This window comes from Mycoplasma nasistruthionis, from assembly GCF_006228185.1.
GTDB lineage: Bacteria > Bacillota_I > Bacilli_A > Mycoplasmatales > Metamycoplasmataceae > Mycoplasmopsis > Mycoplasmopsis nasistruthionis.
This window is the reverse complement of the sequence record NZ_CP040825.1, coordinates 57,672-173,014: the sequence shown is the minus strand read 5'-3', so window position 1 is coordinate 173,014 and position 115,343 is coordinate 57,672. Positions and strand designations below refer to the sequence as shown.

Annotated in this window: 91 protein-coding genes, 5 tRNA genes, 1 other RNA gene, 1 pseudogene and 1 riboswitch (1 of these 99 only partly in view); of the genes and pseudogenes, 34 read left to right on the top strand and 64 right to left on the bottom strand. The window is 28.4% G+C overall.

Features of this window, described 5'->3' with window-relative positions; translation table 4 throughout:
* The first annotated feature begins 134 nt into the window (after positions 1-134).
* From FG904_RS00715 to rpmE, 3 genes are all read left to right on the top strand, one after another.
* On the top strand, positions 135-1,751 hold the full coding sequence (locus FG904_RS00715; RefSeq protein WP_139592024.1) for a hypothetical protein: 1,617 nt from the start codon (positions 135-137) through the stop codon (positions 1,749-1,751).
* Positions 1,752-1,988: 237 nt separating this feature from the next.
* On the top strand, positions 1,989-2,588 hold the full coding sequence (gene rpsD, locus FG904_RS00710; RefSeq protein WP_139592023.1) for a 30S ribosomal protein S4: 600 nt from the start codon (positions 1,989-1,991) through the stop codon (positions 2,586-2,588).
* A gap of 17 nt (positions 2,589-2,605) precedes the next feature.
* Positions 2,606-2,815 (top strand): 50S ribosomal protein L31, encoded by a 210-nt coding sequence (rpmE, locus tag FG904_RS00705; RefSeq protein WP_139592022.1) that lies wholly within the window; start codon positions 2,606-2,608, stop codon positions 2,813-2,815.
* 187 nt (positions 2,816-3,002) lie between these two features.
* Here rpmE and FG904_RS00700 read toward each other — a convergent pair whose 3' ends face one another.
* The 4 genes from FG904_RS00700 to FG904_RS00685 are packed head-to-tail and all read right to left on the bottom strand — an operon-like array spanning position 3,003 to position 5,865.
* Positions 3,003-4,322, bottom strand: a complete 1,320-nt coding sequence (locus FG904_RS00700) for an excinuclease ABC subunit UvrC (RefSeq protein ID WP_139592021.1) — start codon at positions 4,320-4,322, stop codon at positions 3,003-3,005.
* Positions 4,323-4,342: 20 nt separating this feature from the next.
* The gene (locus FG904_RS00695; RefSeq protein WP_139592020.1) at positions 4,343-4,618 is read right to left on the bottom strand and encodes a GIY-YIG nuclease family protein; all 276 of its coding nucleotides are present in this window, start codon (positions 4,616-4,618) and stop codon (positions 4,343-4,345) included.
* A gap of 60 nt (positions 4,619-4,678) precedes the next feature.
* Positions 4,679-5,269 (bottom strand): FMN-dependent NADH-azoreductase, encoded by a 591-nt coding sequence (locus FG904_RS00690; RefSeq protein WP_139592019.1) that lies wholly within the window; start codon positions 5,267-5,269, stop codon positions 4,679-4,681.
* 5 nt (positions 5,270-5,274) lie between these two features.
* Positions 5,275-5,865 carry an FMN-dependent NADH-azoreductase gene (locus tag FG904_RS00685; protein ID WP_139592018.1) on the bottom strand — a complete coding sequence of 197 codons (591 nt, stop codon included), beginning with the start codon at positions 5,863-5,865 and terminating at the stop codon, positions 5,275-5,277.
* A gap of 218 nt (positions 5,866-6,083) precedes the next feature.
* Here FG904_RS00685 and FG904_RS00680 point away from each other — a divergent pair, with 218 nt between their 5' ends.
* The 4 genes from FG904_RS00680 (at position 6,084) to FG904_RS00665 (ending at position 9,550) form a co-directional block, all read left to right on the top strand.
* Positions 6,084-7,337, top strand: coding sequence for a DDE-type integrase/transposase/recombinase (locus FG904_RS00680; protein WP_158290323.1), 1,254 nt, complete (start codon positions 6,084-6,086; stop codon positions 7,335-7,337).
* A 185-nt stretch (positions 7,338-7,522) separates the two neighbouring features.
* Positions 7,523-7,613 (top strand) — tRNA-Ser (locus tag FG904_RS00675).
* A gap of 118 nt (positions 7,614-7,731) precedes the next feature.
* Positions 7,732-8,442 (top strand): triose-phosphate isomerase, encoded by a 711-nt coding sequence (gene tpiA, locus FG904_RS00670; RefSeq protein WP_158290322.1) that lies wholly within the window; start codon positions 7,732-7,734, stop codon positions 8,440-8,442.
* Positions 8,429-9,550 carry a DUF2779 domain-containing protein gene (locus tag FG904_RS00665; protein ID WP_139592015.1) on the top strand — a complete coding sequence of 374 codons (1,122 nt, stop codon included), beginning with the start codon at positions 8,429-8,431 and terminating at the stop codon, positions 9,548-9,550. Before tpiA ends, FG904_RS00665 begins: the two co-directional genes overlap by 14 nt.
* A 74-nt stretch (positions 9,551-9,624) precedes the next feature.
* On the opposite strand, the gene FG904_RS03430 is transcribed toward FG904_RS00665, so the two are convergent.
* Complete coding sequence (locus FG904_RS03430; protein ID WP_338044337.1) at positions 9,625-9,720, bottom strand: DUF1967 domain-containing protein; 96 nt, start codon at positions 9,718-9,720, stop codon at positions 9,625-9,627.
* A complete protein-coding gene (gene obgE / locus FG904_RS00660) occupies positions 9,696-10,898 on the bottom strand; it encodes a GTPase ObgE (protein ID WP_338044336.1) in 1,203 nt (400 codons plus the stop codon). Before obgE ends, FG904_RS03430 begins: the two co-directional genes overlap by 25 nt.
* A gap of 113 nt (positions 10,899-11,011) precedes the next feature.
* On the opposite strand from obgE, the gene FG904_RS00655 reads away from it, so the two are divergent.
* Together FG904_RS00655 and FG904_RS00650 are read left to right on the top strand one after the other, a co-directional pair.
* Positions 11,012-11,872, top strand: a complete 861-nt coding sequence (locus FG904_RS00655; RefSeq protein WP_139592014.1) for a hypothetical protein — start codon at positions 11,012-11,014, stop codon at positions 11,870-11,872.
* Positions 11,869-12,255, top strand: coding sequence for an HU family DNA-binding protein (locus tag FG904_RS00650; protein WP_338044345.1), 387 nt, complete (start codon positions 11,869-11,871; stop codon positions 12,253-12,255). Before FG904_RS00655 ends, FG904_RS00650 begins: the two co-directional genes overlap by 4 nt.
* A gap of 5 nt (positions 12,256-12,260) precedes the next feature.
* Here FG904_RS00650 and recU read toward each other — a convergent pair whose 3' ends face one another.
* The 6 genes from recU to rpmF all read right to left on the bottom strand — a co-directional run bounded on the left by recU (position 12,261) and on the right by rpmF (position 17,320).
* A complete protein-coding gene (recU, locus tag FG904_RS00645) occupies positions 12,261-12,740 on the bottom strand; it encodes a Holliday junction resolvase RecU (RefSeq protein ID WP_139592012.1) in 480 nt (159 codons plus the stop codon).
* A 100-nt stretch (positions 12,741-12,840) separates the two neighbouring features.
* Positions 12,841-14,136 carry a protein translocase subunit SecF gene (gene secF / locus FG904_RS03370; protein ID WP_246051809.1) on the bottom strand — a complete coding sequence of 432 codons (1,296 nt, stop codon included), beginning with the start codon at positions 14,134-14,136 and terminating at the stop codon, positions 12,841-12,843.
* The gene (locus tag FG904_RS03365; protein ID WP_246051808.1) at positions 14,118-15,425 is read right to left on the bottom strand and encodes a hypothetical protein; all 1,308 of its coding nucleotides are present in this window, start codon (positions 15,423-15,425) and stop codon (positions 14,118-14,120) included. Before FG904_RS03365 ends, secF begins: the two co-directional genes overlap by 19 nt.
* 64 nt (positions 15,426-15,489) lie before the next feature.
* Positions 15,490-16,443: a Holliday junction branch migration DNA helicase RuvB gene (gene ruvB, locus FG904_RS00635; RefSeq protein WP_139592011.1), complete on the bottom strand. Its 954-nt coding sequence runs from the start codon at positions 16,441-16,443 to the stop codon at positions 15,490-15,492.
* Entirely contained in the window at positions 16,418-17,035 is a 618-nt protein-coding gene (gene ruvA / locus FG904_RS00630) for a Holliday junction branch migration protein RuvA (RefSeq protein ID WP_139592010.1), read from the bottom strand. The genes ruvB and ruvA overlap by 26 nt, the downstream gene beginning before the upstream one ends.
* Positions 17,036-17,119: 84 nt before the next feature.
* Positions 17,120-17,320: a 50S ribosomal protein L32 gene (rpmF, locus tag FG904_RS00625; protein WP_139592009.1), complete on the bottom strand. Its 201-nt coding sequence runs from the start codon at positions 17,318-17,320 to the stop codon at positions 17,120-17,122.
* A 304-nt stretch (positions 17,321-17,624) separates the two neighbouring features.
* Here rpmF and FG904_RS00620 point away from each other — a divergent pair, with 304 nt between their 5' ends.
* A complete protein-coding gene (locus tag FG904_RS00620; RefSeq protein ID WP_139592008.1) occupies positions 17,625-18,593 on the top strand; it encodes a nucleotidyltransferase in 969 nt (322 codons plus the stop codon).
* A gap of 42 nt (positions 18,594-18,635) precedes the next feature.
* Here FG904_RS00620 and FG904_RS00615 read toward each other — a convergent pair whose 3' ends face one another.
* The 4 genes from FG904_RS00615 to FG904_RS00600 are packed head-to-tail and all read right to left on the bottom strand — an operon-like array spanning position 18,636 to position 22,568.
* On the bottom strand, positions 18,636-19,850 hold the full coding sequence (locus FG904_RS00615; RefSeq protein WP_139592007.1) for a hypothetical protein: 1,215 nt from the start codon (positions 19,848-19,850) through the stop codon (positions 18,636-18,638).
* Entirely contained in the window at positions 19,807-20,748 is a 942-nt protein-coding gene (gene holA, locus FG904_RS00610; protein ID WP_139592006.1) for a DNA polymerase III subunit delta, read from the bottom strand. The genes FG904_RS00615 and holA overlap by 44 nt, the downstream gene beginning before the upstream one ends.
* A gap of 12 nt (positions 20,749-20,760) precedes the next feature.
* Positions 20,761-22,155, bottom strand: coding sequence for a ComEC/Rec2 family competence protein (locus FG904_RS00605; protein ID WP_139592005.1), 1,395 nt, complete (start codon positions 22,153-22,155; stop codon positions 20,761-20,763).
* Positions 22,077-22,568, bottom strand: a complete 492-nt coding sequence (locus tag FG904_RS00600; RefSeq protein ID WP_139592004.1) for an MAG0490 family ComEA-like DNA-binding protein — start codon at positions 22,566-22,568, stop codon at positions 22,077-22,079. The genes FG904_RS00605 and FG904_RS00600 overlap by 79 nt, the downstream gene beginning before the upstream one ends.
* A gap of 686 nt (positions 22,569-23,254) precedes the next feature.
* Here FG904_RS00600 and upp point away from each other — a divergent pair.
* Complete coding sequence (upp, locus tag FG904_RS00595) at positions 23,255-23,884, top strand: uracil phosphoribosyltransferase (protein ID WP_139592003.1); 630 nt, start codon at positions 23,255-23,257, stop codon at positions 23,882-23,884.
* 53 nt (positions 23,885-23,937) lie between these two features.
* Here the strand turns inward: upp and FG904_RS00590 are convergent, their stop codons facing one another.
* From FG904_RS00590 to FG904_RS00550, 9 genes are all read right to left on the bottom strand, one after another.
* Complete coding sequence (locus tag FG904_RS00590) at positions 23,938-24,774, bottom strand: hypothetical protein (protein ID WP_139592002.1); 837 nt, start codon at positions 24,772-24,774, stop codon at positions 23,938-23,940.
* A gap of 3 nt (positions 24,775-24,777) precedes the next feature.
* Entirely contained in the window at positions 24,778-25,764 is a 987-nt protein-coding gene (locus tag FG904_RS00585; protein ID WP_139592001.1) for an aromatic motif membrane protein, read from the bottom strand.
* Complete coding sequence (locus FG904_RS00580; RefSeq protein ID WP_158290320.1) at positions 25,764-26,771, bottom strand: aromatic motif membrane protein; 1,008 nt, start codon at positions 26,769-26,771, stop codon at positions 25,764-25,766. The genes FG904_RS00585 and FG904_RS00580 overlap by 1 nt, the downstream gene beginning before the upstream one ends.
* Entirely contained in the window at positions 26,761-27,756 is a 996-nt protein-coding gene (locus tag FG904_RS00575) for an aromatic motif membrane protein (protein WP_139591999.1), read from the bottom strand. Before FG904_RS00575 ends, FG904_RS00580 begins: the two co-directional genes overlap by 11 nt.
* A complete protein-coding gene (locus FG904_RS00570; protein WP_139591998.1) occupies positions 27,734-28,441 on the bottom strand; it encodes an ABC transporter ATP-binding protein in 708 nt (235 codons plus the stop codon). Before FG904_RS00570 ends, FG904_RS00575 begins: the two co-directional genes overlap by 23 nt.
* The gene (locus tag FG904_RS00565) at positions 28,441-30,297 is read right to left on the bottom strand and encodes an ABC transporter permease (RefSeq protein ID WP_139591997.1); all 1,857 of its coding nucleotides are present in this window, start codon (positions 30,295-30,297) and stop codon (positions 28,441-28,443) included. The genes FG904_RS00570 and FG904_RS00565 overlap by 1 nt, the downstream gene beginning before the upstream one ends.
* Positions 30,298-30,504: 207 nt before the next feature.
* A tRNA-His gene (locus FG904_RS00560) sits at positions 30,505-30,580 on the bottom strand.
* Positions 30,581-31,021: 441 nt separating this feature from the next.
* On the bottom strand, positions 31,022-36,952 hold the full coding sequence (locus FG904_RS00555; RefSeq protein ID WP_139591996.1) for a GA module-containing protein: 5,931 nt from the start codon (positions 36,950-36,952) through the stop codon (positions 31,022-31,024).
* Positions 36,953-37,113: 161 nt separating this feature from the next.
* On the bottom strand, positions 37,114-39,318 hold the full coding sequence (locus FG904_RS00550) for an AAA family ATPase (protein WP_139591995.1): 2,205 nt from the start codon (positions 39,316-39,318) through the stop codon (positions 37,114-37,116).
* Between the two features lie 369 nt (positions 39,319-39,687).
* On the opposite strand from FG904_RS00550, the gene FG904_RS00545 reads away from it, so the two are divergent.
* Positions 39,688-45,171, top strand: a complete 5,484-nt coding sequence (locus FG904_RS00545; protein ID WP_139591994.1) for a phosphatidylinositol-specific phospholipase C domain-containing protein — start codon at positions 39,688-39,690, stop codon at positions 45,169-45,171.
* Positions 45,172-45,244: 73 nt separating this feature from the next.
* Here FG904_RS00545 and aspS read toward each other — a convergent pair whose 3' ends face one another.
* The 4 genes from aspS to FG904_RS00525 form a co-directional block, all read right to left on the bottom strand.
* A complete protein-coding gene (aspS, locus tag FG904_RS00540; protein ID WP_139591993.1) occupies positions 45,245-46,954 on the bottom strand; it encodes an aspartate--tRNA ligase in 1,710 nt (569 codons plus the stop codon).
* A 10-nt stretch (positions 46,955-46,964) separates the two neighbouring features.
* Positions 46,965-48,347 (bottom strand): histidine--tRNA ligase, encoded by a 1,383-nt coding sequence (gene hisS / locus FG904_RS00535; RefSeq protein WP_139591992.1) that lies wholly within the window; start codon positions 48,345-48,347, stop codon positions 46,965-46,967.
* Complete coding sequence (locus FG904_RS00530) at positions 48,337-49,986, bottom strand: MAG5620 family putative phospho-sugar mutase (RefSeq protein ID WP_139591991.1); 1,650 nt, start codon at positions 49,984-49,986, stop codon at positions 48,337-48,339. Before FG904_RS00530 ends, hisS begins: the two co-directional genes overlap by 11 nt.
* 294 nt (positions 49,987-50,280) lie before the next feature.
* Positions 50,281-51,240 carry a DNA cytosine methyltransferase gene (locus tag FG904_RS00525; protein ID WP_139591990.1) on the bottom strand — a complete coding sequence of 320 codons (960 nt, stop codon included), beginning with the start codon at positions 51,238-51,240 and terminating at the stop codon, positions 50,281-50,283.
* 198 nt (positions 51,241-51,438) lie between these two features.
* Here FG904_RS00525 and FG904_RS00520 point away from each other — a divergent pair, with 198 nt between their 5' ends.
* From FG904_RS00520 to ychF, 3 genes are read left to right on the top strand one after another with little or no spacing between them, the layout of a single operon-like run.
* Positions 51,439-52,107 (top strand): sugar-phosphate nucleotidyltransferase, encoded by a 669-nt coding sequence (locus tag FG904_RS00520; RefSeq protein WP_139591989.1) that lies wholly within the window; start codon positions 51,439-51,441, stop codon positions 52,105-52,107.
* The gene (locus FG904_RS00515) at positions 52,094-53,380 is read left to right on the top strand and encodes an HNH endonuclease signature motif containing protein (RefSeq protein WP_139591988.1); all 1,287 of its coding nucleotides are present in this window, start codon (positions 52,094-52,096) and stop codon (positions 53,378-53,380) included. Before FG904_RS00520 ends, FG904_RS00515 begins: the two co-directional genes overlap by 14 nt.
* A gap of 36 nt (positions 53,381-53,416) precedes the next feature.
* Positions 53,417-54,517 (top strand): redox-regulated ATPase YchF, encoded by a 1,101-nt coding sequence (ychF, locus tag FG904_RS00510; protein WP_139591987.1) that lies wholly within the window; start codon positions 53,417-53,419, stop codon positions 54,515-54,517.
* A gap of 54 nt (positions 54,518-54,571) precedes the next feature.
* Here the strand turns inward: ychF and FG904_RS00505 are convergent, their stop codons facing one another.
* A complete protein-coding gene (locus tag FG904_RS00505; RefSeq protein WP_139591986.1) occupies positions 54,572-54,790 on the bottom strand; it encodes a hypothetical protein in 219 nt (72 codons plus the stop codon).
* Positions 54,791-55,448: 658 nt separating this feature from the next.
* Here FG904_RS00505 and FG904_RS00500 point away from each other — a divergent pair.
* The 3 genes from FG904_RS00500 (at position 55,449) to FG904_RS00490 (ending at position 57,629) form a co-directional block, all read left to right on the top strand.
* Positions 55,449-55,522: transfer RNA gene (locus FG904_RS00500), tRNA-Trp, on the top strand.
* Between the two features lie 42 nt (positions 55,523-55,564).
* Positions 55,565-56,509 carry an ABC transporter ATP-binding protein gene (locus tag FG904_RS00495; protein WP_139591985.1) on the top strand — a complete coding sequence of 315 codons (945 nt, stop codon included), beginning with the start codon at positions 55,565-55,567 and terminating at the stop codon, positions 56,507-56,509.
* Positions 56,490-57,629 carry an ABC transporter permease gene (locus FG904_RS00490; RefSeq protein ID WP_139591984.1) on the top strand — a complete coding sequence of 380 codons (1,140 nt, stop codon included), beginning with the start codon at positions 56,490-56,492 and terminating at the stop codon, positions 57,627-57,629. Before FG904_RS00495 ends, FG904_RS00490 begins: the two co-directional genes overlap by 20 nt.
* A 52-nt stretch (positions 57,630-57,681) precedes the next feature.
* On the opposite strand, the gene nusG is transcribed toward FG904_RS00490, so the two are convergent.
* The 6 genes from nusG to FG904_RS00460 all read right to left on the bottom strand — a co-directional run bounded on the left by nusG (position 57,682) and on the right by FG904_RS00460 (position 61,638).
* On the bottom strand, positions 57,682-58,287 hold the full coding sequence (gene nusG / locus FG904_RS00485) for a transcription termination/antitermination protein NusG (RefSeq protein ID WP_139591983.1): 606 nt from the start codon (positions 58,285-58,287) through the stop codon (positions 57,682-57,684).
* Between the two features lie 24 nt (positions 58,288-58,311).
* Entirely contained in the window at positions 58,312-58,554 is a 243-nt protein-coding gene (gene secE, locus FG904_RS00480; RefSeq protein ID WP_139591982.1) for a preprotein translocase subunit SecE, read from the bottom strand.
* Positions 58,554-58,706 (bottom strand): 50S ribosomal protein L33, encoded by a 153-nt coding sequence (rpmG, locus tag FG904_RS00475; RefSeq protein ID WP_139591981.1) that lies wholly within the window; start codon positions 58,704-58,706, stop codon positions 58,554-58,556. Before rpmG ends, secE begins: the two co-directional genes overlap by 1 nt.
* 173 nt (positions 58,707-58,879) lie before the next feature.
* Entirely contained in the window at positions 58,880-59,572 is a 693-nt protein-coding gene (locus tag FG904_RS00470; protein WP_139591980.1) for a hypothetical protein, read from the bottom strand.
* 40 nt (positions 59,573-59,612) lie between these two features.
* Positions 59,613-60,374: a 23S rRNA (guanosine(2251)-2'-O)-methyltransferase RlmB gene (gene rlmB, locus FG904_RS00465; protein WP_246051807.1), complete on the bottom strand. Its 762-nt coding sequence runs from the start codon at positions 60,372-60,374 to the stop codon at positions 59,613-59,615.
* A gap of 28 nt (positions 60,375-60,402) precedes the next feature.
* Positions 60,403-61,638: a class I tRNA ligase family protein gene (locus FG904_RS00460; RefSeq protein ID WP_139591979.1), complete on the bottom strand. Its 1,236-nt coding sequence runs from the start codon at positions 61,636-61,638 to the stop codon at positions 60,403-60,405.
* Positions 61,639-61,754: 116 nt separating this feature from the next.
* On the opposite strand from FG904_RS00460, the gene argS reads away from it, so the two are divergent.
* From argS to FG904_RS00430, 7 genes and pseudogenes are all read left to right on the top strand, one after another.
* Positions 61,755-63,305, top strand: coding sequence for an arginine--tRNA ligase (gene argS, locus FG904_RS00455; protein ID WP_276331002.1), 1,551 nt, complete (start codon positions 61,755-61,757; stop codon positions 63,303-63,305).
* A complete protein-coding gene (locus FG904_RS03495) occupies positions 63,284-63,409 on the top strand; it encodes a DALR anticodon-binding domain-containing protein (RefSeq protein WP_420846419.1) in 126 nt (41 codons plus the stop codon). Before argS ends, FG904_RS03495 begins: the two co-directional genes overlap by 22 nt.
* Positions 63,410-63,422: 13 nt before the next feature.
* Positions 63,423-63,686, top strand: coding sequence for a DNA-directed RNA polymerase subunit delta (rpoE, locus tag FG904_RS00450; RefSeq protein ID WP_139591978.1), 264 nt, complete (start codon positions 63,423-63,425; stop codon positions 63,684-63,686).
* 1 nt (position 63,687) lies between these two features.
* Positions 63,688-64,556, top strand: a pseudogene (gene fba, locus FG904_RS00445) (class II fructose-1,6-bisphosphate aldolase).
* A gap of 38 nt (positions 64,557-64,594) precedes the next feature.
* Entirely contained in the window at positions 64,595-65,560 is a 966-nt protein-coding gene (locus FG904_RS00440; protein WP_139591977.1) for an Eco57I restriction-modification methylase domain-containing protein, read from the top strand.
* Positions 65,561-65,682: 122 nt separating this feature from the next.
* The gene (locus FG904_RS00435; protein WP_139591976.1) at positions 65,683-66,753 is read left to right on the top strand and encodes a thermonuclease family protein; all 1,071 of its coding nucleotides are present in this window, start codon (positions 65,683-65,685) and stop codon (positions 66,751-66,753) included.
* Between the two features lie 90 nt (positions 66,754-66,843).
* Positions 66,844-68,814 (top strand): DNA topoisomerase subunit B, encoded by a 1,971-nt coding sequence (locus FG904_RS00430; protein WP_139591975.1) that lies wholly within the window; start codon positions 66,844-66,846, stop codon positions 68,812-68,814.
* Between the two features lie 103 nt (positions 68,815-68,917).
* Here the strand turns inward: FG904_RS00430 and FG904_RS00425 are convergent, their stop codons facing one another.
* Together FG904_RS00425 and FG904_RS00420 are read right to left on the bottom strand one after the other, a co-directional pair.
* A complete protein-coding gene (locus FG904_RS00425) occupies positions 68,918-69,751 on the bottom strand; it encodes a bifunctional 5,10-methylenetetrahydrofolate dehydrogenase/5,10-methenyltetrahydrofolate cyclohydrolase (protein ID WP_139591974.1) in 834 nt (277 codons plus the stop codon).
* On the bottom strand, positions 69,736-72,222 hold the full coding sequence (locus FG904_RS00420) for a valine--tRNA ligase (protein ID WP_139591973.1): 2,487 nt from the start codon (positions 72,220-72,222) through the stop codon (positions 69,736-69,738). The genes FG904_RS00425 and FG904_RS00420 overlap by 16 nt, the downstream gene beginning before the upstream one ends.
* 136 nt (positions 72,223-72,358) lie before the next feature.
* Here FG904_RS00420 and smpB point away from each other — a divergent pair, with 136 nt between their 5' ends.
* The 3 genes from smpB to FG904_RS00405 all read left to right on the top strand — a co-directional run bounded on the left by smpB (position 72,359) and on the right by FG904_RS00405 (position 73,243).
* Positions 72,359-72,796, top strand: coding sequence for an SsrA-binding protein (smpB, locus tag FG904_RS00415; RefSeq protein WP_139591972.1), 438 nt, complete (start codon positions 72,359-72,361; stop codon positions 72,794-72,796).
* A 1-nt stretch (position 72,797) separates the two neighbouring features.
* Positions 72,798-73,168: a transfer-messenger RNA gene (gene ssrA / locus FG904_RS00410) on the top strand.
* A 1-nt stretch (position 73,169) separates the two neighbouring features.
* Positions 73,170-73,243, top strand: a tRNA-Thr gene (locus tag FG904_RS00405).
* Between the two features lie 158 nt (positions 73,244-73,401).
* Here the strand turns inward: FG904_RS00405 and FG904_RS00400 are convergent.
* A complete protein-coding gene (locus tag FG904_RS00400; RefSeq protein ID WP_139591971.1) occupies positions 73,402-74,712 on the bottom strand; it encodes a DUF2179 domain-containing protein in 1,311 nt (436 codons plus the stop codon).
* Positions 74,713-74,902: 190 nt separating this feature from the next.
* Positions 74,903-74,978 (bottom strand) — tRNA-Lys (locus tag FG904_RS00395).
* Positions 74,979-75,062: 84 nt separating this feature from the next.
* Here FG904_RS00395 and gltX point away from each other — a divergent pair.
* Positions 75,063-76,475 carry a glutamate--tRNA ligase gene (gltX, locus tag FG904_RS00390; RefSeq protein WP_139591970.1) on the top strand — a complete coding sequence of 471 codons (1,413 nt, stop codon included), beginning with the start codon at positions 75,063-75,065 and terminating at the stop codon, positions 76,473-76,475.
* Positions 76,468-76,893, top strand: a complete 426-nt coding sequence (locus tag FG904_RS00385) for a hypothetical protein (RefSeq protein WP_139591969.1) — start codon at positions 76,468-76,470, stop codon at positions 76,891-76,893. Before gltX ends, FG904_RS00385 begins: the two co-directional genes overlap by 8 nt.
* Before the next feature lie 70 nt (positions 76,894-76,963).
* On the opposite strand, the gene FG904_RS00380 is transcribed toward FG904_RS00385, so the two are convergent.
* The 13 genes from FG904_RS00380 to secG form a co-directional block, all read right to left on the bottom strand.
* The gene (locus tag FG904_RS00380; protein WP_139591968.1) at positions 76,964-77,434 is read right to left on the bottom strand and encodes a hypothetical protein; all 471 of its coding nucleotides are present in this window, start codon (positions 77,432-77,434) and stop codon (positions 76,964-76,966) included.
* Entirely contained in the window at positions 77,427-79,715 is a 2,289-nt protein-coding gene (locus FG904_RS00375) for a hypothetical protein (protein WP_139591967.1), read from the bottom strand. Before FG904_RS00375 ends, FG904_RS00380 begins: the two co-directional genes overlap by 8 nt.
* 2 nt (positions 79,716-79,717) lie before the next feature.
* Positions 79,718-79,993 carry a hypothetical protein gene (locus FG904_RS00370; RefSeq protein WP_139591966.1) on the bottom strand — a complete coding sequence of 92 codons (276 nt, stop codon included), beginning with the start codon at positions 79,991-79,993 and terminating at the stop codon, positions 79,718-79,720.
* Between the two features lie 2 nt (positions 79,994-79,995).
* On the bottom strand, positions 79,996-81,018 hold the full coding sequence (locus FG904_RS00365) for a carbohydrate ABC transporter permease (protein WP_139591965.1): 1,023 nt from the start codon (positions 81,016-81,018) through the stop codon (positions 79,996-79,998).
* On the bottom strand, positions 80,963-82,009 hold the full coding sequence (locus tag FG904_RS00360; RefSeq protein WP_139591964.1) for a carbohydrate ABC transporter permease: 1,047 nt from the start codon (positions 82,007-82,009) through the stop codon (positions 80,963-80,965). The genes FG904_RS00365 and FG904_RS00360 overlap by 56 nt, the downstream gene beginning before the upstream one ends.
* Entirely contained in the window at positions 81,999-84,080 is a 2,082-nt protein-coding gene (locus FG904_RS00355; RefSeq protein ID WP_139591963.1) for an ATP-binding cassette domain-containing protein, read from the bottom strand. Before FG904_RS00355 ends, FG904_RS00360 begins: the two co-directional genes overlap by 11 nt.
* Positions 84,081-84,194: 114 nt before the next feature.
* Entirely contained in the window at positions 84,195-85,493 is a 1,299-nt protein-coding gene (locus FG904_RS00350) for a thermonuclease family protein (protein ID WP_139591962.1), read from the bottom strand.
* A 71-nt stretch (positions 85,494-85,564) separates the two neighbouring features.
* Complete coding sequence (locus tag FG904_RS00345) at positions 85,565-88,072, bottom strand: P68 family surface lipoprotein (RefSeq protein WP_139591961.1); 2,508 nt, start codon at positions 88,070-88,072, stop codon at positions 85,565-85,567.
* 200 nt (positions 88,073-88,272) lie between these two features.
* Positions 88,273-88,557: an antibiotic biosynthesis monooxygenase gene (locus FG904_RS00340; protein WP_139591960.1), complete on the bottom strand. Its 285-nt coding sequence runs from the start codon at positions 88,555-88,557 to the stop codon at positions 88,273-88,275.
* A 16-nt stretch (positions 88,558-88,573) separates the two neighbouring features.
* Complete coding sequence (gene metG / locus FG904_RS00335) at positions 88,574-90,127, bottom strand: methionine--tRNA ligase (protein ID WP_139591959.1); 1,554 nt, start codon at positions 90,125-90,127, stop codon at positions 88,574-88,576.
* 1 nt (position 90,128) lies between these two features.
* The gene (locus tag FG904_RS00330) at positions 90,129-90,932 is read right to left on the bottom strand and encodes a tRNA1(Val) (adenine(37)-N6)-methyltransferase (protein WP_139591958.1); all 804 of its coding nucleotides are present in this window, start codon (positions 90,930-90,932) and stop codon (positions 90,129-90,131) included.
* The gene (gene rnr, locus FG904_RS00325; protein WP_139591957.1) at positions 90,913-93,099 is read right to left on the bottom strand and encodes a ribonuclease R; all 2,187 of its coding nucleotides are present in this window, start codon (positions 93,097-93,099) and stop codon (positions 90,913-90,915) included. The genes FG904_RS00330 and rnr overlap by 20 nt, the downstream gene beginning before the upstream one ends.
* Positions 93,100-93,109: 10 nt before the next feature.
* Positions 93,110-93,349, bottom strand: coding sequence for a preprotein translocase subunit SecG (gene secG / locus FG904_RS00320; protein ID WP_139591956.1), 240 nt, complete (start codon positions 93,347-93,349; stop codon positions 93,110-93,112).
* 397 nt (positions 93,350-93,746) lie between these two features.
* On the opposite strand from secG, the gene FG904_RS00315 reads away from it, so the two are divergent.
* Positions 93,747-96,149, top strand: a complete 2,403-nt coding sequence (locus FG904_RS00315) for a coiled-coil domain-containing protein (RefSeq protein ID WP_139591955.1) — start codon at positions 93,747-93,749, stop codon at positions 96,147-96,149.
* 59 nt (positions 96,150-96,208) lie between these two features.
* On the opposite strand, the gene FG904_RS00310 is transcribed toward FG904_RS00315, so the two are convergent.
* From FG904_RS00310 to pepF, 10 genes are all read right to left on the bottom strand, one after another.
* The gene (locus FG904_RS00310; RefSeq protein WP_338044344.1) at positions 96,209-97,321 is read right to left on the bottom strand and encodes a phosphoglycerate kinase; all 1,113 of its coding nucleotides are present in this window, start codon (positions 97,319-97,321) and stop codon (positions 96,209-96,211) included.
* A gap of 189 nt (positions 97,322-97,510) precedes the next feature.
* Positions 97,511-98,620, bottom strand: coding sequence for a DUF3137 domain-containing protein (locus tag FG904_RS00305; RefSeq protein ID WP_139591953.1), 1,110 nt, complete (start codon positions 98,618-98,620; stop codon positions 97,511-97,513).
* 35 nt (positions 98,621-98,655) lie between these two features.
* On the bottom strand, positions 98,656-99,309 hold the full coding sequence (locus tag FG904_RS00300; RefSeq protein ID WP_139591952.1) for a LemA family protein: 654 nt from the start codon (positions 99,307-99,309) through the stop codon (positions 98,656-98,658).
* Between the two features lie 122 nt (positions 99,310-99,431).
* Positions 99,432-99,926 carry a hypothetical protein gene (locus FG904_RS00295; RefSeq protein WP_139591951.1) on the bottom strand — a complete coding sequence of 165 codons (495 nt, stop codon included), beginning with the start codon at positions 99,924-99,926 and terminating at the stop codon, positions 99,432-99,434.
* Complete coding sequence (locus FG904_RS03400) at positions 99,919-102,306, bottom strand: ATP-binding cassette domain-containing protein (protein WP_158290319.1); 2,388 nt, start codon at positions 102,304-102,306, stop codon at positions 99,919-99,921. The genes FG904_RS00295 and FG904_RS03400 overlap by 8 nt, the downstream gene beginning before the upstream one ends.
* Entirely contained in the window at positions 102,299-103,345 is a 1,047-nt protein-coding gene (locus FG904_RS00285; RefSeq protein WP_139591949.1) for an ABC transporter ATP-binding protein, read from the bottom strand. Before FG904_RS00285 ends, FG904_RS03400 begins: the two co-directional genes overlap by 8 nt.
* A gap of 12 nt (positions 103,346-103,357) precedes the next feature.
* Positions 103,358-104,719, bottom strand: coding sequence for an ABC transporter permease (locus FG904_RS00280; RefSeq protein WP_139591948.1), 1,362 nt, complete (start codon positions 104,717-104,719; stop codon positions 103,358-103,360).
* Positions 104,719-105,882: an ABC transporter permease gene (locus FG904_RS00275; protein ID WP_139591947.1), complete on the bottom strand. Its 1,164-nt coding sequence runs from the start codon at positions 105,880-105,882 to the stop codon at positions 104,719-104,721. Before FG904_RS00275 ends, FG904_RS00280 begins: the two co-directional genes overlap by 1 nt.
* An 11-nt stretch (positions 105,883-105,893) precedes the next feature.
* A complete protein-coding gene (locus tag FG904_RS00270; RefSeq protein ID WP_139591946.1) occupies positions 105,894-109,760 on the bottom strand; it encodes an OppA family ABC transporter substrate-binding lipoprotein in 3,867 nt (1,288 codons plus the stop codon).
* 12 nt (positions 109,761-109,772) lie between these two features.
* Entirely contained in the window at positions 109,773-111,602 is a 1,830-nt protein-coding gene (gene pepF, locus FG904_RS00265; protein ID WP_139591945.1) for an oligoendopeptidase F, read from the bottom strand.
* Between the two features lie 78 nt (positions 111,603-111,680).
* A riboswitch (Lysine riboswitch) is annotated at positions 111,681-111,849 on the bottom strand.
* 785 nt (positions 111,850-112,634) lie between these two features.
* Between pepF and FG904_RS00260 the strand changes: the two genes are divergently transcribed.
* The 3 genes from FG904_RS00260 (at position 112,635) to FG904_RS00250 (ending at position 114,686) form a co-directional block, all read left to right on the top strand.
* Positions 112,635-113,015: a transposase family protein gene (locus FG904_RS00260; protein WP_139591944.1), complete on the top strand. Its 381-nt coding sequence runs from the start codon at positions 112,635-112,637 to the stop codon at positions 113,013-113,015.
* Positions 113,009-113,482: a hypothetical protein gene (locus FG904_RS00255; RefSeq protein ID WP_139591943.1), complete on the top strand. Its 474-nt coding sequence runs from the start codon at positions 113,009-113,011 to the stop codon at positions 113,480-113,482. The genes FG904_RS00260 and FG904_RS00255 overlap by 7 nt, the downstream gene beginning before the upstream one ends.
* A 181-nt stretch (positions 113,483-113,663) precedes the next feature.
* Positions 113,664-114,686: an Eco57I restriction-modification methylase domain-containing protein gene (locus FG904_RS00250; RefSeq protein ID WP_139591942.1), complete on the top strand. Its 1,023-nt coding sequence runs from the start codon at positions 113,664-113,666 to the stop codon at positions 114,684-114,686.
* Here the strand turns inward: FG904_RS00250 and FG904_RS00245 are convergent.
* Positions 114,676-115,343 carry the 3' portion of a hypothetical protein gene (locus FG904_RS00245; protein WP_218936996.1) on the bottom strand. 37 nt of this gene lie beyond the right edge of the window, so the window shows 668 of its 705 coding nt (coding positions 38-705); its start codon lies beyond the right edge, outside the window; it ends in the stop codon at positions 114,676-114,678. The genes FG904_RS00250 and FG904_RS00245 overlap by 11 nt on opposite strands.

Below are 115,343 nucleotides of genomic sequence, written 5' to 3'. Positions count from 1 at the left end.
AACACTTCTTATAAATTACTATATTACTCAGCAGTAAAAAAGTTATTGAATAAAGTATAATTAAGTTAGCCAAAAAATCTTACATAAGAAGGCTATGAAAAGAAAGGACAAAATACAAAGTATTTTGATTTATTATGAAAAAAAGATTTACAAAATTATTAATTGCAGTTTCTGCAGTTATTCCGGTTGCAGTTTCATTAGCTGCTATTTCATGTAAGAAAACAGTAAATAAAGAAAACACAAGCAGAAATGGAGTTGAAAATTCTGAAGTTAAACAACAATTTTCAGTTAATGCTGAAACTTTAAAAGGTTTCGGCGCTAAAGTGTCAGGTAACATTGGAACAAGATTCCAAGTAGCCAATATTTTAAGAGGTGCTTTAAATGTAAGTTCAGAAAATGTATTTTCAGACGCATCAACTGACACAGGAATTTCAGCTCTTTTAAATAAATATGTAGCAGGTAACGACACACGTGTTGCTAAATATAATGAATTTAAATCACAATTTGGTGCTAAATTAGGTGCTTTATTGAACTTTATGGGTTCAGCAGAATTAACAAGTAAAGTGCAAAGCAATACAGCCGAAGCTAATGATTATCTATCAGCTAGAACCAAATTTAATGAAAAAGCAAAAGAATTTTTAATGTACTTAGTAGATTTTGCTAAAGCTGTTGAATTAAGTGATTTTGCTGACAGTGTTTTAACTGAACAAAACAAATATGACTATCATTACTATGTTTCTCAAGCAGTTTCAAACGTAGGCGAAGGAACAATTTATTCTTTATTTGGTGCTTATAAAACTCTATTTGCACCAAAATCAGAAAGTTCAGCAAATGATTTAGCTAGATTTTTAGAAGCTAATGCAGGAAACTTAAAAGGTAGATATGCAAATAATTTAGAAGCTTCAGCTGCGTCAAAATCAATGATGCAACTAGTTCAAATGTTTTCATTAATTGCTAATAGAATGGACCTATTAATTGCTTCACGTGAATACGTACAAAGATTATCAGCAGATCAAGAACAACAAAAATTAAACAAAGTAAATGAATTATTAGCATCAAACTACAACAACATTAAGACAAGAATTGATGCATTTAAAGGTGCTTTAGCAAGTACAAACGCAAGTTATCAAGTTCTAAAATCATTAAATGATAAACTTGCTGAAAACTCAGATTTATCAACAAAAATTAATGCTCTTAAAGCTATGGAAGGTTATGACACTACACATGCTAAAACTAAAGCTCTTGTAGATGCTACTTTAGCTTTAAGTACAGGTTTAAAAGATAAACCAGCCCAAGATAATGCAGCTGCACAAGCCGGTTTATTATCAGCTTATGCAAACCTAGTTTCAGCTAGTCAATTACAATATGAACAAAGTGCTAATTTAAATGATTTTATGAAGTATTTTGATGCTACAGCTGCTACATGAAGAGATGGTTTAACAGCGTTTCAAGCTTCTAGTTCATTAAAAGATTTAGTCAAGACAGTCAAAGATGCTTACACTGCTTTAAAAGCAGACGAATCATCATTAAACGATAATCAAAGAGCTCTTTTAGAAGCAACAAAAACTCTTGCAGATACAAACTTTGATCAATTATTTAACGTTCAACCAGCATTTAATGCTAATTCAACACTAAACTTAAATCATCAAGTACGTAATTTAACTTCATATTTACAATACACAGTTGCAAATGTTTTACAAGGTTATAAAACTTCAGATGAAGCAGAAGTTTTAAATCCATTAGTTGGATAATTTTATAAAACCCTTATTTTTAGGGGTTTTTCTGTTTAAAAATATTAAATAATAATATTATTATTTAACTGCGAATTTGATAAAATAAATAAGCATAAACAGCAGTTTGTTATGATTAAAAATAAATTCGACATTTAAATATTTTGCTAGTAGGGGAGCTGCTAAACGCCGAAAGCATTAAGTTGAATTTTATTTAATTAGAAACAAGCCCTCGTGCTTTATGCAGAAAGAGGAAACATGTCAAGATATACTGGACCAGTGTTTAAAAAATCACGTCGTTTAGGATTCTCAATTCTTGAAACAGGAAAAGAGTTTGCTAAAGGTAAAAAAAGAACTTACGCACCTGGACAACACGGAAATAAAAGAGTTAAACTATCAGAATACGGATTACACCTATATGAAAAACAAAAAGTTAAATACTTATTTGGTGTAAGCGAAAAACAATTAAGAAAAGTGTTCCAAAAAGCAGTTAAAGCTAAAGGGATTACAGGGACAAACTTACTACAATTATTAGAAGTTCGTCTAGATAACTTAGTTTACAGAGCTGGATTTGCTACAACAAGAAGACAAGCTCGTCAACTAGTTAACCACAACCACTTTACAGTAGATGGTAAAAAAGCTAACATCCCTTCAATGTCAATTTCATTAGGTTCAACGGTTGAACTAAAAGAAAAATCAAGAACAAACAAGCAAATTGCTGAAGCTCTAGAAGCTAAAGCTCCAGCAGCATGATTAACAAGAAAAGACTTCTCATTTAAATTAGATCGTTTACCTGAAAGAAACGAAATTCACTCAGAAATCAAGGACGCTCTAGTTGTTGAGTTCTACTCAAAATAGTTAGGTAGGAAGAAATTATGAAACAAAATATTCACCCACAATATCATGAAGTTAAAGTTTCTTGTTCAACATGTAACAAAGAATATGCATTCAAATCTACAAGAAATGCATTTACAGTTGACGTTTGTTCAGGATGCCACCCTGCTTACACAGGGACAAGAGCTACAATTAAAGCTACTGGAAGAATCGATAGATTTAACAAAAGATTGCAACAAAAAAAACAATAATTATTTAATAAATTTAAATTGAATATATTATAATTATTGTGTAATATTTAAATAGTTTTATACTAGAAAAATGTTCAATTTTATATCCAAAATTTACAAAAACAAGCACTTTTGTGCTTGTTTTTATTTTTTCCCACATTTTTAATTAAGCAAAAATTGACAATAAAAATTCACTAAATATAGTGAATTATGATGCTTTAAATGTTCCTTTCCGCTTATTGAATTTCATGGCATTTTTTGCAAATTTATCTATCTCTTCTTGCATTCTAAACAACATTAGTTTTAATGATGCATCTATTTGGATGATATTACCTTGATCATCAATTAATTTTTCAGTTTTATGCATGTCATTTTTGACTAAACCAAAAACGGAAACATCATTGTAACCTTCTTCTTTTAAAGCTATTTTGATTTGATTAATTTGTTGGAGTGAACCATCAGCTATAAACACATGATTAGCAGTTAATTTAAAATCATTTTTCTTTAAAAAGCTTAAGTATTGACTTGCTGTAGCATACATTTGCATGTTGTCGCCTTTTTTATCTAAGAAACTTAGATATTGATCGTTTTTAAAAGATTTAGACAACTTGTCATTTAATCCGTTTGATGAATAACATTGAACGGCACCTGAATAATATTTTTGACCGCTTGTGTCAAAAGAGTTGTCTAAAATAAATAAATAACGGATAAAATCCTTATTTAGTGCATTTTGCAGCTTGCCTCAATTAATTAAAAACTGAGTTTTAACATTATATGAATTATTCAAGTTGGCTTTCAGTTCTTTTTCATGATAAATTTTAGTTGAAACTAACAAATCTTTTAAAGCACCTTTTTGCGGATAATGGACTAATTTTAGAATTTGTGAATCAATCATCAGTTCAACATCGTTTACATAACTAATTAAAATATTTTTAGGTAGTCTATGATTTAAATAAAAATTCTGAATGTAATTTGAAATAATTTCATCTGAAATTTCCAGCTGATTTAATATTTCTAATTCATATTTATACTGTACTCCATCAGTATAATTTACTACTGATGCTGATAAACCGATTTGCATTTGATTATCATCATATATAGGAATAAACGAAAATACATCAATTGAACCATATTTGATTAAATTTAAATGATGCATGTTTTGTTTTCAAATGTCATATTGCTTTAAGACATTATCAATAACCGCACATTCCTCAAAAGCAGAGATAGAAATTAAAAACTCTAATAAATTATTTAAATCTTTAATGAATTCAGGATTGTTAAATTTGAAAATATTTGCTATTTTTTTCATGACTTCATGTGCTTGCTCTATGTTGGTAAAAACTTTTGGTTTTGCTTGGTCAATGCAGTAAAGTCTTTGTATATATTTAGCGAAATCATCTGTTATTTTGCTTTGCGAAAAAGGTCCGAAATATTGAACATTCTTTGGATTGCCTTTTTTGACATTGCTTTCATAAACCCTTTTGACAGTAATAATATTTTTTGAGTTTAATTCTGCCTTAATATACATATAACGCTTAGATGAATCGACTAGTGCAATGTTATATTTGGGTTGATATTTTGGATCAGTTCTTTTTCTTTTATTAAAGCTAAATCTTCATCATCTGTGTAATAAACTTTATAATCAATTATTTCAGATACCATTTTTGGTATTTTATACGAATGATAATTTCCGGTAGCATATTGTTTTAGTCGATTACGTAAGTTTTTAGCCTTACCTACATAAATAACTTCACCATTTTGATTAATTCAATTATAAACACCTGGTCCTGTTGATTCTTTTTTAATTCTTTCTCTTCAGTTCATGTTTGTCCTAGTAATTAAATTATATTAAAAACACCATAGTATTTATGGTGTTTTCGGCTTCTAGATTGATTGTATAATTTTATCAACTTGATTTTCAAATAATTTAACGCTTTCTTGCATTGTTAAATCAGAATGCGGTGACAGTGATGTACCAAAGCATTTAATTACTTCAAAATCCTTAACACCTAAAAATGTTAAAGCTGATTTTAATCAATCGACATGACTTTGACCGAATGTTGCACCTTCTGGCGAACCTTGTGTTCCAACAATAACAACTTTTAAGTTGTCTAAATAACCAACCGGCATTCCATTTGTTGAATTTTTATAACTGAAAGTTTTTTCAGCAATCGCTATTGAATCAATAAAGTTTTTTACTACAGTAGCAGGCCCAAAGTTAACCATTGGCATACCAATTACTAAAACATTAGATGATTTTAATAAATCAATTCATTTGTCAGATTCTATATCATTATAATAAGTTGAAATATTATCTGCTGATAAAACTGTTTTGCTATGAGTTTTATTTAGGTCATACCTTTCAACCAAATGACCTCTTGAAGTCAATTTGTTTTCAATTAAGTTTAAGATATTGTGTGAATATGAATTTTGATTTGAAATAATATAACTATCTAATAAAATTACTTTTTTCATTTTCTCTAAATACTTTCTACAATTTTATTAATCTTTTCTTCGATTAACTGTGGTGTATCTTGAGGCGAAGTTTCGCTCAATGGTGCTACTTTAGTTCCAAAGTGTCTTAATACTTCCACTTCTTTTACACCTAGGAATTTGAATGTACCTTCTAGTCATGAAACATGATTACCTCATGTATATCAACCTTCCGGAGCACCTTGAGAAGCTACGATAACAACTTTTAAATTAGTTAAGAAGCCAATAGCATCACCTTTTTTAGAATATTTATAACTAAATGTTTTGTTTGCTACTGAAATAGAATCGATAAAGTTTTTCACAACAGCTGTTGGACCAAAGTTAATCATTGGCATTGTAATAACTAGTGTATCAGTCTCTTTTAGTAAATTAATTCATTTATCTGAATCAATTTCTTGATAATAAGCAGGGAAATTCTTGCTTGTTAAAAATGTGTGGCCGTGAGTTTCGTTTAAGTCATACTTAGTTACATCATAACCTTTGGCTTTGACTTTTTGCTCAATACTTGCCAAAATATTGTGTGTATATGAAACTGAATCTGCTACCAAATGGCTATCTAATAAAAGTACTTTTTTCATATAACCTCCTTGAAGTTACAAAATTTGATTAAAGTATTAAAATTATAATAGTTTTTAGGAAAAAAGTTAAATTTTGCTGGTTTTTTAGTGGTTTTATTAAACTTTTGTAAAAAAATCAAATTTATTGACTAAAAGTAAATCTGCATAAATTGCAGGATTGTAAACTAGTAGAAAAAATTATGTACACATTCATTCATTAAGAAGGGATGTGTTTTTATATGTCACAAAAACAATTTACATTAGAGGAAAAACTAAAATACATAAAACTAAATGAACAATTCGGGCTAGCGTTTGCATCAAAAACTTTTGCAGATGAATATTGACAACAAAGATATAAATCAAAAGGAAAAACTAAATTAATAATTTATCGTTATGGCTGAATACTTATTAGAAACTGGACAAAACTTTATAATATAGACATTATGTTATTGAAATCAAAAACAGGTAAATCGAAAAAGAATAATTCTTCCAAATCAAAAAAGATGACACTTAACGATTTAGGTGAAAACGAAAGAAATGCTTATCAATGAATAGTTGAAAAAATATTCGAAGATCACGGAATCAAAAAATCTGAAATATTAAAGCGATTAAAAGAATATCAAGAAAAAGATTTTAAATCAATAAACATTAAACAAATGTCAGATATTTTTGGATTTTCAAGAAGCTTATTTTATAACAACTATCAAAAGAAAACCAAGAAAGATCCAACTGAAAAATATTTAGATAAAAAATTGATGAATTGAATTCTGAACGAAGCACAAAAGTCAGGTGAAGTCATTGGCAGAGACAAACTTTATCATAAGTATTTAAGCACTAAACGTAAAAAAGTGTCTTCTTATGTATTTTGAATAAATTATCTAAAAACAGGTTATAAATCTAAAGCTTACACAAATAAGAAAACAAATAAAATTCCAAAAGAAGATAAGTTTAAAAAAGTCTGAACAGAAGACTTGATAGCTGGTGATTTTTCATCAAGTTATTTTGGCGAAAAACTTCATGCAGATATTAAGTTTGTAAAAGTCGATAACAAATGAAAATATTTACATGTTATTACAGAAACTTTTTCTAATTCTGTTTTAAGTTGAACATTGTCTGACGATAGAACTGCTCAATCAACTATAAATCTTTTGAAAAGTACTTTAGATAAGTACGGTTTTAGTCCGCGAATTTTTCACAGTGATCATGGTATTGAATACGCAAATTATGAATTAAAAGAATTTCTGGAGTCTCACAGTATTAAGCAATCAATGTCACCTAAAGGAAATTCATTAGCAAACAGACCATCTGAGTATTTATTTTCTATTTTTCAACGAGAACTTTTTGATTTCTACAATACTTCAGAAATGACATTTTCAAAAGTGTATAATTTGATTAACAATTTCGTTAGTTGATACAACAGCGAAAGACCACAATCAAATTTAGAATATAAAACGCCATATGCCATTAATAAGCATATAGCGTTATGTGTATAAATTTTTTCTACTAATATATAAATTGCAGGATTGTGCAAAAAGTTCCATATAATTTTGAATTAAACAAAATTGTTCTTTGAATTTAATTAAAATAATTAAAATAGTGTTGTAGCGCTATTGAATAAAAATTACAGAATTTGATTGGTTACATCTTAAAACTGTGATAGAATTTAATAGTTATATATGGGGTAGTACTCAAGAGGCTGAAGAGGTGGTCCTGCTAAGACTATAGGCGAGGCAACTCGCGCAGCGGTTCGAATCCGCTCTATCCCGCCAGGAATTAAATAGACACTATTTTGTATAATAGTGCTTTTTTTATATTATGTGTTATTATTAACACATTTTGATAAGAAGGGTTTTTATGTCATCTAAAATAATTATTGGAAATTGAAAAATGAATAAAACCTATTCTGAATCAAAAGCATTTTTATCTGATTTTTTAAAGTTATATCAAGAAAATAACTTGCAAAAAAAGATAAGCACTGAATTTGGAATAGCAAATTCTTATACTAATTTAAGTTTATTCCAAGACTTAAAAATTCCTAATTTCTTGTCCTGTGCTCAAGATCTTTCAATAAACTCAAAGGGTTCATTTACGGGCGAAATTGGAGCCGAGTTGCTTAGTGATCTAAACGTGAAATATATAATTTTAGGTCACAATGAGCGTAGAAGATATCATGCAGAAACATGCGAGCTAGTTAATCAAAAAGTTAAAATAGCTCTAAGAAATAAGATAACCCCAATTATTTGTGTCGGAGAAACACTATCTGAATATAATAATAATTTGACAAAACAAGTCATTTTGAGTCAAATAAAGAAAGCCACAAAAGATGTACCGCTAAATGAAGTACTAATAGCTTATGAGCCAATCTGAGCTACTGGTACAGGTCATTCAGCATCAAAAGAGTTTATAATTCAAATTACAAAGTTAATTAAGGAAACAACCCATAATCAAAGCAAAGTTCTATATGGGGGCAGTGTAAATCTAAGTAATATTAAGCTTTTTAGTGAGATTTCTGATGTTGATGGTTTCTTAGTCGGAAACGCTTCATTAGATGCACAGCAATTTGTAGAAATGATTAAAATTTGTAATGAAAACCATTAAAAAAACGGAAGTTTTTATTGATTTTGAAGCTATTTCACATAATTTTATTACACATATTAAATCGGTTTTAAAGACTGATATACCTTATACTGATATTCCATACAACTATACTGTAGCCGTTTTAAAAAACGATGAAGTAATTCATAAAAGTTATATTGCTGATTTTTCAAATTTTAATATTGATAATTTAATTCAACAAATCAGAAATAAACTTATTGAAGATATTAGTGAAATTACAGAACTGAATTTAACACCAAACAACATTAAAAACCACATAACCTTTGTTGGTTGAAATCCTGACTTAGAAACATATGCTTTAAAAATTTTTTTCGGTGTTAAGTGTAAGGATTTAGTCAAATTAAAACTCAAAAAGATTAAATACCCTATTAACCCAAGGGCACAATGGTCTTTAAAAAATGTTTTTTTAAGCTTAGAATCTGAAAATTATTTTCAGCAATGCTTATCAAACAAGGTAATTGGGCGTTATATACGCTCATATATTAATTATAAAAATGAGCCCGTTTTGGCTCCTGGTCGTTTAGCAGCTGGATTTGGTTTAATTTTAGTTTTAATGGAAAATGGCATGCTAACCAAAAAGCTACCAGAATTAACTAATCAGCACAAGCAAATAATAATCAACGAAATTATTTCTTACAACAAAGCTGATGTGTTTAAAATGTTTTTATTTGTTGAAAATAAAGATGATTTTTACCAAATGTATCAGCAAGTTGAAACAATTATTTTGCAAAAAAGCAAAATAAAAGGTGCTATTGCTAAGCTTCAAAATCACCAATATATATTAGAAAATTTACAAGAACTCACAACTCATGTTATTCAAAGTGATGACGTGAAAAGTATTAGAAACTTTTTTAATAAAGTTATAAGTATCATCAAATTATTAAACATTACTGAAGATGATATTCATGCAGAAACAACAGATGAAACAACTGTTATGAACCGTTCAATTCTATCTAACGTTCTAGCGCTTAAAACATTAGAATTACAAGAAGCAAAAAATTTTGATGCAGTTGTTTCAAAATGTCAAAAAATCATTTTTGACACCAATAAATTAACACTAGAAAAAACAAAACTTAAAGGTATATTCTAGTTGTAAAAATAAATGTGATAACAAAAAGAGCAATAAATAAATTTCTTTATTTATTGCTTCTTTTTTATTCCAAATTAATTTTCATTAGTTCATTCAAATTCAAATCCGTAAATTGTAACTACATCTCCAACTTGAATTCCACGTTCTACCAAATCTTTTCAAACACCCATTTTTTCAAGATGTTGTTGAATCTAATCAAATTATCAAATGTATTAACCGGAATTTTATTATATAGTTCCAGTATTTTTTTACCGCTTATATCTCAATGACCTTTAAATATGTTTTTAATTACATAATCAGGTTCAAATTCAATAACTTTTACCTCATTGTCATCTTCTTCTTCGACAGTTTCTATATCATTTGCAGAAATCAATTCTCATAAAGCATCTTTTACAGGTTCTAAGTTCTCATGTAATATTGCGGAAATCGAAACCACTTTTAAGTCAGGATAAGTAACTTTAAACTCTTGTAAATGTTTTTCAAAATCAGGCAAGTCCATTTTGTTAGCAATTACTAATCTTTTCTTTTGCTCTAATTTTAGGTTATAAGACTTTAGCTCATTATTGATTAATTCATAATCCTTAATTGGATCTTTTTCAGGATCACCAAAATCAATTATATGTGCAATAACTCTACAACGTTCAATATGTTTTAGGAATTGAATTCCTAATCCTTTTCCTAATGAAGCGCCTTCGATTAATCCAGGTAGATCAGCTATTGTAAATGAATTGTCATGGTATGAAACCATACCTAATTGTGGAACTAATGTGGTGAATTCATAATCAGCAACTTTAGCTTTAGCATTTGATAAAGCATTTAAAAATGTGGATTTACCTGCCGATGGTTTTCCAACAACACCGACATCAGATAAGATTTTTAATACTATTTGTGCTTCATATTTTTCTCCGGGCATTCCATTTTCAGAAATTCTAGGAGCAGTGTTTTTGGCTGTTTTAAATTTATTATTACCACGTCCACCTTTTCCGCCAGCAGCTACTAAATATGGTTTGTCAGCTTCAATTACATCAGCAATCAATTTATTGTTTTTTGTGTTGTAAACTAATGTTCCAACAGGAACTTTAACATATGTATCTTCTGCATTAGCACCATATAAATTTTTTGGTCCACCATTTACTCCGTCTTTAGCCTTGATTATTTTGCTTTTGTAAAGTGAAAGTAAAGTGTTTTTTCCATTATCACCAACAAAATAAATGTGACCACCACGACCACCATCACCACCGTCTGGACCACCTTTATCAACGTGTGCTTCTCTACGGAATGAAATCATTCCGTTTCCACCTTTTCCTGCTTGTAATTCAATTTTTATCTCATCAATGAATTTAGCCATTTTGACCTCCTATTATTTCATTTTTTCCCACATTTAATAGACTTAATAAGGTAAATTTACTATAATTTTACATTAATCTAAGTACATAATATAAATTATTTTATAATAAAGGCGTGAAGGAACCGATTCAAATATATGATAAGCAAAAAACTAAAATTATAGAGTATCTTTATAAAAATAACGCTCTAAAAAACGTGCTTATTATTTCTCTAATTGAGAACACAAAATTCACTAGTTATGCCAACGATAAGCCTGGTGAGCCTAAACTATTTATAGATTTTAAAGAAGATAAAATCGTATCAATTTATGTTCTTGTGGGTAAAATTTTAACAATTTATTCATTAGTCCCAATTAACAGATTGTTTTTGTACAAATTAATAAAATTTAACATCCCCAGAATTTATATTTATGAAAATAAAATAGCAAAAGAAATGGAGCATGTTTTGTCATACATGTACAATCTATGAATTGATTTTAATAAAAGAGATATTCTACTTCTTGAAGAACAGCATTACTACCCAGGGTCATTGCTAAACCAATTTGAAAAGATTGATAAAAACAACTTAAAACACGTGTTAAAAATAAAGAATGCTACTTTGAATAATGTTGATGACAAATATCAAGTAGAACCTTATGATTTACAAACGTTGAAAAATGATTTTAAAAGAGGCGTTATTAATGGTTATCTGTCAAAAGATCAAAAAGGCAACTATCATGCTTTATCAACCGAAGTTTCAAAAGTTAAAAACTTTGTCAATATTTCAGCAGAATGGGTTGGTGAATTGGATATTAATAAGTCTGAATTTTTATGCACCGCTATTTCTAAGTTATCAAGCGAACTACTTGCGAAGGATATGAAACCCATAATTATCCCAGACAATGAAATGATAGAAGCAGCCTGTTGCTATATAGGTTTTAGAAAAATTAAATCTTTCACAATGGCTGTAACACATTTAGATTTTAAAATTGAATAAATGAACTTTTATTTCCTATTTTCAGGCTTAAAAATTTATTTTATTATATAATAAAGATATACTTAAATTTAAGGAGCAACACAATAATGACAAAAAAAGAATTCTTAACAGAAGTTGCGGATAGAACAGAATTATCACCAAAAGATGTTGAAACAGTTTTTGATGCAATGGTTTTCGTATTAAAAGAACAACTAATTATGGAAGATAAAGTTAGATTATCACAATTGGGAATTTTTTCAACAACTGTAAAACCTGCTCGTACAATGGTGAATAAATTTAAAAAATCAGAAGAAGATTCAGATTACATCGAAATCCCACAAAAAAGAGTTGTTAAATGAACACCTTCTAAATACTTAAAAGAATTAGTTGATTTCAAAGCTTAATCTCACTATACAATATCTAAATATCCTGGAAATTCAAGACTTAGAGGTCTTGAATTTTCTTTTACCGTCAGATATTTTAATGACTTATTTTGTTTATAATGTTCCTTAATTAACTCAACTGATACTTTATAAAACTCATTATACAAACTAAAATAAACGACAACAAAAGCTATACCACCATTATTATGTATTAAATTTAAATAATCTATTTGATGCTCCTTAAAATTAGACATTGGAAGATTGTCTAAGTTTGTAGTTTTTGCTTCAAAACAAATAAATTTAGATTTATACATTCCAATGTAATCCACAGTTGATTTATGGTGTTTAAATTTGCTAATTACTTGATTATCTGTTGTTTTATTGAAACTGATTATTGAAATAGGAATAGATTTCTTTTCGATAAATGCAATTTCATTTTCTCATAAAACCCTGATGGTTCTGTTTAAAATTTTTTCTAAAAACATTCCTTTATTCTTTTGGTTCATACCTTTATGATACACATAATTTTTTAAAAAAGAAAAAAGAGAACTAACAAAAAACTTTAGTCCTCTTTTTCCTGTTTTTTATGGAAATTTTCTGGAAAGATTAAACATAATCATTTATTCCATTAAAAGTTTGTTCGTCTGGTTTATTTATATTTCAGAAACCATTATTGGCTCTTTTTTCAATTCCACGTTGACGGATTAATTCAAGTTTTGCTCAAACTCATGAACAAATAAATACTGATGAATAAACTCCAATTGAAATTCCGAACAACATAACGATATTAAATGAGAAATTAGTTGCATCGTAAAATGCCAATAAAACTAAAATGGCTACAATTGTAGTTCCTGAAGTGTATAAACTTCTTTTTAGTGTTTCTGCAATTGATGAGTTTACAATTGATTTAATATCTTCTTGTCTTAATATTCTGTTTGGATATTTTGTTTTGATTGTTTCTCTGATTTTGTCAAATGTAACAACAGTGTCATTAATACTTAGACCTAAGATTGAAAGCATTGCGGCAATAATGATTGCTGAAACTTGTAATCTTGCGATTACAATAAATGCTAAAACCATTAAAAAGTCATGTAATAAACCAATAATAGCTGCAATAGAATAAGTTCAATTCATTCTTAGCAGTAAATAAACAACTATTCCGATAAAACTTAAACCTACTGCCAACATTGAATTAAGCACTAATTTTGACGCTTCAGAAGTTGATATGGTGTAATTTATAACTTTTAACTGCGCATCAATCGATCTAACAAATTCAGAAATTTGCTGAGTTTGTTCGGGCGAAATTTCTTGTGAAGTTTTTAGAATGATAGCTCAATTATCACTTGTTGAGCTAATTTTGCTCATACTTAACACCGAGTCTGCATCTTTAATATTTAGTGTTGTCGCATTGTTTTTTAGTTGATTTAAAATATTTTGCGCTTCATTTTGTGAAAGATATGAACTAGGATCAGCACTAATATTGATATTTGTCCCACCTGAAAATTCTAATGATCGATTAAATCCGGCTCAAGCATCACTTTGAGCTCCAGAAATTGAACCAAACACTATTAATCCAATTATGATGAATGCAAGCGAACCAACTGCAAAATATTTAGCTTGTTTTAAGAAATCATTTCTTTCTACAAATCCACCTAATTTTGTTTGATTTAAAATGTATTTTTTACGAACACCTAATAAATATAATCGGTTTTCAAATAATTCCGAATTAACTAATAATGTCGCTAAAAATCTTGAGAAAACTAGCATAACTAAAAGCGTGAATAAGATAGATAAAATTAAAGTTATACTAAATCCTCTAACATCTTTCGTACCAAAGTAAAATAAGATAAATCCAACAATTATAGTTGTAACGTTAGCATCAATTATGGATGATATTGACATCCGGTTGGCATTACGATATGATTTTTGAGAGCGTCGCCACTATACATCTCACGTTTTAACCGTTCATAAGTAATAACGTTGGCATCAACACTGATCCCAATACCTATAATTAAAGCCGCAATTGTTGCTGGTGAATATTCACCTCTTAGAACTGTAAAAATTAACAAGGTTAAAAAGATATATAAAGCAATTGAAATTGTACTTAATACACCCAATAGCCCATAGTTAACAATCATAAAGAATGAAATGATTATAAAAATTACAACTCCAGCTAACATAGCGTAGTAAAATGCTGAGTTATTTAAGCTTTGATCTAAATAAATGTTTGATAAAACTTTTAATTCGTAGTTGCTTAAACCGAAATTAATTTTGTTAGCTAATTCTGTCGAAGTAGCTGCTGTAAAGTTTCCTGAAATTTGAATATTTGCTTGATTAAGTGGTGCTGAAACTTGTGCATCACTAATTAAAAATTGACTTGCATCAAATTGATACTTTTTCAATTCATTAGCTTTTCTTTCTTGCTGACCAAATTGATTAGTAACAGTTGTGTAAGGAGAGTTGTTGACATGAATAAAGTTTCATAAGTTCTCATTAGCTTGTTTTCAGTCTTCTGGAAATTCAGTTTTAGCTAAGTGAATTAACTTTTCAATGTTTAATCACATTAAAATTCTGTTTTGTCCAGCAGGTTTTTCTGAAACATACTTTGTAGCTTTTGTTCATTCAACAACTGCATCAGGTTGTAGAGTTAATTCAACAATGTATTGACCTGATGATTGATTAGCTGTTGCTTTAGCTGAATCAGCTTTGAATGGAGGAATTCAGTTTGTTGAATTTCCTTTTTCTAATGAACCATCTTCAGTGAATATGCCATCATAAAACAATGGTCTTAATTCAGCATCAGTTATGGTTAAAATTGGTTTATCAACAATTTCATTTTCAAAAGCGATTCGCTGCGAGTCTGTTATTTGACCACTTTTGGTAATCCTGATTTTCCCATCACCTTCTGATGAAATGGAAATTCCGTTTAATCCGGTACCACCAGTTAGACGGTTAAATAATGACTTATTAACTTGTTCAGTTAATGTTTTATCAGCATTTTTTTGATCTTGCTTAACTTGAATTAAAACTTCTATTCCACCACCATAATCAAGCGATTTGTTAACATTTTTAGAAACGTAAAATACACTTCCAAAAACTATCACCATTAAGGCAGAAAAAATAGTAATAAATCCAATGATAAAACGTTTAAAGTTTGTTATTTTTAAAAACTCTTTTATCCTATTTTTCATACTATATCAATTTTACCAAAATCAAATTAAAACAGCTTGAAAAAATCAATAATATACACTAAGTTTAGGCTAAAATTTTTTGTTTAATTAAGTAATCAATTCCCTTTGACGTGATTTGACGACCTTTTGAAGTTTTATGAATTAATTTAAGAAATAGTAAGACTGGTTCAATTTCATTGACTATCGTTTCTTTAGTGTGCAATAATAATCCGGTTATTGTATCTAAAGAAACAAACCGCTCATCAAATCCATCTTTTAAGGTTTCTAAGTATTCAATATGGTCTTTAGTCAGACCATGTTCATAAAGATCTAGATATTTAAAAGTCTTTTTAATAGTTTTCTTGGTTATATTGCCTTGATTTTGCGCTATAGCAAAATCATTAACTCTAGCAATAAGATGATTTGCCAGTCTAGGTGTTTGTCTAGAATAGTTAGCAATTAATTTTTGATGCTCATTTTCTAGGTTTATTTCCATTTTTTGACAAGTATTATTGATGATTTTTAAAATGTCTTGGTCAGTGTAATTAACCAATCTGGCAACATATCCAAAACGGTCTTTTAACGGCTGTGGTATTTCGTTTAGCTTAGTAGTAGCTGCTATTAAAGTAAATGGTTTGAGTTTCATTCTCATAGCTCTGCTGTTTCCGTCTGCTCCTACTATTAAGTCAAAAACAAAATCTTCCATAGCGTTATATAAAAATTCAACAACTGTTTTATTAATGCTATGAATTTCATCAATAAAAACAATATCATTTTCATTTATGACTGATAAAACACTAATTAAATCAGCTTTTTTATCGATGTTTGCGCCTTGAATGTAGTGGATTTTGGAATTAAGCTCATTAGCAACTATAGTCGCTAAGGTTGTTTTACCCATACCAGGCATTCCATAAAGCAGTATGTGATCAAGTGGTTTATTTTGAATTTTAGAACTTTCAATCATTGCCGAAACAGTTTTAACTAGTTTCGGCTGACCTATGAATTCTTGAAAATTACGCGGTCTGAGTTCTAGTTGCATTTTCACTCGCTTGTGTTGCTATGATTTTAATGCTTTCTTCAATTAAGTCATCAACATTGTTAAATTGCATTTGACTACTTCTGATTTGTTTTAGGGCATAATCAACTTGATTTTTCTTAAACCCTAATTGCAATAATGCGTCAGATGCATCATTTTGATTTTGAAACTTGCTATTATCTTTTTGTGCATGATTTGAATAAATTTTGCTTCATTTTTCTTGCAGTTGAACTGAAATTAAATTAGCCATTTTTTCTGTGACTAATGGGATTTTAGTTAATTCTAACACATTGTCTGTGGCTATTAATTCTGCTATATATTCTCAACCTTTATCTAATAAATTTAAAGCTATTCTTGGGCCTATTTTCTCAATTGATATAAGATCGATAAATAAAAGCCTCTCTTTAAAATCTTTGAATCCATAGCTATTTTGTGAATATTCTGTTCGATAATTGAAGATAAATAATTTAGTTTTTTGTCCCACCTCGAAGCGTTCTTCACATGGAACAGTGAATAAGTATCCTTCACCTTTTGACTCCAATATAATGTTTGATTTGTTTTTGTGAACTATTTCACCAATTAAATAAATTTTCATTTTTCCTCCATTTAATAAATAAGAAAAAAATGAAAATGAACTAAAAAAGAAAAAACGACTGAATAGTTCAGTCGTTTTCGCAAATTAATTTTGACGATCTTGTAAAGCAACAAAACCTTCTACTTTTTTACCTTTATAGAATCCACAGAATTTACATGCAACGTGTTGTTCGTATTTGTTTGAACAGTTTTTGCATTCTACAAGATTCATAGGAGTTAAAGCAGAGTGTGAGTTTCTTTTGTGTTTACGTTGTTTAGAAGTCTTACGTTTTGGAACTATAGCCATTAGTCACCTCCCTTTACATGAAAATATTATATTATTATCAAAATCTTAAGTGAATTTTATACTATGAATTGTTTGCAATTTGCTATATCATAGTTTAACTGATAAAACTTAGTTTTATCTATTACAAATCGAAACAGTTAGACTATTTAATAGCAAATAAATTCATTTATTAAATAGTATGAATATTATAATACAAAAACCCAATTTGCTAAGTATATTTTTCCATTTTTGTTAACTCTTAAAACATCATATTTTAAGGCTTAAACAGATAGAATTTTGTTTAATTAAATAATATAATTAAATTATGAATTTATGAAACAGAATTAAAAACTTTTTTAAAACCAAAAACACAGGTAAAGTCAATAGGGTTGGAATAGTTGCAGAATACAATCCGTTTCACAATGGGCATATTTACCAAATCAATTGAATTAAAGAAAATATCCAAAACCCTTATATCATAGTTATTTTAACTGATAAATTTACTCAAAGAGGTGAAAAGCACATTGCTTCTTTTAAGCAAAGAAGTAAAATTGCCAAAAAATATGGAGTAAATAAAGTTATTAAGTTATCAGATAAATATTCTAGTCAAGCAGCACACATTTTTGCTGAATTTTCAGTGCTAGAATTGGCAAAACAGAAAATTGATTATTTAGTTTTTGGTTCTGAAACTAATAACGTTGAATTATTTAAAAAAATAGCCAAAAGCATTTATCAAAATCTTGATCAATATAATAAACTTGTTAAGCAGTTTCTTAAAAAAGGAGCTAACAGTTTTCCAAGGGCCACAAATTTAGCCTTAAACGAATTGATCGGCCAAGATATTTCGATGCCAAATGATATTTTAGGTTTAGAATATGTCAAAACAATTTATAAACATAATTTACAAATTCAACCAATTTCTATTCAAAGAACAATTCCGTTTCATAGCACTGATGCCAAAGACCAGTTTGCTAGCGCAACTAAAATTAGACAAATGGTAAAGCTAAATCAAGATATTTCGCCTTTTACACCTATGACTATTGAATATAGCCCTAAAAACGACATAGCATTTACATATGAAAAATTTAGAAAAATAGTTAGAAAAAAATCCCCTCAGAGTCTTGCAAAATACAACATGATCTCTGAAGGGATGGAAAATCTATTTAAAAAACAAGTCGAATTAAATAGTAACTATGACGATTTTATAAAAGCTTGCACGAGCAGAAGATACACTTCTTCACGCATAAAAAGGGCTTATTTAAGCATATTAATTGGAAATAAAACTAAATTTTAATTTCGTTTATTTCAGTTTTATAAGCTCCTAAGATTTGATTTTTTAATTTTTATAAAATTTGAAGTATTTAAAAATGCTTCAAATTTTTCTTTTACCATTTGTTAAATTCATTAGCATAAAATAATTCTGAGTTTCGTTTTTCAAATTGACATAAAGTCAATTTTTATTACTGAAAAACATTAGATTATTTTTTGGCGAACTTAAAGGAAAAATGTTTTTTTGTTTATACAAACAAGCTCCATAGTAGCTCATAATTACTGAGCTAAAAATATTATCTTTATAAACGTTGTTTAAAGACGTTGAAACATGATAGGATAAATGACTAAAATAAATACTTAATGGTTGTTGTAAAAAACTAAGACAATCAAAAACTCTTTTCAATTTTTCCATGTGATAAATGATGCTATCACCTGGTTTGTCAAAGTATTGATCAATTTTAATAATTGGAATTATTTTATTGTCAACTAATTTTTTAATTTCACAAATAGTAAGGTATAAATTATCTTTAAAATTTAAGTTTGTAAATAGTGAATATTTTTTGTAGAAAAATAAAAGTTTTTTGTTTATTTTTATATTTTTTTCATAAAAGAAAAGTTCAGTCTCTTCTTTTTCTAAAATTTTCTCAAATGTTTTTTCTAGGAAGGATAAAGTTTCTAAATCTATAATGTTTTGCTCATCAACAAAATAGTCGTTCAAGTTTTCAATAAATAAGTTTTTAACCTTGAATTCTTTGTTTAAATGATTTAATATGTTGTTAATATCATTGGCTAAATGATTTGTTCCATCTTCATTTTCATGTAGTTCAACAGTTTTTGTTAAAAGCAAGTCGTTATAATGTGTTAAATCATTTTTAGGATTAAATTCACTAATTTCAGTTTCGTTTATTTTTTTATTTTTTTCTAAGACCTGACCTAAGGAAGTTATGTTATTAAAAATTAAACGAGCTGCAAAAGTTATTTTGTAATCTATCAAATTTTCTACAAAGTAACGTAAATATTGTTTTTGCTGTTCAATTAATCTAACTGCATTTTCATCTAATCTTAGTAAATCTAGGTTATAAAACTTATATAAATCTGGCAAAACGATTGTAATAGGATATTTGAAATCCTTGACAGATTGCACTTGCTTCGTTATGTTTTGATAATATTTTTGAACTTGTCTTAAATCTTTGTGATAAACAAAATTAGGATCTAAAAATAGAAAAGAACTTTGATTAGTTGGCGAAATTTCTGACCAAGAAAGCTTCAAAAACTTCATATCCCTCCATTTTTGTAGTTTTAATTTCCACATCTAGCCTAGCTAGATTGGTTAAGATTTTAGAAACACGTTTATATCCGTATTTATCCAAAATTCAAGAATGAATGTTGACTCTTTTTTCGTTCATATTTAAAATTGCTGCAATTTTTGAAATAGAAAAATTGCTTTTTTTATATCAATATATCTGATTCACAAGGCTAAAAGTGTTTGTAATTGAATAAATTATTAGTGAAATATTTTCTTCAGCTTCTTTTTTTTGTAAATATTTTTGTCAAATCAAATTGAAATCATTTTTAGAAATGGCATTTGAAAATTCAAACGGATCATCACTACCATATTTTGATATAAAACTATCAATTAATTCAATGCTTAATGGTTGATTTAACAAACAAATTTTTTCTATTTCGTTCATTATAATGCTTAAATTATTGGGTAAAACACTAATTAAGTACATTACATCTGTGTATTTGTATGGAATGCTATTTTCACCAAATTTATTAACTGCAATACCAATTAATTCTTCGTTTGACAGTTTATTGCAAATAATTGTTTCGCTGCTTTCTGCTATTTTTTTAACAAAAGCGTTATTTAGCAACTCTTTTGAATTAAACACAAAAACTATTTCATCAATTCTGTTTGCAAATGCAATTTTTTGAATTAGTTCTAGTTGTGTATTTTGTTCATCATTTTTAGAGAATTTACGTTCAGCACTTATAATATCCGGAATAATAATAAGTTTTTTTGATGCAAATAAACTGTTGTTATTTAAGGCTTGATAAACTTGTTCTAAGTCAGGCTCACTTTGAAAAATCACCACTTGATTTGGGTCATATTGAGACTTAATTAAACCTAAATTATGCTCAATTAAAAATCTGTCTTCACCATATATTAACTTCATTTTTTAATTATACTAATTTTGTTTTAATTGTTTAGATTTAAACTTTTTTGTGAAGTTAAATCAGACAAAGAAAAGGTACATTATGCAATAAATTGCAAGTTTCAAATAACTAAAATTTCAACCGATTATATAGTTTCAATTTGTTAAAAAACTAACAACATTATTTAATGAATGCCCGACCGCTATGCAAAATGGGTTAGCTCAGAAAAACAAGGTAAAGAAAATCAAAACTAGTTCAAAAACAGGTGTTAGAATCAAACAATAAAAGAATGAAAATAAACTGACTTCTGAATTTTGAGTCAATATTATTACAAATGAGTAAATTCAAATTAACAAGCAATTACTAAAATGAACCTTAATCTTTTGCTTTAAAGTCATTTTTTCATCATCTTTATTTGAAGAACTATTTAAGGTTAAATAGACATAAGTTAATAAAAACGAAAGTCAATAACCTATATTTAAGACATTTGTGGGATTGTAGCATAAGAACAGAAAGCTTAACAGCGTTAAGCTTGAATTTGAATTTACTTTCTTTTTTAGAAATGTAATTTGTTTACTAATTTCACTAATTAAAATAAACAAATAAGCCCTGAAAACTGAAACAGATTTTTTGCACATAAAGAAATATAAACTAAGCAAAATTAATGCAATGATATTGCACGAGTCAACTTTATGAAAAAGAGCTTTAAAAACATTGTAAACGATTGTAAAATGCAACCCACTAACAACTATTAATTGAACAACACCTAGTTGCTTCATATTTAAAATTAACTGGTTTTGGTCTTGCAAATTAAAACCAAATAATAGGGGTAAAATTAATTCTTTGTATATAAAATCAACTGTTGAATAATACTTAAAAAAGTGAAATCTAAAATTGATTAAATTTTCTACATCCTTGATTAAACTAGGTTTAATGGCATAATAAATACCATTGGCTAAAAAATAATTTCCTTCAACTTTTATTTCATAAATGTAGCCTTGAACATATATTTTTTGATAAATGAAAATAGGGATTTTAACATTATTTTTTCACAGTGCAAATTTTCGGCCTAAATTGTCTTGTAAATAAATTGCTTTACTTGATAAATCAACAACTGTGAAATTAGAGGAAATTTTATCTTTGTTGTGTAAAAGTCCAAAATTTAAGTAATTGTGAATAGAAACTGCGCCATAAAAAATCACCAATCCAAATACAAATAACATTGTGTGTTTAGCACTAAGCCATAGGCTTAAAAGAAAAATTATTGCTAATGAAATTAAATAAAATCATCATCAATTATTTAAAGCTAAACTAAACAAGGAAATCATTAAAAATCCATTGATTCAAATTAAGTTAATCTTAAAAGATTTTTTAAAGCTAGCTTGCTTTTGGTAGATACGCCACGCAAATAATTTAATTGTTTTCATGAAGTGATTTCATGTCCTTGTGACTTATATTTAAATAGAATGTTAGAGTCTTTATATGATATTCCAACGTTTCTAAAATCTTGTTCTGATTTGAAGTCTTCTCAACTAAATTTATAGTCTGAAACAGGTACATAAATTTCTTGATTTACAGGAGCTAATTCATCTAAATCAAAATCTGATAAATCACTGTATGGGCTAACTCCAACCAGAAAAAATAGTTGTCTGTATGATAAAGGATTTACTACAGTTACTTTTGAATCATCAAATACTGCACCAGTAACTTTATATGAATAAGTTTTGAATTGTTTTTGTTTTGATGTGACAACTTTTGTGTTGATCAATCTTTCAATTCCAATTGTTGCACCAATGCAAATCAGCAAACATATTGTAGCCAGCAATATTTTCTTTGTCATACATTAAGTAAATAAGCAAAAACACAAAGTGAACTAAAAAAGTTTTTTTGCTAAGTTTTTTTACATGAAAAAACCACCGGATGATGCCCGGTGGAAAAGTGTTTAACTATATGTTATAAAAATATAGACTTGTGATATATATTTTCTAATTCTTGAAAATAGAAGATTAATGATCTGCGACTAACCATTAACAACAAATATAAGAAAATTAAAATAATAAAATATAAAAATAAATAAAAAACAAAAAATAAACTTATTTGAATTTAAAAGTCATTATATAAAAACAAATATGTAGTTCATTATTAAGCAATGCGACTTTGCTTAATAATGTAAATTAATAACAATAGAAAGATAATACCTTTACTATAAATTAAAAATTAGCAGTATATACGGACTATTTCTAGTCCATAAATATAATAACAAAGTTTTTTAATCAGTCAAGAAATTTTTTGACATTTTTTAATAAGAAATTAAAGTGCATTTTTTTGAATTTTTTTAATGTTATTTTGTGGGTTAAAAATTTTTACTCCCTTTTTGAGTGAATGGAATTTTTTTAATGCAAATATTTTAGTGACAAAAATAATAAGAAACCAGATTAAATAATTTGCAGAAGTTCAAAATTTACTAAACAAAGAGATTTTTTAACTAAAAAGTTTTATAATTTTTAAAATTAATAAAGGAAATTTATGAAGGTAACAGTTTTAAACCATCCTTTAATCCAATCTAAAATTACAACTTTAAGAAATATAAAAACAGATAAAAAACTTTTTAAAACTACATTAAATGAAATTGCACAATTATTAGTTTATGAAACCACTTCAAACCTGCAAACTATTACTGAACAAATAAATACTCCCATCACTAGCACACTGGGTTATAAGTTAAAAAGTGAAATTGTTTTAGTTGTTTTATTAAGAGCTGGAATGGGGTTATTGAATGGTTTTAGTTCAATTATTCCTGATGCAGAAATAGGTTTTATTGGATTGAAAAGAAATGAACAAACATTACAGGCTGAAATTTATTTAAACCAGTTACCAAGTGATTTAAGTAATAAAACTGTAATTATTTTAGACCCTATTTTAGCAACTGGTAATTCAACCAATAAAGCTATTGAATTAATCAAAAAACACAGTGACACTGGCTTAAAAGTCAAATTTGTAGGTGTAGTTGGATGTCAAGTTGGTGTCGATAATTTATTAAAGGAAAATCCTGATATAGAAATTTATTTAGGTGCTTTAGATGAAAAATTAAACGAGCATGGTTATTTAGTTCCTGGTCTTGGAGATGCAGGAGACAGGCTTTTTGGTAAAAATTAAAAACAAAAAATTCGGATTGAAATTCCGAATTTTTAAATGCAATTTTCATTAAATTAAAACAATATTGAATAACTTGGATAACCTTTTTCAGGAGTAATAAATCTGTCTTCGAATTGTTGAATATCAGCGTTTTCTAAAGTGTTTTTGTCTTTATCCATAAAATGATAAAGTTCATCTCCATCTATTGATACGTTTGGTTTAGCTTTAGTAAAAGTTATTAAAAATGGTTGTAAAGTTAAGTTATTATCTTTTACTAAAAAAGTAAATACAGCATTGTAAATTGTAACATAAAACACTTTGTAGCCACGATATTGATTAGACTCTCTTAATTGGCTGATGAATGAAATGTCCTGTAGGTTTTTAAATGCTGATTCATTTTTATTGTAATTATTGTGTTTATGAGCATTCGGTTGATCGTTGAAGCTGTTTGTTTCACCTAAAGCAAAGTGTCTATATCTAGGTGAATGAACCGGTTTAGTTGGGTCAGTATTATCAGTTAAAAGTGCATAGTCAAAGAAAATGTGCTTAAAATGAGTTGGATAAGCTAAAAAAACTAAGGCATTTTGTGTCATTAAATCTTTTAATTTAGTTTCATTTTGAGTTATAACATCTGTTTGATTGTTGTTTTTAGCATTAATCAAGGCGTCTTTAATGCTTTTTAATTTTTCTTTTAATTCTTGTAACGATGAAGTTGTTATATTATCTAAAGCTTGTTTTTGAGCACTTGAAAAAGATAAATTATTTTCGGTTAAATAAGTGCTAATTTTTTCAACATTATCTTTTTTGTAAAGTCTAGGTTTTGCATTTGTATCACTTGTTTGATTGCAAGAAACAGATACAGAAATAATTGTTAAAGGTAATAATAAGGGTAAAAATTTAAATAATTTCATATTTTATTTATTTACATCGATTGCTGTATAACGCAATCTAGTAGCTCCATAATGGTCTAAAAAGGCTATTCTTGGCGACTCTGCCTTACCGGTGTCATCATTACCAAATTCACCGAATAATGTCACATATTTATTTAAATCAAAAATAGAATTTGGATCTTGTGCTTTTAATAAGTTTGGAAAGGAATCAATATAAGTTAATAGTTCTGTTTTGGTTGTTGTTTCATTAGTTTCTGAATCGGTAGATATTTCTAGATTCATTTTTAAAATAAATCCTTCACTCGTAAATAAGAAAATGGATTTTTCATCATCATAAACTGAATTTAGAACCACAAATTGACTAATTTGATTACTCTTTAATTTTATAAAAATCTTGTATAAAAGTGCATTTTCAAGACTTTTCTTTTCAAATTCTTCTTCATTATTATTAAAATCACGCGTAAACTCACTAACTTGAATTAAAGAAAAATTGTTTAAATTAAATAAATATCATAGTCAGTTTTTAGTAGACATTTCATTTAATAATTTATCACCTTCTTTAATAGGATATGGTTTAACTAAGCTAAATGTTGAAAAATCAAATTCAGCTGGTACAAATGATTGAGTGACATTATTTGAATAACGTAATGCACTTTGAATTTTTAATAAATAATCATCACCTAATTCTTTTTGACTTTGAATGTAGTTTTCTTTAGATTCTTTATTTGGATATATTAAATCCAAAATTTGATTAATACTGTCTTGAGCTATAAAATTGTCTCATGATAAAGCTTGATCAACTTTTAGTTCTGTTTCTGGAGCATTAACTAATTTTTTATCAGTTTGAACTTGTTTAAAACTTGTAATTGATTCAGAATCATTTTGGCTAGATTCAGTATTTTTGTTTTTGAATTTAGCTTGTGAGTTAAAGGAATAAACCATAGGTGGAATAGCACCGCCAATTCCAATACCTAAAGCAATGATTCCAATTAATTTTGTAAGTGATTTCATTATTTAATTATTGGAAAAACCATTGCTGGTTCACCATATCTTCCTTCTTTAATTAGTTTGTTTTCTAGTTCATCAATCTGACTTCTATTTTCGTGAATATAACCCTGGTGAATAATGTTTGAAATTTGGTTTAGTGATATAACATTTGCTTTAGAAGCACCAAAGTAGTAATTTAATGGTTTTAGATTAACTTTACCAATTTGATCGGGTTCAATATTTTCAATTATGAAGCGAAAAATTAACTTTCCTTTTCTTATATAAATTGCTACAGCATTAGGTAATTCACTAGATTCTTGACCAATAATTAGCTCATCAAGATAATTATCTGTCACCGAGTATGGGCTATAAGGTTTTAGCGTTTTTAAATTGTTTAAATATTCTTCTGAAGGCTTGATGCCATCTGAATTTAGAGGGTTTGTGAATCATTCAGCAAAAGTTCAATTAAATAAATTTAAATTCTTTAAAACGAATAATCAATTTTTTTGGAAAAATTGAAAACGATTAACTGCAAAACTTTCACGTGTTATTGGTGTTCCTAAAATGTCTGACGGATTTTGTAATGAATTAATTTGATTTTGCAGTTCTGCAATTTTTTGTTTATTTTTTTCTAATTCAGCGCCTGATAAAAAGACATTTAGTTTTGTGGCCTCATCTAGCTGATTTTGTAATTTAGCAATTTGCGCATCCGGAAAGTAAAGTTCATATTGTTGTTTCATTTTATTTAATTCAGCTTTGATTTTTTCAACTTCATCAACGTCTGTTTGTGAAAAAACATATTTATCAAGTTCAATTTGATTATTTTTATAAACATAAGTTTTAAGCAATGAATTTAATCATTCTTCAGTTTGTTTTGCTCTTTTATCATCTTCTTTAACTTCTACTCTGGTTTTATGATCTACTAGCGAATCTAAAGCTTCCATTCCTTTTGTATTTTTACAACTTAAAGTTGTCAAAACACTTACAGGAGCTAATGATAAGGCAAATAATTTTAGAAATTTAGTTTTCATAAACATAACCTCATGTATATCTAAATGCGTTTAATTGATCTTGATTTAATTTGGCAATTGCTAAACTAGTTATTTCGTTGTAGTTATTGTTTTTATAAAGTTTAAACAGATTTTCATCATTGAATTGGCTGTAGACAATATCAGGGTCTGAAGATTCAATTTCTACGTTGTAGTCATATTCTTTTTTTAATAATTCACTTCAAGAATTTTGAAAAGCATCATGAAATTGATTAATTAAATTCTCAATTGATAAATCTGGATTTTGTTTTCAAATAATATCTGGTGAAACAAACAGTTTAGTTGCTGAATTGTTATCTGCTTGGTACTTGAAAACCGGAATAATGTAATTATTTTCTATGTTTAAGTACATGACAGATTTATTGTTATAAATATCAGCTTTTTGATTAGTTAAAATTTTTTCTGTTATTGACAGTATTTTAGGGTTTTTTAGTTCTAAATTGGCTGAATTATATTTCCTATTGACATATTCAAATTGTGCTTGTGTGCTTTTTGGATTTATTTTTTGCTGTTGTTCATCTTGATCAACATGTAAATCTATATATCTGCTTCCAAATGGATTTAAAATGTAATTAAATTTATTTAAATTATTTAAATAAAAATATCAATCATTGTTTAAAGTGTTTGAAATAGCATTAATTCCCTTACCGACTAAAACTCTTTTTGGTCCAGAGTTTGCTAAAACATCGCTATTAATAATAGATGCAAAAATTAGGGATGATTTTAGTTCAACATAAATTCCATCGTCAATACTATTTTGATTATTGATGTAAGCTTTAGCTGCAAAATTATCAGTTGGTAAATAATGTTCCTTGACTATTTTGTCTAAAAGTTCTTGATTTAAGCTTTTTTGTTTTGTTTTAAGTTGATAATTTGTAGTTTCTGGAACAATTGGTTGATTGCACGAAACTAACGTAAAAATAGAAGCTAACGGAATAAAGGCACTAAGCTTTAATAATTTTTTCATAGAAAATACTTTCTAAACTTTGAGTTTTGTCACCACTTAAAATGATTGAGCCATTATGAATTAAGGTAAATGAATCAACATATTTGTCTATTTCACTTAAAACGTGAGAACTAATTAAAATGGTTTTGCCTTCTGCGTGTAGTTCATTTAATAAACTAAACAGTTCATAACGCGCTGTAGGATCTAAGTTAGCAGCTGGTTCATCTAGAATAATAATTTCCGGGTCATTTAATAAAGCTTGAATTAATAAAACTTTTTTCTTTTGACCAGATGAAAAGTTGCTTGGTTTAGCGTTTTTTAGATTTGTGATTTCAAATTTTTCTAAAAATGTTTCTATTTTGTTTTTTGCTTGAGTTTTATTTACTCCTGAAAGTAAAGCTAGCGAATACAAATACTCTCAAACAGTTAATTCTTTCGGAAAAATTGCGTTTTCAGGTACATAACCTAATTTTGATTTAGCTTCAGGTTTTAAAACATTAATGCCATTGATTAAAATTTCACCTTGATAGTCTGTAAAAGAACCAATAATTGATTTAATTGTTGTTGTTTTTCCTGCACCATTTTCACCTATAAAAGCATGAAATGAACCTTGTTTCACTTCAAATGAAACACCAAAAATTCCACGGTTTTTATCTTTATTTGTTTTATAAATCTTAGTTAAATTATTTACTTGTAAAATATTCATTATCTATAGTCCTTTTTGATATATAAAACGTTGTTAATTAAAATAAAGATAAAACCTAAAACTACTCAAATACCAATGTATCCGTATTTATTTATGATTTGTTTATTACGATTAATTGATGCAAATTGCTCTAGTGGTTGGAATAAGAAATTATTACTTTTGTTTAAATCGTAACGAATAATAACTTTATTGTTGACAATTTGTTGTTTAGCTGTATAACTTCCATATCCACCTATGTTGTAGACAAATTCACCAAACTGGAATCTGAAAGTTGAAGGTGTAAAATTGTAATTTGTTTGATTGTCCTCATTTTGATCATTTTCTGATGAATCATTAACTAAAATTGCATCTGATAATAAATTATTTGTATAAGTGAAATATAGATAGTAAATAAATGCAGTTGCTAAATACACTTGTTTTTCCACTTCAGTTGTGATAATTTGATTTTTAATAGCATCTTCTCTTAGTACACTTACTTCAGGTACAATTATTTGGTTAATTAATGCTTGTGGATTATTTAATTCTTTTTCTATACTTGAAAGCAAGATTGATTTAATTAATCTTAGTTCTGAATAAGAAGCTTGTTTTAATTCTTCATTTTCTTCTAATAATTTGTTGAAAAAGCCTTTGGCATAGTCGTTAAAGACTTTTGAATCTAACAACTCTTTAATATAACTTCATTTTAATTTTCCAATCAAATTATTTGTTGTAGCATAAGTATATTTGTCTTCTGGATATTCAATATCAAAATTATCAGCACCAACGCGTGCATAAATAATGTCTGTATTAGCTAAATTATTAATTTGAGAATAATTTTTTAAAGCTCCAGGGACTAAGAAACGTTTATTTAACTTAACAACTGATGGATCAATCGAAGTATCTACAAGATATGATTTTAAACCTTGGTTTAGTTTTAAATCATAACTATAAATAAAAGAAGAATTGTCTTTGTTATATAAATAATTATCTAAATTGCTTACTTGACTTGATGCAAAAGTATCAAAGATATTTTGGTTTTCAAAGTTGAATAAATCTAACATTTGATATGGAACAACTGTTCATGAATAACCTTGTCAGCTTGATGCTGAGTTTTTTGATAAACTGAATGCAGTTTTTAGATATTGCAATTGTTTTTCAGAAAACTGATTTGCAGTATAACCATTAGGAATAATTATCAAGTTGTCTTTATTGTTATTTAAATAAAACAAGTTAGCATTAACTTGATTTCCAGCAGGTTGTTGAGCATCTTTCCTGTTTAAATAAAAAGCTGTATTATTGACTGTTGAAGTACTTTGTGATGCTATAACTGTTCCCCCGATAACTAACGGTGATAAAACAGCAAGCGGAATAGTTATTGCTATTTTTCCATTTAATTTATAACCAATGATTGATGAAATCATTCCAAAAATTATATAAGCAAAGAAAAATACAATTAATGATAAAAACGTAATTCCAGCAACATAACTTGACTTAACAGCTAAAGAAATAAATAAGTTACTAAATAAGGTGGTTAAGGCTCAATATACACCAAAAATTAAAAATACACTTAATTTTCCAGCGAATATTTGCTTACGTGTTATTGGTTTAGCATAAGTTAAAAGCTCAACCCCTTCTTCTTCTAGATCTTTGTAAATATTTAATGATTTTAAAGCTGCATAAAAAATTGTAAAAATTATTTCAGCAAACACCACGCTATAAATTACAAAATTTTGAATCTTATTATTAAATGATAAAAAACTAAAAATAATACTCAAAAGAACTGAAATAACCAGCCAAATAACCGGAATTACAAATGAACTTTTCTTTTTGAATATTATCTTATGTAGATAAAAAATATAATTTTTTGTGATTTGCATAAGCTTCCTTTCTATTTATTACTGTGTAGTAATATTATACAAATATTTTTTTATTTTTATTGCTTTTTATAGTGTTATTAATATTTTTTTGTTAATATTTCAGCTCTTTTTATAAAGGATAGAAAAAGCATTTTGTAAATGTACAAAATGCTTTTTAAATTTTATAAGATGGTACAAAAAAGACAGGATTAACTGTCTTTTTTCATATGGGGCGAATGACGAGATTCGAACTCGCGCATCACGGGACCACAACCCGCTGTGTTAACCGCTTCACCACATTCGCCAATTGCTAATATATTATAACTTAAAGTAAGAAAATTAACAAGTTATTTTTTATATTTTTTACTGAATATTCTAATGAAAGTGAAATTAAAGATTGATTAAATATATTTTGTTCAAAACAGAATTAGCCAAAAAACTGCCTATTCTTACAAATAGGCAGTCTAGCAGCCAGGCGTTTTTACATAATGCTTAAACTCACGCGTTCACATACTGCCAGTTGACAGGGTGTTTCCGCCTGCAAATATATTTTAGCTATTTATTTGCTTAATAAATAAAACTTTTATATTCAAAATGTTTTTTTCAGAAAATGTTATTAATTTAAAATAGCAACTTTTAAACTAAATCTAGTTGATTCAAATGGGCATAATTTTTTATACCTTGAATCTTTTCATAAATAAAACAAAAAACTCAGAGTTAACTCTGAGTTTTATTATTTACGAAATTATTTTTTAAGTAGTATAAATGCTAATCCGGCTAATCATAGCAATCCTGATGCAACTACTAAGAATGGTCATCATGGTATTGAATTAGCATCTAGGTTTGCTTTATTTAGTTCGTTTTTAATTAAGTCAATTAAAACATCTGGAACTTCATTATTTGCTTCTTTGATTGTTTCAAGTTGTTTAATTATGTCTTTAGCATCTTGTTTTTCTTGTTCTGATAGATCTTGGTTTAATGACAGTTTTTCTTTGATATCAAAGTATTTTTTACTGTCTAAGATTTCATCTAAGTCTTTTAGTTCAACTGGGTTGTTGTTTACTGTTTTATTAAACTCTTCTTTTTGTCCATCTTTTAATTCGTTATAAGCGTTGATTAATGATTGAGCATTTTGAGTTAATGTGTTTCTTAATTCATCATATGCATTTAATGCAGGTGAGTTTAAGTCTTTGTTAACTGAAATAGCATTAACTTTATCAATTAAATCATTTAAAGCTTGAATTTGTTGTTCTGGGTTGTTTGTTAGATCAGAGTTTTTAAATGTTTCTGTGTCTTTGGCTAGTTTATTTAACAATGCCATATTGTTATCATTTAATACATCAACTAAATTGTTTAGTTCATTAAATGCTGGCTTATTACTTTCATCATATGCGCCTTCAGCATTAACTAATTGATCAATTTGTTGTTTTAAAGCATCTAAAGCAACTTTGTTATCATTTAATGCTTTAGTATCATTGTTGCTTAGATTTTGCTTAATTTCACCAAATAATTGGTTAGCTTGTTTAGCTAAATCAACTACTTTGTCAGTATTTTCTTTGTTGTCTTGAACGTTGTATAGACCTTGTGGTTTAACTCCAAAGAAATCATTCTTTGTAGATTCAGATAAGTTATCTAATGAATTTAGATCTACACCTACATTTTTCTGATCATCAACTAGTGGTTGATCTGAGAATTGATTAATTTTATCTTTTAGTTGTTCTAATTGATTTAATTTATCTTCTACATCAGTCTTGTAAGCTTCTTTGGCCGGAGAAGCTTCTTTTAATGTTTTTAAAGCTTCTTGTAATTCGGCTTTTGCATTAGCTAGTTGATCTTGCAGTTTAGTTGGTGCATTTTTGTATTGGTTAGATTCTTCAACATCTTGATTATCAAGCGCTTTTTGTGCTTTATCAATTAAGTTGTTTAATCCTTGTCCCTTATTAATTTCAGTTGCTTGAGCTTCTAAATCATTTTTAATCTTATTAATTGCTTCTGGATCAATTTCTGAACCATTGTCTAATGCATTTGTAGCATCATTAATTAATTTATCTAATGCTTGTTTATCAGCGTTTTCAGCATAAACATAATTTTTATGACTTGGTGAATTTGGATCAGTTAATGTTGCTTTTGTATCATTATTAACTTGTTTTAACTGTTCCATTGCTGTTTCTAGAACTTTTGCATTATCTAAAGCATTTTTAGCTTGCTCAGTGTCAGTAGCATCAATAATTTGTTGCTTAATTTTATCTTTTTGAGCATCTGTTAAGTTATTTAACTTATCTAATTCAGCTAGTTGATCAATTTTGTAATTGTTAAGTTCTTGTTTTTGAGCTTGTTTGTTGATTTGATCTGTTGTTGCGTTTGGATCATTTGCTAGATCTTTTGATTCTTGTAATGTGTCTAGTTCATTTGGAACATTTCTTCCTTCAGAAACTGATGGTGCTTTTTCAATTTGTACATCTAGCGGATTTGTTCTAACATCTTTTGATAATTCTTCAACTGCTTTGATAATGTCATTAATTGATGATTCATCATTAATTGCATTAGCTTTTTTCAGAGTTTCTTGCAGTTTAGTAGATTTAGGTTCTAATGCTTCTGCTTCTTTGACTAAATTGTCTAGAATTTGTTTCTGATCATTTTTGTAATCATTTAAGGCGTTGTTTGCTTTTTCAACAACTTTATTTAATTCATTTGCTGCTTGATCTTTTTGTTCTTTAGTTGCGCTTGGATTGTTTAAAGTTGTTTCAGCTTGTTTGATAGCTTCTTTTATTTCGTTTGAAATAGTTGCATTAGATTTGTCATTTAGTTTATCAAATACTTGATCTACTGCTTTAGCATCTGCTAGTACTTTATTTAACTTGTTATTGTCAATTGCTTTCTGAATATTTTCTTTAGCCTGTTGAATTTCTTGTGGTGTTGAATTATTGTTGTCTAGAACTTGTTGTGCATTGTTGATTTGTTCTTTTAATTGTTCTGATTGTTCATTGTTAGGAACATTATTTGCTTGATTTACTAAGTTTTGCAACTCATTTGCTTTAATAGCTTTTTCAAGCTCTTTCACTCTGTTAGCAATATCATTTGCATCTGCCGGAGCATCATTATTTGCTACAACTGCTTTATTTTGGTTAATTAGATTTTGTAGAGATTCATTAATTGGAACTTGTTTATTAGCTTCATCAAGCGCTTTAAATAAATCTTTTTTAGTTTTAGCATTTTCTAATTGCGCTTTTGCTTGCTCGAATTGTTCTTTAGTTGAATTTGCATCATTTAAGACATTGTTAATTGGTTGTAAAACATCTTTTTGGAATGTTTCTGAATCTTTTAAGTCAGCGTCTAAGGCTTCAATAGCATTTTGAAGTTCTTTTTTAGCAATTTCTTTATCAAGTAAGTTTTTAGCATCAATTAATTCTTTAGCTGATGGTCTAGAATCTTGTGCTACTTTAGCTTCAGCATCAGTAACAGCTTGATTGTTTAGTCCTATTTTTTTAGCTTTATCAACTGATTTTTGAACTTCTTGTTTTAGTTTATCAAGTTCTGTAATAGCCTGGTTAACTACATTATCAAGTTTGTTTGCTTCTTCTTGATATTTGTCTTTAGTTAAGACAGGTTCTTCATTTAATTTAGTTTCTGCTTGAGCAATTGCATTTTCAATTGCTTGTTTTGCTTCTTGTAATTTAGCTGAATTTTCTGCTAATTCAGGGTCTGTTGAATTAGGATCTTCATTTAATTTACTTAAAACATCTTTAGCTTTAGCGACAGCATTGTTTAATGGATTTTTGTCAACTGCTGTGTTTAGTTTTGCAATTGCGTTTTTAATGTCTTCAACATTAGTTGATGAAGTTTTTGAGTTTGCATTTGTTATAGCGTCTTTTAAATTATCTGACTTAGGTTCTATTGCATTAGCTACTTTAATAGCATTGTCTAAGTTTAATAATTCTGTATTTAGACCTAATTTTGCAATAGCATCATTAATTGCTGTTTCATCTTTATTTTCTAAGTTGTTGTATAAGTCATGAGCTTTCTTAATAGCTTCTTGAAGCTTATTAAAGGCATCAGAATTATTGTTTGGTAAAGCTGAAGCATCAGCAATAGCTTTAGCTAATTTTTCTTTAACTATTGCATTATTTAAAGCTTTATATTCTGCATCAGCTTGATTTTGAATATCTAAAGCTTTTTGTTCAGCTAAATCATCAGTTATTAAACCTTTATTTGCTTCTAAGAAATCTTTTGCTTTTTTAAGTTCATCGGTTAATCTTTGTGACTTATTATCCGTTGCTTCAGCCTGTTTTACTAAGTTGTCTAATTTAGCTAGTGGTAAAGCAGCTGTTAGTTTATTAACTTCTTTTTGAAGTTGCTCTGGAGTAGCTGATTGATCAGCTAACTTACTTTCAGCATTTGTTAAGTTAGGTTTAACAATTTCATTATTAGCAGATGCATTATCTTTTTTAATTTCATCAACTAAATCTTGTAAAACACTTCTTACGTCACTTGCTTTTTTAGCTTTTTCAATTGCATCTTTTAAAGCATCTTCAGCTGCCTTAATTGTTTCAGCACTTGAATTTTTATCACTATAAACTTCTTTTGCATGTGTTAGAGCATTTTTAAGTCTTAAGTAAGTGTCTTTGTTGTCTTGCTTTTCTGCTTCTGCAATTGCTTTTTCTAAGTCTTTTTTGTTCAAAGCATCTTGTAGCTCTGCTAAAGCATTATCATATTGTGAAGTTGTTTTGTTATCTAAAATTGTTTTTGCTTCTTGTAATTCTTTAGCTAAATTAGGATTGTCAGCAGTCCCTGTTGCTTCTACTTGTTTAACTAATTTTTCTAAAGCATTAGCTTTAATTAAATCTTTAAGTTTTAAAGCTTGTTCGGTGTATTTTGAATTATCAGCAGAACCATTGTTTAACAATTCTTGTGCTTTTTGAAGTTCTGATTGTAAATCAGTTGATTTATCTTGTAAAGCATTTGCTTGTTCAAATGCTTTTTGCAACTCTTCTTTAGCTAATGTTGAATTTAAGGTTGCTAAATCTTTTCTTAACTGTTCAGCATCAGCTGTTTGTAATCTACCTTGAATTTCAGTTTTAACTTCTTTAGCTTTTGCTGATGAGTTGTCATCAATTTTAGCCAACTTGTCTTCGATAGCTTTTTTAAGTGCATCAACTTGAATTTTAGCTAAGGCATTTTTTAGAGCATTTGTTGCATTATCAACTGTTTGTTTATCAGCATTAGAACCATTATTTCCATTAAGCGGAGAAATTAACTGAGCATTATCAAACGCGCTGTTAAAGTCATGTTTTTGTTCTTCTGTTAGAAGTGGAATTATGTCTTGATTATCTTTGCTAAAAGTATCAGCAGCTTTAACTTGCTCTTTTAAAGCTTCCATTGCAGTATTTAAGTTATTAGCTTTTTCAATAAATGGTTTTAGTGCATTAAAAGTATTAACTTGCGGATCATTAATCTCATTTTTTAATGCTTGTTTTTGAGCGTCATTTAATGAAGTTAATGAATCAACTTTTTGAGCCATTTTTTCTTTTAAATTAGCTAAAACCTTGTTGTATTCAGCTGTATATTGAGTGTCGTTTTCAATATTAACATTATCAATATTTGTAGCATTATTAAACTCTTCTGTACCAATATAATCTTTGATTGTTTGATCAGTAGCATCAATTTCTTTTTGTAATTTAGATTTATAACCGTTTAGAGCATCATATTGAGTTTTTAGCTCGTTGTAAATGTTTTCAATTTCTGTTGGATCTAATTTATCAAATTTAGAAAAATCATTTCCTGAAGCATTAGCAAAGGCTGTGTCAAATGCATCTTTATTAGCTGATAATGAATATTTTTCTGAAGCTAATGTATTAGCTTCTTTGATTTTGTCAACTAATTGTTTTAGTTTTGTAGTTTGCGCCACTACTGGATTTACTTTAGAAGTCTCAAAATCTTGTACTGCATTTTGTTTAAATGTTGTACCCTCGTAAAACCTTGGAGAATTTTTAAAATCATTTATTAAAGCAGTTTTTTGAGCTTCTGTTAAATCTTCATAAGTTGGAGCTTCATTAATTTGTGTTACAAGTTGGTTAGCTTGATCAACCATTGTTTTAGCATTAGCAAACACTGTTGATAGTGCTGGATTATCTGATAGTGATTTAGCAGCGTCGATTTGAGCTAAAGCAGTTTGTTTATCGGCTTCATTTAAATTACTTGAACTATTTAATAGTTCAGCAACTTTATCTTTAACTAACGCTTGATAAGCACTGTCAAAGTATTCATTAACTTTGTCAGCTTTAAATGTTGAATCAGCCAAGAACCCTGAAGCTTGTTGTTGAGCTAAATAGTCTTCAATTTGTTTGTCAGTTAAAACTTCTTGATTATTAACTTTTGAAGCTAATGATTTAATTTTGTTAATTAATCCTTGTTTAACTCCGTCTAGTTTAGATTCATCAACTACAACTTGATTTTTAATTTCTTCCAATTTTGTTACATCTAAATATTCATCAATAAATGGAACTTGAGCTGCACCATCTCTAGCAGGTCTTTCTAAAACTCTTCTTGCTAAATCTACTGAATTGTCAAAGGCAGTTTTGGTAGTTTCAGAAGCATCTAAATATTTAGGCTTGTCTAAAACATACATCGAACCAGTAGGACGAGCATATCTTACATAAGTTGAATTCAATGATTTCATTGCATTTCCGACAGCTATTGCTTTTGATTTGATGTCTTGGAAAGCAGGATCAGTGTCAACTGGGTTTTCAGCATTTATTGCTCAATTTGTAAAATCATTAATAAAGTGTGCTTTTTGTGCTCTGTTTAATGATGGGTATGGTTGAATACCGTTGTTTACATTTACGATAGTTGTTGCAGATGCTTCAACTTTTTCTTGAATTGTTCAAATACATTTGAGGCATCTTCGGCATTTGAAGAAACTACACCATTTAAGGCATTATCGAAAGCTTCTTGCATTTTTGAAGCATATGTGAATGATTGGTTAGTTTTCTTCGGATTGTAGATAAAGAAAGTATCTCTTGTAATTGGACTTAATCCTTTTAATAAGTTAGCAAATTTGGCTTTAGCTAAAATTTTGCTAATTTCAAATTTTCTTTGTGGATAATTTTCTAATACTCTATAGTTAGGATTAAAACTTGTTAGTACTTTGTCTAATTGATTTTTGTAAGTTTCTCTTTCTTGTGGAGTTAAACTTGCTAGTTTATCAATTTCAGCTTTTGCTGTATCAATATCATGATCTAAAGTTGAATAACCTTCTTCAAGGTTTGAAGCTTCGTTTCTACTTTCATTAGCTTTTAAAGCCACATTTTCAAAAGAAGCATCAATATTGTTGTTTGAATCAAAGTTTTCTATGAAGTTTTTAGCTTGTTCAATTTTTTCTTTGAAATATACTCATTCAGAATTTGCTTCATTATCTTCTAAGGCACTATACATTGAATCTGTAGGAACATTTTTGAATTTTTCATAATCTGCTTTAATCTTGATCAATGATTCATTAATGTCTAATAGATTTTGTAGATATTGATTTGCTTTTTCTCTGCTTGGTTGTTTTAAAATAACTGATTTAGCAACTCTTTTAAATTCCTCTGAGAATTGGCTTAAGTCTGAATCAACTTTTTCAAACATCTTTGTAATATATTGTTCTGGTGTTGTATTTACTTTTAGAACTGAATTATCAGCTTGTCAAGCTGTGTTTTTCATTTCATTAATTGCATTTGAAACTTCTGTTGTTATACCATTAATTGTTTGAATAACATTATTTGAATCAACAGTGCTTCCTGTTGTTGCATAATTAGGAGTTGCTTTTTCTTGTCAATCATTTAATTTAGAGCTTTCTGCTTTGAATTTTTCTTGTGCAGATGGCTGAGAAAATGCATAATTTGCAGTTGCTGAAACTTTTTTACCATTGGCATCGTTTTTGTTTCAATTATCAACAGACATGAAGTCTAAACCATTATTAGGAGCAGCTAATCCTGTAAATAAACTTTCCACACTTTGACCATATGTTACTGCACCATTTGAAAAGGTGGTGTCATTGTGTGTATATCAAATATTATTAATTTTTTGTAGAGTGTTATGATAATTTTCTCTTTCTTTTTTAATCAGTGTGAAATACCTAAAATTACCTAATGATATTTGATCTTTGAAAGCAGCATGATCTAAACCACTATTGCTATTGTTTCAATCTTTATAATCTCAATCTTGTGTAAATGATCTGTTTAATTTGACTTCTTCTTGAATTAAAATGTTTGAATTATAATCTTTCGATTTTATAAGATTAACATTAAAGTTTCCTCTAACTTTTGGTCTAGTAATTTTATTTCCATTATAAGCATAAAATTGATTTCCATTATTGATAAATTTATATGTTCTACCTCTTATATGTGTTTGGGAAGCATTTAATTCTACTTCTTTATATAATTTGTCTCTAAATAGTAGAGTTGCTCTAAAAGTGTTATCAACTATTTTTAAGTCTTTTGTCAGAATGATACCCATTCTATTATCATTGTAAGTATTAGGTGCAAATCATTTAGCTTTGTCAGCGTCTTGGTTTCTGTTTTCTTCATTAGTGTTTCTAATATCAGATTGTCTTGGTGAAAAATAATTATTAAAAGTAATTCTTCACTTTCTTTTATTACTTTTAGAAACTGCATATGAATAATTGTTATTTTCTTTGTCTATGATTTCTTCGATTAAAACTTTATTTTCCAAATAAGGCGTTTTAATCTCTGAAGGATTAAATGTAACACCTTCCATAGCCAATCTTCTTTCAGTTTGTAATTGACTATATTCATAATTGTTTACATCATCATGATTGGTTGCGGCATTAAAACCAAAATCAGTGTCTGATGCATGATGTCAAGCATTTTGAAATTTAATATTATTAAACTGTTGATATGTTCCTTGATATTTATCTGTTCCATTGTTTGTTAGTGACCCGAAACTACCACTTGCTCCAGCCGATAATACTCCTAAAAACGGCAGAGAAATTGCGGTAATTCCTGTTAATGGAATAATTGTATTTTTTATTATTTTATTCCGCATAAATATTTTATTTGTCTCTTTTCTTTTTTTATTTCTATATATATATATATATATAAGACTGTGTCGTAATTTGGAAAATGTGCAATAAAAGATAATAAAAATTACAATAACTGTAAAAATTTCATATTTACAAAAATTTTTATCAGAAATAACGCATATTTTTTTCAGGGATTTTATAGTGTATTTAATTGGTTTTTTTGACAAAAATAATCATAAATTATTTGCCAATTTGTTATACTAATTGATATAAAAACTAATATTTAATCAAAGTTTATTAATAACACTTTTTGGTGTTATTTTTTAATAAATAAATATATAATTATATTTATTTAAAAAGATTTAGTTTTTAGTTTTAAAAAGGGGTAAATAATGAAAAAACGTTTTATTTTAATGCCAGCAACAATTCTAGCTTCATCAGCTTTATTTGCTGCTTTTCCAATCACTCAAGAACAAAGCAAAATTTGAGAAAACACAAGATATTCATATTACAATACAGTTAACGATAACTACAATATTGCTCAATATGACTTCTCAAACTGAATGAGTGCGGTTAATGATAATAAAAAATTATTTGAATTATCTATTCCTTCAACTCATGATAGTGCTATGTGAGAAGGTTCAGGTGCTGCTTGAACTTTTGGTTGAGCAATCGCTAGAACGCAATCTCTTAACATTGCAAACCAGTTGCGTTTAGGAATTCGTGGTTTTGATATCCGTGTTTCATCTAATGGTTGAATTTATCATGGGGCCGCAGCTTCTACATTATCATTTGAAGAGTTTTTAAAGCAAGTTTCAGCATTCTTAGTTCAACACCCAAAAGAAACTGTTGTTATTAAAGTTAAAGATGAAAACATGAATGTTGACAACACTAGTCAAGCAGCTAGTGCAAAAAGAAATTACGAAAACGCTCTTGCTAAGTATAGAAATTTCTTATTTAACCCAAATGGTGCTGAACCTTGAAACTTAGATTATCGTTTATCTAACTTACGTGGAAAAATGGTTATTGTAAACCACTGACACCACTTAGTTTCAACTAGTCGTGTTGGAGGGTTTAAATTTGGTGATTACATCAATCGTCATCAACACGTGCAAGATGAATATAATGCTCCAGTTAATGAAAAAATTGAAAAAGCACAAAGAATGTTTGGTTATTCAAATGAAGATCATTCAAACAAACTATACTTAAACTTCTTGTCAAAAGCCGGTGGTTTTGGTTCTCACCCTGATAACTTTGCTAGAGAAATAAATCCTAAAATCAACAAATACTTAAACGAACACCAAGAGTATAAAAAACTAGGTATGGTGTTTATGGACTTCCCTGGTCCTTCATTAGTTGAAGCTATTTTTAAAACTAACTACTACATCAGCGACAGAGATATCAATAACAGATATTTAGGTAATCCATTAGATCGTAATTCATTTACAGCAAACGCTCCAGTTGCAGAAACTAACACATTTACAATTAACGGTCCTTTAAATGGACTTCATTATGAAGTGACAATGGATAACAGAACAATTGGTTCAGGTACAGCAAATTCAAATAGTATAAACATTACTTTACAAAATGGGGAAAAATTCTCAGTTGGTAAAAGAATTACTATTAAGATTTTTAGAATGACACCGGAAAACCCGTTTTATGAATCAAGAAAATTTCATGAAATATCATTTAACATTGTTGTTTTAGACAATGCTTATTTAAACAAACTAAATAGTTTAAAAACAAGAGTGCAAAATTTAATGAATGATTTTAATACTTTAGCACCAAATGTTAAAAACTATATTAATACTAAATTCTTAGTTGAGTTAAACAAGATACCTAACTCATCAGATGCTAATTACCGTAGATTAAATGAATTAGAAACATCATGAAATGGTTTAGAATCAAAACTATTTAAAGTCAGAACTTCTTTAAACTCATTTAATGGATTTATTAATCCATTTAAACAACTAGTTTCATCTAGTTATGTTTCACAAGACAACAAAAACAAAGTTAATGGACTACAAACTGAATTAAATAATTTAGTTAACATGGCATTTAATCAAAGCAACACTCCAGAATCAATAAATGTTTCAGGGATTGAAAACTTTGCTTCAAAAAATCAACATGCTTATGAAACTTATAATCAATTAGATGCTTCATATAAACAATCACAATACTTAAATCTAAACAGTCGTTTAAATACAGTATTTAGCAAGTTTGACTATGGTAAGTCAAAATACTCAGATTTAATTAACAAAGCTCAGACCGACTTAAATGCACATTTAAATAACTTACTAAATTCAGCTACATCCGGGCAAGAACAACCAGAAGTTGTTTCAGACTTTACACAAGCAAACATCCAAACTGTTTCAACAGTTGAAAAAGCTTTAGAAGTAGTTAAAAAAATTAATAATGCTATTGAAACAAACCGTTTAAGTGAATATATTTCTATTTTTAGCAATCAAATTACAAATGTTGTTACAAACCTTACAAATGTAGATGAATTAGTTGAACAATTAAATGAGTTTAAAACATTACTAGACAAAGCTAAGGTTGAACTAGACGCTGATGCTTCATTTAGACAAGAATATAAATTTACTTCTGAACCTAATGCTGACAAAACTAAATATACCGAGTTAGTAGATACTTATCGTTCAAACTTAAATTCAAAAAACTTAAGTGTAGCTATTATCAAAGAATTTTTAGATCAATTGATGCCTGTTAAAGATAAAATCAAAGGTGATTCAGCAATTTTATCTAAAGCAATTGAACACATTAATTCATTACCACAACTATTTTCAGAGCAAAAACAACTATTTATCCAAAAACTAAACGCTTTAAATCCTGTTAGCCAAGAAAGTGCAAACAGAGTTTTATCAGATGCTAATAACTTAAACGAAAGATCTTTCGTTTCAACATTAGATAGTTTAAAAAACTTAAATTACAACCAACAACTTGATTTAAATACATGAAAAAATAATATTGATATAACTCAATTAACAGAAAAAGTTAATAAATTCGTTCAAACAAATGAATTAATGGGGCAATTAACAAACTTAATTAATGCTTTTGACAATTATTCTTCTCTTGCTGGTTATACTCAAATGTCACAGGAAGAAAAAACCAAGTTTATAAATGCCTATAATGAAGCGAAAGAAGCTAAAGAGAGCAGAGTTAGCTATGAAGTTATTAAACCACTTTATGATAAGTTAGAAGAATTTAAAAAGATTTTAAATCAAGAGTTTTATCAAAACGTTCAAGCTGAATTAGCTAAAGTTAAAGCGTCTTCAAATTTATATCTATATCAAAAAAATGCATTAGAAGCTAAATTAAGATCGGCTTTTGATCAAAGTCAATTAGATCAAATCAAAACAGAAGTTGACCAAGCTATAACTCAAAATCAGCCACATAATGATTTACAAACATTTAACAATTTATCTGAAGCTCAGAAAAGAATAGCACAGGATGCATTAGCTAAAGCTTCAACACTTGCTGAATATAATCAACAAAAGCAAAAATTTACTGACTTAAATGCTCAAATTGCCACTTCTAAATCTGTATATCAACAATATTCAAATTATAGAAATCAAGAATACTATAATCAAAATGAAAGAACTGTAAAAACTGAAGTTTATAATGCTTATACAGAATTAAATAAAGCTATAGAGAATGTAAATGCTACTGCTTCATTACTTCAAGAAAAACAATCAACATTAATGAAGACAATTGAAAAAGCTAAAGTTGAAAGTGAAAAATTCAAACAAAAAGAAGAATTAAAACAAGTTAAGAAAAACTTTGATAACATAGCTAGTCAAATTAATGACTTAATTAATAAACACAATGCAACTATTGCTTATGCTAAGTTTTATGAACCATACTTAAACTCAGTAAAACAAAAGGTAGAAAACGCTAAATCAGCATTTTCTGACACTGATTTAAACAAAGACAAAGAATTAGTAGCCACTTTAACAACTTTAAAAAATCAAATTGATCCTGAGATTGAAAAAATTAATGCCGAAGTTAAAAAACAACAACAAGAAGACTTACAAAGACAACAAGAGCAAAGAACATTTGAAAACCACTATAACAATGTTATTTATTCAATTTCAAATAAAAACAAACTACCTTCAGCTGTAGTTATTGGTGATTTAACATTATTAAATAACGACACTACAAATGTTTCAGTTTCTGATGTGTATTTAACACCAAACGATGAAAACGGTACTTTAGAACTTCAATTTAAAGTTTCATACAAAGGTATGTCTCGTTTAAAAAATCAAACAATTAACAACTTTTTAACAACAGCGCAAGTATCTGCACAACAAGAATTACAAAATGCTTTAAACATTTACAATTCATCTGTTTCTTCATTAGAGAATTTAAGAGCATCTGTTTCTTCACTAGGTTCACAATATCAATCTGTAGTGGATCAAATTAACAGAGATTTAAGTTCTAACAGATTAAATAACAATAATAATCTAGAAGAAATTAAACAAAAAACAGAAGCTATTCAACAAGCTATAGTTAATGACGAAAACCTAAAGAATCAAATAGATCAACAAATTAAACAACAACAAGAACTACAAGAACAAAAAAGACAATTGATTAGTGGTATTAATTCACTAAAAGATAGATTTAATACTTTTAAAGAAAATCCTGATGTTGCTAATTTAATTCAGTCATTACAAAATAAATTATCACCACTTACACAACAAGCACTTGAAGCTAAAAATAATGATGACTTAAGACAACTGCTAGATAATTTAAACAATGAATTTACACAAATTCAAGAACAATATCAAACACAAATTGAAACTGACTTCAACAATAAAAAACAACAATTAATGTTTTCAGTTGAAAACAAACAAGTTTTACCTTCTGAAATACAAATTGCACAAATTTCAAATAATGCGTCTACTTTAGGTTTAGAAGTAAATATTCAACAAATTTTACCTAATGACCAAGAAGGAACATTACAAGTTTATTATTCAATTGCATATAGAAACTTATTAGAAAATCAAAATAACGCTATTACTGGATTTTTAAACTTAAACCAAATATCATTAAATGATTTAAAAGCAAAACAACAAAAATTATTATCTGATTTAAATAGCTTTAAATCTCAATTAATGGATATGAAATATGATGATTTAATTAACAAAGTCAATTTAACATTAAATGATGATTCTGTAAATGAATTTGATAGCGAACAAATCATTAAAAATAAAATTCAAGATTTAAATAGCAAAATTGAAGAATATGCTCAACTAAAAAATCAAATAGATAATGCACCTATGCCTATGCCGATACCTGAAGGACCTGAGAACGAAGTTCCATCTGAACCAGAAAACCCAAGAGATCATCGGCCATCAGATGAACCTGTAAATCCTGAACCACAACCTGATCCTAACCCAGAAGTACAGCCTCAGCCAAATCCAGATCCAGCTCCACAGCCACAACCTGAACCTGAATTTGAACCTACACCTACACCAGAAGAACCTAAGCCGGCTCCTGCTGAAGAAACTGTGTTAAACTACAATCAAGTTCAAGATTTAATAACTAAAACAAAAGAGTTATACAATCAAGTTGATGGTAAGGTTCAAGATGAATTAGTTCAAGACATTGAAAAGATTTCTAATGAATTACAAGACATAATGGATAACAAAAACAACAATAATACACAGGCTATTATTGATGCTAAATTTAAACTATTACAACAAAGATATCTAACAGCTCAACAAGAAGCAAATACACAATTAAAAGACAACCAAAACGCTTCTAAGCCTTATTATCTATTATCATTATTATTAATTCCTGTAATTGCTATTCCATTATTTATTTGATTTATTATCAAAAAACGTAAAAGAAGTTAATTTTAAAATGTATCTGTATTCAGATACATTTTTTGTTGTAACAAAAAATCACACTTAGTAGTGTGATTTGTAATTAGTTGTCTTTAATTGCTAAATATAAGTCATCTAGTTGCTCTGAAGAAACATTTGAAGGCGCTTGTGTCATCATATCTTGATTCTTAGAATTTTTAGGGAACGGAATAACTTCTCTAATTGTAGGTTGGTTTGTTAAAAGCATAACTAAACGGTCTAAACCTAACCCAATACCACAGTGTGGAGGAATTCCGTATTCAAATGCTTTTAGGAAAAAACCAAATTTGTCTTCTTGAGCTTGTTTATCTAAACCAATCATTTCAAACATTTTTTGTTGCATATTAGCATCATGAATTCTAGCAGAACCAGAACCAAGTTCAAAACCGTTTAAAACTAAGTCATAACTTCTAGCTTTAATTTGTGATTTATCTAATGAATCTAATTGATCCATTGGTGTTTCAAATTGCGTAAAAGGGTGATGTGCAGCTGCTCAACTGTTGTTGTTTTCATCATATTCAAACATTGGTCAATTTATAATTCATTTAAAATCTAACTGGTCTGGATTAGCTCAGTTGTATCATGAATTCAATTCTACTCTTAATGCACCTAAAGCTTGACTAACTTTATCGTATTTGCCAACACATACAAAGTATGAACCATTTTTGACTTCTTGACTGTTAACTAACTGTTGTATTTCTTCAGCTGGAATTTTATTAGCATAATTTGTTTCAACTACTTGATTGTCATATGTAAAGTAAAATAATGCATTAACACCATTTTTCTTAGCTATTTCTTCTAGTTTCTTAAAGTCTTTTTTAGTTATTAATTCATCAATTTTTAATAAACGTTTGCTTGGAGCATCTTTGATAATACTAAAGTCAGATGAATTACAAAATTCTGGTACTGACTGTAAGAATTTTGTATATCTAAAATCAGGTTTATCAGTTCCATATTTATCAATACATTCGTCAAAGTCTACTCTGTCAAATGGTACTTTGATTTCTTTGTTTAAAGTTTGTTTGATAGCATATGCAATCATTTTTTCAATATATGATTGAAATACTTCAACATCTGTAAAACTTACTTCAATATCAAGTTGTGTAAATTCTGGTTGACGGTCTTTTCTTAAGTCTTCATCTCTAAAACATCTAGCAACTTGATAATACTTTTCAAAGTTAGCAATCATTAAAAGTTGTTTAAATAATTGCGGACTTTGTGGTAAAGCATAAAATTGATTAGCATCATTTCTAGTTGGTACTAAAAAGTCTCTTGCACCTTCTGGGGTGGCTTTTGATAAGATTGGTGTTTCAATTTCTGTAAAATCATTTTTCTGTAAAAATTCACGTAATGCAAAAATAAAATCATTTCTAAATTTAATGTTTTTTTGCATTACTGGGCGACGTAAGTCTAAGTAACGATATTCAAGTCTTAACTCTTCTTTAACTTCAATATCATCTCTAATTTGAAATGGTAATTGTTCTTTTGATAAAGATAAAACTTGATAGTCTGAAACTAAAACTTCAACTTGTCCAGTTGATAAATCTAAATTAGGGTCTTTTCTTGCTACAACTTTTCCAGTTACTTTTAATACCGATTCTTTAGTGAAGTGAATTGGTGTATTAAAAACTAATTGTGTAATTCCAAATTTGTCACGTAAGTCAACAAAGTTTAATTCACCAAATCTTCTTTTATTAGCAACTCAACCATATAAAGTCACTTCTTTGTTAACATCTGATAATCTTAGTTGATTATTTTTTATTTGTTTATTCATATTTTTCCTATTAAATTTCTTGTAAATATTGATCAAATAATTCTTCTAATTGTTCTAATGAGGTAGGATTAATTACATCTTTACCGTTTTCAATAATAAAACGATATGCATCTTCAAAAGTATTTGCATTTTTTCTTAAAACGCATCTATCATCTGAGAAATTAGTTTTAATAACAATAAAATCCGAACCTAGTTTTGCATCATCAGTAATTAAAAAAGGTGCATTTGTTTCTAAATAACGTTTATATAAATTTTTAGACTTAATTAAGTCATATTCAACTTGCATTTTTAGAGTGTCATAAACTATTGAATGAGTAAATTCAAAAGCTCATTCAGTGTTGTTTTCAAAATTGCTAAAAGCGATGTAAATATCAGGAACTAAGTTATCTTTAACAGCTTGAGTAATTGGATAAGCTTCTAAGTTATCTAATAGTAAATCTAAGATTCTATCAATTCCAACTCCAAATCCAACTGATGATTGAGCATTACCACCTAATTGCTCGATTAAGTTTGAATATCTTCCACCACCAATTACTGTACCTTGTGAATTAGATGATGAATCAGTTGCTATAAACTCAAAAACAATTTCATCATAATAATCTAATCCTCTAACTAGTTGATTAGAAATTTGATATTCAATTTCCATTGAATCCAGAATTTTTAGTAATTTATCAAAGTACGCTTTAGATTCTGGTGATAAATAATCTTTTAATATTGGAGCTTGCTTAATAAAATCTTTATTAACATCTTGTTTATCATCTAAAATTCTTAGCACTTTTTTATCAGCTAAACGTTGTTGTGAAATTTCTGATAACTGATCTTTGAAAGGTAATAAATAATCATATAAAGCTTGTTCATAATTTGCTCTTGATTGACTATCACCAATTGTGTTAATTAATAAAACATTGTTTATTTCTAGCATTTGCAAGAAATAAAAAGCTAAACTAATTACTTGTGCATCTTTGTAAGGGTTTTTAGCACCAATATATTCAACACCTGCTTGATAAAATTCTCTATATCTACCTTTTTGTGGTTGCTCATAACGATACATCGGTCCAATATAGGCATAACGTTTATTGTTTAGGTTTTCTCAGTTATTTTCAATATAAGCACGAATAAAACTTGCTGTTCCTTCAGGTCTTAGTACTAAATCACGCTTTCCTTTGTCTTGAAATTCATACATTTCTTTTTTAACAATTTCAGATTCACCAACCGAACGCTTAAATAGTCTAGCATCTTCAATAATTGGAGTAGAAATTAATTGAAATGAATTGTTTGTAACTAGGTTTTTAAACGCATTAATCATTTCATCTCTAAGTGCATAATTGAAAGTATCAAAATCTCTTGTTCCTTTAATTTTGCTTATTTTTTCAAATTTGATTTTATTTGTCATTTTTTGCTCCTTTAGTTTGTTTAGCTAGTTTTTTAATTAAGCGGTTGATTGAATTTTTAATTTGTATAACCAATAACTTTTCGTGCAACTTATCGCTAAATTTTCAATGTTTAGTTGTTAAAAGCTGAGTTTCAAATTTTAGTTCAATTTGTTTAGTTGCTAAATCATAGTTAATAAACAAATTAACTTCAGCATACTTGATTTTTAGTCTGATATTAATTAAATATGTATAACCTAAATTACTAAAATCAATTCAGTTAATACTTTGAATCTTAATTGCTTTATTTAAACGTTGCCTTTCTTTTAAATGGTTATATAAGTTATAAAGGTCATTTGGATTGTGTTTTAAATATTTATAACTTAAAAAACAACGATCAGATGCCTTTAACATTTTTTGGTATTTGTAACTAAATAAGTTATTGTTGTTTTTATAATTTTGCATCATCAAAATCAAACTAAATAAAAAGTCAAAACTTTCAAAGTTTAAATTTTGATTTTTTTGCACCGAATAAGAACCTTTAAAATAATCAAATAAAATATGATTTGATTGATTTAAAGAGTTTTCATAAACATAATTGATCTTAAAGATATTTAACAACTTTAAAATCAATGATGAAGCATCAATCGGTATAACAAATTGATTATTAGTTAATAATTCATCATTTTTTCAAGTTAAATAGTGGTTATGGATAAACAAATAAACTAATTGGTCTTCATTTAAAGTTACATAACCTTTTTTAGACTTGACAATAACTTTTAACCGTTGATTGATGTCGATTAAAATAATTAAATCGGCTTTATAATTACTTCTTCAAGCTCAACTTAAAAAACGTCATTTTGAATTCGAAACTAAGTCTTGATTTAATTTAGGATTAAGTTTAATGTGCTTAATATTAAACTTAGTTAAAAAACGATTCAAAATGTGTTCACTCAGTTTGTTGTCAATCATACTGTAGACAATAAAACTGTTGTAATTGCTTATAAATTGATTGTTTAAGGTTTTTACACCACTAAAAGAAGCATCTAAAATCTTGTCAATATTTAGTTTAATTGCTTCAGCATTATTAGCAAAACTTAACTGTGATGAATTGCCTTGTAGTTTATTAATCATTGTTTGCATTAAGCTAAAGTCAATCAGTTTATTGTCAAAATAGATTTTTAAATAATATTTGTTATTAGAAGGTACATAATCAACAAAAAAACCATAATCAGCGTTCATGTTTGATAATGCTGATTGGATTAAATAATCATTTGCTAAATTAAAGTTAAAGGTATAAACTTGGTTTTTATTAGCAACTAAGTATTTTAGGCAATAATCAAACATTTGACTATTGGTTTGATCTAAATTACTAAAAGACAATAAAATGTTTTTACTACGTTTTTGACCTAGTTTGTTTTTAATAAACTTTTCAAATAAATCTAAGTAATTTAAAACTGTATACAGATTTAAATTACCAAATCCATACATATTTCGTTCATTGAATTCAATTCCGTGAATTGTGGCTCTTTGTTTGCTGAAAAAACTATCTTTTGGAAACTGATTATCGACTTGTAAAACAAATTGATTAAACGGTATTTTAATAATTTTTAATGCTGTATATAAGCCATATCAAGGAGAAAATTTATTGTCCTGATTCATTTGCTACCTTCTTGTATTTAAATTTTACAAAAAAGTAAATATTTTAAAAGTTAATAGATTAAAAAGTACACAAAAAGTACTATCTACTTATTTTTCCTTATTTGCAGTTTAAAAATATGAAAAAATGTTACAAATTTACTTGTAACATTTTTGAATTATTTAAAGATTACTTTTGATTTATAGTTATTATCTGCTTGAATTAATCGAATTTTACAGCTATGTTTTAATTTGTTTAAAATAAAAGAAATAACGGTTTTTATTGTGGCTCATATGCTGTTTTTGAAACTTTATTATTTACTTTTTAGCCTTATGTAAGGCTAATTTAATATTTTCAGCAATTCTTGAAATTACCGACACAGCAACTGAATTACCAGCCTGTTTGTATAAGTGAGAATTAGCTAAATTAGGTAAAACAAAGTCTTTTGGATAACCTTGAAACATAAAACATTCTTTTGGTGTTAGTTTTCTAATACCAAATTTAGTTAAAACTAAAGGAACATTATGTCCACCAGTTCCCATATTAGCAGTTAAAGTTGGACATACTTTAGATTTGTTTTCTCTAACATATTGTCTTCTTCATTGATAAATAGTGTCAGTATTTGTCATACTTCCTTTTAAAACATCAAAATGTTTAAAGTTACTATTTGTGTAATAAAACTTATCATCTAGTTCGTTATCAAAATCCACTATATCTTTAATCGATTTAGTTAATTTAATTTGATTTGGAAATTCAAATTGATCAAAAACATTTTTATCTTTAAAAGCAACTATGTAAATTCTTTCTCTGTTTTGAGGCAAATTGCCATAAGTCATTGAATTTAATACCTTATAAGCAACATGATAGTTTTGAGCACGAAGTTTTTCAACAATAACTTTAAAAGTATTGCCATTATCATGAGAAACTAAGTTTTTGACATTTTCTAAGAAAATAATTTGGGGCTGTTTATCTATAAAAATACGTTCAAGTTCAAAAAATAAGTTTCCGCGACCTTTTAGATCATCAAATCCTTGTCTGTATCCTGCAATTGAAAAAGCTTGACAAGGAAAACCAGCAAGCATGATATCAAAATCAGGAATTTCAGATGATGAAACTTGTCTAATGTCTCTAACATCAACTTTTAAATCAAAATTTGATTCAAAAGTTGTAGCTGCGTTTTTGTTATATTCATTTGCATAAATCACTGTACCTAAGTCTTTAAAACCTAAATCAATTCCACCAACACCTGCAAAGAAACTAGCAATTTTTAACTTCATACTCACTCCTTTTTAATTTTAAATAAAACTCTTTTTTTCAATATATAATTTAAAACTTGATATGAAATTAATTTTTATTTCATTTAAATAAACTTATATTTATAACAAATATATTTTAAATATAATTAATAAAATAGCATATTTTTATGTAAGTATTAATGTATTATTTAGTTAAATGAATTAATCAGAAGGAGAAAAATGAAAGACAGTGTACAAGAAATAACTCAAACAGGTATTAATGAGTATGTTCAAGAAATGGTTAAAACTGCAATTATAAAAAATTCAAATGACATCACAAGAGCTTTTAGATATGCTAATGATGATGAATGATATACAACTTATGAAGATGTAGAATTTTTTATAAAAACAGCTAAAATTCCTAAAACTAAAGTTATTTGGTGTCCTTTTGATTTAGAAACATCTAACTTTGTTAAAGCTTTTAGAGATTATGGTTATAAAGTTATATATTCTCACATCTTATATGAACAAGATTTTTACAAGTATGAACCTAATGAAAAATGAGATATTATAGTTTCAAACCCACCTTTTAGAAATAAACATAATTTATTAAAAAGATTGTTAGAATTTGGTTCAAATAAACAATGAGCCTTAATTTTTGGAATACAAGCATTAAATAGTGAAAAATTTTGTGATGAATTACAGAAATTTGACAGGGTTCAATATATCCATCTGAAAAGAAGGATGTGTTTTACAAAAGATCATTTAAATTATGATGTTAAAAACCTACAAAGACCAAGTTTTGCTTCAATGTGAATAGCCAACTCAATGTTCAAGAAAGATATTCAAGTTTGAGAAGGTATAAATTATAAAAATATTGAGGAAAACATTAAAAATGATAAAAAATAAAATTGATGTTTCAAAAGCATTTATCGAAAACATATTAAATGCTAATGATGTAGATAATAATATAAAAAATAATGATGAGATTTTTAAAATCATTTATGAAACTTTAGTTTTTGATGAATATTTAGTAAATGTAAAATTTGAAGAATGTTCTTTTACTGTAAATCCTAATTTAAAATATCAAGGTGTTATTGTTAACAATTCTTTTTTAGTTTATTTTAGTCAAATATTAAGCAGTGATTTTAAAACAAAATCTAGAAATACTTTTTTAGCGCAAAATTTTTATAATGCATTTAAGATAGCTAAAAATAAAAATATACAAGTCTGTGTTTCTTTAAATCCTGTTAGTCTTAGATTACTGAACAAATTTAATTTAAAATTTACAAAAGCAACACCTTCTATTAATAATTCAATAGCAATAATGAAAGAAATTGGCATACGGTTTTCTAATTCCTTAAATTCAAACAATACAATTGAAAATCTAGAAACTTTTATTGCTATAAAGAATAATTTAAAACTTAAAAACTCTAAAAATGATTCAATGTTTATTGTAAAAACAGATGAAAATAATGTTGATATTTTTGGAACTATAGATGGTGCGAAATGAGGTGAGACTTTTCTAACTTGTCTTTTGCTTTCAGAAAAAAGAAAGGCATGAAATATTGATAAAATCAACTTCATTCTTTATAAAAATAATAACAATAGGAAATTATCAAATGACAAATTGAATATATTAAAGTCATTTAACATTAATATAGAAAACACATATATCTTAAACTCATTCTATAAAGATGCTTTAAAACAGCAAAATCCAAAACCAATTGATGAAATTTCACTAAAGAGAAATCAAACATTATTTAAGAGAAAAATTCAACAAGCATTTAATTTTATAAAAGAATGTTTTGCTTGTGATTATTCTATTTTTGATAATTTAATAGCATCACACATTCATAGATTTACAGATATTGAGGATGAATTCAAAAAAGGCTATATATCATTAGAAGAAGCTACTAAAAATGTAACAGATGGTGTTAATGGTTTTTTATTGTGTCCAAATCATGACAAAGAATTTGAGAAAGGTTACATTTATTTTGATATTGACACTTTATCTTTTAAAGTTAAGAAGAATCATAAAAATTTATTAAACCAAAGTTTAAAACTAACTCAATTTTTAAGTAGTAGAATTACAAAAAATAAAATAGAAATGCTTAATGAACAAGAGATGGATAAATTTAGATATTATGTTTCTAAACATGTTAAAAGGATATCTGAATAATTAAAAGAGAAATTTAATAACTTCAAAGGAGTAAATATGTCTTTAAAAGCAGGAATTGTTGGATTACCAAACGTTGGTAAAAGTACTTTATTTAGTGCTATAACTAAAAAACAAGTTGAATCTTCTAATTATGCCTTTACTACAATTGAACCTAACATTGCTTCAGTGCCATTAATCGATCCAAGGTTACAAAAAATAGCACAATTAGTTAAGCCAGATAAAATCGTTTGAGCTAATTTTGATTTTGTTGACATTGCAGGATTAGTAAAAGGTGCAGCTGATGGAGCTGGATTAGGTAATAAATTTTTAGGTAACATCAGGGAAGTTGATGCTATTATTCACGTTGTTAGATGTTTTAATGATAAAAACATTCAACACGTTGAACAATCAGTTAATCCGGTTAGAGATAAAGATATTATCAATTATGAATTGCTGCTAGCTGATTTAGAAACTATTACAAATATATTAAACAGAGTATCAAAGAAAGCTAAATCTGGCGATGCTGATGCTTTAGCAGAACAACAAGTAGCAACTATCTTGAAAGAAGCTTTTGAAAACAACACTCCTGCTAGAGAACTTAGTTTTGATGAAAAACAAACTAAGATCATTAAAGGTTATCACTTACTTACTTTCAAACCAATGATTTATGTAGCAAATTTAGGTAATGATCAATTTGCCAACTATCAAGAAGATGAAAATTATAAAGCGTTAGCACAATCATTACTACCTCATGAAAAATTGCTTCCTATTTGTGTTCAGCTAGAGTCTGAACTAGTTGAAGTAGAATCAGAAGAAGAAAAAATGGAATTACTATCAATGTATGGAATAACCACAAGTGGTTTAGATCTACTTACGCGTGAAGCATTTAATTTATTAAATCTTGAAACTTACTTTACAGCAGGTAAGGTTGAAGTTAGAGCTTGAGTTTATCAAAAAGGTTGACTAGCTCCAAGATGTGCTGGAGTTATTCATACTGATTTTGAAAAGAAATTTATCAAAGCAGATGTTATTGCTTACAATGATTTTGTTGAAAATGGTGGTGAACTGGGTGCTAAAAACGCTGGTAAGCTAAGATCAGAAGGTAAAACTTATGTAATGCAAGATGGTGATATTTGTCATTTCAAATTCGGAAAATAAAAGACAGCATTTGCTGTCTTTTTATATTCTTGTTTGGTTTAATTGTAATTAAAATTAATTTTCATCGTGTATTTTATATGAATCTAATTTGTCTATTTTTATTCCTTGTTGTTTCTTTTTGTTAATTCGTTCTAAGATTTGTTGATTAGTAATATTGTGTACTTGAAAAATTTCTTTAACTAACTCTTCATAAACGCTTCTGTCATTTAAGCCTAAGTCATTTAGTGATGGTTTTTTGTGATTTTTGATTTTTGTTCTCTTTAACGATTTCATTGTTATATTATAAAGTGATTAAAGTAGGTTAAAAAATTTTTATGAAGACATTTCATTAATTAATGCGACTGTTTGCCTTGTATGCATTAGATTCACCTGCATATTTAAGGATTCAAAACAAAAATCACATCTATTAAGAATAAATGTGATTTATATCTTATTAAAGATTCATTTTTGCATATTTATCTTGTTTGCGGCATATAGCCATAATTGAAGCTCTTAATAAACATACTGGAATGAATATCCCTGCAATTCCAAGTATGAAAATTACTGTTTGTTCAGCTTTTTTGTGTTGCAACAATCATTAAAATGACTAAGACAACTCTTGTAATTGAAAACCCGATAATAAATATAATTCCCATTATAGTAAATAAAACATTGCCAAATATTAGCACTAAAAATAAAATAATAGAGGGTATAAACATCATAATATCCATGTAATGGATATTTAATGCTAATTTCTTAAGTGATACATTTTTTCACTATTTATCATGTTTTAAATCAGAACTTTTTTTCTTAATACATTAAGGAGAAATAGTTTCTGGATTTTTTAGTTTGTTTTACATATTTTGAAATTATAAATTTCAAAATAATTAATTTAGTTAATGAAAAAGTTTAAATTTTAGTAATATTAAGGTAGATAAATATTGTTGTTTATGGGGGTTTCGTATAATGGCAATATAGCAGTCTCCAAAACTGATGATAAGGGTTCGATTCCTTTAACCCCTGCCAGAGTATGCCTAAAGGCATTTTTTTATTTAACAAGGAGGTTTAATGGACAAAATTATTGAAGTTAAAGATTTGAAAAAATCTTATGGTAACTTTTTAGCAGTCAAAGGAATCTCGTTTGATGTTGTTAAAGGTAGTTTGTTTGCATTTTTAGGTACAAATGGTGCAGGCAAATCAACCACGATTGATATTTTATCCACATTAAACTCTTACGATTCCGGTGAAGTTAAAATTGCAGGGCTTGATTTAAAAACGCAGTCAAATAAAATTAAATCAAAGATTGGCGTTGTTTTCCAAGACTCAGTTTTAGATGGTAATTTAACTGTTAAAGAAAATTTAAAAATCAAGGCAGGATTATATTATAAATCATATAAGCAAGCTAAAATTGAATTGCAAAACGTCATAGAAACTTGTGATATAAGCAACATTTGAAAAAAGAAGTACAAAGCTTTGTCTGGTGGTCAAAAACGGCGTGTTGATATTGCTAGAGCATTAATATGTAAGCCTGAAATTCTGTTTTTAGATGAACCTACTACTGGACTTGATCCGCAAACAAGAAAAGCGATTTGAAACACTATTAAGAAACTCCAAATTGACTATAACACAACAATTTTTCTAACAACTCATTATATGGAAGAAGCTGCGCAAGCTGATTTTATAACCATTATTGATGCCGGACAAATTATAGCCCAAGGAACTCCGTTTGAATTAAAGGCTAAGTATACATCAGAACATATTCAAATTAAACCACTTAACACTGTTGATGCTAAAGATATAATTCTAGACTATTTAACTAAGAATGATTATGAATTTATAATTCAAAATGATTATATTGATGTTAAAATTAACGACACTAAAAAAGCAATGAGTATTTTAATTCCAATTATGTATGCAATCGATAGTTATCAAGTGCTTTATGGTTCTATGGATGATGTATTTTTAAATATAACCGGAAAGGAGTTGGACACTAATGAAACAACTACTAATTAGAAATTTAAAGATTTACTTTAAAAATAAAAGTGGTGTGTTTTTTTCACTTTTAGGTGTAATTGTTATTTTTGCCTTATTTGTTTTATTTATTGGCAATGCGGTTAAAGACAGATTGCATGTAATTGGTAATGTTGATACTAATAATTTATTAAATTATTGGATGTTATCTGGTATGTTATCTTCCGTGCCATTAACTAGTTGCTTAGGCGCTTATGCTGTTATGGTATCAGACAAAGAAAATAAGCAACTAAAAGATTTATATGTAGCTCCTGTATCTAAAAGTGTCATAATGACTTCTTATTTACTTACTGGTATTATCGTTAGTGTTATTATGTCTCTTTGTGTACTTGTCTTTGGACAATCTTATGTCTTAATTAAAGGTGGGAGTTTATTAAACTGGCAAAATGGTTTATTAGTTGTTGCTGTAATTTTACTTACTTGTTTTATGTCAAATGCAATTGTATGTTTTGTTATATTGTTCATTAAAAACAATAACGCCTTTACAACAATTAGCATTATTATTGGTACTTTGGTAGGATTTTTAGTCGGAGCTTATGTTTCAATTGGCACATTACCTTCTGCTGTGCAATGGGTTATTAAAGCATTTCCAAATGCTTATAGTGCTGGATTATTTAGACAGTATTTTATGACAAAAGAACTTGATAATATCCAAGCTAATTTAATAGTTATTGATAATTTAAATAACAGTATTAAAGCCATAAATGATTCAACTAGTTTATCTCAAAGTCAATTAATGATACTTAATTCATCACTAGATAGTGCAATTGACTTAAGTAAAAATATCAAACTAGCTGATAATAGCAATGCTGAAATAGCATATAAACTAACTGAAATTAAAACAATATTAAATTCAGGTAATTATGACGCTGCTTATTTAAAAGATACAGCAACTTATTTGGCTTCAATTGATAAATACCTTGGTAGTGCTTGATTTGAAACATGAAGAACTAATTTTGAAGTTAATATTGGTATGGTTTATCAATATGGAGATTATAAGTTAAATAGTTATTGATATTATTTAATAATAACAACTGTTGGTTTAGTGTTTTATGTTTTATCGAGTTTAATTATTGTCAAAAAGCCTAAATCAATGAGATAAAAGCAAAAAATAAATTCAGATCATTGATCTGAATTTTTTATATTTGTTAAGATTAATACTCTTCTGTTGGTTTTAAGTTGTCAAGGTCTAATTCTACTTCTGTTTTCTTACCGAAGCTTTCAATGATAATTGTTGCGTTGTTGTAATTAATGTCTAATTTAACAATTGGACCTTTTTCACCTTTATATGGTCCATCTACTACTTCAACAATATCATTTAGTTGTAAATGCAATAAGTTTTTACCTGAATTAAATTGATCTCTAGCTTCTTTTTCTTTTTGAAACATTTTTCTAATTTCACGAGCTTCAACTGGTGTTGGTTTAGCACCTTTACCTGATGAACCAATAATACCTGTTACAAATTGTGTATTACGTACAACAAATCAAGCTTCATCTGTAAAGTCAATTCTTCCAAAAATATAACCTGGATAGATGTTAACTTCTTTGATTTTATAAGCTTCGCCTAAACGTTTTTTATCCATTTCTTTTGCTGTAATAGTTGGTTTTTTAAAGATTTTAAAAGCACCAAATTCAGTAGCTTCTGAATCGAAGCAATGTGCAACTTTTTCAGCAACGATACGGTTGTTTAAAGCTTCTAGAACTTGCTCTTCTTTACCTCTAACAGTTGAAATCATGTATCATTTAAAATTTTTGTCCATAATAATAAGTTCCTTAACAATTAATTAAAATGCTTGAATTAATTTTCATAGTGATGTAAAACCAATTGTAACAGCATACACGAATAAAGCAAACAAACTAGTAAAAATGATAATTTTTAACATATTGTATCAATTTGTTTTAGCATCAGGTCATCTAACACGTTTAATATCTTTTGCTACTTTACGTGCAAAGTATATTTTTTTACGATTTTTAAAACGGTTAAAGATGCTTGGCTTGCTTGCTGTAATTTGTTTGTTATCAGACATTAGATCTCTTCCTTGTGCAAGGTTTTTTGATTACAATTTTTGCAAAACTTGGCTATTTCTAGGCGTTTTTGATTTCCTGCACTTTTGTTTGTTGAATAATTTTTACGCTTGCATAATTCACAAGCAATTGATACTTTGTTGTTGCTTTTCATTATGTTTAAATTGTATCACAATTTTAATTTTCAGGCATAAAAAACCACTTTACTACTAAAAGTAGTAAAGGGTATTATTGATATTAAATTGTTATTTTTGAAATATTTGTTTTTATTTAATGATTTAGTAAATTACCAAAACAAACCTAGGATTGTTTGAAAAAGTCACTAATTTAGATTAATAAATATCTTTTGAAAAAGTGATTAACAAGATTAAAACAATTTGGCTTTATTTTATTTTGAACATCAATTTCAGGAGTTTTGAAGTTTAAAATGTAGGAATTGTTTAAATACAAATTGTCTTGCTTGGTTTGATTAATTTCAGATTGGATTTTATTTAGTTTTAAAAAGTTATTGCTAAGTTTAGTTTCAAATTGATACTGACTATTAGCTTGCCTGTTGAAATAATTTAAGGTTTTTATTTTTAAATTGTTTCATAAGTCGGCTTTTGAATTAAGTTTAGTTTGGTTTGCTCGGTGTTTATTTTCTGTTTTTTGCTTTTGGAAATTAGCAAGATAATGATGAAATTCAGAAACTTCACAATTGCCGCAGGAAGTTTTCTGAAGAAAGGATAGATTACGATTATAATCTTGTTTAAATTGCTTTAAATAAGAATGAGTAGTTTGATTAGAGTGTAATCCTAAATTACGTATTTGAGTAGATTTTGTATTTTCAACAGCTTGGTTAAGCTCTTGAAATGATTGACTAAATTCATAAATTAATCGATTATAAATTTCGTCTTGATTCAACTTGCTTTTTCCAGTGAGTCAACGAATTTTGTTAACCATAATTTTTATATTGTCGCTGTGTTGGTTAACAAAATTATCAACTAAATTTGATAGTTTGTAGTTTTTGGTGTTTGACAAATTTAGAAAACTTTGTCAAAAAGGGGTAGTGACTGTCAGATTAGTCAAGTTTATTTATAGCATCAAATAATACAATACCAGTTGCTACAGATACATTTAACGACTGCACAGTCCCTGCTTGTTTGATGTAAACTGTTTGATCAGTGACTGATAAAACACTTTTTGATACACCTTCTCCTTCGTTTCCTACCACTAACACAGAAGGTGTGTTGTATTGAACTATAGTGTGCGGTAAAGCTTTTTCATCTAAAGTTGTCGCATAAACTCAATAATTGTGATCTTTTAATTTAGTTAAAGTAGCACTTAAACTATTTACACGATAAAAATTCACACCAATAAAACCTCCAGATGCAATTTTCAACACAGTTGTTGAAATTTCAGCTGATTGTGATTTGGTTAAAATAATATCTTTAACCCCTGCAGCATTAGCTGTACGGATTATTGCTCCTAAATTATGTGGATCTTGAACTTTGTCAAGAGCAAGAACTAATTTAGGTTGATTTTTAATTAAATGATCCACATTTAAATAGTTTCAACTTTCAATGAAACCAATGAAACCTTGATGATTTTCATTGGTGATTTGTTTAATTTCGTCTTTCGATACTAGCTGCACTTTAGTTTTTGAATTACCTTGGAAAAGCTTTAGGTGCATTGGATCTGCAACTAAAATTAAGGAAAATTTAAAACCATTTTTGTATGCTTCTAATACCGAGTTTCTCCCACACACAAATAATTTTGGCACATTTAAACTTTTAGCTTCTTTATTCTTATTAAAAAGTTTGTTTTTGTTTGTATTTTTCATAAAATTTTCCTACTTTTCCTCATTTTGACTAAATTAAGCCTTTATCCATTAAAATAGCTCTTTTACGATCTGCATTTTCATAATCTTTGATATTCATCAGATGTTTTCATTCGTTATAAATCGGTCTATAAGCTTCATAATCAAAATCTTTAAATGAAAACCCTAAAATATCAATTACTTCAACTAATGTTGTAATTAAAACTGGATCTTGATTTAAATTAATTTTCTTAATCATTTCGTTTAAATCCTTATTGAATTCAGCAAAATGGGTATTAAAAACTGAATAAAGCATTCTGTCAAAAATTTGTTCATCGTGCTTTAAGTTTGGAATAGTTTTTAAATTCAATATGTGATTTGTGAAATAAATTTTCTTAATTTTTCTGAAAATCGCTTTAACGTTTTCAAAAATTGCTTCATCGATGTTGATTGTTCCTGTTAATGAACTTAAAAGGAAAATCATTTTTAAAACATCAGGATGATGTTCTTTGATAAAATCTTTAGCTAAAATTACATTTTGTAAAGATTTTGACATTTTTTCACCTTGAAGGTTAATTTGTCCAGTTCTGATTCATTTTTTTGAAATCATCATTCTTTCATTTGCTGCTCAAAATTGGATATTTTCGTTTTCATGGTGTGGAAATGTTAAATCCATTCCTCCACCATGAATGTCAACACCTCTTCCTCTGAAGTGTTTGTCAATAATAGCCGCACATTCTGTATGCCAACCTGGTCTACCTTCGCCAAATTGAGTTTGATATTTTACTCCCATATTTGTTGCTTTTCAGATAGCGAAATCAGCTGGATGATGCTTGTCATAGTTTTGATCTTCATAAACCATGTTTTCAATGTTTTGGTTTGATACTTTCCCATAAACTCTTTTACTTTTAAATACGTTGTATCAAACATTTCCCTTGTCATCAGGATATGCATAACCGAAACGCACTATACGTGAAATTGTTTTTTCAATCTCTTGCATGTTTTCAGTTACGTATTCAATTTTTGTAATAGTGTCAACATTGAATTTTTCAAGCAACTCTAAATATTGATTTGCATAGTATTCTGAAATTTCTTTTTCTGTTTTTTTCTCTTGGATTGCTCTGTTGATTATTTTGTCATCAATATCTGTGATATTATGGATAAAATTAAACTTTAATCCTATCGCTCTAGCACTTTTCAACATTAAATCCATGGTCACAATCGGTCTTAAATTCCCTATATGAACGTCATTATAGACCGTCGGACCACATACATATACTTTAAGCATAATTAAATTATAAATAAAAATTTTTTAAAGTTCAAAACTTATTGATATTTACCACTTTTTGTTTATTTTTTATTGCAATTTTTATATAATTTAAATACTAAAAATAAGGAGTGTAAATGACCTTAAAAAATATCGTAAAAAATACCATTAAAAATGCTGTAAAAAGTTTAATTGAAGAAAATTATTTTGATAACCAATTTGATTTAAATTCATTAGATTTTGCTTTGACAGAAGCAAAAGTTCCAGATGATTTAAATCAAGATAATGTTGTTTATCATTTTTCAACCAACTTGGCATTTATTCTAAAGCAGTTTAAAAAAACGGCGCCAGAGATTATTGCTAATCAACTTGCTACAACAATGCTAGAAAACAAGATTTTTCAGCAAGTTGATGTTGCTAAACCTGGTTTTATCAATATTGTTTTAAATAATTCAGTCTTTTTAGAAACAATGTTGAACATTTATCAAGCTAAAAATTCTTTTGGTGCTAATGTTTTTGATAGCAAAGAAAAAATTAACGTTGAATATGTATCAGCAAATCCGACTGGGTTTTTACATGTTGGGCATGCTCGTGGAGCTGCTTTTGGAGATTCTTTAGTTAGAATTTTAAGATATGCAGGTTTAAATGTTGATTCTGAATATTATGTAAATGATGCTGGAAATCAAATTAATGTTTTAAAAGATTCTATTTATGTAAGATATTTAGAATTATTTGGAATTAATAAACCTATGCCAGAAGATTGTTACAGAGGTTCAGATATTATTTGAGCAGCTCAACAAATTAAAGATAAATATGGTGACTTTTTCTTAGAAAACACACCTGAAAAACAAGCTGAATTAAAAAATGTAGCATCTGCGATTTTACTTGACAAAATTAAATCTGATTTAGCTGAATTTAATGTTAATATTGATATTTACTCAAGTGAAAAGAAACTATCTGAAAACAACTTAATTAATCCTGTTATTCAAGATTTAAAAACTCATACATACACTCAAGATGGTGCTTTATTTTTAAAAACAACAGATTATGGCGACGATAAAGATCGTGTTTTAGTTAAAAGTGATGGGTCATTTACATACTTAACACCTGACATTGCTTATCATAAGTCAAAATTTTCACGTGCTGACAAGTTAATTAATATTTGAGGTGCAGATCACTCAGGTTATATTGCTAGAATGAAAATTGCAATGCAATGTTTAGGTTTTAACCCTGATAAGTTAGACATTTTAACAATTCAATTAGTTAGATTAATTAAAGATGGTGAAGAATTTAAAATGTCCAAACGTGCTGGAACTAGCGTTACTTTAGCTGACTTATTAGAAGTTTCATCAGCTGATGCTGTTAGATTCATGATGTTAACTAGAGAAATCAATAATAAGTTTGATTTTGATATAGATTTGGCTAACTCTCATGATGCTAACAATCCAGTCTTTATCGTACAATATGCTCACTCTAGAGCCGTGTCACTGATACAAAAATTAAAACCAGCAACCTTTTCAGATCAATTAAAATTATCTGAAAAAGCTAAGAGATTAATTCTTGTGCTTGACAATTTTGCAGAATTGATTAAAACTATTGTTTCAACAACAAAAGTTAATTTATTAACTCAATACTTAATTGATTTAGCTAAAGCATTTAACAGTTTTTATGCCGAACAAAATTATTAAATCATCCGCATGAAGCAACTTACAGCATTTTAATTAATGCAGTTGCTAATGTTTTAAAAACTGGATTAAATTTAATTGGTGTTTCTGCACCTGATAAAATGTAAGTAGGAGAAATTTATGGAAAACAAAGTAGTTAGAACAATGTTAGAAATTGCTATTGAAGTAGTTAATTCAAACACTAAACGTGAATATGATTTTCACGAAATTTTCAACGTTGTTGAATCAGAATTAGAACAAGTTTGAAGAGAAAAATTCACTAAAAATGGTGAATTATATGAAAAAGTAAGAGAAACAAAAATGGGTGAATTACACCGTTTATTAACCGTTGACAAAAGATTTGAATATGCTGGCAACGGAAAATGAGAAGGAAAAAACTACTAAAATGGCATTAGTTAACGCAAAAGATATGCTTAAAAAGCTAAGAAAAACAAATATGCTATACCTCATTTTAATATCAATAACTTAGAATGATTAAAAGCAATTGTTTTAACAGCTGAAAAATTAAAATCGCCCGTAATTTTAGGGGTTAGCGAAGGTGCTTTGAAATACATGGGTGGATATAGCACTGTTTCTGGAATGGTTTTAGGATTTTTAAATGATAATAAAATCTCTATCCCAGTAGCTCTGCATTTAGACCACGGAAGTTTTGAGGGATGTTTAAAAGCTATTGAATCTGAAGGGTTTACATCTATTATGTTTGATGGGTCACACTTAGATTTTGAAACTAATTATGAACAAACAAATCAATTGGTTTATTTAGCAAACAACAAAAATATGAGCATTGAAGCCGAAGTTGGTTCAATCGGTGGTGAAGAAGACGGTATTGTTGGGCAAGGTGAATTAGCAAACGTTAAACAAGCTGTTAAAATGGCTAACTTAGGAATAACTGTTTTAGCAGCTGGAATTGGTAATATTCACGGACCTTACCCTTCAAATTGAAAAGGTTTAGATTTTGAACGTTTATCTGATTTATCACAAAACACTGGTATCGGAATTGTTTTACATGGTGGTAGTGGAATTAATGCAGAAGATATTAAAAAAGCTATATCACTAGGTATTACAAAAATTAACGTTAACACAGAATTACAACTAGCTAATCATAAAGCGATTAGAGAATTTATTAAATCAGACAAAGATTTAGAAGCTAAAAATTACGACCCACGTAAATTGCTAAAACCTGGTTTTGAAGCAATGTGTCAAGTAGTAGAAAACTTAATTAAATTATTTGGTTCAGACCAAAAAGCAAACTAAAAGCACTTTTGTGCTTTTATTTGTCACTAGGTATAAAAATGAAAAAAGTACAATATGGTCAATATTTCACCAAAAGTTCAGTCTGACTTAGACCACAAATAATAGACTTTATTAAACAATCGAATTGCAAGATTGCTTATGACCCATTTGCTGGAGATGGTGATTTACTAAAAGTTAGTAAACTTTATGGAATAAACAAAACAATCGGAAAAGATATAGATGAATCATTAGATTGACAAATAAATGATTCGCTAATTTCTATCCCCTCATATCAAGAAGCAATAATCATTACTAACCCACCTTATCTAGCTAAAAATTCTGCAACACGTAAGAAAATAGATTTGTCAAAATACTTTAATAGATCTAAATATGATGATTTATATTTAATTGCTTTAGAGACTATGATTAAGGCTCAAAAGTATATAGTTGCAATAATACCCGAGTCATTTATTAACTCAAACTTTAAACAAAAGCAATTTTTAAATTCAATTACTATTTTAGAACAAAATCCTTTCAATGATACTGAACAACCAGTTTGTATTGTTTGCTTTGATGGTGTTTTAAAAGATTTTAGTGATATTAAAATATACAAAAACGACATTTATATGGGAACTTTAGATCAACTAGAAAACATTCGATTGAATCCTGATAAGTCTACACAAATTAAATTTAACGATCCGAATGGATGATTAGGTCTAAGAGCAATTGATAGCTCAAATGATAACAATAAAATTGAATTCAACTTTAAAGACAAAATTAAATATGATTGAAATCGTTTAAATCACACATCTAGACACTTTACATTAATTTCAATTGAAGTCAGTGATCACTTGAAAACTAAATTTATTAACAAATGTAATGAAATATTATGTCAAATAAGAACAAAGTCGGCTGATGCTATTTTAACTGCGTTTATGGGTAATACTAAAACTGGAATAAGAAGGCGAAGATTAGATTTCAAACTAGCTAGAGCAATTATTGAAACTGCATTAAAAGAACTTTAAAAAATATTCTAAAGTTAAACTTTAATCTGAAAATTTTAATACAACAAAGAAATTTTGTCGCTGAAATTTTCAGGTTTTTTCACAAAAATTTATCAATTAAAAATAAGTAATAAAATTAGAGTATGAAAATAAAGTCATTATTAAACAAATTATTACTTCTAACCCTTCCAGCTAGTGTTATAACCACTTTATCTTCTTCATGCTCAGCAGAAACAAAATCAAACGAACAGCCTTTTCCTTTAGAAAATATTAGTCCAGTACAACCACTAAAGACACCAGAATTAAAAGTTGTTCAAAATCATAACACTAATTCATATTTAAAACAAATTATTTTAGACACCAGCACAGCAGAAACAATTTCTTTAGTGAATTCAAACATCACTAAATTAAACGAAGGCAACAATTTAGGTTTATTAGATGATGCTTCAGGTTTTTCACTTAATTTACCTAAATATGCTGAAGTTTTCTTTCCAGGTGATAAATATAAGCAAAAAAGAGATCAGGTTTTAAGTATCAAAAATAATTTTGATATGTTTGTTAGAAACTCACTGTTTAAATCTGATGTTGATGTTTCTTTATTCAGAATCCAACTTCATACAGCACTTCAAGACTGATTAAATAAAATTCAAGAATATAGATATGAATCGCATCCAGAATTAACTAACTGAGCTTTCTTGCTAGATGATCCAGCTGATGGAGATACTTTTTATAGATATTATTATTTTGACAAACAAAATAACTTAATTCAAGCTCAAACTGGTTTTAGATTTAGAGGGGTAGATACTCCAGAAACAGACAAACCAAGCACAAAAGGTAAATTGGCTAAATATGAAGACCTATACGCGCAAATGGCTAAAAGAGCATTAAAAAGCATAATCGTACAAAATGCTGGAGTGTTTTACTTAAATCCCTTAAATACTGATAAATACAACCGACAAATTGGATTTATTTTTAAAAATAATGAAATGAATTTAGAAGATGAGTTTGGTGCTCAATTAGTTAAAATGGGGTTAGGCAGAGTTGCTTATATAGGCGAAAGAAACTCTAATTATTATCCAGTTCAAACTGATAGACAAGAGCAATATTTACACTTAATTTTAAAACTACAGCAACAAGCAAAAGAGGCACAAAAAGGTTTTTGAAAACACAATATCAATGATGTTTTCTACAAAAACACAGGCAACAAAAAATAAGCGGTAAAACGCTTATTTTTCTAATAAAAATCAGTATAATTTTAATAAATATTACATATTTATTAAAAAACTTAATTTATTAGGAGCAATATGGCTGAAAATAATCAAACTACTCAAAAGAATTATGATGCTTCGTCAATTTCATTTCTTGAAGGTTTAGAACACGTTCGTAAAAGACCAGGGATGTATATTGGTTCAACATCAAAACCTGGATTACATCACTTAATTTGAGAAATTGTAGATAACTCTGTTGATGAAGCTATGGCTGGTTATTGTAATAAAATTGAAATCACAATAACAAAAAACAATTCAATTATTGTTGAAGATAATGGTCGTGGTATTCCTGTTGACTTACACCCTAAATTCAATATCAGTGCCTTAGAAGTGGTTTTAACAAAATTAAACGCCGGTGGAAAGTTTGAAAGTGATGCTTATAAAGTATCAGGTGGATTGCATGGAGTTGGGGCTAGTGTTGTTAATGCCTTAAGCGATTCATTAAAAGCTTGAGTTAAAAGACAAGGGCAGGTTTATTATGCTGAATTCCATGAAGGTGGAAAAACTTTACAATCAGCTACTGTAATCGGGCAGTGTGATCCAAATGAATCTGGAACTAAAATTGAATTCCATCCTGATTACTTAATCATGGATGAAATTCCATTTGACAAAAACTGAATTATTGATCGTGCTAAACAAATTGCTCACTTAAATAAAAAACTTTATGTTTCTGTTAGAGACTTAAGAGATAACTCATTTGTTGAATTTGAATATGAAAACGGTGTATTTGACTATGTTCAAGAACTAAATGCTGGTTATGAAAAAGCAACAGAAATTATCTACGCACAAGGTGAATTTAGTGCAGATAAAAACAAAAATAAAACCGGTGAAGTTCATCAAGTTACAATCGGTGTTGAAGTTGCTATGCAATATTTATCAGACATGTATCGTCCAAACATTATTTCATATACCAACAACATAACAACTACCGAAGGTGGTTCACATGTTTCTGGATTTTATGATGCATTATTAAGAATTATCAATAACTACGCTATTAAAACCGGACACATTAAAAACGATAATGACAAATATACTCGTGAAGATTTAACTGAAGGTGTATCAGCAGTTATTTCTATTAAACACCCTGATCCAGAATTTGAAGGGCAAACAAAAGGTAAGTTAGGTTCTAAAGACGTCAGAATTGCTGTTAACCGTGTGTTTAGCGATGTTTTTGAGCGTTTCTTAGATGAAAACCCTAATGCTGCTAAGAAAATATTAGAAATTGCAGCTATTGCACGTAAAGGTAGAATTTCATCAGCTGCTGCTAGGGAATCAGCACGTCGTAAAAATGTTTTTGATGGTGGTGGTTTACCAGGAAAACTAGCTGACTGTAGTTCTAAGAATGCTGAAATTTCAGAACTATTTATTGTCGAGGGGAACTCTGCTGGTGGTAGTGCCAAAATGGGTAGAGACCGTAAAACACAAGCTATTTTACCACTGCGTGGGAAAATAATTAATGTTGAAAAAGCGCGTCAGGAAAAAGTTTTAAGTAATGAAGAAGTTTTATCATTAATTACTGCTTTAGGTACCGGATTTGCTTCAACATTTAACATTAATAAATTAAGATATCATAAAATTGTAATAATGACTGACGCTGACGTCGATGGTGCTCACATTAGGACATTACTATTAACATTCTTTTATAGATACTTTAGACCATTGATTGAAAATGGATTTATCTATATCGCCCAACCTCCATTATACAAAATTCAACAAAATAAAACTGTTGAATACGCCTTTAATGATGAACAAAAAGATGCTGTACTAGCAACTTTAAACCAAAATCAAAAAATTACCATTCAACGTTATAAAGGGCTCGGAGAAATGGATCCAGACCAACTTTGAGAAACAACTATGGACCCCGAAAGACGCAAAATGCTTCAGGTTCAAATTCATGATTTCCAAAAGTCTGATACAGTATTTCAAACCCTAATGGGTGATGACGTTGAACCGCGTCGTGAATTCATTCAAAAGAATGCTAAATATGTAAAAAATATTGACTTATAATTCCTTTAATAATCAAAAAACACCTATACAGGTGTTTTTATTTACAGCTTTTTTGTTTTGGCAAAATAAAAACGCGAAATATCGCGTTTTAAGGTTAAATAAATTAACGAATAATATCAATTAAATTTTTCATTAAAGCAACTACTGTCATCGGTCCTACACCACCTGGTACAGGAGTGATTGCAGACACTTTGTCAATAACATTATCAAAATCAACATCACCACATAAATCAGCTGTTAGTTGATTATCTAAGTTAGTTCCAACATCAATAACAATTGCACCTTTTTTAAGGTTTTCAGCTTTGACATATTTAGCTACACCGATAGCAACAATTACTATGTCTCCACTTTCAATTCCTTTAATTCCTGTGGTTTCATTGTAAGTTGAAACATTAGCTCCACGACGTTTAATAATATGAGCTAGTGGTTTACCAACCACCGCTGAACGACCTACTACACACACTTTTTTGTCTTTAACGTCAATGTTGTAATATTCCATTAATTCTAATACTCCACGAGCAGTTGCTGGTATAAAATGCTTATCTTTAGTTTCATTGTATAAACGGAAAGCATTTTTAGTAGTTAGACCGTCAATATCTTTTTCATATGGTACAGCATCTAAAATAACTTGTGTTGGAATGTGTTCAGGAAGTGGTAATTGAACAATAATACCATCTTCTTTTTCATTAATCCGATCCATTTTTTTAAGAAGTTGATCTTGAGAAATTGTATCTGCAAACTTATATAAAGTAGCTTGAATACCTAATTGTTCTGCTACTTTCATTTTGTATTGGATGTATTTATTTGAAGCAGGATTATCACCTACTTGAATAATACCTAATCTTAGTTTTTCTTCTAAGTTGAAACTTTCTAATTCTTCTTTTAATTTAGCAAGTTCGCGTTTTGCTAAATCTTTACTTACTAATAATTTTTGCATTTTCATTCCTCTTGATATTGATTTAATTCTTCTTGATATTTATTTAACTTATCTTTTTCTGCTTGAACTTTTTCAGCTGGTGCTTTTGAAACAAAGTTAGCATTAGCTAAAATACCTTGCGCACGTGCAATTTCACTTTGAACGTGTTTGATTTTAGCTTCTAGAAGTAGTTTGTTTTGTTGTTTTAATTCTGCCGATTCTTGAATGTATAAATTTACAGCATCTAAAGCAACTAAAAAGTCTCTGTTTTCTACTACAGAAGCATTAGCCATTTTGTTAATTGTTTCTAAAGCAATTTGATTAATTTCCTTATCTAAACAGTAGTATAAAGCTTGTTTATGTGAAAGTTTATTATCTTCGCGGTATTTACGTAACTGAGCAACAACTGCTATAACAGTGCTAATGTATGATTCTGATTGATAAACTTCAAATTCTGGTCACGATTGCTCTAACAGTTCTTGATTGAAAATATCACTAAATAATTTATCTGTTAGAAACGGCATAAATGGATGCAGAATAATTAAAGTCTGTTTTAAAACATTCATTGCTGCTTGTTTAGAATATGATGATTTTAAAAACTCAACATATCAACTACTTAAATCATTAAAAATATAACGATATATTTCAGTACCAATTACTGAAAAATCATATGTTTGCATTAATGAATTAATTTTGTTGTTTAATTTTGATAATGCTTGCATAATTCATAAGTCTGCATCAGTAGCAGGCACGTTGTTGTCTGGTAAGTCTTTAATGTATTTTGCAATATTTCAAAGCTTATTATTTACTTTTCAAGCTGATTCAACTTTTTCAGTTGAAAATCTAATGTCTAGCCCTGGTGTAGTGTTAGTAATTAAGAATCATCTTAGAGCATCTGAACCATATTGATCAATAACTTCCATCGGATCAACACCATTGTTTAATGATTTAGACATTTTACGTCCTTGCGCATCACGAATTAAACCGTGTAGCAATAATTCATTAAAAGGTTTTTGACCTTGGAATTCTAATCCAAAAAAGTACATTCTAGCAACTCAGAAGAAAATAATGTCATAACCAGTTACTAAAAGTGAAGTAGGATAATAACGATTTAGTTTTTGATTTGATTGTGGTCAACCTAAGAAAACAAATGGTGCTAGCCCTGAAGAGAATCAAGTGTCTAAAACATCTGAATCTTGAACTCAATCTAAACCAGGGCAGTCAATTTGAACTTTTACTTCATTATCTTTGTATCATGCTGGTATACGATGTCCTCATCATAATTGACGTGAAATAGTTCAATCATGAACATCTTCCATTCATTGACGCATTGTGTTTTCAAAACGTTTAGGGAAAAACTTAACACCTTGTTGTGAATCTAAATTATTTAAAATTAAATCTCTGAAATGTTCCATCTTAACAAATCATTGTGGAAGAACTAAAATTTCAACTGGTGTTTTTGAACGATCTGAAATACCAACATTTGAAACAACTTCATCAATTTTTTCAATAAATCCGTTGTCTAATAAATATTGACCAATTTGGTTTCTTGCATCAAATCTTTCAAGTCCATGAAATTGAGATTCAGGACAATTAATGAATCCGTTTTTGTCAATAGTTTCATTAATTTCTAACCCTAGCTTTTGAATAATTTCAATATCAGCTTCAGCATGGGCACTAAGTTTCATTAGACCGCTACCAAATTCTGGATCAACGTATTCATCAGAAATAATAGGAATAATTTTATTAGTTAAAGGATGAATTACACTTTGTCCTATCAAATGTTTATAACGTTGATCATTTGGATTAAAAACAATTGCAACATCACTTAATAAAGTTTCAGTTCTAACTGTGGCAACAACTAAAAATTGATTTGAGTTAACTACTGGATATTTTATGTAATACATTTTTTGATTTGTAGGTTCGTTGTTAACTTCAATATTTGATACTGCTGTTTGAAGCTTAACATCTCAGTTAATCGCTTTAACGCCTTTGTAAATAAAACCTTTGTTATACAAATCAACAAATACTTTTAAAACTGCTTGATTAGCTTGAGCATCTAATGTAAAACGTTCATTTGAATAATCTAAAGCTAATCCGATTGTAGATCATTGTTTTTTAAATAGTTTAGCATACTCTTCTTTTCATTCTCAAACTTTATCCAAGAACTTCTCACGTCCTAAATCATGACGTGTTAATTTTGAAGCTTTATAAATTTCATCTTCAACTTTAGATTGTGTAGCTATTCCGGCATGATCCATTCCTGGTAGTCATAAAACGTCATAACCCTGTAGTTTTTTATATCTAATAATTGTGTCAGGAATATAAACATCTAGTGCATGGCCTAAGTGTAATTTACCTGTAACATTTGGAGGTGGAAGCAAAATTGTAAAAGGTCTTTTTGTTTCATCATGACTTTGAAAATATTTATTTTTTTGTCATTTTGCATCAATACCTTTTTCAACTTCTTTATGATTATATTTTTTATCCATATTCACTCCTTTTTTAGTTGTTGCATATATATTAATAATTATACTAAATTAATTGGAAAATGGGTCTATTATACTAAAAAACTTAAAATTTGTATTTCTTTTTTTATTTTTCTAATTAATAAAGTAAAATAAATGTATGAAAATTATTTCGACCAATAAAAAGGCACATCGTGATTATGAAATTTTAGATAAATTAGAGGTTGGATTAGAACTAATGGGTTGAGAAGTAAAATCAGCTAGAGCTAATTCAATTGATTTATCAAACGCATTTTGTTCAATTTATAAAGATGAAATGTATTTAAAAGAAGCGTATTTTAAACAATACATGAATGTAAAATGTGATGAATTTCGTGATCGTAAATTATTGTTACATAAAAAAGAAATGCTTAAATTTAAATTCAAAGCAGATTCTTTATCATTAACAATTATTCCTTTGAAGTTGTATTTTAATAAAAAGTCTTTAATTAAGCTGGAAATTGCGCTTGCTAAAGGACTTAAAAAATATGACAAGCGAGATAAAATCATAAAAGAAGAAGTTAATAAAAGAGTCTTAAAAACCTTAAATAACTATTAATGGGGATATAATGGTTTCGACAGGCTTCGGGCTAATGTAATGGCAGTAGTGTGGTAGACTATAAATACCACTAGGCTTTTCTAAACGGAAAACAACAAAAATCAGCTTCATCAAACTTATACATGATGAACAACTTTTCAAACCTAGCTTTTGTTTAATATAACAATCTAGTGGGTTAATTGATTTTCCTAGATTAATTAATTCGGTATTTTAGGATAGTTTAAGCGTTGACAAACTTAAATGAAATGAGTCAAACATTAATTTGTTTTTTGTTTATTTTAGATAATTAGTGTTAGCAAAAATAAACTAAACTGTAGAAGTTGCATTAATCTCGTTGCGTGGACAGGGGTTCGATTCCCCTTATCTCCACCATGCCATTTTAGTTTAGTGGTAAAACAGTTGACTCGTAACCAACCGACACGAGTTCGATTCTCGTAAATGGCACCAGATCTGCGTTTGCAGATTTTTTTATACAAAAAAGCACTCTGTGAGTGCTTTTTTGTTTTTTAAATGTTTAATTGTTATTTAATATTTTTGTTAATTTTTTGTTTTTTTAATAATGATTTTAAACAATTAAAAACAAGCTAATAAGCTTGTTTGAATGATTAAAACTTAGTTTCTGGTAAGTAAATATTTCCATCAATACTTTTTACATCAGAAATAACAATAAAGGCTTGATTGTCTACTGATCTAACATCTTTAATAATTCTTAGAACATGTCTGAATAATGAAATCGAAGTTAATACATCAATTTCTTCATTTTTATGTCCACCTTTAGCCTTAAATATTGTTAACCCTGTAACAATTTTTGGATCGTTAACAATTTTGTGTTGAATTTCTTTAGATTTGTGTGAGAATACTTGAACTCTAACAAGTTTGAATTTAGGAAATAGTTTGTCTAACACCATAATGTAAACAACGTTTACTAAAATTGTAGCAACTAAGTTCGGTGAAAAGTATAGTTCTGTGTGGATGCTTCTTCCGAATTCTTCCATTTGTTTAGCGTTATCTAAGCCAGCTTGAGCTAGTAAGATACGACCTGGTAAATATGAACCAACAAAAACAGCAATTATAACAATGATGATATTCATATAACCAGAAATTTGTCCAAATGATTTTTGTTTTGCGTTAGCATATCACTCACCAATAACACCTGTAACACCTGCTGTTCCACCAATGATTTGAATAATTGCAAATACATAAGCTAAAACAACTCCATAAACAATTGAGTAAATCATTAAAGCAATAATACTTGCTGATGATTGTGCGTCTCATAATAATGGAATTAGTGAACTAAGTGCTTTACTATAATCTGGTAGCAGATCTTTAATTTTTTGGTTTGAAAAATCACCAATAATATAAGTACTATTAACTCCTGGAATTAAACCTAAACTAAATGAAACAACTGATGAAACTACTAAGAATAAAACAGTTAAGTTAGTAAATAAAACGCCAACTTTTTTATAACCAAAATAGAATATCGGAATACTTAAAATAACATAAGCAATTCAGAAAACAAACTGGTCAATTAAGTTTCTAACTGTTTGAGATACTTGTGATTCCTTTAAGTTAACAACGATAATTTTAGCAGCCGCTTGTCCAAAAGCTGCTAAACCAAAGTTGTAAATACCAACGTTTTTAACTAAAAACACACTAACTACCCCAAATACTATAGCAGTAGCGATTGTGATTAATAAAATTGTAGTTAAAGTAAATTGCCCATATAAAAAGCTTAGTTTTAAACCAAAGTTTGACATTCTAGTTCTTTTATAAACAGTATTTTGTTTATGAATGTGTGTTTGGTGTAATTGAATGGCTTCTAAGTCTTGATTTAAGTCTTCAATAGCATTTAAATCAGGTTTTTTCTTAGATGTAATGCCAAATAATTTTTGAAAAAAGTGTTTAAAATTTTTCATTTTTCCTCCTTTCAATCTAAAAAAGTGCATAAATAAAAAGACAGGACAGTCTTTTGATTTATTCTCTTATTTTATTTTACACATTTTAATTACCATTTTTGTCAAAAAGTTAAATAAAAAGATTATGGAACAAAATTTTCCACATAATAAAACTCACCGTTTGGTTAGTATCTGGTCAGTTGAACTGATATGGTACATCGTACAGGGTTCGAACCCGCGACCCGATGGTTAAGAGCCATCTGCTCTACCGGCTGAGCTAACGATGCAACATTATTATACTATTTATTTAAATAGTATAACTTTAAAAATTGTATAATTAAAAATATTTATCACAATTTTTGAGGTAAAAGATGAATAAAGTAAGAACTAGATATGCACCTAGCCCAACTGGATACTTACACATTGGTGGTGCTAGAACAGCTTTGTTTTGCTATTTATTTGCAAAACATTTTAACGGAGATTTTGTATTCCGTTTAGAAGACACTGATGTAAAAAGAAATGTTGATAAAGGTGAAGAATCTCAATTAGATAATTTGGCTTGATTAGGAATAGTGCCTGATGAGTCTCCATTAAATCCTAATTCCAAATATCGCAAATATCGTCAAAGCGAAAAACTTGATAGATATAAAGAAGTTTTACAAGTTTTATTAGAAGCCGATTTAGCTTACAAGGCTTATGATAACTCTGAAGAACTTGAAGCTCAAAAAGCTGAAAGTGATGCTAAAGGAATACCTAGTTTTAGATACGATCCAAATTGACTAAAAATTTCACAACAAGAAAAACAAGAGCGTGATGCTAAAGGCTTATACTCTTATCGTTTAAAAATGCCTAAAGATATGGAATTAAAATGAAACGACTTAGTTAGAGGTGAAATTGTTTTTAATTCTTCTGAAATAGCTGATTGAGTTATATTTAAATCTGATGGTTTTCCTACATATAACTTTGCTGTTGTAGTAGATGATCATGATATGGAAATTAGTCATATTTTAAGAGGTGAAGAGCATATTGGAAATACACCAAAGCAGTTGGTTTTATATCACTATTTAAATTGACAAGTTCCGACATTTGGTCATATGACAATTATTACTAATATGGAAGGTAAAAAATTATCTAAGCGTGATTTAGATACAAAACAGTTTATTGAAGATTATAAAAATGAAGGTTATATGCCAGAAGCTTTATTTAACTTCTTGGCTTTACTAGGTTGAACCGCAGCTGATGCTACTGAAATGATGACAAAACAACAGTTGATTGAAAAATTTGATCCAGCTAGATTATCTAAAAGCCCTTCTAAGTTTGACGAAACTAAAATGAATTGATTCTCAAAACAATATTTAAAAAACAAAGATAATACTGATTTAATCGCCTTAATGAATTTAGAAGCTAAATTAGATAATCAATGATTAGATTTATTTGTTGAAACATTTAAACAAAACGCAACAACTATCAGTGAATTAAAAGCTAATTTAGATCAATATTTAAATCCTGGTAATTTAGTTAAAGCACAATTTAGTGAAACTGAATTAAATGTAGTAAAACACTTTGCCAGTGTTTTAAAACAACTTGTTGACAGTGAATTTACTGTTGGTTTAATTCAACAAGCAATTGATCAAACAAAAACTGATTTAGGAGTAGCTGGCAAAAACTTATTTATGCCAATTAGATTAGCAACAACTCAAGTACAACACGGTCCTGAATTAGCTAAAGCAATTTATTTATTTGGTAAAGAATTAATTTTAGATAGGTTAAAACAATATGAATAATAAAATTAAATTTAAATCAGTATTTACAACTCTGCATGATAATAAACAACAAATTATCCAATTTGATGCTCCGTTAACTATTGAAGAATATCCTGAAGAAGGTTTTAAACAATTAATTTTCAATGAACCAAAACTAAATCAAAAAAACATTATTGAACTTTATGATAACAAAGCAATTTTCTATACAGACAACACAACTGTAGAATTATTACAAGAAGGTTTTGGTGATGTTACAATTAATTTAACAGTACCAAATAATCCAAATCCTATTGTAATGAATTGATTTACAAAAGTACAAGAATTTACAGTTTCAAGTAATTATTTAAACTTTAAATACCAAATGTATTCAGATAAAGATACTGAAGCACATACTGAATTTGATTTACAAATTGAAATTTATCAAACTGAAGCTAACTAAAACACCTATATGGTGTTTTAGTTTTGTCTTTAAGGCAACAAAAAACATTCCTTACGGAATGTTTTTATTATTATGCAGTTGGTTGTCCTGTGACAACTCTGTTAAATGAACCACCTTCTGTTTCATTACTAAATTTTTGTCCATCATCAGGTCTTTTAGTAATTTCTTTAATACCTAATGATTGATAAGTAACTGAAGGGTCAAAACTTTGAATGTTTTTAACTAAATCATAAATTGAAGCTTGCATTTTATTAATATCACTTTGTCATTGACCTGATTCAACAGGTGAACCTTGTACATAATTATCATATGTTTCTTGATATCCTAGTTGTGTTGTTAAAACACGATTTTTTAAATCTGAATTAACTCTTGAATCGTTGAAAATTTCTTTTGATTTTAAGACATTAATATCTGAATTAGTAGCATTAGCTTCTTCAATTAATTGATCTTCACTTTTTTCTGGTTCATTTGTTTTATCTTGTGAATCTACAGTAGTTGAATTAGATTCGGCTTGGTTATTTTCTGCTGTAGATTTATTCACTGGGAGATGATTCTGGTTGCATTGTAGAATTCTCAGAACCTTCGTTTGTTGTTGTTTCAGAAGTAGTTGTTGTTGAACCGTTTTCTGATGGTGTAGGATTTGAATTTTCTTCTACAGCTGGTTTATTATTTGTTTCAGTAGTTGAATTTTCAAGTGTGGGTCGTGTGTTTTCGCTTGGTTGATTTTGACTGTTGTCTGCAGTTGGTTGAGTAGTGTTTTCAGCTTCTGGTTGTCTTGAGTTGTTTTCAGCCATTGGATCAGGCATGTTGTTTCGTTCTACAGTTGGTCGATTATCCACTGTAGGTTGTGTATCTACTGACACCATTGGCTCTTCAACTTGTTTAATAGTTGGTACATTACCTGAAGCATCTTTAACATTAACAGCTTTGGCGTAAGCTTCACTTACTTCATATCCAGCAGGTAGAGTTTCCATAAAATTGTTTTCAATATTGTATGAAGTGTCTACTGATGATGGTTGATATGAAAGATATGCTTTATAAATATCTAACATGTATCATTTGTCAGATTTAGCGTCATAAAATTCTAATCAAACAGTATCTATTTTATTATTGTTTGAATAAGCATATCTACCTTTAATTAATTGAATTTTGTATAAACCGTTTGCAAATAAAGTTTTTGCATATAGTTCATTTAATGATTCAATGTTTGTTGTCGTTTCTTCAATTTGTTCGTTTAAAATATCAAGAGCTTTTTGGTAATCAGCTTTGTAAGTTGCAAATTCTGGCTCGTTAAATTTATTTTGAACTAATTGTAATTGATCTTTAATTTCTTGGTTTAGTGATTGAATATCAGCTTCATATTCAGCTTTTTTAGATGCTTGTTCAGGATCATTTAATTTATTTGTTAATTCTTGAACCTTGGCATATTTTTCATTAGCTGAAACTAACATTGATTTTAAAATGCTTCTTTGATTATTTAAGTCGTCATTGTCTTTACGATATTTAACAATATCTTTTCTTAGTTTTTCAACACGAGCATCATTTCCTGATTCTTCATTTAATTTTATATTTCTTTCAGCTGCTGAAATTCTATTTAAATTAGTAGTAATAGAAGGTAGATAAATTAAATCAGGATGTAATTCTAAAAACAATTTAGGACTATTAATAAATGAAGCTGCTTGTTCAGAAGTTAATACAGATGTTACTGTATCTGGATTATCAGATAGTGCAGTTTGTTTATCACTATTAACTTTATTAACTTCAAAAACCCTGTAATCATCTGATAATGTGTTTGTGTTAGGGTTAACACCTTTAATTACATATTCAGGAGCAAATCCTGTTGCAATTCCACGACGTGGAGATGCTGTTGGAGATACTCTATATGTTGGGAATGTTCTTTTGATAAAGTTAAATAGTTTAACAATTGATTCTTTTGCACTGTTTTCAACTTTATCAAAGTTAAATTCAACATTTGATCCCAATAGTTCATTTTGAAAACTTTGGAAGTCTTTTGAAGGAATATAATCACCAATTTTTAGTAAAACCCTAAAGTTAAACACATAAGCATGTTCAGCAATTGCGTCTGCAACAACTTTGTCATTATTATCTGTTGATGATAATGATTGTAAATATTTTGAGTAAAAAGGTGTATCTTTTAAGAAATTATTTACAACATTTTCAACATCTTGTTTTGTAACGTATGATGTTAAATCTGATAAATCATAGTAACTAAAGTTTTTAACTTGTGAAATTAAACTACTTAATTCTTTATATTTTTCAGGTAAAGAAGGTTTTTTGTCACTTGTATTTTCACTTCATGAAACTATTTTTTCAGCTGTGTTAAATACTATTAAATTTTGTGATTTTTGTTCTTGTATTAATTCATTACCTAAAGTAATTAATTTATCTAATAATGGCTCAATTTTTTGACGTTGCTCTGAAATTGTAATTGAATCAAGTGCAGTTTGGTTTTTGCTAAAAAGATGATTTTCAAAAACAAATAAATTCTTAACATGGTGATTTAAATGTTCATTGTTAATATCAATTTTGCTTTTAATACTGTAATCAAAACCACTAAATGTATAAGTTAATAAATTACTATTAAATAATGCATTTTCAAAATTTACTAAAGCTGGCTTTTTAGGATCAGCAACTTTTTGTTTAACAATCAATCCATTGTTATTTATAAACTTTTTAGCATATAGCACTGTTGTGTTATTTTCATATAAACATGAAACTGCTAATAATGGTGCAGAAGTTGCTAGAACTGATGAACCAATTAATAAAGGAAGTTTCTTTTTAAAATTAAATTTAAATTTCATAATTAACTAAACATTTCAGCATATTTTCATGATTTTAGTCCTGCATATGAAATAACAGAACCAATTACGAAAATTAAACAGCTTAATGCTAAACCTCCTATTGAATAAGCTTTAGTAAATTGGTATGTATCAACAATTTTTTGGTCTAAAGTTACTTTTTCAGTTAATTCTAGAGTTGATGATAAGGAATTAATCAAAATTGAAAGTGTAATTATGGCAATAAAGGCTATTATAGTTAAAATTAGTCAAGTAATAACTTTTCTTTTGTAATTTTTCATAATTATCCTTTAATTGTTGAACCTTGTCTTGAAATAGCTGCCATAATTCTTTTTCTTGCAAGTAAGTAAACAATGAACATAGGTAAAATAACAAGTAAACTAGCTGCAAGTTTAACGTTTTGTAATGTGTTTGCTCCTGATTCAGGATCATCTGGGTTAATTCCAGCTCTGAATAATCAAACAGATACAACGTCTAGTTTTTGATCTGAAATTGTTGAAATTAATGATGGTCATAGGTATGAGTTTCATGAAGCAAGTGCTGTTAGAATACAGATTGTTAAAGTTGTTGGCATAACCATAGGGAATGCGACTTTAACTAAGTATTTTCATCCACCAGCTCCATCTACTAATGAAACTTCTTTAATTCTACCTGGAATTGCTTCAAAAGCATTTTTGTACATAATTGTGTTAAAAACACTAGCTGTAAACGGTAAGGCTACAGCAAATAGGAATTTACCATAAGTTTTAGCTAAACCTGTATCAACAACAACTTGATATTGTCCAGCTAATAACGCTACTTCTGGTAAAACAAGCAAGGCAAGAGCTAAGAATCAAATTAACCCTTTTCCTCGTCAGTTTCTTAATGAAAAGGCATATCCCATTAAGAAAGTAATAATAACTTTTAGTGAAACAGAAATTACAACATTTAATAATGTTAAAGTAATAGCACTTCAATATCCTGTAGCAAAGGCTCTAGCATAAGTATTAGCTACAACTTCTGATCATGGTTTTGTAACAAAACCACCATTTAAATATGTAACACCTTCAGAAAATGAAGGGAAGAATCTGAATTCTGTTTTTAAAGATGCAGCTTCACTATCATTCATAAATGAAATAGAAATCATGTAAATGAATGGGAATAGAATAACTACACCAAAAAATGAAAGTAATAATAATTTTAAAGAACTAGTTAGAATAACTTTTCCAAGATTGCTTTCGGTAACTTGAGAAGAAACACGTTCTTGATTCTTACGAAGTTTTCGCTGAATCAAGCTTCTCTGAAGCTTTAACTTTAACTCAAACATTTCTTTCTCCTAAGTTGTTTAATGTGTGTTGCATCATAAAGAATCCACCACGTACGATTGAAGAGAATGCCACTCCAATAATAAATAGTGATAAACTGGCAGCACCGGCTAATTGGAAGTTACCTGATTGTGTAACTAAGTACACAAAAAGCATTAATGATCCACCTCCACTGTTAAATGCATTTTCTGGTTTGTTTTCAAATAATGCAAGTGGGAAAACTTTTAATCCACCAATAATTCCTAGTGTGATTAAGAAGTTAATTGTGCTTTTAATTGATGGTAGTGTAATTGTGAAAAATTGTTTAACACCGTTAGTTCCATCGATTGAAGCTGAACGGTATAAGTTTTTATCAACACCTAACATAGCTGTTGTGAAAATTAAGATATTGAATGCAAGACCATTTCAAATACCATTAATAATCATAGCTACTAAAGCATTGAATGTATATCTACTGTTTGTAGTTAATCATGGAACTGATGTTCCTAAAGTTTTGTTTAATAGTCCATATGTACTAAATAATTGGATAAAAGCTAAAGAAACAGCAACACCATTAGTAATATATGGCATGAAGAATACTGTTTGTCAGAAACCTTTTGCATATTTACGATAAAGCTTAGCAATAACTGATGAAATTACTAAAGCAATCATCATAACAAAAGGTAAAACAAACATTCCATAAATAAATGAGTTTCTAACCCCTACTGCAAAACGAGCATCTGTAAAAACAGATACATAGTTATTTACTGTAAATTCCCCTGTGCTTGTACTAAATGAACGGATTAAGTTCATAAACATAGGAGCTATTGTAAATGTTGCTAGTAATAAGATACCAGGTAACAATAGCAATAATGGAACTCACATAGGAGTTTTCTTATCTAAAATTGAATGTGATAAAGTAGATTTTTTACTTGCTTGTTTTTTTGTAGATCAACCAAATAAAAATGATAATTTCTTTTGAATGTTTAAATGAAATAAATTTCTATTGAACATTGTATTCTAATCTTTCTTCAGATTCGGCGTCAAATACGTGTAGTTTGTTTAATGGTACGTCAAAGTAAATATCGTCATTTTGTTTGTATGAGTATGAGTTATCTAATAAGAAGTTAACTCTTCCTACATTTTTAACATCAACTACTAATTTACTTTCTTTACCAAAGTTTTCTTGAACAACTACTTTACCACTAAACATATATTCGTTTTGTTGTGTTTTGATAATGAAATCTTCTGAACGTACACCAACGTTTAATGTTAAATTGTCTTTATCTACTAATTTAACATTTGGCAATTGTACTCCACCCATTATTAATAAACCGTTGTTGTATGTAGATTGGAACAGTCCCATTTCAGGCATTCCTAAGAAACGAGCAACGAATTGATTTCTAGGTTTGTTGTATAAATCTAGTGGTGAACCAATTTGTTGTACTTTAGCTGTTGACATACATACAATAATGTCTGAAATAGACATAGCTTCTTCTTGGTCGTGAGTAACAAATACTGTTGTAATTCCTAGAGATTGTTGAATTTCTCTAATTCATTGACGTGTTGAAATACGTAATTTAGCATCTAAGTTTGATAATGGTTCATCCATTAATAAGATTTCAGGTTTTTTAACAATAGCACGGGCAATTGATACACGTTGTTGCTGTCCCCCTGATAAACGTGTTGGTTTCTTTTGTAAGATTTTAACAATATCAACACGTTTAGCAACTTCCATAACTTCGTTGTGGATTGCTTTTTTCAATGAAATATCATCTTTAGCAAACTCTTTGATTTTTGCTTTATCTTCTTCAGTTAATAAATCTGCACCTTGTCTTATTTCTTTAATTCTTTGTGCTAGTTCATATTTTTGAGCTAATTCATGTTTTAAAGTATTAAAGTGTTTTTTAGCAATAATAGGTAAGATTTTTGAATCTTTTAATAATTCATTGTATTCTTGATCTGAAGCTAAAGCTTGTTTAAATGCAACTTTTTCTTGTAAGTATTTTTCTTTAGCATCTTTTTTAAGAGTAATGTATTTTGTTACAATTTCTTCTTGTTTGATAATGTATTTATAACGAGTAATTAATTTTAAAGCCTTACCTTCTAAGTTAACAATTGAAATTCTAGATTTTAAAGTTAACTCTGCAAAATCAATTTGCATTAAGTAAGCAACAAAATCTTGTAGTTTTTGAATTTCTTGTTCCATTTGTTCTTTTGAACCAGCTTTGTATTTTAAGATTGATGAATTAAATTCTCCATTAAATACATTAATATCTTTTAATGATTCAGCTAATGAACCATTAGCAGATTCTGTAGCAAATTTGTTTTTGATTTCAGAAATTCTTGATTTTGAATCTAAACTAATTTGTTTGTTTGTTTTAATAACATTTTTACTTAATAATGAAATATCTGAACTTTCATGTACTAGTGTGATTTTGTAATCTGTATGAGCTTTTTCATAGTTAGCTACTAATCTTGCATAAACTTCATTTAGTTTATGTGTTGTTTCTTCTGTGATTATTGTTCAGTTTTCATGTGCTTGTTCAACTGCTTTAATTTCATCTTCACTAGCACCTAATCTAGCTAAATAAACATTCTCAATGTCGCTTTTTGCTTTTTCTTTCTTCATGTAGAATTTTCTTTGTCAATCAGCGTCATTTTTTAATGGGAATGCGATATTAGCGTAAACACTCATATGAGGATAAAGAGCATAGTTTTGGAACACAAAACCTATTTTTCTTTTTTGTGGTGTAAAATCTGTAACGTCTTTTCCTTTGAATAAGATTTTTCCAGATGTTACTGTTAATAATCCTGCAATGGCGTTTAATGTAGTTGTTTTACCAGAACCTGATGGTCCTAATAATGTAACTAATTTACCTTCAGGGATTTTGAAACTTACATCATCTACAGCTAATGTTTCACCGAAGTCAATGTTTAGGTTTTTAAGTTCAATTGAAGGGATTGAATCTTTGTCTAAACTTTTGAATTCATCAACATACTTGTTAATTTTTGCTAATGATTCTTCATCAACTGTAACTGATTTCTCTTTAAAATAAGAGACTAATTTGCTTATCAGTTTCATTAATTTCCTTTCATTTTTTACTAAGTTAAATTAAATTTTGAGTATATTTATATTTTACCATAATAAAGCATTACCCTTAGGTAATGCTTTATTTATATGAAATTGGTAGTATAATTATTTATTTTCGACTAATTTTTCAAATGGAATATATGAAGTATTAGGTTTAATTAAATAAATAAATCTTGCAACTTGACTTGAATTTTCAAAGTAGTGGAAAAATCCACGTTTGTTTTGTTTAGCTTCAGCCATAGCTTTAGCAATTTCTGGATAAATAACAGCTTCATAAGATCCAACTTGTTGAGTACCTTCTGGATTATATGTTTGTTTTGCTAAAGGTAATGTGTAACCTGCTCTAACAATTTCTGTGTTATATGAATGTTGGAAATTATCACCAAAGAAAATGTCAGCTGTAATTCTTTCATATGCATCTTTACCTTCAACAAATCCTACTATTACTTCCTTGTTTGTTAATACCTTTTCACCAAACTTAGATGCTAATAAAGCAAAAGAATATTCAAATGGAGCAGCGGCAACAACATTTTTACCACTACCAACGGCTTTTTCAGGCGTATCTATACCTGCTAAACGAATTTTGTATGTTTCACCTTTAGTAATTTGTTGACCAGCTATAATTTTGCTTTCTTTTGCTTCAATTGTAAAAGTGTCACCATCTGATGCTGATAAAACTTTAGCTTTGAATGATAAGTTTTTATTAATTGGTGCTTCTCAATCAATATTTAAAGTTTTATAAATTGAAGGATCAACAACAACTTGATAATTGCTTAAAGTAGGGTTTATTGATGAATCGACAACTTTATTAATTGCTGATGAGAATAAATTAACTGGTAGTTCAACTTTTTTATTATCTCTATTTAAACCTTGATAATATGCTATATAACCAAAGTTATTAGATACTTTAATTGATGCTATTTTTGCAGCGGCTTTTTGTTGTTCAGCAGATTGACCTTTTTCACCTAATTTACCTAATTCTAAATTTTGATCAATTGATTCGAATTTAAAATCAAATGTAAATTTAGATGATTTGGTTTGAACATTTACTTTTATACTTTTTGGATAATCTGAAAATTTAGAAGCTGAAGGTATTAAAAATTCATTAGTTCCTGAATATTTAATTTCAGGTTCATATTGACTAGTAAAATATTCAGCAATTTCACTTTTTAAATCATTTATTGCTTTATTAAACTTAGAGTTTAAAAAGTCACTTAATTTATCAGCTGGTAGAATGTTAAATTGTAAACTGTTTCTATCAGCCTTTAATACTAAATCACCATCAAATTTAAAATCAAAAGTTTTGTAGTTATTTGTATCATCACATGAAGCAACTATCGATGTCAATCCTGCAACACTACCTATGGTTATTAGTGGAAATAAAAATTTTGTTTTCTTAAACATTTTTCTCGTTTCTAATTTTATAAAAATATAATTTACCGAAACGGTAAACTATATTTTTCATTATTTAAATATTAAGCTTGAATTTTAGATGCAAAGTTTGAGAAATCTTGAATTTTATCAGTTGCAGCTGTTTGATTGTCAACTGATTTTTGTAATCCTTCTCATGCAGCATCGATTGAATTTCTAAATGTTTGAGCTTTTGATGAACCTGGTTCTTCATAAACTCTGTAATCTTTATCTGTAGCACCTTTTCCAAATAAGCTTAAAGCAACTTTTAAGTATTCATTTTTACCGAATAGTGATGCTGTTCCTTCAGCTGCTTCAAATCCTTTGTATGGTAAAATGTAGCTCATTTGTCTTTGTAAGAAGTCTCTAGGTGTTAAGTTTAATTTACCGTTTCCATTAGCAAAATCATATTTCTTATCTGTTGTTAATAATCATTTAACAAATGCTTTTGCGGCATCTTGGTTAACAGGGTTAGATCTTAAACCAATGATTGATGGACCTTGAGAATAAATAACATTATATTGGTTTTCTTTTCTTCATTTACTTGGGGTAGGAATTGAATGTAATTCCTCTTCTTGTAAAATTTGTGTTTTGTTTAATGTTATTTTTTCATATCCAGCAGTTGCAATTGCTTGAATAGCTGAATCTTTTAATGGTCTAACTTTTGCATTTTCGTTTGATGTGTCAATTGCGTCTTTTACAATAAATAGAATAGAAACGGTTGTTGTAGGATCATCTACTCCATTGTTACCTAATTTAGTAATTACTGTACCAGCATATAAATTTAACTCTTTTAATTTAGCAATATAATCAGCATATTTACCTAATTCAGATTTATTGAATGCTAATGTTGCAAAAAGTGCAGCTTTTGTGTAATCAAATTCTGCTACAGCAACTCTATCTGCGAACGCTTTTTGACTTTCAGCATCAGCAAATGCATAAGAGAATGCTGGTAATTGCACTTTAATTGTTTCATTTTCACTATTTGTATATGTTTGTGCTAAATAATCATGAGCTAAAATAGGGTTATTACGACCTCCATAAACATATAAAGGTTGTCATTTAGTAATTTGTTCACTTGGTTGAGTATTACGTTTTATTTTGTTTTGTTCTTTTTCAGGTAAACTTGAAAAAGCACTAATTCCCATAATTGCACTTGTATTTGATGGAATATTGTCAAAACTTCTCGGTTCAAAACTTAATGTATTGTCAATTCTTCCATCTTTTTTATATTCAATAATTGTTTTTTGTTCAGCATTAATGAAGTTGTGGCTGTATCCAGCTGTTGAACCAATTGAGAAAGCATATCTATGTTTTACTTGATCATTTGAAGAGAATTGTCCACCTGGAAGTAATTTTACACCTCCTGATTGAACAGCTGATGAAATTTTGTTATAGATAGTTTCTGAAGCAATTCTTGCTTCTGAACCATCAGTATGTAAAGCTTGATATGAAACTTTTGTTATACCACCTGATTTATTAACTGCTTGAATCATTTTTCTAGGATCAGCATTTAATTCAGCAAAAACAGCTTGTGTATATAATGATGTTGCACTATCAACCCCAAATACATGGACGTTTGCTTTTGTACCTGTTTTTGAATTTTCAAATAATGGTTGTACTCTTGAAGCAAATTCAATTAATTTGTCATATGATTCAAAAATTTCTTTACTTAAAACCATTCCTTTTGCTAATTCAGAAATGTTTGAAACTGGTGTTCCTCAAATACCTTGAACACCTTCACGGTCACTAACACCTTTTGTTTCAATCTCATTAAAGAAGCTTTCTGAGCCTGCTTCAACAGTTACTCCAGCATCTTTTAATGATTTAACTATGTATGATAAAACCGGAGAGTTAATTGCTAAAACGTTTGTTGATTTAAATGCAGGTAGCACTCATGTTGAAACGTTGTCAATACCTTCAGAGTTTAAGTTACTTGAAACGAATTTTTCTGAAAAATCTGTTAAATCAGTGTTTAATGAAGTTTGTGCAGAGTTAAAACTTAGTAACATATTGTTTTCAGCTAAGTTAGATGCAACTGGTGTATAGTTTAAAACAATATCATATAAACTTTTGTTTTTAGAAACAATGTCTAGACTTACTTTGTTTGCACCTGCTGGGTAACCTGAACCAATATTTTGGAATTTTACTGGTAATGCAGCTGATGAAACTTCAGGGTTTGGTAAGTTAGGTTCTTGACCTTCAGCTGTACCTTCAATTGCTTTTTTGTTTGCATCAACTAATTTGTTGTAAACATCTCTTATGGCATTTAATGCTCTTGATTGAGCACCACTTTCTGAGAAAGTGTGAGCCACTATTGTTTCAGCTCTAGAAGTTTGGTCAAAACCTTGAGTTTTTGGAGAAATAGCAGCACCTGATCTACCATTTTCAATTCTTTCTTCTAAGTTAGTTCCACCAAAAAAGTTTTCGTCTCCACCTACAGTTCCATTACCATCTTTTCCGGTGTTTTTATTTGAACTATCGCTACCACATGATGCAGCAACTCCTGTTAGAGCAAATAAACCTAAAAGTGATGAAGAACCTAATATGATTTTTTTCAATTTATCACTCATTTTGTCTCCGTTTAGTTATTGTTATATATAAATATTATGATTTTAAAAAATACAGGCTAAATTCTTGCCTGACTAAGTAATTGAATTACTTATTTTTATCCTGTTAAATTATAATCTAAAACATGCCCTATATTTACTAGAAAGTCACTATGAAAATTTTTTTCATATTTGTATTGTCAATATGAAAAAAGAACTTGCTGTTATTTAGCAAGTTCTACTTCATATAACACTTCAGTGTGTTTTGACATTTTTTCTAAAGTTTTAAGTTCTTTTTTGAATTCATTTAAGTGAATAAAGTTTTTATATGACTCTTTAGTTGATCATCTTTCTAGAATTAAGATCTTATCATTTGTTTCTAGAGCATATTCAAATGATAAGTTAAATTCTTGAACTCTTGTTTTTTTAGTTAAAACAAATAAGTAATCAATGAATACTTTTAGTTTTTCAGGATTAATTGTATATTTAGTTGCTTTTGCAAAAATCATGGCAACTCCTTATAATTTATTGAATTTGTTTTTTTAAACGAGGGAAGTACATAAACTTCTCAGCTAATTTAATCTTATCAAATTTTGATTTGTTTGTAATTAAATCAAAATCAAATTTAGTTAGACCAATTGCTTTAAGCACTTGGTTTGATTTGTTTTTTAAAACAACTGATAAGTATAAATTAACAGCATAAATTCCGTTTAACAAGCGGTATAAAACGATACTTAACTGATTTAGATCTTGTATTTTTCAAGGTTCAGTTAAATCAATGTATTTGTTTAAATCTGAAGCTAGATTAATTGCAACTTTTAAAGCTTTGTCGATTTGATATGTATCAAAGTAAGCTTTGTATTGAGTTATCGATTGTTCAATTTTGGTTTCAATTTCTAAATCTAAAGGATTATTTGAATTAACATAAATAAGTGGTGAATCAAACTTGTTTGAAATCATTTTTAGAGTTCTTGAAACTAAATTACCAAAATTATTAACCAAATCTGCATTAATTACATCAATTAAACGGTCATAATCAAATACCCCATCTTCACCTAAAGAAATTTGAGATACTAAGTAATATTTGATCATTTCAGGATCGAATTCTTTTAATAAGTCATATGGATCAACTACATTGTTTTTTGATTTTGACATTTTACCAGTCGGAGTAACGATTCAACCATGTGCTTGAATTCTGCTTGGTTGTTTTAGGTTTAATGCTTTTAAAAAGATTGGTCAATAAATCATGTGAAAACGCGCAATTTCTTTACCAATTAAATGAACAACTTGAGTATTTTTGCAATTTCAGAATTTATCAAAATCTAATGGTTGTTTTTGATTGTTTGGATCATAACCTAAAGCTGTTATATAGTTGCATAATGCATCTAATCAAACATATAAAGTGTGTTCAGGATCTGAGTCTAATTTAATTCCTCAGTCAATGTTAGTTCTTGTTACTGATAAGTCTTCTAGCCCTTTGTTAATGAAATTATTTTGCATTTCATTAACAATTTTTTGTGGACTTAAAAATTCTGGGTGGTTTGAAATATATTTACTTAATCAGTTGCTTAATAAATCCATTTTGAAAAAATAACTATCTTCTGAAACAGTAATTAACTCATGTCCGCTAGTTGGGTGGAAGTATTTTCCCTTTTCAAACTTAGCTTGTGTTTCTGTTAAAAACTCTTCATCACTTACTGAGTACAGACCTTGATATGAACCTTTGTAAATGAATCCTTTTTTAACAAAGGTTTCAAAAATATGTTTAACAGCTTGTTTGTGTTTTGGATTTGATGTTCTAGAATAAAAATCATAATCAATTCCAAAGTCAACTCATAATTGTTTGTATTTAGCAACCAAATTATCAACAAATTGCTGCGGATCTAAGTTTGCTTCAGCTGCTTTTTGTTGAATCTTTAAGCCGTGTTCATCACTACCAGTTAACATTTTTACTTCAAAGTTATCTAACTTTTTGTAGTTAGCAATTGTTCAAGCTAAAGTGGTTGTATATAAGTGCCCGATGTGTAAATTTCCACTAGCATAATAAATTGGTGTTGTTATGTAAAAATGTTTTTTCATATTAATCCTTTTGAACTTTAATTGGTTTATAAAGTTCTTTTACTTCTGGTAAATAAGATGAATCTGTTTTATTAGTTGAATCATGTAAATATAAATTAGGTAAAAAATGTGTTCCTCAACCTGTTTGATATCTAGCTTCTACTAAGAAAAACTTAGGCTTGTCATCAATTCTTGGAAATACAAATTTAACGCGTTTCGGTTCAAATTTGTATTTACGTAAAATTTCAAAAGTATCAACTAATCTTTCAATTGGTAAAACTAGATTTAAAAATCCTTTTTGCTCAATTATTTTTGAACAACCTTCAATTAGTTGATCTAAATTTAATTCAACTTCATGAGTTGCAATCAATTTAGACGTAGAAACTTTGTTTGATATTTTAGTTTTGTCATATGGGTAAAATGGAGGGTTGCAAAAAATGGTTTGATATTTTTTTAATCCTTGTTTAGTGTGTTGTTTTCAAAATAACTTAAAATCTTGATTAATAAAATTAATTTGATTTTCCATGTTATTTAATTCAACGTTTTTAAGTCCTAATTCATAAGCTTGAGTTTGAATTTCTACAGCATCAATTTTTAATTGTTTATTTCGACTAGCAACAAAAATTGATAAAGCGCCATTATTTGCTCCTACTTCTAAAGCATGGTGAATTTTATGATTTAAGTAAATAAAATTACCCAGCAAAATAGTATCTACTGAATAATTAAACATTGTTTTGTCTTGATAAATATAAAGATCTGAGTCAAAACCTAATGAGTTTTTGACTAGTTTGTTATTTGGATCTAGTTTATTTCTTATTGCTTGCATTTTTTCTTTTAGATTCTTCTTGAAATTTTTGTTCTACATATTTTTGATATAAGTCACTTAAAACACATTCAACTTTACCTTCAACTAAATCAACACCTAAAACAACAACTTCAACTCAATCACCAATTGTAAAAGTTCTTTTGTCTGATACTAATTTAGTTAAAGTTTCATTGGCTGTATATTCTGCATCAATTAGTGTGCTTTTATGTACTAAACCACTTGCTTTAAAATCAAACTCAACAAAGAAACCAAAGTTTAAAATTGATAAAATTTGTGCTTTGAAAGTTTTTCCAACTTGATTTTTTAAAAATTCAGCGAATTTTAAGTCATTAACTGAACGTTCAATTTGGACTGCTTTTTGTTCACTACGTGTGTTTAAATCACCAAATGTAGGTAAGATTTCTTTAAATTCAGCTAAATGACTTTTATCTTTGTTGATTAAAAAGTTTCTAATAATACGATGAATAATTAAGTCCGGATAACGTCTAATTGGACTTGTAAAATGACAATAAAATTCAGAAGCCAGTCCAAAGTGTCCAATGTTATGGTCTGAATAAACCGCTTTTTGCATTGATCTTAAAAACATTAATTTAACAAAATCATCATCACGGTCTAATTTAACATGTTTGACAAAATCAGCAAACTTATTAGGATTGATTGTGTTTGGGTTTAATTCTTTTGTGCTAATGCCAATTGCGCCTAAAGAATTTTTTAAACCTTCAAGTTTTAATTCATCCGGTTTTTCGTGAACACGATATAAAACTGGTAGTTTTTTATCGAATAAATATTTAGCCACCGTTTCATTTGCTCTAACCATAAAATCTTCAATTAAAACTTCTGAAAAACCTCTTTGATGAATAATGATACGTTCAACTGAACCGTTTTCATCTAATTTAATTTTTGGTTCATCAATTTCAAAGTCAACATAACCTTGATTAATTTTAAAATCATGCAGAATTTGTGATAGTTCTTTAGCTTGATCTAGCATTGAAGTTAATTCAGTGTCTGAATAAGCTTTTGGTAACAATTCAGTTTGATTGTTAAAGTATTGATCTACTTGTTTATAAGTTAAACGGTATTTTGATTCAATAATTCCTTGAAAAATGTCAATCTTGACATTTTCACCTTTGCTGTTAATTTCCATTTCACAAGCAATAACAAATCTTTTTTCATTCGGATTAAGTGAACAAATCCCATTTGATAATTGTTCAGGAAGCATTGGAATAACACGGTCAACTAAGTAAATACTTGTTCCACGGTTTAAAGCTTCAGCATTGATTAAAGTATCTTCTTTAACATAATGTGAAACGTCAGCAATATAAACTCCTAAAAAGTAATTCCCATTAGCAAGCTTTTTAACAGTAATAGCATCATCAAAATCTTTAGTGTCATCACCATCGATTGTAACAATCATTTGATTAGTTAAATCACGACGGTTCGATTGATCTTCAGTATCAATTGTTGTTGGAATATTGGCAATTTCTTCAGTTAGTTCTTCTGGAAAACCATGTGGTGCTTTGACTTTTTCTAAATATGCTTTAACAAACACCATTGGGTCAGCTTCATTTGTTATAACTCTTGAAACAGAAATTGAAACTGTTGAATTTTCGTAAGCTAAAATATCAGCCATAACCAAGTCATTTAGTTTAGTTGGCACTAATGAAGCAACTAAACGGAACTTTACAGATTTAAAACGATTATCCACTGGTACAAAATATTTAGTTGCATTTTTATCTTTAATAAATCCAATTACTGTTTGATTATTACGTTCAATAACGTTTGTAATTACTCCGTGATTTAATTCTGTATCATCAGATGAGCCATAAACATTCACTTGTACTAAATCACCATTAATAGCACTGTTGAAATTAAAACTACGTACATAAACGCTGTCTTTTGTGTTATTTTCTTCATCGATGTTGTAATCAACAAAACCAAAATTACCTTTTGCTGAGACATTTAAAACACCTTGAATTGTTTCTTTCAATTCAGGTGCATAGTACTGGTCTTTATTATTTTTGAAAATTAAATACTCCGATTGTAATTCTGATAAAGTCAGAGTTAAAGTCTTATTATCTTTTGGGTGAATTTTAAAATGCTTAGCAATTTCAATAAAAGACTTTGCCTTAGCTGTTTTAATGTAATTTAAAATTAATTTTTTGTCCATATTTTCCTTTTTAGTTTCCTGAATGCAATACTCTAACAATAATTGAAATAATAATTAAAATAAATGCAAAAACAAGCATTGAATATTTTAAAACTTTTTTAATTCCACGTTCTTTAGAATGTTTAAATAATTCCAAGTCACCTGAACCTACTAATGCACCTGAAAAACCATTTGAATCAGGAGACATAAATAGCGAAACAATGATTATTAAAATTGCAAATATTACAAGAAAAACTGCTAAAGCTGTCATTTTCACCTCTCTTATTTATAATAGCATTTAAATAATACCATAATTTCGCTTTCATTGACCTTAATTTGCTGGCTGTTTTGCTTTTACCAAAGATTGTGAAAAATCACAAAAATTGGATATTTTTGAGTAATTTTTTAGCTAAATTAGGTACTTAATTAGCTGAAAAACAGCTATTTAGTTGCTTAATTACTTTGGCTAAATATTTTTTAAAATTAGTGTTGAATATTTATTGTTTTAATTAGTTTTATTATGAAAAATGTTGCAAAGAAAACTTACTCATTTTTAAGTTAAACAAGTTTTTAAAATTTTAATTACAAAATCTAAAAAATAAAAATTTTAAGACTGAAAAACTAGACAAAATAGCACTTGTTTTTAACTTAATCTATATAATTAATTTATGAAAAGAATATATTCAAAATTATTAACTATTTTATTAGGTTCAACAGCGATTACTCTACCAACTGTTGCGGCTTCATGTAATAGTGCAAAGAATAATCAAGACGATTCTGGAAAAAGTCAAGAAAGAAATAGTACAGACGTGTACAATAACTTTTTTAAGAATTTAGATATTCCAGTTTTTGGGTTATCACAAAATGATATAACTCATTTAAATCAAACTAAAGTGTATATTAGACAATATTTTGATTTATTAACTAACGAAACTTATGCTGTTTTACAACAAATTGCAGCTAATCCGTCAGAGTATTCAGGAGCTGCTCAGGATCCAACCTTTAGTTTTGGTTTATCAATTTCAAAAGAAAGATATGCAGAAAGTGTTAATAAAATTGCTGATCAAGTAATCGAATCATTTAATGTCAATAACTCGATTTCATCAGTTTTATATGTTTCCGGAATAACAGCAGCAATTAGAACTATGTCTCAAGAAGCTTATAACAAAATTAGTTATCTAAGACAATTAATGGGTGATAAATTCCCACAAAGTTTGGCTTTCAAAATCAATAACATGGGTCAATTTGTTTTAATGTATATGCAAGGTCCTGTTCAAATTTCTTTAATTAACAGTCAAACACTTGCAAGATTAGATTACTTTATTGCAAATTCATCAAGCGATGAATTAAAAGCTAAAGCAAATGAATTAAAAGCTAAATTATCTGAAAATGCCGAGGCGATTGCTAAGGTATTTAAGCCTTACAGTGATTTTGTAGAGAAAAATTTAGGTAATGAAATTTCGGAAGATAAATTAAGAGAATTTGTAAATCCTGCTTTTGAATTGCTGGAACAACACAGACTTTTAATTAACCAATATAAATCAACTCTAGCATATCCATATTTAGAATTAGTTCAACCTACTTCAAAAGTTCAAGATGCTTTAAAATACAAATCAGTTAATGTTTGAAACTATGATATTAAATACAGATATGCAGCAATAAACGATGTGCCATTGTATAAAAATGTATTTAATAGCATTAAGGATTTAGAACAAGTAGTTGAATTAGATCAAGCTTCTAGAGCATCTGAAACTAGTTCAAATCAACCAACAGAAACTACAAATAACACTTCTGGCGAAAACAACAATTCAACACCAACTGCACCAAAGAAATCTAAAGCTCAAATTTTAGACGAATTCAAACAGCAAATCGAAACTAACCATGATACTATTTTAGGTTCATCTGATGGTTATGTTGAAGATTTAGTACCTGATTTTGTAGCTAAAATTAAAGTTAAAATTGGAAATCAAACAAGAAACGGATATATTTCTGTAATTAGTAAAAAAGATGGTCAATTCAAGAAATTTGCAGTTGACACCGAAATAAATCCCAACAATCAAAAACTTTTATCTGAACAATTTAAAGATGCCAAAGAAAATTACATCATTAAATATACTTGAGATTTTGCACCAATTGAAATAAATGGACAATTACAAGGTAATCCATTAGTAACTGAGTTTATTAGCCCATGAGAAAGCCAAACAAGTGAAGAAGAAGTTAGAAAATTTGTTGAAGCTTTTGGTACTTTCCCGGTTTATTACGTTCCTTATAACTTATTAGATTTCAAAAAAGATGCTGATAATAAATTCTCAGCAATGATGATTAATAGATCATTGCCAGAACATCGTTTTGCTGATGTTTACTGAGACAGATTCTTCTATGGTACAAGTACATATAATTTATTAGTTAATGTTGACTTTACAGGTTCTGCAAACCCTTACAACAGTATCTTTAACACCGAATTAGTGACACATAATTTAACTTCATATTTCACTATTTCTGATGAAATTTATGACAGTTTAATTAAAGCAAATATCATTGAAATGTCATTAGAACAAAAAGAAAAAATAGTTGAATTACAAACTAAAATTAAAGAATGATATAACCAAAAAGTTGATTATGTTGCTGATGATTATTCATATATAAATATTCCAGCAGATTTAATTACTGATAATAAAATTACAAATGATACTAAATTAAAATACCTACAAGCACAAATAGACTATGTTGAAGGTAATTTTGATTACTATGAAGCTTCTGTAGCTAACAAAGCGCAAGAAATTTTAACAATTGATGAAGAATTAAAGAAAACTGATTTAACAGAAGAAAAAAGAACCGAATTAAATACTAAAAAAGAAAAACTACTTGAAGAGCAAAAGGCAGATCAAGCCAAAAAAGAAGAATTTAACACTTTAAAAACATCAAAACTTGAAGCTTTAAATACTAAGTTAACTGAAGCAAAAGCTTCTTTAGTTGAACTTCAAAAACAACTTGAAACAATTAATGAAGAATTTAATGTTAAACAAGCTGAAAAATTTGAAAATGTAGAATTATCATTTGTTTTACGTTAATAAGCAAAATAAAAAGTGTAGTTATTAACTACACTTTTTTGTTTGTTTTTTTAGTTGAATTATTTGTCTTGAATCGATTCAACACCTGGTAATTTTAGACCTTGTAGTAGCTCTAAAGAAGCTCCACCTCCTGTTGAAACGTGTGAGAATTCTTGTTCCATGTTTAATTTTTCAACAGCTGAGACAGAGTCTCCACCACCTACTAATGTATAAGCATCTTTAAGTTGTGCAATTGATTCACAAACTGCTAACGTTCCTTTTTGGAAGTTAACAAATTCAGCAACACCCATAGGTCCGTTTCATACAACTGTTTTAGCGTCTGCTAAAGCATTTTGAATGTTTTCAATTGATTTAGGCCCAACATCTAGACCCATGTAACGTTTAGGAATTTCAACGTCAAAAATTGTTGCTTCAACATCTTTAAATCCATCAGCACAAGCATGATCAACTGGTAAAATAACTTTGTCATCGTATTTAGCTAAGAAGTTTGAAGCTAGTTCAATGTAATCTTTTTCAACCAATGATGTTCCGGTACTTAATCCTTTAGCAGCCATAAATGTATAAGCCATAGCTCCACCGATAATCATTTTATCTGCAATTTCAATTAAGTTTTCTAAAACTTGAATTTTATCTGAAACTTTTGCTCCACCAATGATTGCTACATAAGGGTGGTTAGGATTTTCAATAACACTATTTAAAGATTCCACTTCTTTTTGCATTAAGTATCCTAAAGCTGATTCTTGAATATTTGAAGCGATTCCAACGTTTGAAGCATGAGCTCTGTGTGCTGTTCCAAATGCATCATTAATAAACACATCACCTAGTGAAGCTCAATATTGTCCTAATTGGTCGCTGTTGTTTGATTCAGCTTTGTCATTTAAGTCTTCATAACGTGTGTTTTGAACTAATAAAACATCACCATCATTCATGTTGTTGATTGCATTTTCTAAAGCTAATCCTCTTGTTGCGTTAACAAATTTAACTGGTCTTTGTAGTTGTTTAGCTAATTCAACAGCTACTGGTTTTAATGATTTAGAAGCTAAGTCTTCTTGTGATTTAACTCTACCTAAGTGTGATAATAAGATAACTTTTCCGTTTTCTTGAATGATTTTGTTAATTGTAGGTAAAGCTGCTTTAATTCTTTTTGTTGAAGTTATAACACCATTTGATAATGGAACATTGAAGTCAACTCTAACTAAAACTTTTTTGTGATTTAAATTTAAATCATCAATTGTTTTTTCATGTTTCTCCTTTATAAAAGTAAACTAATTCTGGGATTTTTGTATTAATTTATTTTACTATAAATTGTACTATTATAGGGGTAAAAAATATCAGCAATGCTGATATTTTGTTTAATATGTTTAGTATAAATAAACTGGGACATATACTAGTTGCAACATGAATGAAACTGTATAAATGTCTAGTAAAATGTCTTTATAAATTGTCTTAACAGTGCTGTCTACTGTATGAAATTTCTTTGGAATATCAATGTCCATAAAGCCTTCTGGCGCCATAAAGCTGAAGTAAATAACATCATCCACAGCTCTAACACTGATATATCTTGAGCAAGTGTATTCAAGGTTTTCTGTGTAAAGTTTTAATAAGTTTTCTTGAGCTAAAACTGTGAAGTAAGTTCTAATTCTTAGCTCATCCATTGCTTCAATGTTGAAAACATTATTGAATTTGTCATTTTCAAACTCAATTCTTTTTCCACCAATTCATTTTTTACGGAACATTGAGAAGTCTGTTCTTTTATATTCTTCTAATGCACGAATATCAACTTTAATAGTAACAGCATCAAAATAATGTTTTTCATAATAAACATTCCCTTGACGATCTGTTCTTTCAATGATTTGCTCTCATTTATGATTTCCAACGTGCACTGGATATTTCTTATCTAAAACGATTGATTTAACTTCGTTAACTTGGTATAAATGAGCTGAATTTGGAATTGGTGTTGGTTTAGTTATTAAATATTCATCTTTTGTAAAAACACGATCTTTAGAATCGAAACCATTTGCATTATTATCAGGAACAAAGCGATTTCCAAAGTATTCTCAATTTGGATTGATTTTGCTAATAATTTCTTTGTATAAATTGTGTGGCTGTAAATTTGCTATTAAAAATGAATTTAACTGTGCTTTTAAACGTGAAATTAATTTTGCTTTACTTGATGCTAATACTACGAAAACTATTCCTGGTATAAGAAATATAGCACCGAATATTTGTAGTGCCACTTTACCTGCTGTGTTTTGAACAGAAAGAGAAGCAAATCCAAATAAAACACCTAAAACAAATCCTAAAATTGCCAAGCAGATGAATAAAATTCTTTGTTTTTCTGCTTTTCTTTGTTCAGCCATTTCTGGACGCTCAAACAGTTCATTCACTGCTTTTTCAATTATTGGAAGTGCATGCTCATCTGCTTGTGTTTTAAATTCATTAAATGTTGTAATATCTGAAACTCTTTTCATCAAACTCCTATCTTGTAATTAATAGTATTTAATGATTAGTTTAAAATAGACATATCAACGTCTTGACGAGATTTAACTGAAGCTTGGAATAGTGGAGCTGTGCTTAATCCACTAGCTGCAGCTGGAACATTGCTTGGGAAAACCATAATTTCTTGGTTAAATTCTGTAACTTTTTGGTTATATAGTCTTCTTGAAGCTGCGATTTCTCTTTCAATGTATGTTGTTTCATCCATTAAGTTCATGTATAGTGAACTTGATTTTAATTCTGGATAATTTTCAGCAACTGCCATAACACGTCCAAATACTGAGTTGTTTAAAGCGTCAATTTCTTGTGAGTTAGCAATTGCGTTTCCTTGTAATGTTAATGAACGCAATTTTGCAACATCTGAAAATACTTCTTTTTCAAAGTTTTTGTATGAAGCAACTTGTTGTACTAATTTCCCTAGTGTGTCTGAACGTTTTTGTAATTGAACATCAATTCCTGATGCTAAATTGTTAATTTGGTTTTGCATTCTGTTGAATGCATTTCTTTTTCCAATGTATCAAAAAATTGGAAAAATTAAAATAAATGATGCATAAATGAAAATTTTTGCACCTAATGAAGCTGTTGCTTTAACTGGTCTGTTGTCAGCAACTGGTTGAAAACCTTCTTCATTTCTAACTGTTGTATTGTCAAATAAATTAGCCATTTTTCTCCTTAATGATTTATTAAATTTTATTAAATTTTTTAAACAAGTTTTATTAATTCTTTCGGCCATTGGAAAAAAATGAAAAAACCACTCGTGTAGACATCAAACGAGTGGTTTTGGAATTAATTGTAAATAATAACGATTCATGCAATACATTGAATCAATCATGCTAAACTGGCAAATATAAATGGATATTTTGTTTTTAAATTTTGTTTGTTAGCATTTAGTTTTTCTAATCTGTTTTTTTCTTTTAAATATGCTTGTTGTTGGTGTTTGTCTAGCTTTTTTAAAGTTCTTTGTTCGCGGTTATCTGCAACGTTTTGAAAACCTAGTTTTAATTTAGCAATGCTACGTTCTAAAAAACCTAATTTTAAAAGTAATGCTATAACACTAACCCCAAAAACAACAAAAGCAGGAACTGAAAATGCATTAATGTAAAAATTGTTTAACGCTTGTGAATCATTGCTAATTGAACTGTATAAAGTTCGATTAGCTAAAAAGTAAGTTCCAACTAAAGCAAAGTATAAGACTACATAAACTAAATTGATTAATCAGAAACGAAGTGTTGAAGTTTCATATGAAGTCTTATTAATAAATTTAATAAATCAATTATTCATCTTTATCTATTTTACCACTTGTTCAATTTTCAAATTGGCTTTGTGTTCCATAAACATAATGCATACCTTCTGAGATTACAAATTGACTAGCTACATTAGGAAAAGTTTGTTCTTCTAAGTAAGATAACTCAAATTTAACATCTTGGAATTTTTCATTAGCATTAGAAATTTTAGGAATTGCTTTGAATAAGTTCAATGTGTAGGGGTGAACTGCATTTTGGTAAATGTTTTCTGTTTTTCCAGATTCGACAATTTTACCAAGGTGCATAATTTGTACACGGTCAGCAACATATTCAATCATAGACAAGTCATGCGCAATAAATACCATTCCAATATTTTTTTGCTTACACAAGTCTTTTAGTAAATTTACAACTTGTGCTTGGATTGAAATGTCTAACGAAGCAATCGGTTCGTCAGCAACAATGACTTTCGGCTCAGTAATTAAGGCTCTAGCAATGACAATTCTTTGACGTTGTCCACCTGAGAATTCATGTGGATAACGGTAAGCAAATTGTTTTAATAAACCAACATCTTCTAGCGCTTTATAAATGATATTTTGAGCGTATAATTCACCAATTTTAGCCATTCTAATCGGCTTCATAACAAAGTTTAAAGGTTTATCTAATCATGAATTAGTTGTTTTTAAGTCAAGTTTAGTAATACCTAATAATGAATAAATGTTGTGTAAGTTTTTGTTTAAGTATTTTGATTCAATAACGAATGATTTAATACCGTTTAAACGATCAGCAACGTTTGTTTGATAAACTTTTAAGTCAATAATATGTTGCTTATATTCTGCATATTCTTTAGTGTCTTTTTTGGCTTTTTCAAGTGGTTTAATAATTTGATTTGTGTAAAACTCAGTAAAGTTTTTATGATTTAGTTTAAATTGAGCAAATATTGCATCATCTTGTGCTTTTAAGTCAGCCAAAATGACTTGTTTTTGCTCAATTTGTTGTTTTATAACTTCAATTCTTTTGTTGTATTCTAAAACATATTTTTCAGCTTCAGCATCAAAGGTGGCTTGAGCTTGTTTTAATTGATTTTTAGCATTTTTAAAGTTGTCTAAATTAACTTTCGGCCCTTTGAAGAAAGCTTTAACAACTTGTAATAAATCAGCAAATTTAGTTTTGCAAGCTTGTCTTTTTTCTTGTAGTAATTGTTGTTTTAAATTAGCTGATTTTTCAATGTATTTAGTTAAATCAAAGTTATATTGTTCTTTGATGATTTGTTTAATTTGTTTAATTGATGCTTTTTTAGTAGTATCTACTATTAAATTATTAGCATAAAAATCTTGTGAATACTGCTTAAATTCAGTTGCTAATTGTTTTAAGTCTTCGAAGTCTAAAAATAGTAATTTGTTTAGATTTGCGCTTAATTCTTTGTAAAGTTGTTTATTGATTAAATACAGTTTGTATTTGTGGAAAAAGAAGTCTAATGAATATGAGCTGTAAGCATCATTTCGGTGCATTTTGTATTCGTTTTTAATTTCAGCTTGGAAATTTCGAACTGAATTTTTTGAAATATTAGCAACGTCATTATAATTGTTTTTTATTTCTAGATACTTGTTGTTTGATGCTGTATATGTTGCTTTTAAGTCTAAAAAGTTTTGATTTAAAAATAATAAATTAAATTGATGGTTGTAATTGTTTCTAGCATTTTCTAATTCAACTTCATCAAAATCAATTCTTTGGTTTCTGAAATCTTGTTGTTTTTGTTCATATAAGGCAATTAATTTTTCGGTATTTGTATATAAACCATTAATTACAACTGAATTAATTTTGGTTCTATCTTCTAAATAACCGAAATATGAGTTAAATTGGTCATCTAAGTTATTTTCTAAATCAAATGAAACTTGATAAGCTTGTTTTTGTCATTTTTTAATAAAAGGAGTATGTAAATCAATTGAAATTTCAAGATTTTGTAGTTGAAATTTCAACGCTTGTTCTAAGAATGTATATCTAAAGTTTTGTTTTACCTTGTATCAATCTGAAGCAATGTCTTTACGTTTATTTTTGATAATCCCATTAACAATTAATGGTTCTTTTAAAATGCTGTAAATTGTGTTTTGTCCATTCAATGAAGCCATTGGGTCTTGGAATATCATTTGAATGTTTTTACGCATGAATTTACGACGTTTTCTAGATATTTTTTTACCAGAAATAATTTGACCATCTAAACGCACAAATCCATTGTAATCATCATATAAACGAAGCAATGAGCGACCAATAGTTGTTTTACCTGAACCAGATTCTCCAATTAATCCGACAATTTCACCTTCTTTAACATCAAATGAAACGTCATCTACAGCTTTATTAACTGATCCTTTGTTGACGAAATATTTCTTTAAGTTAATAACTTCTAAAATTGTTTTACTCATTAAATACCTTCTTGAAACTGTCTAATCTTGCTTTTAATTCGGGTGATAATTCAACTTTTGGTGCATCAGGGTGCAATAATCAAGTAGCAGCATAGTGCCCTTTTGATACTTCGAATAATGGTGGTTCTTTTATAAAATCGATTTCTAGTGCGTATGGGTTTCTAGGTGCAAATGCATCACCCAGTGGTAAGTTGTTCATATCTGGTGGAGTACCTTGAATTGAATATAAACGATCTTGTTTGTTTTCAGGAATTGCTGAAATTAAAGCTCATGTATAAGGGTGTGCTGGTTTAGTGAAAATGTCTTGTTTTGAACCTTTTTCAACAATTTTTCCAGCATACATTACATAAATATAATCACAGAATTTAGCAACAACTGAAATGTTGTGGCTAATTAATACGATTGTAATGTTTAATTCTTTTCTAATTTGTTCAAAAAGTGCTAGAACACTGGCTTGAACAGTTGGATCAAGTGCTGTAGTTGGTTCGTCAGCAATAATTAAGTTTGGTTTAAGTGCAACAACCATTGTAATAACAACACGTTGCTTCATTCCACCACTTAATGTATGTGGATACATATCAAAAACGTTTTCAGCTTGACGAATACCAAATTGTTTTAATAATGAAACTAGGTATTGACGTTTTTCAATATAAGTTTTATCTTTTCAGTCAGCATTTTTGTTTAATGCATCTAATAATTGTTTTCCAATCTTACGAGTTGGGTTTAGTGAAGTTAGCGGATCTTGAGGAATGTATCCGATTTTATGTCCACGAATTGTTTGTCAGAATTTATCTTTAGTACTTTGTAGTAGGTCTATTGAGTCAATTTCCATTTTATCAGCAGTAATAAAAGCATTTTCATTAATGTTTAGTAATGATTTTGAAGTTACTGATTTTCCTGAACCTGATTCACCTACAATTCCAATTATTTCACCTTTGTTAATTTTTAAGTCAATTCCACGTACGATAGTAATGAATTTGTTACGACGTAATTTAAATGAAACTTTTAAATTACGAACATCTAATAACTTTTCTTTCATTGGATCTCCTATCTATTTAGCACGAATAACTTTTGGATCTAAGGCATCATGAACACCTAGAGCCACAAAGTGTAGTGAAACTGAAATTAATAATAAGATCATCGCTGGTAGCACTAAGATGAATGGGTTGTTTCCTGCTTGAGCAGCTGCGTTAGATAAGATTGCCCCTAAGTTAGCTGAATCAGATTTAAAGAACCCTAAGAATGCTAGTGATGATACAGATAAAATAATTGATGGAATTGAAGCAACGTAACTGGTTGAAATTTTTCCAATTATTGCTGGTAGAGCATGTTTGTAAATTAAACGCGCTTTAGATGCTCCAACTGATTTTGAAGCAGTAATAAATTCTTGATCTTTAACAGTAATAACAAATAGTCTTGTACTTCCTACTGAACCAACTCAACCAACAAAAATTAAAGCTAATGCTAGTGTTAAGTCAGTTGTACCAAATGTAGCTGCAAAAATTAATAATCAAATTAATGTAGGAGGAGCTACGAAAATATCAATTAGACGCATAATAGCAGTGTCGATAAATGATCCAACATGGAAACCTAAATAAGCCCCAATTGCTACTCCAATTAATGTTTGAATTGTTGCAACAATAATAGCTAATCTAATTGCTTGTCATGTTCCTACTCATGAAAGTGTTCAAATATCAATTCCTCTAGCGTTTGTTCCTAGATAAGTTGATAAGTTTAATTGTGGGTTTCAGGCTTCTATTTGTTTAATTAATGAATTAGCTTCCGCTAAAGTCATATCAGTTGATAAATGACGAGCTTCAACTAGTTTGTTTAAAATAATTTCAATATTTTTAACTTTGTAAAATGCATATGCATTAACTAATAAACGGTTTGTTGTAGGTGTTAATGTTTCTAATTTAATGTAATTATTGGTATTATTTTCACCAAAGTAAATTAGTTTTCATAAAGCTCCACCGTAGTAGTTTGGATTTGATCACTGTTCAGTCAGTTTCTCGAAGTTTGAAATATTTCCTTCCGGATTATATCAAGGAGAAAACACTGGTGGTAAGTTTGTTACGTCTTGTGAAGCTGTAATTGTTTGTCAATCTGGTGTTGATAAATTATCAGCAACATTATATTTAAAATCAAGTGTTTTATATAGTGGTTCAGTTGATGAATATTTGGCAGAAGTTGTAATAACAATTGACATAATGAAAATTGTTAAAAACACAAATAACGAAACTACAGCTACTCAGTTGCTGAAAAATCTTTTAAAAATTTCGACAATTAACTTTTTAGGTTTACCAGCAATATTATTTAAAGCTGCATTGCTTTCAGGAGCAAATGCACTAATTGAGCTACGCATGTTGTCTAATGAAAGTTTATATTTTTTTTCAAATTCTCTAGCGTTCATTATGCTCCTTCCTGTATTTGTTGTTGATATGATTTAAATAATTTTTCTCTTTGGTAATATGCATGAGCAAATCTTAAATATGAATATGGATTTGCTTGTGTATATTTAATTCTTGGATCTAGTAGTGTATAACTTACGTCAACTAAAATTGAGGTTGCTAAACTTAATGATGTAAAGAATACTGTTGAAAACATGATAATGTTAATTTCACCATTAGGGAACGATTGTGCAATAACTTGACTAGTTCCTGGTACTCTTCAGTAAGTTTCAATAACAATTCCACCTGTTAATAGTCCTATGTATGAAGGAATTAAAATAGCTGCAAGTGGAATTGAGATATTTCTAAGCACATATTTGAAGAATATTTCTTTACGGCTTAATCCTTTTGATTTGGCAATTAAAATGTAGTTTGATGTAAGTACTGTTACAACTTGGTTTCTTGTATAAGTGATGTATCCTGATAGTGAACCTAAAACAATAATTAAAATAGGTGGTAGTCAAGATAATACCATTTTGCCTACACCGAAGGCCTCAACTTCAACCGGGTTGTTAAAGTTAATGAAGTTTGGTGGGAAGTTTAAACTAAATAAGATTGAAATTAAAATTGGTGCAATAACAAACGAAGGTAGTGCAATAAAGAATAAAGCAAAGAAGTTAATTCCTGCATCTAATGCACTTCCACGTTTGTATCCTGCTACTATTCCTAATGTAATTCCTAAACAAGCAGAAATAAAGAAAGCAGGCAATGTAATAATGATTGAATATTTTAAGAATCTGAAGAAATATTGCGGTATTGTACTGCTTCCAGTTGATTTTAATAGGTTTAAATCAAATGGAGCACCGAACGGATTTTCAGAATTAGTAAATAAGTTTTGAATTCAATAACCAAATCTAATAATTGGGTTTAACTTAATTTGAGTTCAAGTTGTTTGAACTTCGTTGAAATTAAGTTTAGGAATCAAGTGATACTGGACTGAATAGTCAAATAACTCTTTGATTTCTTGTTGTGTAAGCCCGTTAGATCCACCTTCATTTTGCTTTTGAATTAATTTTTCAGCAAATGGGTTTTTACTAAATTGAGCAACTAAACAATACACAACAAAAACAATTATTAACAAAGTAATGATTGCAAAACCAAAACGTTTAAGTATGTATTTAAGCATATTTCTCCTTTCTATTTAGGTCTTACACCGTTTACAGTTCTATATCTTTGGAAATCATCATAGTCTGAAAAGTTTGTAGGCACGATGTAATTTGGATTAATTAATGTTTTTGAATATTTTTGTGTTGAAACTGCTAAATTAATGTCTGGAATAGCGCCAGCTAAGTTTGACACTTCTTGAGCTAATTCAACTAAGTCTAAACGATCAATGATTTTCTTTTGACCTGGATTTTGTGGATCGTCAATTACTGGTGATGTTGTATAGTTTAGTCAGAATCTTGAACTAAATACACTAATGTCAACATATTGCGAAGCTTCTTCGGCTGATAATTCAACAAATCCATCGTTTTCATATTTGAATGAACCAAAGTAATGTTCTATATCTTGAACATTTGAATTTGTTAATTTATTTGTAAAGTCATCAAGAGAAATTGACGGTCTGAAACGATTCATTTGGACAAACTCTTTTAGATATTGAGCAGCTTTGTATAGTTGAGGATAAAGATTTTGCATTTTAGCTGCATATTCTGGATCAGCAACTATGGCAAATAGTGTTGGAATGATTTTGGCATTTAATGAATATCCATCAATTCCTGAACCGATACCATCGTAGTCATAACCTCAACCTGCTAGTGAAAACGGAGAAGTTCCTGTTCAGTAATTTCTTCATTGTTCAGTAGTTGGTTTAACAAAGTTCACATTCATTCTTGGATCTAATCCGTTTCAAGCTGCAATTACTAAATCTAAAGCATTAATTACTGGATCTGGGTAGTTTAAATATCTGTAGTAGATATCAAAACTAATTTTGTTAGTTGAAGGAATGTTGAACTTAGCATAAACTCTGTCTAATAAATTCTTCATTCTTTCTTGCAATTGACTATAAACAACTGATTTAGCAACATCAGATGCTGAAACGTTAACATTGTTTGTAAAACTTGGTTTAATTAATGAACCTAGCTCACCAAAGTCAACTCTTTGTCCTGTTTCTGAATCAACAACAAAAACCGCATTAATTAAGTCATTGTTGTCTCTTAGGTTATTTGGAACAGTTGTTTCTGTGTCGTTTTGTTCATTAATTTTAGAGTCAGGAGACAATCCTGTAATTCAAGGTTTAACCGGTTGAGGTGAACGCTGAATTGAAGCGATTGAGTTTCAGTCAATAGCTGCTGTTAAAATGCTTCTAAATTCTCCTCCAGTTCCTGCGGTTGCTTCTCTTATAGCATTTTTTGAACTTGTACTAATTGATTCTGCTGCCGACATCCCTCACATTGTGTAAGCATATTCATCATTGTAATATGGTGCTGAAGTACCTTCTTTTGGCAGAATTGATCAGAAGAAGGTATTTACTAATGTGTTTTTAGATAAAGCACGAATATAAGCAATTCCATATCCTTCAGGATCTTTATTTACAGCATCTCTATTGGCTTTTGATAAGGTTGTAAATGGATATGTGGCTTTTTGTCCTGAAAGATATGAGAAGTATGATAAATCTGAATAAGTAGCTGGTTCAACTGGTGCTGAAGCATATTTGTTTGAGAATTTTTTAATTGTTGTTAAATCATTAACATATTCTGTGTCTCAGTAATTCTTATTAATTACTGTTGAAATTGTTAATGTGTCTGGATTAAAGTCTTCTCCGATGTATTTACCTGAATATAAAGTATCATCAACTGAAAGTCCATATCAGTAAATACCACTCAATTTAGCCAATCCTTTAGCATTTTGGATTGATGATTTGATTGCTTTGAGTTGAGCATCACTTAAATCTTTTTGTGAAATTACTGTTTCAGCATTTGCTTTTGAAGTGTTGATGATATATTCAGAAGGTGCCGGAATAAATTCATATGAAGAAGAGACATTTTCAAGGACTTTATCAAATTGTGTAATTGGAACACTTTCATCCTCTCTGTGAATTGTGAAGTATGTGTAATTGTCATCTTCTGATAATGATTTTTCTGGTTTTAATAAGTCATCAAAACTTACATTAAATAATGAAAATAAATATTTATTTCCATAGTTTGCTCTAGGGTCTAAGAATCTCCCAGGATTAATTAGCATACTTCTAACATCATTATCTGTTTCCCTTGAACCACCATGTGATAGCCTATAAGGTGTGTCTCACATTTGTGTTCTTAATAATCCAAGATAGAAGTCTTTTGCTACTATTGGATATTTTGTTCGATTTCCTTTAGCATCGGTTCAGAAATGACCTGGTCTAACTCTGAATTTAAGTTCAGTTGATTTATTTAAAACATCAAAGAAATGCTGTGAGTTAATTGATTTAGGATTTGATGAAAACCTTCTAACTTCAGCACTGGCAAAGTATTTGTTTGTTTCTTTAACAACTTGACCGTTTTCATCAAGTACCGGGTTTCCGTTTTCGTCTAATTTATCTTCAACTACAACTTCAGTTGGTGCCGGAATTAATCCTGCATCATCTGAATCAAAAACCATTTCTACTAATTGTCCGCTTTCATTAGGCACTTTTAAAATAATTGCGTCTGCTAGTTCTAATTTGTATCTTAAAACAGTTGGTGAAATAATGTTTTCAACTTTTACTTTAACAGGAACACCGTTTTCATTTAATTTTCACTTATCAGATGCTTTAAGTTTTGTTTTTCCTATTCTTTCAGCTGAAACAAATGAAATTGAAACAGTATCTGAAATATTAGCTTGACGATTTCCAAAACTTACAGTGTTGTCAAATGGAGCATAACCAGGTGAATATTGTGAGTTTGTATCAATTTGGAAAACACCGTTTTTAGCAAAACTATCACTAACTGGTGAATTTACAAAAGGTTCATTAGGAAAAACTATTTTATTGACTTCTTGTTTTGATAAATATTTAGGATCTGAATTAGCTCCTGTTTCATCAAAATTAGCATCTTTAGTTGAATAACTATAAGCTGAAATGTCATTTTGCACTAGCAAACCATTGTATTTTCTTTGTTCATCAGTTGCTTTAGAATAAGTATCAAAAGCACTTTGAATTTTTTCATTTAAGCCTTGGTCGCTGATTTGTTTGTTAATTTCAGCTTTTTTAGTTGATAGTTCTTGTTGTTTTGTGTTGATTTGTTGTTGAACTTCTTGATTTGATTGATTTTGTTGTGCAATTTGAGCATCTAACATGCTTTGATCGCTTGCTTGTTGTTTCAAATCTTGATAAATATGGTTTTGAACAACCAACATTGATTCAGAGTTTTGAGTTAATTCTTGTGAAATAGTTGATTGTTGTTCTTTTGATGCTTGAATTTCAGATTCTAGTGCTGTGATTTGGGCATTTTCTTGTTCTGTTTTATTTTGTTTATCTTTTAATAAAGCCAAATTAATGTTTTTGTTATCTAAAGTTTGTTTTAATGTGTTTAAATTACTTTCTAAACTTTTAGCTCTGTCTGTAATCTGTTTTAGTGTTGGTAAATGATTTTGTTCATCTCCATAAGATTTATTTAAATAACTATTAAATTCTGAATTTAGAAAATCCTGAATTTTAAATTCTGAGTTTGAATATTCTTTCGCTTTGGCTTCTAGTTGAGTAAAATCGCTAGATGCTAGAGCTAAAGATAATAACTCTTTTTTAGCTTGTAAATTGAATAATTTAGTTTTCGCAGCTAATAAGTCTGAATTTAAATCTTGCAGTGAAAAGATTAATAAATCAGCTTGTTGTTCAAGTTGTTGTTTTTGTTTACTGTATTTATTAAATTCAGCAAGAGCATCTAAAGCTTGTTTTGAATATTGTTGTGCTTTTTGTTGATACTCAGCAACTTGTTTTTCAGATAAAAAGTTTAAAGTTCTTTCGCTTGATGTGTTTTTACATGAAAGGGCAAGTGCTGGAAGAATTAAACTTGTACTAGCTACTGGTAATAATCATCATTTTTTCATATAACCTCCTTGTTATTTTGTTTTAAAAATTTCTTTACCTAAAACCACTCATTGATCAATTAGGTCTGATAAATAAGCAAATCCTTGTGTATAAAAGTTGTTGTCTTCTAAGTCAACTCCAACTTTTTTCAAAATTTCAATCGGATAATCGCTTGAGCCTTGAGATAAAAAGTTTTTGATGTAATTATCTAATGCTTCTTTGCCACGTTTTTGATAATCAGCAAAGAAATAATTTGCTACTAATTGTCCTATAGCATATTTGTAAACATAAAATCCATAGTAGTAATGTGGTACATAAATTGAACCTAAATTATCTTTGGCAACATATTTGTTTAATTTCGACAATGAATATTTCTTAGAATTTTCAAAATACAGTTTTGAAATAGCATCATAGCTACTTGAAATTTTACCTTTTGCAATAGCGTGATATAAATCATATTCATAATTAGCTCATTGTACCTGACGCAGGACTGTTCCTACAAAACCATCAATCATGTTAGTTAAAATTTTAAATTTTAACTTCTTGTCATTTGATGTTTTTAGCAGATTGTCAAATAGCATTAACTCATTAAAAATTGAGGCAATTTCAGCTAAAAAGATCGGATACTGGCTAAGTTCAATGGGTTGATTTTTGTCTGAAAAATATGAATGCATTGAATGACCTAATTCATGTGCTAAAGTTTCCACACTTCCTAACTCACCATCAAAGTTCATTAAGATATATTTCTTATCAATACCATACGTTCCACCAATTGAATAAGCTCCTGAACGTTTATTAACAACACTCATAAAGTCAATTCAATTCTCATTAAATGCCTTTTGAACTTGATTAATATATTCGCTACCAAATGGTTGAATGGCATCTAGAACTAATTGTTTTGCTTCTTCTACTGAATATTGGGCTTTTGTTTTAACTAGTTCTCTTTGTGTGTCTCATTTCTTCATTTTAGACTTGAACTTAGCAAGATAAAACTTGTTATAGTATTTACGATATTTCAATAACACTTTTCTATTTTCAGAAACTTGTTTAAATAAAGTTTGTAAAACTTGATCTGAAACCTTATCTGATGAAGTCAGCATTTGCGTTGCTGAATCATATTTGGTTAATTTAGCATGTGTTGCCGTGCGTTGAAATTCTTGAAATAATAATTCACTTAACGAATCTTTGTGTTTATAGTAAGCATTTCAGTAATTTTGATATGCTTGTTTTCTTACATTAGAATCATCAGACTTTAAAAATTGACTGCGATTAGTTGGGTTAAGTTTAACTTTTTTGTTTTTAAATTCAACATAACCATAATCTAATTCTGAATTAGTAAGTACTGAGAAGATTGCATGTGGGTCAGGCTCTCCGATAGCTGACTGAATTAAATATTCTTCAACCTCATCACTTAATTTGTGTTTTTTGTTTTCAATTAACTCTTCAATATAACGTTTGTGATTCTTTAGTCTTGGATCTTCTTTGTAAATCAGCATTTTATCCATGTTAGCATAAAATCGATTTAACTCAGAACCAAACTCATCACTTAGTTGTTGAGATAAAAACTCATAATCTTGCGATAGTTTTTTAATTTCAGGATCGATTAAATTAACATTTAATTTATTAGATAAATAATTACTAATTTTATTTTCAACTTCACTAGCTAAATTGGCATCTTTAATATCTTCTAAATACGCTTCAATAGTTTTGTACTTACTATCTTTATTACTAATTCTTTTTTTAGCAATTTCAACACTTAAGTCAATTCAATAAGTTAAAGGTTTGTTTTGCAAGATATCTTCTAAATCTCATTGATACTGTTTAGGTACATCTGAGTATTTTTTATACTGTTTTGCTTTCATAATGCTCCAAATTTAAATAAAAAAGTTTTGTAGACTATAAACCTACAAAACTTTTTCTATTATTTTAAGAAAGTTTGGTAAATCTATAGCACCAATGGAAATTTCCAAAGAGTAGAAATCTTTTATGCTTTTCTACCAGCGTTAAGCACTGCCGTTTTTAACGCTTCGGCTTTTATGTCCTTTCAATATCAATCATCGCATGCCTGCTATGATATTTACTCTTACTAAAAGCTCCTCTATAGTGTTGCAATTAATAAGATATAACTAAAAAAGACTCGGAACAATAAAGGTACGAATCGGTCAGGTAATGTTAATAGTTATATTTAAAAATTGCCTATTCATAAAAGTATTATAACACACCAAATTTGATTTTGAAACTAAAGATTTATTAATATGTAATTTCTTCTCAAATAACAGGAATCTTGTCCCTCTCGGAATAACATGAATTTTGTCCACTTTACATCTACAAAAAAATCTATAAGTTTAAAATATAGGAACGAAAATTAAACTACAAAATAACAAGATACATTCATTATCTGAATATCAAAGAAGAAAAAAGATTAATATCGAAATTATCATCACAAACCCAAATTTAACAAATGAAACATTAGCTATCAGAACAGGACTTTCAAAGAAAACTATCGCTAGATACAAACAAGAAATTAATCGAAGTTTTACTGATAAAAAACCAGAAATTATATTAAATCATGGTAATACAAATAAAATAAGAAAATATAAAGTTTCTGATGAAAAATTTCATGAACTTTACAAATTATATTTAACGGTAACAGAAAAGTTAATTGATGTTGATAGGACGTTTAATCAATTAAGCTTTAAAACCTTTTACAATGCTTTCTTATCTGATGAAATAAAAAGTGAGATAACTTATAAAACTATGATTTTAAGATTTAATCAATTGAAACTACATAATGTTCACACTACAAAAAGAGAAAGAGAAAAATTACCAGAGATTTAAAAAACAAAATTTATCTTTACCATGCAATTGATGCAGCAACAGGAACGCTTTTAGGTATGTGGGTTGAGTATCAAGAAACTAATCTTGGATATCAAAGACTCCTAGAAATAGTGTTTAAAAGATTTGGATTCCCTAAAATAATCCATACAGATAAGCATAAAACATTTTGAGGTAGTGAAGGTACTGAGACAATGTTCGAAAAGAATTTAAACGAAAAGGGTATTAGAATAATAAGTTCATCAAACCCTAAACGCAAACCGCATGTTGAAAGATCTTTTAGAAGTGCTCAAGATAAACTACCAGTTTTCATTAGTCAAAATCAAATTAAAACAATTGAAGATTTAAGAAGAAACGGTGATAAATATGTAAATTACTACAACACAAATTTAAAAAAGTTATTGCTAAAAAATCATTATTCAACAAAGAAGGAATGCTAAGAAATAATTGAAGAGTTGACATTGAAATCAACAGAAAAGTTATTAATGGTGCGGTTAGATTTGGTAAGAAAATTTACGCAGCTTATATGAGTGATGGCAGAAGATTAATGATGCATGATTGATCATGAACTAGATTAATAATGGCGTCTGATGGTAATTTTTATTTCAAATATTTAGACAAGATTTATTATGCAAAAGAACCTGAAGGAAAAGATTTGACAAAAGCAGAAATTTGAGCTTTGGAAAACAATTTAGACCTTTCAGTACCACATGTTCAACAAATGTATTTTTTGTTGTGCAAAAATAAAAGCTTTCATCAATATTTACAAAAATACATGGATCGATTAATAAATTTACTGTCTCAAATTGAACCTGAAGAACAAGAAATAAAAAATGCAATGCGCGAAATGTTCAAAGAAATACGCGCATTGCATAACAAAATTGCTGATGAAATTCTAATAGAATAACATCATTTATATTGTATAAAAATATCATTAAATTAAATCACGAAAAGTGACAAATTAAGCAATATTTTACAAAGCTAATGAAAGTGGACAAAATTCCTGTTATTTGACAAAAAGTTCCATAAGCAATAAACCTAAAACAAAGGCCAAATTTAAGTGTTATAATTGAAAAAATGGAGAATAAATGAATAAAGAATTTTTAGGACAAGTCTTTACACCAAGTTTTATAGTTGATAAAATGATTAATTTAATTTCATTAAAAAACCCTTGTTTGATATTGGAACCAAGTTCAGGAGGAGGGGCTTTTTATAATGTATTAATTCAAAAATATAAAAATGTAGTTGGTGTAGAAGTGGATAGAACGATTGCGCATGAAAAAGCGGTGATAAAATCGTATTTTAATACAAATTATAAACCTGATGTGATTATAGGTAATCCACCATATGTTGCGTTCAAAAACATTATTGAGAAACTGGAAAGTAATTTTTTGAATCACAAACCAAATCTATTTTATTTTTTTCTAGAAAAAGCATTAAATGATTTAAGAGAAGATGGGGAACTAATTTTTATTACTCCTGCTTCAATTTTTATGAATACAAGCTCAAAAAAGCTAAATAAATGAATTTATGATCATTTCTCAATAACTCATTTTGAGCAAATTCCCGAAGATGTTTGAGAAAACGCTTCAATCCCTACAGCTATAGTAAAGATAGTTAAAACAAAAAATCATAAAGATAAAATTAACTACTATTTTTCAAATGGTAAAATTTTTTTCGGTAAAAAAATATTTTTTAATGAAAAAATTATTGTCAAGGTTGGCGGAGCATCAGGATTTAATTCTAAATTGGAAAAAGGAAAAACAGCATTTGTTGTTTCATCAACAGAAAGGGATGGGCAGTTAAAATTAATTAAATACGAACCACGCACTTGAATTAGACCCGTGCCTTCGCCTCCTGAAGAATTCACTTATCAAATTTTTGTTAATTGTAAAACAAGGAATGAAAAGCCTTTTTATATGTTGAAAATTCAAACAAAAAATACATTTATTAATTATGATGCTTCTGTGTTATGTTTGTTTGTGAATTGTACTAAAACGGAAGCATTATCTTTAGTGAAAAAATTAAACTCGATAAATTGAGAACAAAAAGGGATTAAGCAAGACGGTAGATTTCATTTTTCTCAAAGCGTCTTGCAAGCTATTCTTTAATTTTATTGATCGAAATTGAGTATTCATGAAAAGCATCATTAAAATCATCCAATATTTTTGCTCTTCTTAATACTGACATAGCTAGATTTTTTAATATAAAGTCCTTCGATTCTTTGAATGTCCTATTAATTATCGTCTTATTATCAGATCATTTACATTGGAAAGGTAAGTTATTACCGTTAGGCACAATAACTCTTAGTCTTTTTAAAGAATTAAAAAATATTTCGTTTGTGTCATCTTTGTTGATAACTAAAAAATAATAATCTCTTTCATTTTCTTTCAAAGCGGTAGATAATAATTTAAAATATTTATCTCATGTTATAGGGCATTTATTTTTTACTAAGCCCGTAAGAGCAAAAAACAACCCTTCTTTTGAACTTAAATTATCAGCTGATGAATTTTTAAAACTGCTAATTTTTATGTTAATTGGGCAGTAAAAACTTTCAGTTGGGTTCTTTATAAGAATATCAAATCATCATCTTGGGCTAGGTTGAACATCTATGACTAAGTTTCATTCTTTAAATATTTTTATATTACTATATGAATTTAATATCACCTTAGTCAGTTCATATTCATTAATAATTGAATTGATTCTTCCATCATCAGTATTTTTCGATAAATATAAGGACTGAGTTTTAAGGTAATTAACTAATTCTT